The organism is Kutzneria sp. CA-103260, assembly GCF_018263855.1.
Taxonomy (GTDB): domain Bacteria; phylum Actinomycetota; class Actinomycetes; order Mycobacteriales; family Pseudonocardiaceae; genus Kutzneria.
In genome coordinates this window covers 8084029-8196956 of record NZ_CP073318.1, presented here as the reverse complement: position 1 = coordinate 8196956, position 112928 = coordinate 8084029, and the positions used below count along the sequence as shown (strand labels likewise).

112 protein-coding genes and 1 tRNA gene (2 of these 113 only partly in view) are annotated in these 112928 nt (G+C 69.9%); 52 read left to right on the top strand and 61 right to left on the bottom strand.

Features of this window, described 5'->3' with window-relative positions; genetic code table 11:
* Positions 1–1595: the 5' portion of an ABC transporter ATP-binding protein gene (locus tag JJ691_RS35990; protein ID WP_211764002.1), read on the bottom strand. The gene continues 190 nt to the left of window position 1, outside the view; only the first 1595 of its 1785 coding nucleotides appear in the window; its start codon is at positions 1593–1595; its stop codon lies off the left edge, out of view.
* A gap of 363 nt (positions 1596–1958) precedes the next feature.
* Between JJ691_RS35990 and JJ691_RS35985 the strand changes: the two genes are divergently transcribed.
* Positions 1959–2186, top strand: a complete 228-nt coding sequence (locus tag JJ691_RS35985; protein ID WP_249227232.1) for a hypothetical protein — start codon at positions 1959–1961, stop codon at positions 2184–2186.
* A 7-nt stretch (positions 2187–2193) separates the two neighbouring features.
* Here the strand turns inward: JJ691_RS35985 and sepH are convergent, their stop codons facing one another.
* The 4 genes from sepH to JJ691_RS35965 form a co-directional block, all read right to left on the bottom strand.
* Positions 2194–3171 carry a septation protein SepH gene (sepH, locus tag JJ691_RS35980; protein WP_211764001.1) on the bottom strand — a complete coding sequence of 326 codons (978 nt, stop codon included), beginning with the start codon at positions 3169–3171 and terminating at the stop codon, positions 2194–2196.
* 173 nt (positions 3172–3344) lie between these two features.
* Positions 3345–4478 (bottom strand): phosphoserine transaminase, encoded by a 1134-nt coding sequence (serC, locus tag JJ691_RS35975; RefSeq protein ID WP_211764000.1) that lies wholly within the window; start codon positions 4476–4478, stop codon positions 3345–3347.
* Positions 4479–4599: 121 nt separating this feature from the next.
* Positions 4600–5136 carry a tetratricopeptide repeat protein gene (locus tag JJ691_RS35970; RefSeq protein WP_211763999.1) on the bottom strand — a complete coding sequence of 179 codons (537 nt, stop codon included), beginning with the start codon at positions 5134–5136 and terminating at the stop codon, positions 4600–4602.
* Positions 5137–5305: 169 nt separating this feature from the next.
* Entirely contained in the window at positions 5306–6412 is a 1107-nt protein-coding gene (locus tag JJ691_RS35965; protein WP_211763998.1) for a citrate synthase 2, read from the bottom strand.
* Positions 6413–6508: 96 nt separating this feature from the next.
* Between JJ691_RS35965 and JJ691_RS35960 the strand changes: the two genes are divergently transcribed.
* The 8 genes from JJ691_RS35960 (at position 6509) to JJ691_RS35925 (ending at position 13653) form a co-directional block, all read left to right on the top strand.
* Positions 6509–6811, top strand: a complete 303-nt coding sequence (locus JJ691_RS35960) for an urease subunit gamma (RefSeq protein ID WP_211763997.1) — start codon at positions 6509–6511, stop codon at positions 6809–6811.
* A gap of 8 nt (positions 6812–6819) precedes the next feature.
* A complete protein-coding gene (locus JJ691_RS35955; protein WP_211763996.1) occupies positions 6820–7125 on the top strand; it encodes an urease subunit beta in 306 nt (101 codons plus the stop codon).
* Complete coding sequence (locus JJ691_RS35950) at positions 7122–8825, top strand: urease subunit alpha (RefSeq protein ID WP_249227231.1); 1704 nt, start codon at positions 7122–7124, stop codon at positions 8823–8825. The genes JJ691_RS35955 and JJ691_RS35950 overlap by 4 nt, the downstream gene beginning before the upstream one ends.
* On the top strand, positions 8825–9448 hold the full coding sequence (locus JJ691_RS35945) for an urease accessory protein UreF (protein ID WP_211763994.1): 624 nt from the start codon (positions 8825–8827) through the stop codon (positions 9446–9448). Before JJ691_RS35950 ends, JJ691_RS35945 begins: the two co-directional genes overlap by 1 nt.
* Positions 9438–10199 (top strand): urease accessory protein UreG, encoded by a 762-nt coding sequence (gene ureG / locus JJ691_RS35940; RefSeq protein ID WP_249227230.1) that lies wholly within the window; start codon positions 9438–9440, stop codon positions 10197–10199. Before JJ691_RS35945 ends, ureG begins: the two co-directional genes overlap by 11 nt.
* A gap of 100 nt (positions 10200–10299) precedes the next feature.
* Positions 10300–11094 (top strand): urease accessory protein UreD, encoded by a 795-nt coding sequence (locus JJ691_RS35935; protein ID WP_211763992.1) that lies wholly within the window; start codon positions 10300–10302, stop codon positions 11092–11094.
* Between the two features lie 499 nt (positions 11095–11593).
* Positions 11594–12259: a pyridoxamine 5'-phosphate oxidase gene (gene pdxH, locus JJ691_RS35930; RefSeq protein WP_211763991.1), complete on the top strand. Its 666-nt coding sequence runs from the start codon at positions 11594–11596 to the stop codon at positions 12257–12259.
* Between the two features lie 113 nt (positions 12260–12372).
* A complete protein-coding gene (locus JJ691_RS35925) occupies positions 12373–13653 on the top strand; it encodes an MFS transporter (protein WP_249227229.1) in 1281 nt (426 codons plus the stop codon).
* Between the two features lie 87 nt (positions 13654–13740).
* Here JJ691_RS35925 and JJ691_RS35920 read toward each other — a convergent pair whose 3' ends face one another.
* Entirely contained in the window at positions 13741–14631 is an 891-nt protein-coding gene (locus JJ691_RS35920; RefSeq protein ID WP_211763990.1) for an arginase family protein, read from the bottom strand.
* Positions 14632–14742: 111 nt separating this feature from the next.
* Here JJ691_RS35920 and JJ691_RS35915 point away from each other — a divergent pair, with 111 nt between their 5' ends.
* Together JJ691_RS35915 and JJ691_RS35910 are read left to right on the top strand one after the other, a co-directional pair.
* The gene (locus JJ691_RS35915) at positions 14743–15648 is read left to right on the top strand and encodes an aldose 1-epimerase family protein (protein WP_211763989.1); all 906 of its coding nucleotides are present in this window, start codon (positions 14743–14745) and stop codon (positions 15646–15648) included.
* 40 nt (positions 15649–15688) lie between these two features.
* Entirely contained in the window at positions 15689–16903 is a 1215-nt protein-coding gene (locus tag JJ691_RS35910; protein ID WP_211763988.1) for an amidohydrolase, read from the top strand.
* A 4-nt stretch (positions 16904–16907) separates the two neighbouring features.
* Here the strand turns inward: JJ691_RS35910 and JJ691_RS35905 are convergent, their stop codons facing one another.
* Positions 16908–18038, bottom strand: coding sequence for an acyl-CoA dehydrogenase family protein (locus JJ691_RS35905; RefSeq protein ID WP_211763987.1), 1131 nt, complete (start codon positions 18036–18038; stop codon positions 16908–16910).
* A gap of 89 nt (positions 18039–18127) precedes the next feature.
* Here JJ691_RS35905 and JJ691_RS35900 point away from each other — a divergent pair, with 89 nt between their 5' ends.
* From JJ691_RS35900 to JJ691_RS35890, 3 genes are all read left to right on the top strand, one after another.
* Entirely contained in the window at positions 18128–18733 is a 606-nt protein-coding gene (locus tag JJ691_RS35900) for a TetR/AcrR family transcriptional regulator (protein WP_211763986.1), read from the top strand.
* 117 nt (positions 18734–18850) lie between these two features.
* Positions 18851–19777 (top strand): carbohydrate kinase family protein, encoded by a 927-nt coding sequence (locus JJ691_RS35895; protein ID WP_211763985.1) that lies wholly within the window; start codon positions 18851–18853, stop codon positions 19775–19777.
* A gap of 545 nt (positions 19778–20322) precedes the next feature.
* Positions 20323–21639 carry a citrate synthase gene (locus JJ691_RS35890; RefSeq protein ID WP_211763984.1) on the top strand — a complete coding sequence of 439 codons (1317 nt, stop codon included), beginning with the start codon at positions 20323–20325 and terminating at the stop codon, positions 21637–21639.
* 92 nt (positions 21640–21731) lie between these two features.
* On the opposite strand, the gene JJ691_RS35885 is transcribed toward JJ691_RS35890, so the two are convergent.
* On the bottom strand, positions 21732–22169 hold the full coding sequence (locus JJ691_RS35885) for a hypothetical protein (protein WP_211763983.1): 438 nt from the start codon (positions 22167–22169) through the stop codon (positions 21732–21734).
* A 50-nt stretch (positions 22170–22219) separates the two neighbouring features.
* Here JJ691_RS35885 and JJ691_RS35880 point away from each other — a divergent pair, with 50 nt between their 5' ends.
* Positions 22220–23539 (top strand): cryptochrome/photolyase family protein, encoded by a 1320-nt coding sequence (locus tag JJ691_RS35880; protein WP_211763982.1) that lies wholly within the window; start codon positions 22220–22222, stop codon positions 23537–23539.
* On the opposite strand, the gene JJ691_RS35875 is transcribed toward JJ691_RS35880, so the two are convergent.
* From JJ691_RS35875 to JJ691_RS35850, 6 genes are all read right to left on the bottom strand, one after another.
* Positions 23526–24704 (bottom strand): ABC transporter permease, encoded by a 1179-nt coding sequence (locus tag JJ691_RS35875; RefSeq protein WP_211763981.1) that lies wholly within the window; start codon positions 24702–24704, stop codon positions 23526–23528. The two genes, JJ691_RS35880 and JJ691_RS35875, sit on opposite strands and share 14 nt — an antisense overlap.
* On the bottom strand, positions 24701–25612 hold the full coding sequence (locus JJ691_RS35870) for an ABC transporter ATP-binding protein (protein WP_249227228.1): 912 nt from the start codon (positions 25610–25612) through the stop codon (positions 24701–24703). The genes JJ691_RS35875 and JJ691_RS35870 overlap by 4 nt, the downstream gene beginning before the upstream one ends.
* Complete coding sequence (locus JJ691_RS35865) at positions 25605–26126, bottom strand: hypothetical protein (protein ID WP_211763980.1); 522 nt, start codon at positions 26124–26126, stop codon at positions 25605–25607. The genes JJ691_RS35870 and JJ691_RS35865 overlap by 8 nt, the downstream gene beginning before the upstream one ends.
* A complete protein-coding gene (locus JJ691_RS35860) occupies positions 26123–26392 on the bottom strand; it encodes a helix-turn-helix transcriptional regulator (protein ID WP_211763979.1) in 270 nt (89 codons plus the stop codon). Before JJ691_RS35860 ends, JJ691_RS35865 begins: the two co-directional genes overlap by 4 nt.
* Before the next feature lie 159 nt (positions 26393–26551).
* Entirely contained in the window at positions 26552–28018 is a 1467-nt protein-coding gene (locus JJ691_RS35855) for a glycerol-3-phosphate dehydrogenase/oxidase (protein ID WP_211763978.1), read from the bottom strand.
* Positions 28015–28593, bottom strand: coding sequence for a TetR/AcrR family transcriptional regulator (locus tag JJ691_RS35850; RefSeq protein ID WP_211763977.1), 579 nt, complete (start codon positions 28591–28593; stop codon positions 28015–28017). The genes JJ691_RS35855 and JJ691_RS35850 overlap by 4 nt, the downstream gene beginning before the upstream one ends.
* Before the next feature lie 16 nt (positions 28594–28609).
* Here JJ691_RS35850 and JJ691_RS35845 point away from each other — a divergent pair, with 16 nt between their 5' ends.
* On the top strand, positions 28610–30238 hold the full coding sequence (locus JJ691_RS35845) for an FAD-binding oxidoreductase (protein ID WP_211763976.1): 1629 nt from the start codon (positions 28610–28612) through the stop codon (positions 30236–30238).
* Positions 30239–30247: 9 nt separating this feature from the next.
* On the top strand, positions 30248–31201 hold the full coding sequence (locus tag JJ691_RS35840; protein ID WP_211763975.1) for an N-isopropylammelide isopropylaminohydrolase: 954 nt from the start codon (positions 30248–30250) through the stop codon (positions 31199–31201).
* A gap of 54 nt (positions 31202–31255) precedes the next feature.
* On the opposite strand, the gene JJ691_RS35835 is transcribed toward JJ691_RS35840, so the two are convergent.
* From JJ691_RS35835 to JJ691_RS35810, 6 genes are all read right to left on the bottom strand, one after another.
* Positions 31256–32269: an NADP-dependent oxidoreductase gene (locus JJ691_RS35835; RefSeq protein ID WP_211763974.1), complete on the bottom strand. Its 1014-nt coding sequence runs from the start codon at positions 32267–32269 to the stop codon at positions 31256–31258.
* 230 nt (positions 32270–32499) lie between these two features.
* Positions 32500–32865 (bottom strand): hypothetical protein, encoded by a 366-nt coding sequence (locus JJ691_RS35830; RefSeq protein ID WP_211763973.1) that lies wholly within the window; start codon positions 32863–32865, stop codon positions 32500–32502.
* On the bottom strand, positions 32862–35642 hold the full coding sequence (locus JJ691_RS35825; protein ID WP_211763972.1) for an FtsK/SpoIIIE domain-containing protein: 2781 nt from the start codon (positions 35640–35642) through the stop codon (positions 32862–32864). The genes JJ691_RS35830 and JJ691_RS35825 overlap by 4 nt, the downstream gene beginning before the upstream one ends.
* A gap of 20 nt (positions 35643–35662) precedes the next feature.
* On the bottom strand, positions 35663–35914 hold the full coding sequence (locus JJ691_RS35820; RefSeq protein ID WP_211763971.1) for a hypothetical protein: 252 nt from the start codon (positions 35912–35914) through the stop codon (positions 35663–35665).
* Between the two features lie 3 nt (positions 35915–35917).
* On the bottom strand, positions 35918–36160 hold the full coding sequence (locus tag JJ691_RS35815) for a hypothetical protein (RefSeq protein WP_211763970.1): 243 nt from the start codon (positions 36158–36160) through the stop codon (positions 35918–35920).
* 185 nt (positions 36161–36345) lie between these two features.
* Positions 36346–37176, bottom strand: coding sequence for a hypothetical protein (locus tag JJ691_RS35810; RefSeq protein ID WP_211763969.1), 831 nt, complete (start codon positions 37174–37176; stop codon positions 36346–36348).
* 64 nt (positions 37177–37240) lie between these two features.
* Between JJ691_RS35810 and JJ691_RS35805 the strand changes: the two genes are divergently transcribed.
* Positions 37241–37678 carry a Uma2 family endonuclease gene (locus JJ691_RS35805; protein ID WP_249227227.1) on the top strand — a complete coding sequence of 146 codons (438 nt, stop codon included), beginning with the start codon at positions 37241–37243 and terminating at the stop codon, positions 37676–37678.
* Between the two features lie 55 nt (positions 37679–37733).
* A complete protein-coding gene (locus JJ691_RS35800) occupies positions 37734–38990 on the top strand; it encodes a VanZ family protein (protein WP_211763967.1) in 1257 nt (418 codons plus the stop codon).
* On the opposite strand, the gene JJ691_RS35795 is transcribed toward JJ691_RS35800, so the two are convergent.
* From JJ691_RS35795 to JJ691_RS35770, 6 genes are all read right to left on the bottom strand, one after another.
* A complete protein-coding gene (locus tag JJ691_RS35795; RefSeq protein WP_211763966.1) occupies positions 38934–39632 on the bottom strand; it encodes a dienelactone hydrolase family protein in 699 nt (232 codons plus the stop codon). The genes JJ691_RS35800 and JJ691_RS35795 overlap by 57 nt on opposite strands.
* An 11-nt stretch (positions 39633–39643) precedes the next feature.
* On the bottom strand, positions 39644–40453 hold the full coding sequence (locus JJ691_RS35790; RefSeq protein WP_249227226.1) for an alpha/beta hydrolase: 810 nt from the start codon (positions 40451–40453) through the stop codon (positions 39644–39646).
* A gap of 19 nt (positions 40454–40472) precedes the next feature.
* On the bottom strand, positions 40473–40961 hold the full coding sequence (locus tag JJ691_RS35785; protein WP_211763965.1) for a DUF4232 domain-containing protein: 489 nt from the start codon (positions 40959–40961) through the stop codon (positions 40473–40475).
* 70 nt (positions 40962–41031) lie between these two features.
* Complete coding sequence (locus JJ691_RS35780; RefSeq protein WP_211763964.1) at positions 41032–42090, bottom strand: gamma-glutamylcyclotransferase family protein; 1059 nt, start codon at positions 42088–42090, stop codon at positions 41032–41034.
* Positions 42091–42100: 10 nt separating this feature from the next.
* Positions 42101–43189, bottom strand: a complete 1089-nt coding sequence (locus tag JJ691_RS35775; RefSeq protein WP_211763963.1) for an S-(hydroxymethyl)mycothiol dehydrogenase — start codon at positions 43187–43189, stop codon at positions 42101–42103.
* 394 nt (positions 43190–43583) lie between these two features.
* Complete coding sequence (locus JJ691_RS35770) at positions 43584–44198, bottom strand: helix-turn-helix transcriptional regulator (protein WP_211763962.1); 615 nt, start codon at positions 44196–44198, stop codon at positions 43584–43586.
* Positions 44199–44301: 103 nt separating this feature from the next.
* On the opposite strand from JJ691_RS35770, the gene JJ691_RS35765 reads away from it, so the two are divergent.
* The 4 genes from JJ691_RS35765 to JJ691_RS35750 all read left to right on the top strand — a co-directional run bounded on the left by JJ691_RS35765 (position 44302) and on the right by JJ691_RS35750 (position 51058).
* Positions 44302–47448 carry a bifunctional cytochrome P450/NADPH--P450 reductase gene (locus tag JJ691_RS35765; protein WP_211763961.1) on the top strand — a complete coding sequence of 1049 codons (3147 nt, stop codon included), beginning with the start codon at positions 44302–44304 and terminating at the stop codon, positions 47446–47448.
* A gap of 167 nt (positions 47449–47615) precedes the next feature.
* Positions 47616–48482, top strand: coding sequence for an MBL fold metallo-hydrolase (locus JJ691_RS35760; protein ID WP_211763960.1), 867 nt, complete (start codon positions 47616–47618; stop codon positions 48480–48482).
* Positions 48483–48853: 371 nt separating this feature from the next.
* On the top strand, positions 48854–49999 hold the full coding sequence (locus tag JJ691_RS35755) for a DUF222 domain-containing protein (protein ID WP_211763959.1): 1146 nt from the start codon (positions 48854–48856) through the stop codon (positions 49997–49999).
* A 291-nt stretch (positions 50000–50290) separates the two neighbouring features.
* Positions 50291–51058, top strand: coding sequence for a class I SAM-dependent methyltransferase (locus JJ691_RS35750; RefSeq protein ID WP_211763958.1), 768 nt, complete (start codon positions 50291–50293; stop codon positions 51056–51058).
* Here JJ691_RS35750 and JJ691_RS35745 read toward each other — a convergent pair.
* The 3 genes from JJ691_RS35745 to JJ691_RS35735 all read right to left on the bottom strand — a co-directional run bounded on the left by JJ691_RS35745 (position 51030) and on the right by JJ691_RS35735 (position 54533).
* Positions 51030–52316: a C39 family peptidase gene (locus JJ691_RS35745; RefSeq protein ID WP_249227225.1), complete on the bottom strand. Its 1287-nt coding sequence runs from the start codon at positions 52314–52316 to the stop codon at positions 51030–51032. The genes JJ691_RS35750 and JJ691_RS35745 overlap by 29 nt on opposite strands.
* Positions 52313–53776: a glycoside hydrolase family 10 protein gene (locus JJ691_RS35740; protein WP_249227224.1), complete on the bottom strand. Its 1464-nt coding sequence runs from the start codon at positions 53774–53776 to the stop codon at positions 52313–52315. Before JJ691_RS35740 ends, JJ691_RS35745 begins: the two co-directional genes overlap by 4 nt.
* Before the next feature lie 115 nt (positions 53777–53891).
* Positions 53892–54533 (bottom strand): phosphatase PAP2 family protein, encoded by a 642-nt coding sequence (locus JJ691_RS35735; protein WP_211763957.1) that lies wholly within the window; start codon positions 54531–54533, stop codon positions 53892–53894.
* Between the two features lie 35 nt (positions 54534–54568).
* Between JJ691_RS35735 and JJ691_RS35730 the strand changes: the two genes are divergently transcribed.
* The gene (locus JJ691_RS35730; protein ID WP_211763956.1) at positions 54569–55327 is read left to right on the top strand and encodes a thioesterase II family protein; all 759 of its coding nucleotides are present in this window, start codon (positions 54569–54571) and stop codon (positions 55325–55327) included.
* A 142-nt stretch (positions 55328–55469) separates the two neighbouring features.
* Here the strand turns inward: JJ691_RS35730 and JJ691_RS35725 are convergent, their stop codons facing one another.
* Positions 55470–55829: a helix-turn-helix domain-containing protein gene (locus JJ691_RS35725; protein WP_211763955.1), complete on the bottom strand. Its 360-nt coding sequence runs from the start codon at positions 55827–55829 to the stop codon at positions 55470–55472.
* Between the two features lie 55 nt (positions 55830–55884).
* Complete coding sequence (locus tag JJ691_RS35720; protein WP_211763954.1) at positions 55885–56520, bottom strand: TetR/AcrR family transcriptional regulator; 636 nt, start codon at positions 56518–56520, stop codon at positions 55885–55887.
* Positions 56521–57348: 828 nt separating this feature from the next.
* On the opposite strand from JJ691_RS35720, the gene JJ691_RS35715 reads away from it, so the two are divergent.
* From JJ691_RS35715 to JJ691_RS35690, 6 genes are all read left to right on the top strand, one after another.
* Positions 57349–58764, top strand: a complete 1416-nt coding sequence (locus tag JJ691_RS35715) for a family 2B encapsulin nanocompartment shell protein (RefSeq protein WP_211763953.1) — start codon at positions 57349–57351, stop codon at positions 58762–58764.
* A gap of 175 nt (positions 58765–58939) precedes the next feature.
* Positions 58940–60331 carry a family 2B encapsulin nanocompartment shell protein gene (locus JJ691_RS35710; RefSeq protein ID WP_249227223.1) on the top strand — a complete coding sequence of 464 codons (1392 nt, stop codon included), beginning with the start codon at positions 58940–58942 and terminating at the stop codon, positions 60329–60331.
* 12 nt (positions 60332–60343) lie between these two features.
* A complete protein-coding gene (locus JJ691_RS35705) occupies positions 60344–62518 on the top strand; it encodes a terpene synthase family protein (protein ID WP_211763952.1) in 2175 nt (724 codons plus the stop codon).
* 8 nt (positions 62519–62526) lie between these two features.
* Positions 62527–63567 carry a family 2 encapsulin nanocompartment cargo protein polyprenyl transferase gene (locus JJ691_RS35700; RefSeq protein ID WP_442912792.1) on the top strand — a complete coding sequence of 347 codons (1041 nt, stop codon included), beginning with the start codon at positions 62527–62529 and terminating at the stop codon, positions 63565–63567.
* Complete coding sequence (locus JJ691_RS35695; RefSeq protein ID WP_211763951.1) at positions 63557–64489, top strand: 4-hydroxy-3-methylbut-2-enyl diphosphate reductase; 933 nt, start codon at positions 63557–63559, stop codon at positions 64487–64489. Before JJ691_RS35700 ends, JJ691_RS35695 begins: the two co-directional genes overlap by 11 nt.
* Before the next feature lie 110 nt (positions 64490–64599).
* Positions 64600–67548: a S8 family serine peptidase gene (locus JJ691_RS35690; RefSeq protein ID WP_211763950.1), complete on the top strand. Its 2949-nt coding sequence runs from the start codon at positions 64600–64602 to the stop codon at positions 67546–67548.
* 18 nt (positions 67549–67566) lie between these two features.
* Here the strand turns inward: JJ691_RS35690 and JJ691_RS35685 are convergent, their stop codons facing one another.
* Positions 67567–67794: a GNAT family N-acetyltransferase gene (locus JJ691_RS35685; protein WP_211771910.1), complete on the bottom strand. Its 228-nt coding sequence runs from the start codon at positions 67792–67794 to the stop codon at positions 67567–67569.
* 93 nt (positions 67795–67887) lie between these two features.
* Complete coding sequence (locus tag JJ691_RS35680; protein ID WP_211763949.1) at positions 67888–68244, bottom strand: EthD domain-containing protein; 357 nt, start codon at positions 68242–68244, stop codon at positions 67888–67890.
* Positions 68245–68339: 95 nt separating this feature from the next.
* Between JJ691_RS35680 and JJ691_RS35675 the strand changes: the two genes are divergently transcribed.
* From JJ691_RS35675 to JJ691_RS35660, 4 genes are read left to right on the top strand one after another with little or no spacing between them, the layout of a single operon-like run.
* The gene (locus tag JJ691_RS35675; RefSeq protein WP_211763948.1) at positions 68340–68945 is read left to right on the top strand and encodes a TetR/AcrR family transcriptional regulator; all 606 of its coding nucleotides are present in this window, start codon (positions 68340–68342) and stop codon (positions 68943–68945) included.
* Positions 68946–68962: 17 nt separating this feature from the next.
* Entirely contained in the window at positions 68963–71740 is a 2778-nt protein-coding gene (locus JJ691_RS35670) for a BTAD domain-containing putative transcriptional regulator (RefSeq protein WP_211763947.1), read from the top strand.
* Positions 71741–71764: 24 nt separating this feature from the next.
* Positions 71765–73000, top strand: a complete 1236-nt coding sequence (locus JJ691_RS35665) for an FAD-dependent monooxygenase (protein WP_211763946.1) — start codon at positions 71765–71767, stop codon at positions 72998–73000.
* A gap of 41 nt (positions 73001–73041) precedes the next feature.
* Positions 73042–73554, top strand: coding sequence for a DinB family protein (locus tag JJ691_RS35660; RefSeq protein WP_211763945.1), 513 nt, complete (start codon positions 73042–73044; stop codon positions 73552–73554).
* A gap of 126 nt (positions 73555–73680) precedes the next feature.
* Here JJ691_RS35660 and JJ691_RS35655 read toward each other — a convergent pair whose 3' ends face one another.
* From JJ691_RS35655 to JJ691_RS35630, 6 genes are all read right to left on the bottom strand, one after another.
* Positions 73681–74454, bottom strand: a complete 774-nt coding sequence (locus JJ691_RS35655) for a pyridoxamine 5'-phosphate oxidase family protein (protein ID WP_249227221.1) — start codon at positions 74452–74454, stop codon at positions 73681–73683.
* 70 nt (positions 74455–74524) lie between these two features.
* Entirely contained in the window at positions 74525–75784 is a 1260-nt protein-coding gene (locus JJ691_RS35650; RefSeq protein WP_211763943.1) for an FAD-dependent monooxygenase, read from the bottom strand.
* On the bottom strand, positions 75781–75963 hold the full coding sequence (locus tag JJ691_RS35645) for a hypothetical protein (protein WP_211763942.1): 183 nt from the start codon (positions 75961–75963) through the stop codon (positions 75781–75783). Before JJ691_RS35645 ends, JJ691_RS35650 begins: the two co-directional genes overlap by 4 nt.
* 187 nt (positions 75964–76150) lie before the next feature.
* Positions 76151–76399 carry a hypothetical protein gene (locus JJ691_RS35640; RefSeq protein WP_211763941.1) on the bottom strand — a complete coding sequence of 83 codons (249 nt, stop codon included), beginning with the start codon at positions 76397–76399 and terminating at the stop codon, positions 76151–76153.
* Complete coding sequence (locus JJ691_RS35635; RefSeq protein ID WP_211763940.1) at positions 76399–76899, bottom strand: DUF6232 family protein; 501 nt, start codon at positions 76897–76899, stop codon at positions 76399–76401. The genes JJ691_RS35640 and JJ691_RS35635 overlap by 1 nt, the downstream gene beginning before the upstream one ends.
* A 51-nt stretch (positions 76900–76950) precedes the next feature.
* Positions 76951–77385, bottom strand: coding sequence for a hypothetical protein (locus tag JJ691_RS35630; protein ID WP_211763939.1), 435 nt, complete (start codon positions 77383–77385; stop codon positions 76951–76953).
* Between the two features lie 185 nt (positions 77386–77570).
* On the opposite strand from JJ691_RS35630, the gene JJ691_RS35625 reads away from it, so the two are divergent.
* The gene (locus tag JJ691_RS35625; RefSeq protein WP_211763938.1) at positions 77571–77804 is read left to right on the top strand and encodes a hypothetical protein; all 234 of its coding nucleotides are present in this window, start codon (positions 77571–77573) and stop codon (positions 77802–77804) included.
* Between the two features lie 59 nt (positions 77805–77863).
* Here JJ691_RS35625 and JJ691_RS35620 read toward each other — a convergent pair whose 3' ends face one another.
* Positions 77864–78859 carry a hypothetical protein gene (locus tag JJ691_RS35620; RefSeq protein WP_211763937.1) on the bottom strand — a complete coding sequence of 332 codons (996 nt, stop codon included), beginning with the start codon at positions 78857–78859 and terminating at the stop codon, positions 77864–77866.
* A 338-nt stretch (positions 78860–79197) separates the two neighbouring features.
* Between JJ691_RS35620 and JJ691_RS35615 the strand changes: the two genes are divergently transcribed.
* A complete protein-coding gene (locus tag JJ691_RS35615; protein ID WP_211763936.1) occupies positions 79198–80304 on the top strand; it encodes a hypothetical protein in 1107 nt (368 codons plus the stop codon).
* Here JJ691_RS35615 and JJ691_RS35610 read toward each other — a convergent pair.
* Entirely contained in the window at positions 80294–81457 is a 1164-nt protein-coding gene (locus tag JJ691_RS35610; protein WP_211763935.1) for an RNA polymerase sigma factor, read from the bottom strand. The two genes, JJ691_RS35615 and JJ691_RS35610, sit on opposite strands and share 11 nt — an antisense overlap.
* On the bottom strand, positions 81454–81870 hold the full coding sequence (locus JJ691_RS35605; RefSeq protein WP_211763934.1) for a YciI family protein: 417 nt from the start codon (positions 81868–81870) through the stop codon (positions 81454–81456). Before JJ691_RS35605 ends, JJ691_RS35610 begins: the two co-directional genes overlap by 4 nt.
* A gap of 210 nt (positions 81871–82080) precedes the next feature.
* On the opposite strand from JJ691_RS35605, the gene JJ691_RS35600 reads away from it, so the two are divergent.
* From JJ691_RS35600 to JJ691_RS35585, 4 genes are all read left to right on the top strand, one after another.
* Complete coding sequence (locus JJ691_RS35600) at positions 82081–83796, top strand: VanW family protein (RefSeq protein ID WP_442912791.1); 1716 nt, start codon at positions 82081–82083, stop codon at positions 83794–83796.
* Between the two features lie 127 nt (positions 83797–83923).
* On the top strand, positions 83924–84640 hold the full coding sequence (locus tag JJ691_RS35595) for a hypothetical protein (protein WP_211763933.1): 717 nt from the start codon (positions 83924–83926) through the stop codon (positions 84638–84640).
* A 2-nt stretch (positions 84641–84642) separates the two neighbouring features.
* Entirely contained in the window at positions 84643–85065 is a 423-nt protein-coding gene (locus tag JJ691_RS35590; RefSeq protein WP_249227220.1) for a roadblock/LC7 domain-containing protein, read from the top strand.
* 29 nt (positions 85066–85094) lie between these two features.
* Positions 85095–85466, top strand: coding sequence for a hypothetical protein (locus JJ691_RS35585; protein ID WP_211763932.1), 372 nt, complete (start codon positions 85095–85097; stop codon positions 85464–85466).
* Between the two features lie 10 nt (positions 85467–85476).
* On the opposite strand, the gene JJ691_RS35580 is transcribed toward JJ691_RS35585, so the two are convergent.
* Positions 85477–86025 carry a TetR/AcrR family transcriptional regulator gene (locus JJ691_RS35580; RefSeq protein WP_211763931.1) on the bottom strand — a complete coding sequence of 183 codons (549 nt, stop codon included), beginning with the start codon at positions 86023–86025 and terminating at the stop codon, positions 85477–85479.
* Between the two features lie 83 nt (positions 86026–86108).
* Here JJ691_RS35580 and JJ691_RS35575 point away from each other — a divergent pair, with 83 nt between their 5' ends.
* Entirely contained in the window at positions 86109–86825 is a 717-nt protein-coding gene (locus tag JJ691_RS35575; protein ID WP_211763930.1) for an SDR family oxidoreductase, read from the top strand.
* A 4-nt stretch (positions 86826–86829) separates the two neighbouring features.
* On the opposite strand, the gene JJ691_RS35570 is transcribed toward JJ691_RS35575, so the two are convergent.
* The 6 genes from JJ691_RS35570 to JJ691_RS35545 form a co-directional block, all read right to left on the bottom strand.
* Positions 86830–87591 carry a DUF3137 domain-containing protein gene (locus tag JJ691_RS35570; protein WP_211763929.1) on the bottom strand — a complete coding sequence of 254 codons (762 nt, stop codon included), beginning with the start codon at positions 87589–87591 and terminating at the stop codon, positions 86830–86832.
* Positions 87591–88073 carry a YbaB/EbfC family nucleoid-associated protein gene (locus tag JJ691_RS35565; RefSeq protein WP_211763928.1) on the bottom strand — a complete coding sequence of 161 codons (483 nt, stop codon included), beginning with the start codon at positions 88071–88073 and terminating at the stop codon, positions 87591–87593. Before JJ691_RS35565 ends, JJ691_RS35570 begins: the two co-directional genes overlap by 1 nt.
* A complete protein-coding gene (locus tag JJ691_RS35560; RefSeq protein ID WP_211763927.1) occupies positions 88070–88567 on the bottom strand; it encodes a hypothetical protein in 498 nt (165 codons plus the stop codon). The genes JJ691_RS35565 and JJ691_RS35560 overlap by 4 nt, the downstream gene beginning before the upstream one ends.
* 34 nt (positions 88568–88601) lie before the next feature.
* Complete coding sequence (locus JJ691_RS35555) at positions 88602–89999, bottom strand: putative T7SS-secreted protein (protein ID WP_211763926.1); 1398 nt, start codon at positions 89997–89999, stop codon at positions 88602–88604.
* Complete coding sequence (locus JJ691_RS35550; protein WP_211763925.1) at positions 89999–90547, bottom strand: WXG100 family type VII secretion target; 549 nt, start codon at positions 90545–90547, stop codon at positions 89999–90001. The genes JJ691_RS35555 and JJ691_RS35550 overlap by 1 nt, the downstream gene beginning before the upstream one ends.
* A gap of 437 nt (positions 90548–90984) precedes the next feature.
* Positions 90985–91057 (bottom strand) — tRNA-Arg (locus tag JJ691_RS35545).
* Between the two features lie 191 nt (positions 91058–91248).
* On the opposite strand from JJ691_RS35545, the gene JJ691_RS35540 reads away from it, so the two are divergent.
* Positions 91249–92805: a hypothetical protein gene (locus JJ691_RS35540; RefSeq protein WP_211763924.1), complete on the top strand. Its 1557-nt coding sequence runs from the start codon at positions 91249–91251 to the stop codon at positions 92803–92805.
* Positions 92806–92818: 13 nt separating this feature from the next.
* Complete coding sequence (locus JJ691_RS35535; protein ID WP_211763923.1) at positions 92819–93700, top strand: hypothetical protein; 882 nt, start codon at positions 92819–92821, stop codon at positions 93698–93700.
* On the opposite strand, the gene JJ691_RS35530 is transcribed toward JJ691_RS35535, so the two are convergent.
* Entirely contained in the window at positions 93688–96921 is a 3234-nt protein-coding gene (locus JJ691_RS35530; RefSeq protein WP_211763922.1) for a penicillin acylase family protein, read from the bottom strand. The genes JJ691_RS35535 and JJ691_RS35530 overlap by 13 nt on opposite strands.
* 102 nt (positions 96922–97023) lie before the next feature.
* Between JJ691_RS35530 and JJ691_RS35525 the strand changes: the two genes are divergently transcribed.
* Together JJ691_RS35525 and JJ691_RS35520 are read left to right on the top strand one after the other, a co-directional pair.
* Positions 97024–97245: a hypothetical protein gene (locus JJ691_RS35525; protein ID WP_211763921.1), complete on the top strand. Its 222-nt coding sequence runs from the start codon at positions 97024–97026 to the stop codon at positions 97243–97245.
* A 183-nt stretch (positions 97246–97428) separates the two neighbouring features.
* Positions 97429–98076 (top strand): response regulator, encoded by a 648-nt coding sequence (locus JJ691_RS35520; RefSeq protein WP_211763920.1) that lies wholly within the window; start codon positions 97429–97431, stop codon positions 98074–98076.
* A gap of 277 nt (positions 98077–98353) precedes the next feature.
* Here the strand turns inward: JJ691_RS35520 and JJ691_RS35515 are convergent, their stop codons facing one another.
* From JJ691_RS35515 to rpmB, 6 genes are all read right to left on the bottom strand, one after another.
* Entirely contained in the window at positions 98354–99805 is a 1452-nt protein-coding gene (locus JJ691_RS35515; RefSeq protein WP_211771907.1) for a GGDEF domain-containing protein, read from the bottom strand.
* 98 nt (positions 99806–99903) lie between these two features.
* Entirely contained in the window at positions 99904–100539 is a 636-nt protein-coding gene (bluB, locus tag JJ691_RS35510) for a 5,6-dimethylbenzimidazole synthase (RefSeq protein ID WP_211763919.1), read from the bottom strand.
* 53 nt (positions 100540–100592) lie between these two features.
* Positions 100593–100832, bottom strand: coding sequence for a 30S ribosomal protein S18 (gene rpsR, locus JJ691_RS35505; RefSeq protein WP_211763918.1), 240 nt, complete (start codon positions 100830–100832; stop codon positions 100593–100595).
* 8 nt (positions 100833–100840) lie between these two features.
* Positions 100841–101146, bottom strand: a complete 306-nt coding sequence (gene rpsN / locus JJ691_RS35500) for a 30S ribosomal protein S14 (RefSeq protein ID WP_211763917.1) — start codon at positions 101144–101146, stop codon at positions 100841–100843.
* Positions 101147–101311: a 50S ribosomal protein L33 gene (rpmG, locus tag JJ691_RS35495; RefSeq protein ID WP_116177775.1), complete on the bottom strand. Its 165-nt coding sequence runs from the start codon at positions 101309–101311 to the stop codon at positions 101147–101149.
* Positions 101311–101532: a 50S ribosomal protein L28 gene (gene rpmB / locus JJ691_RS35490; RefSeq protein WP_211763916.1), complete on the bottom strand. Its 222-nt coding sequence runs from the start codon at positions 101530–101532 to the stop codon at positions 101311–101313. Before rpmB ends, rpmG begins: the two co-directional genes overlap by 1 nt.
* A 98-nt stretch (positions 101533–101630) precedes the next feature.
* Between rpmB and mrf the strand changes: the two genes are divergently transcribed.
* From mrf to rpmF, 3 genes are read left to right on the top strand one after another with little or no spacing between them, the layout of a single operon-like run.
* Positions 101631–102740, top strand: a complete 1110-nt coding sequence (gene mrf / locus JJ691_RS35485; RefSeq protein WP_211763915.1) for a ribosome hibernation factor-recruiting GTPase MRF — start codon at positions 101631–101633, stop codon at positions 102738–102740.
* Entirely contained in the window at positions 102737–102988 is a 252-nt protein-coding gene (locus JJ691_RS35480; protein WP_211763914.1) for a type B 50S ribosomal protein L31, read from the top strand. The genes mrf and JJ691_RS35480 overlap by 4 nt, the downstream gene beginning before the upstream one ends.
* Positions 102988–103149 carry a 50S ribosomal protein L32 gene (gene rpmF / locus JJ691_RS35475; RefSeq protein ID WP_211763913.1) on the top strand — a complete coding sequence of 54 codons (162 nt, stop codon included), beginning with the start codon at positions 102988–102990 and terminating at the stop codon, positions 103147–103149. The genes JJ691_RS35480 and rpmF overlap by 1 nt, the downstream gene beginning before the upstream one ends.
* An 80-nt stretch (positions 103150–103229) precedes the next feature.
* On the opposite strand, the gene JJ691_RS35470 is transcribed toward rpmF, so the two are convergent.
* Positions 103230–103892, bottom strand: a complete 663-nt coding sequence (locus JJ691_RS35470; RefSeq protein WP_211763912.1) for a histidine phosphatase family protein — start codon at positions 103890–103892, stop codon at positions 103230–103232.
* 83 nt (positions 103893–103975) lie between these two features.
* Here JJ691_RS35470 and JJ691_RS35465 point away from each other — a divergent pair, with 83 nt between their 5' ends.
* A complete protein-coding gene (locus tag JJ691_RS35465) occupies positions 103976–104587 on the top strand; it encodes a trimeric intracellular cation channel family protein (protein WP_211763911.1) in 612 nt (203 codons plus the stop codon).
* On the opposite strand, the gene JJ691_RS35460 is transcribed toward JJ691_RS35465, so the two are convergent.
* On the bottom strand, positions 104517–105023 hold the full coding sequence (locus tag JJ691_RS35460; protein WP_211763910.1) for a hypothetical protein: 507 nt from the start codon (positions 105021–105023) through the stop codon (positions 104517–104519). The two genes, JJ691_RS35465 and JJ691_RS35460, sit on opposite strands and share 71 nt — an antisense overlap.
* Before the next feature lie 144 nt (positions 105024–105167).
* On the opposite strand from JJ691_RS35460, the gene JJ691_RS35455 reads away from it, so the two are divergent.
* Positions 105168–105863 (top strand): response regulator transcription factor, encoded by a 696-nt coding sequence (locus JJ691_RS35455; RefSeq protein WP_211763909.1) that lies wholly within the window; start codon positions 105168–105170, stop codon positions 105861–105863.
* Between the two features lie 2 nt (positions 105864–105865).
* Positions 105866–107239: a sensor histidine kinase gene (locus JJ691_RS35450; RefSeq protein ID WP_211771906.1), complete on the top strand. Its 1374-nt coding sequence runs from the start codon at positions 105866–105868 to the stop codon at positions 107237–107239.
* A gap of 330 nt (positions 107240–107569) precedes the next feature.
* On the opposite strand, the gene JJ691_RS35445 is transcribed toward JJ691_RS35450, so the two are convergent.
* The 3 genes from JJ691_RS35445 to JJ691_RS35435 are packed head-to-tail and all read right to left on the bottom strand — an operon-like array spanning position 107570 to position 110780.
* Positions 107570–108493, bottom strand: a complete 924-nt coding sequence (locus tag JJ691_RS35445; protein WP_211763908.1) for a carbohydrate ABC transporter permease — start codon at positions 108491–108493, stop codon at positions 107570–107572.
* Positions 108490–109455, bottom strand: a complete 966-nt coding sequence (locus JJ691_RS35440; RefSeq protein ID WP_211763907.1) for a carbohydrate ABC transporter permease — start codon at positions 109453–109455, stop codon at positions 108490–108492. Before JJ691_RS35440 ends, JJ691_RS35445 begins: the two co-directional genes overlap by 4 nt.
* A gap of 8 nt (positions 109456–109463) precedes the next feature.
* Positions 109464–110780 (bottom strand): ABC transporter substrate-binding protein, encoded by a 1317-nt coding sequence (locus tag JJ691_RS35435; protein WP_211763906.1) that lies wholly within the window; start codon positions 110778–110780, stop codon positions 109464–109466.
* 229 nt (positions 110781–111009) lie between these two features.
* Between JJ691_RS35435 and JJ691_RS35430 the strand changes: the two genes are divergently transcribed.
* Positions 111010–112928 carry the 5' portion of a beta-galactosidase gene (locus JJ691_RS35430; RefSeq protein ID WP_211763905.1) on the top strand. It continues 73 nt past the right edge of the window, so only the first 1919 of its 1992 coding nucleotides appear in the window; its start codon is at positions 111010–111012; its stop codon lies off the right edge, out of view.

The window sequence follows — 112928 nt, the reverse complement described above, 5'->3', positions numbered from 1 at the left end:
CGGCGCAGCGCCCGCTCCACCTCGCCCTCGGTGTGAACGTCCAAAGCGGACAGTGGGTCGTCCAGCACCAGCACCGCCGGCCGGCCGACGACGGCCCGGGCCAGCGCCAGCCGCTGCCGCTGACCGCCGGACAGCGACAGACCCTGCTCGCCGACGCGGGTCGCGATGCCCCACGGCAGCTTCTCCACGAACTCCTCGGCCTGCGCCACCCGCAGCGCCTCGTGTACGTCCTCGTCGGACGCGCCCGGGGCGCCGAGCGCCACGTTCTCCCGGACGGAAGCGGAGAACAGCACCGGCTCCTCGAACGCCGTGGCCACGATCCGCCGCAGGTCGTCCAGCCGCAGATCGCGGACGTCGACGCCGTCCACGGTCACGCTGCCGCTGGTGACGTCGGCCAGCCGCGCCACCAGTGCGGTCAGTGCCGTCTTGCCCGAGCCGGTGCCGCCGACCAGCGCGACCGTCTCGCCGGGACGAACGTCCAGGTCCACGCCCTTGAGCACTTCGCGCGTGCCACCGTCGTAGGCGAAGTGCACGTCCTCGAACACCAGATGACCGCGCACCTCGTCGGGCAGCGGCCGGGGCTGCTCCGGCTCGACGATCGTGTTGATCTCGTCGCGGACCTCCCAGTACCGGTCGCAGGCCGAGGCGGCCATGTTGGTCTCGGCCAGCAGCCAGCCGATCGAGTCGAACGGCCAGCGCAGGAAGGTGCTCACGGTGATCGCCGCGATCAGCGTGCCGGCGGTGAGCGTGCCGTTGGCGATGCCGACGCCGCCGACCGCGAGCTCGCCGGCGATCGCCACCTCGGGCAGGCTGACCAGCACCGCCCACAGCGCCGCCATCACGCGGACCTTGCTCAGCTCCGCGCCCCGCAATGTCTTGGCCTGCAACACGAACGACCTGGTCATGTCCCGGCCGCGGCCGAACGCCTTGAGCACCCGGATGCCCAGCACCGATTCCTCCACGGTGCTGGCCAGGTCTCCCTGCAGGTCCTGGGCCCGGCGGGCGTAGATCTTGTACTTGGTCTCGAACAGATACGACAGCACCATCAGCGGCGCGCCGCAGGCGATCACGATCAGCCCCAGCAGCGGCGAGAGCGTGAGCAGCACGCCGACACCCACCACCAGCACGGTGCTGTTGACCACCAGGAACACCGCGGCGAAGGCGATGAACCGGCGCAGCGTGCTCAGGTCGTTCACGGCTCGGGACAGCAGCTGACCCGACTGCCAGCGGTCGTGGAAGGCCACCGGCAGCCGCTGGAGATGGTGGTACAGGTCTTCCCGCAGCCGCATCTCGACCGTGGTGCTCGGTCGCACGTTCAATCGCCGGCGGGCGTAGAACAGCACGGCCTCGATCACCCCGAGGACCAGCACCAGAGCCACCAGCCAGGGCAGCTGCGACAGCTCGTGGCGGGCCACCGGGCCGTCGATGATCTGCTGGATGACCAGTGGAATGGACAGCCCGGCCAGCATCGCTCCCAGCGCCGCCACCAGCGAGGCGTACAGGTCGAACCGCACCGGACGCACATAGGGCCACAGCCTGCTCAGTGTGGCGAAGGATGAGCGGTGGGTGACGGACTGGGCTCCGTCGTCACTCATTCGACAATCCCCCTTCGAGTTTCACCTCGACCATACGTAGGACCCCTGACATCGACATCCGAATTTCTGTGCCCACGGCGCCGCCTTCGGCGTCGCGGCTCGGCCCCTTTGGGGCCGATGCCTGTCCCTTGCCGGATTTCGATCGCCGCATCGGGCCAGGTGGTGGGTCCGTCGGGTGGCGGCGATCGAAATCCGGCGTGCGGGCCAAGCATCGGCGGGGCCTCGCATACCCGGCGTTCAGACTCCGGAACATCCTGCGGGCTCCAGCGCACTCGAGGTCAAGTGCGTCGCCGCAGGTCACCTGCCGTGGTGGTGCTCGGATGAGGGGTGTCGGGCCGCGCGAAACCGGCGCATGATGCACCCATGACGCGACCCGAGTCCGTGCACTATCTGCGCACGGAGCCGACGATGGCGTTCCCGGAGGGCCGGCTGTTGGCCCGCAAGCAGCGCCAGCTCTACGTGCTCGCCCCGGACGGCTGGACCCGGCTCGGCGCCGATCGTCCGATCGACGCCAAGCCGCTGACCCGTCAGGAGGCCGAGGACTGGTGCGAGCGCGAAGGCCTGGACTGGCAGGCCTTCGAGCAGCTCTGACTCCGACCTAGCGCTGCGAGCGAACCCCGAGCAGCACGTCCTCCCAGGACGGCACGATCGGGTGATTCTTCTTGCCCCGACGCGGCGGCGCCTCCGCCTTGCGGGCGGCAGGCTGGGCCTCCGGCTGCTTCGGCGCCGGCTCGGGCGCCTGCGCGGCCGGCGGCTCCTCCACCGGCTCCGGATCGGTGATCGCGGGGGCCGGCGCCGGCGTCGGCACGGTCGGCTCGACCCGCGCGGTCTCCGGCTCGGGCATGACCGGGGCCGGCGGCTCCGGCGTCGGCTCGGGCGCCACCGGCGGCGGCGTCACGGCCTGGGCCGGCACCGGCGCGGCCGGGGCCTGGTGCTCCAGCTCCAGTGCCTGCCGGGCCAGCTCCGTCACCGGCCGCACGGTGCGCAGCGGCCGGTTCGGGGACGGGTCCAGCAGGTCGATGGCGTGGTCGTCGATCGGCGAGACGGTGCCGCCGTGCGCGCCCGGGTGGAACGTCCAGTGCGCCCGGTTCTCCGACCTACCGGCCTGCCAGTGCAGCTGAATGATCCACTTGCCGTCCTCGCCGCGCCACGAGTCCCAGTTGACCGCGGTGTAGTCCTGGCCGCGCAGGCCGAAGGAGTGCGCGATGACCTCGCCGAGGGTCTGCACGTCCGGCCCGTCCTCGCGGATCGGGTGGGCGCGCTGGGCCAGCTCGGCGGTGCGGGAGCGCTCCAGCAGCACGGGGTAGGCGAACCGCTCGACACGGTGCGTCGGCAGGCCGGCCGCCGCGGCGACCTGCTCCACCGACTCGCCGGCCCGGATGCGGGCCTGGATCTCGCGGGGACGCATCTGCACGTCGGTCTCCGCGGCGATCTGGCCGAGGCGGGCGACGTCGCCCCGCGCGGCGGCGCGCAGCCGCTCGTCGCAGGGAATGGTGTACCGCTCACCGCGAACGGGGTCTTCGCAGATGACAGATGTGCCGTCGTCGTCGAGCCCGACGACTCGCAGCGCTCGCATCACGGCCTCCCCGATCTGTCACCCCGCCAACAGCCAACGATAGTTCGGCGCGCCTACTTGACGCCGCAGGCGCGCCGAGTCTATCGACATCCGACCACGATCCTGCCGGATTTACTAGCTAAGACGCATGGCGAGGCGATCAGGTTCACCACTACGGACCGTGATCCAAACGATCACAGTTGACCGACGACCCACTCCACGCACTTGGTCAGCGCCGTGACGTCGTCCGGGTCGATGGCCGGGAACATGGCCACCCGCAGCTGGTTCTTGCCCAGCTTGCGGTACGGCTCCACGTCCACGACACCGTTGGCCCGCAGCACCTTGGCCACCGTCGCGGCGTCCACGTCGTCCGAGAAGTTGATCGTGCCCACGACCTGGGAGCGGTTGGCCGGGTTGGCCACGTACGGGGTGGTGTACTCGGTGGCCTCGGCCCAGGAGTACAGCCGCTGCGAGGAGTCGGCCGTGCGGGCCGTCGTCCACTCCAGACCGCCGTTGCCCAGCATCCACTCGATCTGCTCGGCCAGCAGGAACAGCGTGGCCACCGCCGGGGTGTTGTAGGTCTGGTCCTTGGTGGAGTTGTCCAGCGCCGTGGTCAGCGACAGGAACTCCGGCACCCAGCGGTCCGAGGCGCCGATCTCCGCGACCCGCTCCAGGGCCGCCGGGCTCATCAGCGCCAGCCACAGGCCGCCGTCCGAGGCGAACGACTTCTGCGGCGCGAAGTAGTAGACGTCGAAGTCCTCGGCCTTGACCGGCAGGCCGCCGGCGCCCGAGGTGGCGTCGATGGCGACCAGAGCGCCCTCCGAGCCCGCCGGGCGGACCACCGGCACGGCGACACCCGTCGAGGTCTCGTTGTGGGCCCAGCCGACCAGGTCGGCGCCGGCCTGGTAGGCGATCTCCGGGGCGTCGCCCGGCTCCGCCTTCACCACGATCGGGTCGGCCAGGAACGGCGCGCCCTTGGTGACGGTGGCGAACTTCGAGGAGAACTCCCCGTAGGTGAAGTGCTGCGACCGCTCGCGGACCAGGCCGAACGCCGCGGCGTCCCAGAAGGCGGTGGTGCCGCCGTTGCCGAGCACGACCTCGTAGCCCTCGGGCAGCGAGAACAGCTCGCGCAGGCCCGCGCGGACCCGGCCGACCAAGGACTTCACCGGCTTCTGCCGGTGCGATGTGCCCATGTACTGCGCGCCGGACTCGGCCAGCCGGGCCAGCTGCTCGGGACGGACCTTGGACGGGCCGCAGCCGAAGCGGCCGTCGGACGGGCGCAGCTCGGCGGGGAGGATGAGGGTGGCTGGGTCTGCGGTCTGCGTCATGCCGGCGCCTCCGGACGTGTCAGCAAGTAGCGAGGGATGCCGGCGCCGTTGCCGGGAAGGAGTCAGTGTTGCAAACCGGTGTCCGTCACGTGACGGCCGGGTGTTCTGCGCCACACCGTAGTCACGGATCGGTCAGGTCGGCCAGTAGCACCGCCTGGGCGCTGGCGGCGATGTCGTCCCAGCTGTCCGGCGGCAGCTCCAGCAGCCGACGCACCCGCTGGCGGCTGGACAGCAGCTGCATCAGTGTCGCGTCATCGACCGCGTCGGAGGTGTCGAAGTTCTGGTAGAACGCCAGACCCGTGGTGAACCAGGACAGCGCCCCGTCCAGGTCCGCCGCCTCCTCCAGCACCTCGCCCGCGCAGACGTAGGCGAACGGGTCGTCCGGCCGCGACCGCCGCAGCTCGGCCAGCGTGTGCAGGGCCCGATCCGGCCGGCCCGTGTCGAACAGGAATCCCGCGTAGTACGTCCGGGCGTCGCCCACAACGTGGCCGCCGTCGGCGATCGCCGCCTCGAACAGCTCGCCCGCCCGGTCCGACCGACCGGCCGCCGCCCACCCCTCCGCGGCCTCCACCAGGTACTGCGCCCGCTCCCGCGGGATCAGCGCCGCCAGCCGCTCCGCCTCCGCCGCCTCGGCGGCTCTGGCGCTCGCGTCCCGCATTCCCGGAGGCTAACTCGTGAGAGCGCATCCAAACGCCACCTCAGAGAGTGGTTTGCGAACCCCCGTTCACTCGAACGGCGCACTCCCACCCCCTCGTTTTTCGCCACATGTGGACCACATTCGACGTTCCACGCGGAATGCGGACCACATGTGGCCGAAAGAGGCGGGGTCAGGCGTGGGCGATGGAGTCCCAGCCGTCGACCTCGTCGGGCTTGCGGGGGCCGGGGCCGATGTACGACGCCGAGGGGCGGACCAGGCGGCCGGTGCGCTTCTGCTCCAGGATGTGCGCGCACCAGCCGGCGGTGCGGGCGCAGGTGAACATGGCCGGCATCATGTGCGGCGGGACCTCGGCGAAGTCGAGGATCACCGCCGCCCAGAACTCGACGTTGGTCTCGATGGCCCGGTCGGGACGGCGTTCCCGCAGCTCGGCCAGGGCGGCCTGTTCGAGGGCGTTGGCGACCTCGTAGCGGGCGGCGCCCAGTTCGTGGCAGGTGCGGCGGAGCACGCGGGCGCGCGGGTCCTCGGCGCGGTAGACGCGGTGGCCGAAGCCCATCAGCCGCTCGCCCCGGTCGAGGATGCCGGCGACGACGGCGCGGGCGTCACCGACCCGTTCGACCTCCTCGATCATCGGCAGCACCCGGGCGGGCGCGCCGCCGTGCAGCGGCCCGGACATGGCGCCGATGGCCCCGGACATGGAGGCGGCCACGTCGGCCCCGGTGGAGGCGATGACCCGGGCGGTGAAGGTGGAGGCGTTCATGCCGTGCTCGGCGGCGGACACGAAGTACGCGTCGACGGCCTTGATGTGCGCGGGATCGGGCTCGGCGCGCCAGCGGGTCATGAACCGCTCGGTGATCGTGCGGCACTCGTCGATACGCCGCTGCGACACCGCGGCCCGGCCGATGCCGCGGGCCGACTGGGCCACGTAGGACAGGGCCATCACCGACGCCCGGGCCAGCTGGTCGCGGGCCTGCTCGTCACTGATGTCCAGCAGCGGCTGGTAGCCCCAGATGGGCGCGAGCATGGCCAGCGCGGCCTGCACGTCGACCCGCACATCCCCGGTGTGCACGGGGATCGGGAACGGCTCGGCCGGCGGCAGCCCGGGCCCGAACCGGCCGTCCACGAGCAGCGCCCACACGTTGCCGAACGTCACCCGTCCGGCTAGATCCTCGATGTCCACGCCGCGATAGCGCAGCGCGCCGCCGTCGCGGTCGGGTTCGGCGATCTCCGTGCGAAACGCGACGACACCTTCGAGCCCTGGCCGGAATCCGTCCTCCATGGCCGAAGCCTGCACCCACGGCGGCCGATCGGCAATCGCTGGTAAACATCATGTTGCCGTCGCCACAGGGCGGTCACGGCGTGTTAGATCTCTGCCATGCACCTCACGCCGCACGAACGGGACAAGCTGCTGGTGCACGTGGCCGCGGACGTGGCCCGGCGCCGGCTGGACCGGGGTGTGCTGCTCAACTACCCGGAGTCGGTCGCGCTGATCACCGACCACGTGCTGGAGGGCGCCCGGGACGGCGAGTCGGTGTCGGCCCTGATGGCCAGCGGCCGCCAGGTGCTGCGCCGCGACCAGGTCCAGGCCGGCGTGCCCGAGATGCTGGACTCGGTGCAGGTGGAGGCCACCTTCCCGGACGGCACCAAGCTGGTCACCGTGCACGACCCGATCGCGTGAGGGTGTCGATGATTCCAGGCGAGATCATTCCCGGCGAGGAGCCGGTCGAGTTGAACCCGGGGCGGGAGCGCACGGTGCTGACGGTCGTCAACACCGCCGACCGGCCGGTGCAGGTCGGCTCGCACTACCACTTCGCGGCGGTCAACCCCGGGCTGGAGTTCGACCGGAAAGCGGCCTGGGGCAAGCGTTTGGACGTGCCGGCCGGCACCTCGGTGCGCTTCGAGCCGGGGGTGGAACGCGAGGTGGCGCTGGTGCCGATCGCCGGCAACCGGGTGGTTCCGGGGCTGCGCAAGGAATGGTCGGGGGCACTGTGACGAGCATCGACCGGCATCGGTACACGGAGCTGTTCGGCCCCACCGCGGGCGACCGGATCCGGCTGGCCGACACCAACCTGTTCATCCAGGTCACCGAGGACCGCAGCATGGGCGCGGGCTCCGGGGACGAGGTGGTCTTCGGCGGCGGCAAGGTGATCCGCGAGTCCATGGGCCAGGGCATGGCCACCCGGGCCGAGGGCGCGCCGGACGTGGTGATCACCGGTGCGGTGGTGCTGGACCACTGGGGCGTGGTCAAGGCCGACGTGGGCATCCGCGACGGCCGGATCGTCGGCATCGGCAAGGCCGGCAACCCCGACACCATGGACGGCGTCGACCCGGCGCTGGTGATCGGTCCGTCCACGGAGATCGTGGCCGGCAACGGCAAGATCCTCACCGCCGGCGGCATCGACTGCCACGTGCACTTCATCTGCCCGCAGCTGGTCGACCAGGCGCTGGCCGCCGGCCTGACCACGCTGATCGGCGGCGGCACCGGGCCGGCCGAGGGCACCAAGGCCACCACCGTGACGCCGGGATCCTGGAACCTGGCGCGGATGCTGGCCTCGATGGACTACCAGCCGGTCAACGTGCTGTTGCTGGGCAAGGGAAACACCGTCAGCGAGGAAGGGCTCTGGGAGCAGTTGCGGGGCGGCGCCGGCGGTTTCAAGCTGCACGAGGACTGGGGCACCACGCCGGCGGTGATCGACTCCGCGCTGCGCGTGGCCGACGCGTCCGGCGTGCAGGTGGCGATCCACACCGACACCCTGAACGAGGCCGGCTTCGTCGAGTCCACAGTGGACGCCATCGGCGGCCGGTCGATCAACGCCTACCACACCGAGGGGGCCGGCGGCGGGCACGCGCCGGACATCATCAAGGTGGTCGGCGAGCCCAACGTGCTGCCCTCGTCGACCAATCCGACCCGGCCGCACACCGTGAACACCCTGGACGAGCACCTGGACATGCTGGTGGTCTGCCACCACCTGAACCCGTCGGTGCCCGAGGACCTGGCCTTCGCCGAGAGCCGGATCCGGCCGACCACCATCGCCGCTGAGGACCTGCTGCACGACATCGGGGCCATCTCGATGATCAGCTCCGACTCGCAGGCGATGGGCCGGATCGGCGAGGTGATCATCCGGACCTGGCAGACCGCGCACGTGATGAAGGAACGCCGGGGCGTGCTGGGCGACAACGAGCGGGCCCAGCGCTACGTCGCCAAGTACACGATCAACCCGGCCATCGCGCACGGCATTGACCACGAGGTCGGGTCGGTGGAGGTCGGCAAACTGGCCGATCTGGTTTTGTGGGAGCCGAAGTTCTTTGGCGTGCGGCCGCACATGGTGCTCAAGGGCGGGTTCGCGGCGTGGGCGGCGATGGGCGACGCGAACGCCTCCATCCCCACGCCGCAACCAGTGCTGGCCCGGCCGATGTTTGGTGCCGCGCCGCGGGTTGCGGCGGCGAGTAGTGTGCATTTCGTGTCCCAGGCGGCCATCGACGACGGCCTGGCCAAGAGGTTGGGACTGTCGCGTCCTTTGCTGCCGATCGCCGACACGCGCCGGCGGGGCAAGGCCGACATGCTGCTGAACGACACGCTGCCCCGCGTCACCGTCGACCCGGACAGCTTTGCCGTGCACGTCGACGGCGAACTCGTCGAGCCCCATCCGGTGACGGAACTGCCCATGTCGCAACGCTATTTCCTGTTCTGATGTCGACAGTCCTGCTCGTGCTCGCCGATTCCCGCTTCCCGGGCGGCGGGCACGCCCACTCCGGCGGCGTCGAGGAGGCGGCCGCTCGCGGTCTGATCACCGATGAGCCGTCGTTGCAGTCTTTTCTGGACGGCCGGCTGCGCACTAATGGCCTGATGTCAGCGGCCTTCGCCGCCGCCGCTGTCGACGGTTCCTGGTCCACTTTGGATTTGGAGTTGGACGCCCGCACGCCCTCCCCGGCCCAACGTGCCGCCTCTCGGGCTCAGGGCAAGAGCACTTTGAGGGCCGGTCGCGTGGCTTGGCCATCACCACTCCTTGATGGGCTTTCCCAACCCCACCACGCCATCGCCATCGGCGCGCTGGTCCGCGTCGCCGGCGGCACGCCCCGTGAGGCCGCCGAGTGTGCCGCCTACCTCTCGGTGAGCGGGCCGGCCAGTGCCGCCGTACGGCTGCTCGGCCTCGATCCGTTCCGCGTCAACGCAATCGTGGCCCGGGTTGACCTCGCCACCGTCGTCGACGAAGCACTCAAGGGCCTGCCGATGCTCGGCGCTCCCGCGCTGGACCTGTTCGCCGACTCCCATGCCCGGATCCACCAGCAGGAGGTGCGTCTCTTTGTCAGCTGACCACGAGCACCCGGTTTCGTTCGACCCCACGTTCACCGTGCACGACCACCACGAGCAGTCGCCGACCGCCGGCCGCGCCGTCCGCATCGGCATCGGCGGGCCCGTCGGCAGCGGCAAGACCGCGCTGACCGCCGCGCTGTGCCGGGCCCTCGGCGACGAGATCGAGCTGGCCGTGGTGACCAACGACATCTACACCACCGAGGACGCCGACTTCCTGCGCCGGGCCGGCGTGCTCGACCCGGCCCGCATCGAGGCCGTCCAGACCGGCTGCTGCCCCCACACCGCCATCCGCGACGACATCAGCGCCAACCTCGACGCCGTCGAGACCCTGGAGCAGCGCTTCCCCGGCCTCGACCTGGTGATCATCGAGAGCGGCGGCGACAACCTCACCGCCACCTTCAGCCGGGGCCTCGTCGACCGCCAGGTCTTCGTCGTCGACGTCGCTGGCGGCGACAAGGTCCCGCGCAAGGGCGGCCCCGGCGTCACCACCGCCGACCTCCTCGTGATCAACAAGATCGACTTGGCTGAGCTGGTCGGCGCCGACCTGGAGGTGATGACCTCCGACGCGCACCGCATGCGCAACCACCGCCTGCCGGTCATCACCCAGTCCCTCACCCGCACCCCCGACGCCCCCGAGGTCGCCGACTGGGTCCGGCAGCAGCTGTCCCCCTCTGCCGCGTCCGACCAGCCAGGCGAACAGCTGGCGTCTTCGGGTGTGTCCGGCGCGGCCGACCGGGCGGCGAGCAGGTGATCACTTCGGGCGTGGCCGGTTCGGCCGACCGGCTGGGCGAGCGGTTGGCGGCCTCGAACGTGTCCGGCGTGGCCGACCGGGTGCGCGAGCTGATGGCCTGATGCGCGCTCGTGCCCGGCTGGCCGTCGAGCTGCGTGACGGCCGGAGTGTGCTGTCCGAGCTTCGCTCGGCTGCGCCCCTGACGCTGGTGCCGCAGCGCCGCCCTGGGACGGGACCGGCGGTCGTGCACCTGGTGAGTTCCGCGACCGCGCCGCTCGGGGGCGACGACCTCGCACTGGAGGTGCGCGTCGGCGCTGGAGCAATGCTGCAGCTTTGCGGCATTGCCGCAACACTCGCGCTGCCCGGCATCCATGGTGAGCGGAGCCGCACTTCGATTCGTTTCGACATCGATGTCAGCGGCACGGTCGTTTTCCTTCCCGAGCCCACCGTCGTCACCGCCCGCGCCGCGCACAGTTCACTCTTCACGGCGAATCTCGCCGACACCGCTCGACTGCGTTATCGGGAAGTGCTTGTGCTTGGCCGGGTCGGCGAGTCCCCGGGCAGCCTGGACAGCACCGTCGAGGTCGTTCGGGCCGGAACGCCGCTGCTTCGCCAGCGCATCGACATCGGCGACCCGGCCCTCACCGCCAGCTCCGCCTACCTCGCCGGGCACCGGGTTCTGGCCACCGAGCTGCTGGTCTGGGGCGCGGACCCGGCCACCGCCGCCAGCGGCGACTGGTGGTCGCTCGCCCCGCTGGCCCACGGTGGCTCGTTGGCTACCGCCCTCGCTCACGACGCCGTCACCGCCCAACGCCGCTTGGCCGCTGCGGTCGACGCCCACCCCGGCCTGGCCGTCGTCCGCACTGGACCTGCGCAAACGCCGACGAGCAAGGCCGAAGCGGTCGGGCAGCGCTGACGCCATCGAGCAGTGCGCACGCGGTTGAGCAACGCGTACGCCGATGAGCATTGCGCGCGCCGACGAGCAGTGCGTACGCCGTCGAGCAAAGCTGACGCCGTCGAGCAGCGCTGACGCGGTCGAGCAATGCGTGCGCCGTTGAGCAGTGCCGAGCATGTCGACCTGTGCCGACGCCGGCGAGCGGTGCCGGCGAGCATCGGGGGTGCCCCGGTCGCCGTCCGGGTGTGATGTCCCTCGCGAGGCTGGGGCCGGCGGGCGGGCATCAGGTGCGGGACTGCTGGTCGGTGGGGCCGCAGGTCGGGGGCGGGTTTCCACTGTGGACGGGCTTCTGAATTGATCACTTTTTCGATCCGGAACCGCTGTGTGGCCAATTCCCGTTCGTGATCACTTCGCCGGGTGTTCACCGTCACCTCGCGAGCGGTTCCGGTTTGGCGGCAAACCCCGTACCTTCCGACGAACACGGTTGGTACCACGAGTGCTCTTCCGCGCGGAGGTCGCTATGCCGGAAACCCAGTCCGAGACAAACATCGCGCTCCCGGCGATGCGAGTGTCCTACGAACAGGGCTCGCTGACCGAGATCGACCTAGCCGGAACCTGGCACGAGCAGCTGGGCTTGTGGTTGGACGAGGCGACGCGGGCGGGGTTGGCCGAGCCGAACGCGATGGTGCTGGCGACCGCCGACCCGGAGGGGCGGCCGTCCTCGCGAACAGTGCTGGCCAAGGGCCTGGACGCCCGCGGACTGGTGTTCTACACGAACTACACCTCCAACAAGAGCCACGACCTGAGGGCCACCCGCTACGCCTCGGCGACGTTCCCCTGGCTGGCGATGCAGCGGCAGGCGACGATCCGCGGCACGGTCGAGAAGGTGGACCAGGCGGAGACGGCGGCCTACTGGGCCAGCCGCCCGCGCGGCTCGCAGTTGGGGTCGTGGGCCTCGCCGCAGTCCCGGGTGGTGCGCGACCGCACGGTCCTGGACAGCGCGCTGGCCAACATCAACCGGCAGTTCGCGGACGCGGAGCGAGTACCGGTGCCGCCGCACTGGGGCGGCTGGCGGATCCGGCCGGAGATGGTCGAGTTCTGGCAGGGCCGGCAGGACCGGATGCACGACCGGCTGCGTTTCCACCTGGTCGGCGACGCCTGGCAGGTCGAGCGGCTCGCGCCGTAGTACCGCACACGAGCAGGGCGTCACACGCTGGAGGACCTCACCCGCCCGTGACGGGTCACGGGCGGTGACAATCACACGGTGCAGGGTCGTTAGTTATCCTAAACTAACGACCCGTGACGGCTGCTGACACGACCTCGCCCGCCAAACGCGGCCTGCTGGCCAAGCTGGTGCTGGACACCAGGCCGCTCAAGGTGCTCCCGTTCCGTCGGCTGTGGCTGTCCACTGTGATCACCGCCGTCGGCAGCCAGCTGACCGCGGTCGCGGTGCCCAAGCAGGTGTACGACATCACCGGCTCGTCCGCGTACGTGGGCGTGGCCGGCGCGGTGGCGCTCGTCCCGCTGCTGGTGTTCGGCTTATGGGGCGGCGCAGTCGCGGACGTGATGGACCGGCGCAAACTGCTGCTGATCAGCAACGCCGGCATCGCCGTGGTCTCCGTGCTGCTGTGGCTGCAAGCGCTTGCCGGCCTGAACTCCGTGACGGTCGTGTTGGTGCTGCTGGGTCTCCAGCAGGCGTTCTTCGCCGTGAACATGCCGGCCCGCAGCGCCTCCATCGCCCGGCTGGTGCCGCTGGAGATGCTGCCGTCGGCCAACGCGCTGGGCTCCACGGTGCAGTCCTTCGGCGCGGTGCTCGGACCAATGCTGGCCGGGGCGCTGATCCCCGTGTTAGGACTGTCCACCTTGTACCTGGTCGACGCCATCGGCCTGACGGCCACGCTGTGGGCGGTGTGGAAGCTGCCCCCGCTGCCGCCGCTGGACGGCGTGCGCCGCACCGCCGGACTGCGCTCGGTGATCGACGGATTCCGTTACCTGTCAACGAAGAGCGTGCTGCTCGCCTCGTTCCTGGCCGACATCATCGCGATGGTGTTCGGCATGCCGCGGGCGCTGTTCCCGGAGATGGCCGAGCGGACCTTCCACGACCCGGCCGGCGGCGGCCCGGCGCTGGGCTGGCTGTTCGCCGCCATCCCGCTCGGGGCTCTGCTGTTCGGGCTGTTGTCGGGCTGGCTGTCACGGATCACTCGGCACGGCGTCGCGGTCTGGGCGGCTGTGGCGGCCTGGGGCGTGGCGATCATCGGGCTGGGTCTGTCGCAGTCGCTCTGGCTGGCGGTCGTGTTCCTGGCCTTGGCCGGCGCGGCCGACATGGTGAGCATGGTGTTCCGCGGCGCGATCCTGCAGTCCGCCGCTACGGACGAGATGCGGGGACGGATGCAGGGCGTCTTCACGGTCGTCGTTGCCGGCGGCCCTCGGCTCGCCGACGTGCTGCACGGCACCGTTGGCGCGGCAGTCGGCACCTCGTGGGCAGTCTCCGGTGGCGGTGTCGCCGTGCTGATCGCGATTGCCATCGCGGCGGTTGCCCTGCCGGCGATGTGGCGCTACCGGGCTGCCGCAGCCGCCTGAGACGAGATGCCACATGCGCTTCCCAGGTGGCATCAGGGCGCAAGTGGGAAGCGCAGGTGACAGAAAGCGTGACGCCGGGGGATCGGGTTAGGACACTCGGGGTGCCAGGCCCCGGGCGAGGGTGTCGACCAGGGCCTTGGCATAGGCGCCGTCCGGGTCCAGGTCGGGGTCGAAGATCGTCACTTCCACGCCGAGGCAGCCCGGCGCGACGGTCAGCCCGGCCAGCAGCTCGGCCAGTTCGGCGTGGTCCAGACCCTCGGGCGCGGGGGCGTCCACGCACGGCATGACGGCGGGGTCCAGCACGTCCACGTCGAGGTGCACCCAGAAGCCGTCCAGCTCGTCGAGCCGCCGCCGGGCCCACTCGGCCGATTCGGCGGCGCCGGCCTTGCGGATCTCCAGGGCGGTCCGGTGGCCGATGCCGCAGGACGACAGCTCGCCCCGGGCCTCGTCGTCCTCGCGGATGCCCAGCACCACCACGTCGGCGTCCTCGAACAGCCGGGAGGCCAGGTCGGCCTGGCCGCGGCCGGTGGCCAGGGCCAGGTCCTCGCCGGCGGCCGCGCCAACATCGCCGGAGTTGCCGGGGTGTCGGAAGTCGCTGTGCCCGTCGACGAAGGCCAGGCCGTAGCGGCGGCCCTCGGCGAGGGCCCGTTCCCGCAGGGCCAGGCCGGTGCCGAGCAGCACGGTGCAGTCGCCGCCGAGCACGAGCGGGAAGCTCTGACCGATCAGGCCGGCGACGCGGTCGGCGAGCCGGCGGGCGTAGGAAGCGATCCCCGAAGCGTGGAAGACACCGTCGCCGGGCTGCCATTCGCCCAGGTCGTAACGCGGTGCGACGAGACCCCCGGCGTCGGCCGCGGCGAGGCGGCCGAGCAGGCCGGCCTCGCGCAGCGCCGCGGGCGCCTTCGCGCAGCCGGGCACCACTCCGGGCGCCGGTGGGCGCAGGCCCAGGTTCGTCGGTGCGTCCACGATGCTGATCGCCACGGACACAACCCTAGATACGCCGGTCGGGTGAAGCCGAACCGTGTTGAGTTCGGCCCCGATCGGTGAGCCGATCGTTACGACTTCCCGCGTCGGACCTCTAAGCTCGCACGGGTGAGCGGTCCCACTGGCGCCCAGTTCGAGATCACCTACGGCCGCGCCCGCGCGGTCGTCACGGAAGTAGGCGCGGGCCTGCGGACCTATGCGGTCGCGGGCGTCGACTACGTGCAGAGCTATCCCGACGACACCTACCCGCCGATGGGCGCGGGCGCGGTGCTCGTGCCCTGGCCCAACCGGGTGCGCGGCGGCCGGTGGCCGTTCGAGGGCGGCACCCAGCAGCTGGAGCTGACCGAGCCGGAGCGGCACAACGCCAGCCACGGCCTGGTCCGCAAGCACGCCTGGCAGGTGATCAACCACACCGGCTCGCTGATCTCGCTGGGCATCGACGTGCCGGCCCAGCACGGCTGGCCGGTGCCGCTGCGAGTGACCATCAGTTATGCCCTGGACGCGGACGGCCTGACCGTCACGCACGGTGTCGCCAACGTGGGCGACCGGCCGGTGCCGTTCGGCGTCGGCATGCACCCGTACCCGAGGGCCGGCAACTCGGCGCTCGACGACTGCACGCTGCACCTGGCCGCGACCACGAGCCTGCCGCTGAGCCCGGAGACGATGACCCCGGACGGCCCGCAGACCCCGCTGGCCGGCACCGATCTGGACTTCACCCGGCCCAAGGCGCTGCGCGGCGTGCGCCTGGACCACGCCTTCGGCGGCTGCGAGCCGGGCGCGGACGGCCTGGTCCGGCACCGGCTGACCGGCCCGGACGGCGGCGTCGAGGTGTGGGCCGACCCGGCCTTCCGCTGGGTGCAGGTGTACACGCCCGACGACTTCCTCGGCCGCGGCCGTGCCGTCGCCATCGAGCCGATGACCTGCCCGCCGGACGCCCTGAACTCGGGCACCGACCTGATCACGCTGGCCCCGGGCGAGGCGTGGTCTGCGCGCTGGGGACTGCTGCCGCGATAACCGCTGTTCACCCCGTCCGAGACCGTTAGCATTGCGAACCATGAATGTGGCGATCACAGGCGGATACGTGGTGCCGGTCGACGGCGACCCCATCGACGGCGGGACAGTCCTGGTCATCGACGGGCGGATCGCCGCCGTCGGCGCGGACGCCGACGTCGACGTGCCCGACGAGGTGCCGGTCGTGGACGCGGCCGGCTCCTGGGTGCTGCCCGGCTTCGTCGAGGCCCACGGCCATCTCGGCGTGGCCGAGGAGGCCGAGGGCTGGGCCGGTGACGACACCAACGAGATGACCGACCCGGTCGGGGCCCGGTTCCGCGCGCTGGACGGCATCAACCCGGCCGACCTGGCGTTCGCGGACGCGCTGTCCGGCGGCGTCACCACGGCGGTGATCAAGCCCGGCTCCGGCAACCCGATCGGCGGCCAGACGGTCGCGGTCAAGTGCTGGGGCCGGACCGTGGACGAGATGGTGCTGCGCGAGCCGGTCAGCGTGAAGAGCGCGCTGGGCGAGAACCCGAAGCGGGTCTACGGCGACAAGAACGTCACGCCCAGCACCCGGCTCGGCGTGGCCGCGGTGATCCGCGAGGCGCTGACCAAGGCCCAGGACTACAAGGCCCGCCGGGAGGCGGCAGCGGCCGAGGGTAAGCCGTTCGACCGCGACGCCACCAACGAGATCCTGGTCCGGGTGCTGGACCGGGAGCTGCCCTGGTGCCAGCACACGCACCGGGTCGACGACGTGGCCACCGCGATCCGGCTGGCCGAGGAGTTCGGCTACCGGCTGGTGATCAACCACGGCACCGAGGCCCACCTGATCGCGGACCTGGTGGCGGAGAAGAACATCCCGGTGATCATCGGCCCGCTGTTCACCAGCCGGGCCAAGGTGGAGCTGCGCAACCGGTCGCTGCGCAACCCGGGCATCCTGGCCCGGGCCGGCGTCGAGCTGGCGATCATGACCGACCACCCGGTGGTGCCCATCCACTTCCTGGTCCACCAGGCCACGCTGGCCGTCAAGGAGGGCCTGGACAGCGACATCGCGCTGCGCGCGATCACCGCCAACCCGGCCCGCATTCTCGGTCTCGACGACCGGGTCGGCTCGCTCAAGCCCGGCCTGGACGGCGACATCGTGATCTGGTCCGGAGATCCGCTGGACGTCATGTCGCGAGCGTTGCGCGTGTTCATCCAGGGCCGCGAGGTCTACCAGTTCGACGAGAACAGCGGCGAGGGCGTCACCGTCGACCCGTTCTACCGGGAGCGCTGAGCCGCTAGCCGCGGGCCAGGTGCCGGCCGATCACCATGCGCTGGATCTGGTTGGTGCCCTCGAATATCTGCAGCACCTTGGCCTCACGCATGTAGCGCTCGGCGGGGAAGTCCCGGGTGTACCCGGCCCCGCCGAGCACCTGCACGGCGTCGGTGGTCACCTTCATCGCCGCGTCGGTGGCGACCAGCTTGGCGATCGAGGCCTGGCGGCTGAACGGCAGCTTGCGATCGCGCCGGCGGGCGGCCTCCAGGTAGGTGGCGCGGGCCGACTCCACCGCGGCGGCCATGTCGGCCAACAGGAACTCCATGCCCTGGAACTCGATGATCGGCTTGCCGAACTGCTTGCGCTCACGGGCGTAGTTGACGGCCTCGTCCAGCGCCGCCTGGGCCAGACCGACCGCGCAGGCGGCGATCCCGAGCCGGCCGGAGTCCAAAGCGGACAGTGCGAACTTCAGACCGCAGCCCTCGTCGCCGATCCGGCGCTCGGCCGGCACCCGGACGCCGTCGAAGCGCAGCTGCGCCACGGGGGATCCGGTCAGGCCCATGGTGCGCTCGCGCTCGGCGGCCGACAGGCCCTCGCTCCTGCCGTCGACCAGGAAGCACGACACCTCGCCGGTGCGGGCCATCACCGTGTAGAAGTCGGCGACGCCGGCGTGCGTGATCCACGCCTTGGTGCCGTTGATGACGTAGTCGTCGCCCTCGCGAACGGCCCGGGTGGTCATGCCGGCCGGGTCCGAGCCGGCCTGCGGCTCCGACAGCGCGTACGCACCGAGCAGGTCGCCGCCGATCATGTCGGGCAGCCAGCGCTCGCGCTGCTCGGCACTGCCGAAGGTGGCCAGTGGGTAGCAGGACATGACGTGCACCGAGATCGCCTCGGCCACCGTGAGCCAGTTCGAGGCGATCTCCTCCAGCACCTGGAGGTAGACCTCGTACGGCTGGCCGCCGCCGCCGAACTCCTCCGGGTACGGCAGGCCGAGCAGCCCGGTCTTGCCCAGCAGCCGCAGCGTCTCCCGCGGGAACCGCCCGGCCTCCTCCTCGGCCGCCGCGTGCGGGGCCAGTTCGTTCCGGCCGATGTCCCTGACCAGCTCGATCAGGTCCTCGGCCTCGGTCGTGGGCAGCAGGCGCTCGGCGGGCATGGCTACGCTCCCAGGTCGTGGTGAGTACTGAAAACAGTACTCCAGGACGTACTGGAGTACTACTGGAGAGTTTGTGGCAGTCTCCACACATGACCAGGTCCGAAGTCAGCGCGCGGCCGAGCCGCCGCACGCTCACCGCGCGCCAGTCCGATCTGCTCAATCGGCTGGAGCAGCTGTTCCTGGCCGAGGGCTTCGGCGCGTTCACACTGGACGACCTGGCCGCCCGCATGCGCTGCTCCAAGTCCACCCTGTACGCGCTGGCGCCGAGCAAGGAACAGCTGTCCGTACTGGTGGTCAGCCACTTCTTCAGGAAGGCGACGTCCCGCATCGAGGCCCGTATCGCCGAGGTCGAGGATGTGCGGGCCCGCATCGGCGAGTACCTCTCGGCCGCCGGTGACGAGCTGCGGCCGGCCGGCCGGGAGTTCATCGGCGACATCGCAGCCTTCCCGCCGGCCCGGGCCGTCTACGAGCTCAACGCCCGCGCCGCCGCCGCCCGCATCCGCTCGCTCATCGCCGAGGGTGTGAAGCAGGGCGCGTTCCGGGACGTGCACGCCGCGCTGGTGTCGGAGATGGTCGGCCTGACCATCGAGCACATCCACCTCGGCGTGATCGCCAAGCGGACGGGTCTCTCCGACGCCGAGGCCTTCCAGGCGCTGTCCGAGTTCCTGCTCGGCGCCCTGGCCCCGCACGCCTGACCCCGATGCCGGGAAGGGGGCTTTCCACGCATTCAACGCAGGGAAAGCCCCCTTCCCAGCACCGGCTCGGCCGCCTAGCATGGGCCCGTTTGTGACAACGTTGACAAAGGGGTGCGCGTGATCGTCGTCGCTGGTGAGGCGCTGGTCGACCTGGTTCCGACGACGGGCGGTGCACTGCTGCCGCAGCTCGGCGGCGGCCCGTACAACGTGGCGATCGCGGCCGGCCGGCTGGACGCGCCGACGGCCTTCCTGTCCCGAGTCTCCACCGACGCCTTCGGCGACGCGCTGGTCGCCCGGCTCAAGGACGCCCAGGTCGATGTGAGCCTGGTGCAGCGCGGCCCCGAGCCGACCACGCTGGCCGTCGTCGGCCTCGCGCCGGACGGCTCGGCCCGCTACGGCTTCTACGTCGAGGGCACCGCCGACCGCCTGGTCACCGATCCGGGCCCGCTGCCGGCGGCCGCGCAGGCGGTCTCCTTCGGCACGCTGTCGATGGTGCTGGAGCCGGGCGCCTCGGTATACGAATCCTTGCTGCGCCGGGAATCCGCGAACGGCCGGCTCACCGCGCTGGACCCGAACGTCCGCCCGGTGCTCATCCCGGACGCCGACGCCTACCGGGCCCGGTTCCGGTCCTGGCTGCCCGACGTCGGCCTGCTCAAGGTGTCCATCGAGGACGCCCAGTGGCTGGCCGGCGACGCCGACGCGATGGACGAAATCCGCCAGTGGCAACAGATCGGGCCGGCCGCGGTGGTGATCACGCGCGGCGGCGACGGGCTGGCCGTGCTGTCGGGCGCCGGCCAGCTCGTCGAGGTGCCGCCGGTCCGCGTCGACGTGGTGGACACGATCGGCGCGGGCGACACGGTGCAGGGCGCGCTGCTGGCGTGGCTGCACCGTCACGGCAAACTGTCGAAGGACGCGGTCAGGTCGCTGACCGACCAGGAGTGGCGGGCGGCCCTGGCCTTCGCCGGAGCCGCCGCCGCGATCACCGTTTCACGCGCCGGGGCCGAACCGCCACGCAGCGCGGAATTGAGTCACCAGCAGTGGTGACAGTGCCACCACCACGTGCCGAGGGAAACGCCCACGCCCAAGCCGAGCACGATCATCCCGAAACCTCCGCCTCGTGTGCAGAAATTGATTTCGAAGAAACGCGGCCGCTGGAACAAAATTAACCTGGGGACAACGGCTCGTGGCGACACGAATGTGTCGAGCTGCCGTCACGGGACGTGTCGGTAACCCCCACGGGCGGTGTGCGTGACCACCCTGGCGGCGCAGCCGGCTGGTCCGTACGGCGGAAACCGTCCCGGGTGCGGTCGGCGGCCGGGACCGGGTCCGGCGTGTCCCGCGCCACGGTGCCGGCGTCGATGTGTCCTTATCGTGACCCGGAGGGGTTCGGACATCGTGTGATACCTGTCCCATCGCACGCAGCAGCACGCCCGCCGCGCTGTGCGGCGGGCCCGTGGACTACTAGCGTGGCGGGTGACAGGACCCCAACGGGGCGGTGCTGCGGTGCGGTCACCCCGGTTCCGTGCGCTCGCTCGACACCTTCGCTGTGAGCCCAGCGGCTGCCCCGTCTGAGCGTGAGAGGGATTTTGATGCCCGACGCGACGACTGCGCCGAATACCGACCTCCGTACCGTCGCGCTGCGTTATGCGGGCGGAGAGCACGAGATGTCCGTGTCGCTCCCGACAGAGGGCGCACCGGGCATAGATCTCGGTAAACTCCTCGCGAAAACCGGGATGGTAACCCTCGACCCCGGTTTCGTGAACACCGCTTCATGCTCCTCCGAGATCACCTACATCGACGGCGACGCCGGCATTCTGCGTTACCGTGGTTATCCGATCGAGCAGTTGGCGCAGCGGTCCAACTTCATGGAAGTCAGCTACCTGCTCATCTACGGCGAGCTCCCGACGCAGGCCCAGGTCGAGGAGTTCAGCCGCCAGATCAGCCGTCACACCCTGCTGCACGAGGACCTCAAGCGGTTCTTCGACGGCTTCCCGCGCGACGCGCACCCGATGCCGGTGCTGTCCTCGGCGGTGTCCGCGCTGTCCACGTTCTACCAGGACAGCCTCAACCCGTTCGACGACACGCAGGTCGAGATCTCGACCATAAGGCTGCTGGCCAAGCTGCCGACGATCGCGGCCTACGCGTACAAGAAGTCGATCGGCCAGCCGTTCCTCTACCCGGACAACAAGCTCGGCCTGGTGGAGAACTTCCTGCGGATGACCTTCGGCCTGCCGGCCGAGGACTACGACGTGGACCCGGCTCTGGTCCGCGCCCTCGACCTGCTGTTCATCCTGCACGCCGACCACGAGCAGAACTGCTCCACCTCCACGGTGCGGCTGGTCGGCTCGTCCGAGGCCAACCTGTTCGCCAGCATCTCCGCCGGCATCAACGCCCTGTTCGGCCCGCTGCACGGCGGCGCCAACAGTGCGGTGCTGGAGATGCTGGAGAAGATCCGGCAGGACGGCGGCGACGTCGACGCCTTCGTGCGCAAGGTGAAGAACAAGGAGGACGGCGTCCGCCTGATGGGCTTCGGCCACCGGGTCTACAAGAACTACGACCCGCGGGCCGCGATCATCAAGAAGACCGCGGACGAGATCCTGGGCAAGCTCGGCGGCGACGACCAGCTGCTGGAGATCGCCAAGAAGCTCGAGGAGACGGCCCTGGCGGACGAGTACTTCGTCTCGCGCAAGCTGTACCCGAACGTGGACTTCTACACCGGCCTGATCTACCGGGCCATGGGCTTCCCGACCAAGTTCTTCACCGTGCTGTTCGCGCTGGGCCGGCTGCCCGGCTGGATCGCCCACTGGCGCGAGATGATGAAGGACCCGGCCACCAAGATCGGCCGCCCGCGCCAGCTCTACATCGGCGAGGCCGAGCGCAACTTCGTGCCGATCAACGAGCGCTGAATCGATCGCTGAACCGGTCACGGACCTGGGTGAAAGGACCATTCCTGACGTTGAACGTCAGGAATGGTCCTTTCCTGACGTCGGGGGGTTGACTAGCGGGGGTCGGTGTGGTGGGGGAGGGACAGGGCCAGGAGGGTGATGGCCAGGCCGGTCCAGTGGGCCTGTTGGGCGACGGTGCCGGTGGTCAGCACGCCCAGGGCCAGCGCCAGGCCGAACAGGACGATCCAGAGCAGGCGGGGGCGGCTGATCAGGGAGACGCCGACGTGCCTGGCGGCGGACAGGCTGCACAGGATCGCGACCATCAACTCCAGCACCGGCAGGAACGGGTCGAGCGCGACCACCGGCCAACGCACCGGTGCGACATCGCCGATCCGGGTGAGGGCGGTCAGTGCGGCCCCGGGGTCGAGCACGAACGCCCCGCTGGCCGTGATGGTGACGAAGTACGTGAAGAAGGCGCTGACCACGCCGCCGAACAGGCCGAACAGTAGGCCCGCGGTGGAGTGTGTGTACACCGTGCGCCGGTCGCCCATGACCCTCCCCGCTGTGCGACTGTGACGCCATCACCGTAGCGTCGTAGGGCATGACCCCGCCTGCGATCATGTGGTTCCGCCGCGACCTGCGCGTGGGGGATCACCCGGCGCTGTTGGCCGCCGCCGACGGCGGCGAGGTGTTGCCACTGTTCGTGTTGGACGATCGGCTGCTCAAGCCGGCGGGGGAGCCGCGGCGGCGTTTCCTCTACGACTGCCTGCGTGCCCTGGACCGCGATCTCAGCGGCCGACTGCACGTGGTGCACGGCGACCCGGTACGAGTGGTGCCGGAGCTTGCGGCCAAGATCGGCGCGGGCGGCGTGCACGTGTCGGCCGACACCGGGCCGTACGGTCGGGAGCGGGACGAGCAGGTGCGCAAGGCCTTGGGGGACATCGACTTCGTCCGCACCGGATCGCCGTACGCGGTGACGCCGGGACGCGTCCGCAAGTCTGACGGCGAGCCCTACCGGGTGTTCACCCCGTTCCGGCGGGCCTGGCTCGACCATGGTTGGCGCCAGCCAGCGAAGTCCGATGTGGACAGTGCGCAGTGGATGAAGCTCAAGGGTGGCGAGAAGATTCCCGCCGGCAAGTCGGAGTTGCCGGCGGGGGAGCAAGCGGCGCTGGAGGCGTGGCAGGACTTCCGCGACGGGGCCCTGGCCGACTACGACACCGGCCGGGATCGCCCGGACCGCAACGGAACCAGCATGCTGGCGGCGTATCTGCGTTGGGGCTGCGTGCATCCACGGACCCTGCTGGCCGACTTGAAGCCCGGCCACGAGACGTTCCGCTCCGAGCTGGCCTGGCGGGAGTTCTACGCCGACGTGCTCTGGCACCGGCCCAACACGGCCCGGGAGAACTACGACCGCAAGTTCGACAAGTTCGAGCACGACACCGGAAAAGCCGCGCGGCAACGGTTCGAGGCCTGGTGCGAGGGCCGCACCGGCTATCCGGTGGTGGACGCCGGCATGCGGCAGCTGCTGGCCGAGAACTGGATGCACAACCGGGTCCGCATGATCGTGGCCAGCTTCCTGGTGAAGGACCTGCACCTGCCGTGGTGGTGGGGCGCCCGGCACTTCATGCGGCACTTGATCGACGGTGACCTGGCGTCCAACCAGCACAACTGGCAGTGGGTGGCCGGCTGCGGCACCGACGCGGCCCCGTACTTCCGGATCTTCAACCCGACCACCCAGGGCGAGAAGTTCGACCCGAACGGCGACTACGTGCGCAAGTACGTGCCGGAACTGCGTGGCGTGCCGGGGAAAACCGTGCACAAGCTAGGCAAGCTGCCCGCGGACTACCCGGCGCCCATGGTCGACCACAACCACGAGCGCCGGGTGTCGCTGGACCGGTACGAGGCGGTCAGGACGTCCTGAGCGCGTCCAGCACCCGCACCCGGCCGCCGGTCTGCAAAACCGCGTTGCGGTAGATCCGTCCGGCCAGCCAGGTCACCGCGACGATCGCCGCGATCATCAGCACCACCGCCAGCACGACCTGCCACGTCGGGGCCACGCCGAGCGCGATACGAGCCGGCATCAGGGTCGGCGTGAACAGTGGGAACAGTGACAGCACGGTACTGATCGTGTTGGTGGGATTGGGAATCAGCAGGTTCACGCCGACCACGAAGGCCAGCGTCGGCAGGATGGAGATCGGCGTGATCGCCGACTGGAGCTCCTCCTGCCGCGACACCAGCGAGCCGGCGGCGGCCAGCAGCGCGGCGTACAGGAAGAAGCCCAGGACGTACCAGCCGAGCGCGCCGAGAATGGTGCCGACGGCCACCGTGGGCAGCGTGTACACGCCGCTGGTGTTGGCCAGCGTCAGACCGGCCGCGGCGATGATCGCCACCTGGATCAGGCCGACCACGCCGATGCCGAGGATCTTGCCGGCCAGCAGCTGCCACGGCCGGATCGTGGCCAGCAGGATCTCCACCACCCGGCTGGACTTCTCCTCGACCACGCCCTGGGCCACGGCCGTGCCGAAGGCCATGATGGAGATCATCAGCACCACGCCGGTCACCAGCGACAGCGCGATCCGCGACCCCTGCTCGGGATCCTGCTGCTCCAGCGGCGTCACGATCACCTTGGCGTTCTGCGCCGCGCTCACCGTGGCCGGCGGCAGCTGGGACTGGGCGATCAGGCCCTGGATCGCCTGGGCCCGCACCAACTGATCCAGCGCGCTCTTCAGCGCCGGGTCCAAACTGGACTTCACGAACGCGGTCGGCGAGCCCAGCGGCCCCTCGACCAGCACGTCCAGCTTGCCGTCGTGGACCTGCTGCTTGCCGTCGTCCTCGTTGTCAACGGTGCTGATCTGCACCTGCTTGCCGAGCTGGGCCGCCGCGGCGGCCAGCGGCTGGGACATGGCGGTGGCCTGCCCGGTCAGCCCGATCTTGGCGGCGCTCTCCTTGCCGATGAAGGTGAACAGCACCACATAGGCGGCGAGCACGGCCAGGATCAGCACCGTGCTGACCACAAAGGACCTGCTGCGCAGCCGGGTGGTGAACTCGCGGCCCGCGACCAGGCCGATCGCGTGCGTGGTGGTCACGATGCCCCCTGTTCGGTCACGACGTTGCGGAACAGCTCGGTCAGGCTCGGCCGCAGCCTGGTGAACTCCCGGACCGGACCGGACTTCAGGGCTGCGGCCAGCACCTGCTGGTCGTCGCCGTCCTCACCGAGTTCGACGGTGACCCGCCCGCCGTCGATGGCGACCACGCGGACTCCGGTCAGCCCGGTCGCCCACTCCCCGTCGGACTCGGGTGTGTCCACCACCAGCCGCACCGGCCCGCTCTCGCGCAGTTCGGTCACGCCGCCGCTGGCCACCATCTGTCCACTTCGGACGATGCCGACCCGGTCGCACAGCCGCTCCACCAGTTCCAGCTGGTGGCTGGAGAACACCACCGGCACACCGCGGGCGGCCTGCTCGCGCAGCACCTCGCTCATCACGTCCACGGCCACCGGGTCCAGGCCCGAGAACGGCTCGTCCAGCACCAGCGCCACCGGATCGTGCACCAGCGCCGCGGCCAGCTGCACCCGCTGCTGGTTGCCCAGGCTCAGCTTCTGCACCTCGTCGTCGCGGCGGGCGCTGAGCCCGAGCCGGTTCACCCAGGCGTCCGTGGCCCGGCGCGCGTCCGCGGTGGACATGCCGTGCAGCTGGGCCAGATAGACGAGTTGCTCGCGCACCTTCATCTTCGGGTACAGGCCGCGTTCCTCCGGCATGTACCCGATTTGCCTACGAGTGGCCAGATCCACCGGCTGGCCGTCGAAGCGGACCTCGCCGGAGTCGGCGGCCAGCACTCCGAGCGCGATGCGCATGGTGGTCGTCTTGCCGGCGCCGTTGCTGCCCACGAAGCCGAACAGCTCACCCGCGTGCACCTCGAAGGTCATCTGGTGCAAGGCTCGCACGTTCCCGTAGCGCTTGGAGACCCGGTCGATCTCCAGCACTCCCTCAGCCACGGTGCTCTCCTTCGGCGATCGGGTCCGGCTCGTCGTCCGGCAGCTGCCACGCCAGCAGCGCGCTCGGGGTGTTGCTGGCTAGCATGGCGAGGCTCATCAGGACCACGAACGGAGCAAGCGGCAGCCCGCCGATCGGCGTCACCGCGAACAGCACGGCGGCGACAATCATGCTCCACGTGGCAACAAGAAAACCAACGTAGCTGGAGCGGCCGCGCAGCGCGAGTTCACGTTCGTCCAACAGTCGCGCCGAGCGCTCCCCGACGTTGTTCGTGAGCACCTTGTTCAGCAACTGAAACAGGACCGTGATCAGCAGCAACGCCATCCAGACCAACAGGATGCCCGAGCCGGGGTGGCCGGCCACCGTGCTCAGGCCGATCGTGGCCAGCGCGGCGATCAGCCAGCCGATCACCACCCGGCGGCGCGTGCGGCGGTTGCGCCAGCCGGGCAGCCAGTTGGCGTACTGCTCCATGTTGCGTTCCTGTTGCGCGTGAAAGCGCTCCTTGAAGCTGTTCATGACTCCCCCTTGCCATAGACCTGGGTGGACAGCGGTTGGAACGGGGTGCGGCTGAACACCGCTTCCACCGGCAGCGAGAACACCTCGCAGATCCGGAAGGCCAGATCCAGGCTGGGGTAGTGGTCGCCGCGCTCCAGCGCCCCGATCGTCTGCGGGTTCACCTCGACCGCCTCCGCCAGCTGTGCCCTGGTGAGCCCCCGTTCCGCGCGCAGCACCTGCAGCCGATTGTGGATCGGCAGCTCTTTACCGCGCCTGACTGGACTCACAGAACGAAGTGTTGCAAAAACCCAACAGAACGTCAACAGGGGGAACGGTGGGAGAGGGAGGGGGTGTGACGGAAGTGGGTGGATGGGGAGGACGAGGCTGGAGTGTTTCGACGGAGACGCGTGAGTGGCTCAGTTGACCGCGCAAGCCAAGTGAGCCACTCAGGTGGAGAGGGGGTGGGGTAGGAGGGGGAGGGCCTGTGCGCGGTCGGCGGGGACCAGACCGATGCGGGTGCGGCGGTCCAGGACGTCGTCGGCGTCCAGGGCGCCTTCGTGGTCGTAGGCCCAGGCCACCTCGGCCTCGGTGAGGTCGCCGAAGACGGGAGCGGGGCGATCGAGGGCCACCAGTGCCGGGGCCTCGGAGCCGTACTTGGCGATGAGGCGGGCGGGGGCGTCGACAGGGGAGCGGGTGGCGCCGACGAGGGGGATGTCCTTGGTGCGGCAAGGGATTGTGGTCAGACCGGTGGCGTCGACGGCGTCGGCGGCCATCCGGCGGTAAGTGGTGAGCTTGCCGCCGACGACGGTGATCACGCCCTCGGGGGAGGTCAGCACGGCGTGCCTGCGGGAGAGGTCGGCGCTGCGGGAGCCGGCCTGTTCGATCAAGGGGCGAAGGCCGGCGTAGGACCCGATCACGTCGGCGGAAGTCAGAGGTCGTTGCAGCACGGAGGAAGCGACGTCCAGTAGGAAGTCCACATCGGACTGGGGGACGGTGGGGACATCGGGAACTGGCTCGTCGACGGGTTCGTCGGTGAGGCCGACGTAGACGCGGTCGTCGGCCTGCGGGAGGACCAGGACGAAGCGGTTGGTCGAGCCGGGAATCGGCACGGTCAAGGACGTGGAGCCGATCCGCACGGAGTCGGCGCGCAGCACGAGGTGGGAGCCGCGGGACGGGCGGAGGCGGACCGAGGGGACGAGTTGGCCGGCCCAGACGCCGGTGGCGTTGACGACGCGGCGGGCCTTGACGGAGAACTCGTTGCCGGTCAAGGTGTCCTGGACCTGGGCGCCGTCGCCGGCCAGGGCGACGACGCGGGCCCGGGTGAGGATCCGCGCGCCGAAGCCGGCGGCGGTCCGGGCCAGGGCCACGACCAGTCGGGCGTCGTCGATCAGCTGGCCGTCGAAGGAAAGCAGCCCGCCGGTCAAGCCGTCAGACCGCAGACCTGGGGCCAGGGCGAGGGTTTCCGCGGCGGAGATGCGGCGTGGGGGAGGTAGAACACGACTGGGCGTGCCGGCGGCGCGGCGGAGCAGGTCGCCGGCGCGGAGGCCGGCCATCACCAGGGAGCCGCGTTGTTTTCCATGCAGGGCAACGAGTTGGGGCAAAGCCCGGACGAGGTGTGGGGCGGTGCGGGTCATCAGGATGCCGCGCTCGACGGCGCTCTCGTACGCCAGCCCGACCTCGCCATGGGCCAGATACCGCAGCCCGCCGTGCACCAGCTTGCTCGACCACCGGGAAGTGCCGAACGCCAGGTCGTGGGCCTCGACCAGGCACACCGACAGCCCGCGCGAGGCGGCGTCGAGGGCGGCCCCGGCGCCGGTCACACCGCCGCCGACGACCAGCACATCCACGACCAGGCCATCGGCGACCTCGGCCAGTTCCCGCGACCGCCGAGAGGCGTTCAACGACGTCTTCACGGCCGCAGCGCCCCTTCCAACATCTCCGACAGTTCGTCGAAGACGGCGTCCGGGTCCAGTTCGGCGATCGCCGGTCGGACCGACAGCACGAACGACTGCACCATCAGCAGCAGCGTCCGGGCCTGCACGTCCAGGTCGCCGGGCCGGACGGAGCCGTCCTCGTGCCCGGCGGCCAGCCCGACCCGGAGGAACTGCTCGGCGATCCGCTGGGTGGCCCCGAGCCGTTCCACGACGTAGGGCAGCAGCAGTTCGGCGTCACGGTCCAGCACGGCCGCCATCAGCGGGTTGGCCAGCAGCCGGCGGACGGTGCCGACGGCCCCGCTGACCAGCCGCTCACGCCCGGTCCGGCCGGGCCCGACCTCGCCCAGCAGCGCGCCGAACTCCCTGGTCATCAGGGCCGCGACCAGGCTGCGCACGTCCGGGAAGCGCCGATAGAGCGTCATCCGGCTGACGCCGGCCTCCCGGGCCACGTCGGTCAGCGTGGTGCGCCGCACACCGACCAGCAGGACGCACTTGTGCGCGGCGTCCAGCAGGACGTCGTCCCCGACTCGGACGCTGTGACGTTGTGACGGCATGTGTAACACTGTAGCAATGGAACCGGGGATCGATCACACCCTTCGGGGCGGCTGGACGCTCGGCGAGCACGTGCTGCCCGCGCACGCGCTGCGCTGGCTGCGGGCCAGGACCGGCCTCGCCGAACACCCGACGCCGGTCGCGCCGGACTCGGTGCTGACCGTGCCGGATCCGGAGCTGTCGATCGTCGGCAGAGCGGCGCTGGAGGCGGTGGTCGGCGCGGACAACGTATTGCTGGACCGCAACGCCCGCCTCGGTCGGTCCGGCGGTATGTCCTATGTGGACCTGCTCAAGCATCGTGGCTGTGGCGACCTGGCCGTGCCGGACGCGGTGGTGCTGCCGGGCGATCCCGATGAGGTGGTCGCCGTGCTCAAGGCGTGCGCGGAGCACGACATCGGTGTGATTCCCTTCGGCGGCGGCACTTCCGTGGTCGGCGGCGTGACCGCGCTGCGCGGCGGCAAGCACGCGGTGATCGTGCTCGACCTGACCCGGCTCAACCGGCTGGTGTCCATCGACCCGCTGTCCCGGCTGGTCGTGCTGCAGGCCGGCGTGCGGGCCACCGACGCCGAACGCATGCTCGCCGCGCACGGCTTCACCCTCGGCCACTTCCCGCAGTCCTTCGAACGGGCCACCATCGGCGGCTTCGCCGCGACCCGCTCGGCCGGGCAGGCCTCGGCCGGCTACGGCCGGTTCGAGGACATGGTCGACGGCGTGCGGCTGGCCACCCCGCTCGGCGAGCTCAACCTGGGCGTCGCCCCGGCCACCGCCGCCGGCCCCGACCTCAAGCAGCTGGTGATCGGCAGCGAGGGCGCGTTCGGCGTGATCACCGAGGTGACGCTGCGGGTCCGGCCGGTGGCCACGCACACCCGGTACGAGGGCTACTTCCTGGACGGCTGGGACAAGGCCACCGACGCCATCCGGGACCTGGCCCAGCACCGCGTGCTGGCCGACGTGACCCGGCTGTCCGACACCGACGAGACCGAGGTGCAGCTGGCCCTGACCGGCGGGGTGCGGGCCGGCGCGGTCAAGACGTACCTGCGGGCCCGCCGGATCGCCGACCCGTGCCTGCTGATCCTGGGCTGGGAGGCCGGATCGGCCGGCGAGCTGGCCGTCCGCCGCGCCGGGACGCTGCGGGCGCTGCGGGCCCACCGGGCGGTGCGGCTGGGCCGGCTGATCGGGGAATCGTGGCGGCACGGCCGGTTCTCCGGGCCGCGGCAACGGGATTCGCTGCTCGACGCCGGCGTGTGCGTGGAGACGCTGGAGACCGCGACGCACTGGTCGCAGCTGAGCACCCTTCGCTCGGCCGTCCGAGGGGCCTTGCAACGTTCGCTGAACCGCGCGGTGGTCATGTGTCACGTGTCGCACGCGTACGAGACGGGCGCCTCGCTGTACTTCACCGTGCTGGCCGCGCGGGCCGACGACGACCCGATCGGGCAGTGGCAGCGGGCGAAGAAGGCGGCGTCCCAGGCGATCGCGCCGCTCGGCACGATCACCCACCACCACGCCGTCGGCACCGACCACGCCCCGTATCTGGCGGGCGAGGTCGGCGCGCTGGGCATCGAGGTGATGACCTCGGTGAAGAAGGCCCTGGACCCGACCGGCGTGCTCAATCCCGGAAAGCTGTTGCCGGCGGCCGATCGGGGTTAACCTCCCGAGATGAGTGGAGAACTGCTGATCAGGGGCGTTCGGCCGTGGCCGAGCGCGGCCGAGCTGCCCGCGGTCGACGTGCTCTGTCTCAACGGCCGGATCGACCAGATCGGCGTCGGGCTGGTCGCCCCGGACGGAGTCCCGGTGGTCGACGGCGGGGGCGGCGTGTTGCTGCCGTCCTTCGTCGACGCCCACGGTCGTTTGGACACGTTACGTCCCGGCACCACCATGATCCGGGCGCACGTGCCGGTCGCCGCGATGGACGACGCCCTGGCCCGGCGGGCCGATCTGCTCGGCCTGGTCGAGGTGCAGCTGGTCGCCCTGTCGCCGACCGGCGCGATCACCGGCATGGATGCCCTCGACGCCGCCCTGACGGCCGGCGCGGATCTGGTCGGCGGCATCGATCCGGCCCGCGTCGACCGCGATCCCGTGCGGCACCTGGATGTGGTGTTCGGGCTGGCCGACAAGCACCAGTGCGGCGTGGACATCCAGCTCGACGACCCCGGCGAGCTCGGGGCGTTCGAGCTTGAGCTGATCTGCGAGCGGACCGCCGCCCTGGACATGCGGGGCCGGGTCAGCGTCGTGCACGCCACCGCTCTGTCCACTGTGGATCCCGATCGTCAGGACGAGCTCATCGATCGCCTGGCCGAGGCCGACGTCGCGGTGGCCGCCACCAAACCGTTGCCGCTGCGCAAACTCCGCTGGGGCGGTGTTCGCGTCGGCATCGGCGGCATCGACGTGTGGGAGCTGGCCGAGGCCGAGGGCTACACCGCCGACCCGATGATCGAGATGTGCGCCGACACCGCGACCCGTGGCGGCGCGGCAGTGCTGGGCGAACGCGACCACGGGCTGGTCGAGGGGGATCGGGCGGAGTTCGTTGTGCTGCCCGGGGAAACCGTGGCCGAAGTGATCCGTGAACGCCGCGCGCCCACGGTCGTGGTGCACCAGGGGCGAGTCGTCTAGGTGAAAAACGGCCCCGACCAAGCAGGGGTTGGCCGGGGCGGTGTCGAGAAAGCGTCAGTCGGCGATCTTGACCAGCATCTTGCCGGTGTTCTCGCCGCGCAGCATGCCGAGGAACGCCTGCGGGGCGTTCTCCAGGCCCTCCACGACGGTCTCGGTGTACTTCAGCTTGCCGCCGGACACCAGCGGCGCGACCTCGCCGACGAACTGCGGCTGGAGGTCGTAGTGGTCGCCGACGAGCAGGCCGCGGATGGTGAGGCGCTTGGCGATGACCTGGGCAAGGTTGCGCGGTGCCGGGGTGGCCTCGGTCGAGTTGTAGACGGAGATCATGCCGCAGACCGCGACCCGGCCGTGCACGTTGAGGCTGTTGATGGCGGCCTCCAGGTGGTCGCCGCCGACGTTGTCGAAGTACAGCTCGATGCCGTCCGGAGCGGCCTGCGCCAGCAGCTCGGTGACCGAGCCGTCCTTGTAGTTGAAGGCGGCGTCGAAGCCCAGCTCCTCGGTCAGGTACTTGACCTTGTCGGCGCTGCCGGCGCTGCCGATGACCCGCTTGGCCCCCTTGAGCTTGGCCAGCTGCCCGACGATCTGGCCGACCGCGCCGGCCGCACCGGACACGAAGACGGTGTCGCCCTCCTTGAACTCGCCGGAGCGCAGCAGACCGGCGTACGCGGTGAGGCCGGGCATGCCCAGCACGCCGAGATAGGTGCTGATCGGGGCGGCCTGCGGGTCCACCTTGACCGCGGTCTTGGGGTGCAGGACCGCGTAGTCGCGCCAACCCTGGAAGTGCAGCACGATGTCGCCGACCGCGAAGCCCTCGACGTCGGACTGGATGACCTCGCCGACCGCGCCGCCCTCCATGACCTTGCCGACCTGGAACGGCGGGCTGTAGGACTTGACGTCGTTCATCCGGCCGCGCATGTACGGGTCGACGCTCATGAACAGGTTGCGGACCACGAGCCGGTTCGGCTCGACCACCAGCGGGGCTTCCGCGAGCTCGAAGGTCTCCTCGGTCGGCCAGCCGTTGGGCCGGGCGGCGAGCCTGATCTCGCGGACGGTGGTCGGCACAGACATGGCGAAGCCTCCATTTTCGAGACTGATCAGTTCAGTAATTGGTGTTCACTACTGCCAACACCTTGGACCCAACGGGCTGTTCCCGCGAGTGGCGACGGTCACGGTATGAGCGTCTCCAAGACCTACAAACCCGCCGCACGAGGTCTTCAACGACCCCAAACCCGGCGTCACGTTTGGGGTCGTTGAAGACCGTCCGAACCCGGGTTTGTGGGTCTTGGAGACATGCGTGCTTATCGGCCGAGGAGGCCCTTCTTGCGGATGGCGTCGATCAGGGCCAGCTGGGTCTTCTCCACCTCGGCCTCGTAGAACTCCAGCGGTCGTGGCGGCACGTTGGTGTCCGGGCGGGGGATGGGCGTCACCTGCATCCAGCGCTCGTTGAACAGCTCCCCGACCGCCTGCAGCCACAGCTCGTCGATCCGGGCCATGCTCTGGTCGGCCCGGGTCAGCATCTCGTTGGTGGCGGCCATCGCGTCGTCCAGCCGGGTGGTGACCACCACGCCGCGCTCGGCGTCGTGCTCGCGCATCTCCTGCACGGCGTCGCCGATCCAGCCGATGATCTCCTTGTAGCGCTCGACGGCGCCGATCGCGTCGGTCAAGGCTGCTCCCCATCGGTGTCGAACGGGATGACCACCTGCGGCCGGGCGTGCTCGTACCGGTCGAAGAACAGGCCGCGGCCCGGTCGCGGCGACCAGGTGATCAGCTGGCCGGGGGCGTAGGCGTTGAGGTCCTGGCCCTGCACGTCGAAGCCGACCCAGGCGCCGATGTCGTCGGCCGACGCGCCCATCATCAGCAGGTTCTTCAGCCGCGCGGGGCTGCGCCACCAGCCGATCAGGTGGGTCCGGTGCTCGGGGCCGCTCTTGAGCACCTGCCGAAAACTGTCCACACCGGACACCCGGGTCTCCGGATCCTTGGTCTCCAGCACCGAGTTGGCCGCGTCCATGCCGTACAGCACCAGATAGTGCGGCACCGGCTGGTCGAGCACCGCGCCGGACAGCCGCTCCTCCAGCTCCTTGGCCACCACGGCCAGGTGCTGGCGGATGCCGTCCAGGCCGACCTGGGTCACGTCGTGCCCGAAGCCCCGCAGCCGAGCGGTCAGCGCATCCGCCGCCGGCATCGCGTCGTCGATCATCGGGGCCACGGTGAACCGGGCCTGACCGGGAACATGCTGCCGGGCCAGGGAAAGCGCCGCCGCGGCCAGCACGCTGGTCGATTCCTTCAGCACGGAGCCGAAAACGGCCACGTTGCGGCCGGGCGCGCGGGCCAGCGACACCCGGGCCGCCCGGTCCTCGACGTCGATGACCTGTCCCAACAGGACGGTCGGCGCGCGGCCGGAAACCGGCTCCAGCGCCCGGAAACCGGGCATGTCGGCCAGCACCGGCACCCGGTTGCCGTCGAACAGCCGCGGCACCGACAGGTCGGCCGGCTTCATCTCGAACAGCCGCGCCTGCACCCGGTCGAAGGTGCCGCGCCCGGTGGCGTCCGGCACCCGGGCGATCTCGTTGCCCTGCTTGACTCCTGACTCGTGGTTGACGATCGCGTGCCAGCGGGGCAGGTCGATCGCCTCGGTGTTGCCGTCGGTTAGCACCCGCCGCGCCTTGGGCAGCGCGACCCGCACGGTGAACTGCTCGAAGATCGCCGGCTTGCCCCAGAACGCCTCGATGCTGGACACGTCCTGGCTGGCCAGTACCATGTGGATGCCCTGCGACCGGCCGCGCCGGGCCACGTCCTCCAGCAGTGACACCGCTTCCCGGGTCACGGCGTCCTTCTCCGCGAACAGGTACTGGAACTCGTCGATCACCGCGATGATCCTCGGCCAGCGGCCGTCCGGGTCCTCGGCCCGCAACTCCTCCAGCTTGGTGACCTCGTGCTGCTTGGCCGCGTCGGCCCGGCGGCGCATCTCGTCGGCCAGGAAGCGCAGCAGCGCCACGCCGAACTCCCGGTCCTGGTTGACGTTCACGCCGACCAGCCGCGCGTTTGGCAGCCACGTCGGGTCCTTGCGGCCCGGCGCGAACTGGGCGAAGGACACGCCCTCCTTGAAGTCCAGCAGGTACAGCTCCAGCTCGGCCGGCGAGTAGCGGGCCACCAGGCCGCCGAGCATGGCGTACAGGAAGTTCGTCTTGCCCGAACCGCTCGGGCCGCCGATCAGCACGTGCGGCGAGCTGTCCCCGATGGTGATCGGCACGGCCACGCCGTCGCGGTGCCCGATCGGCGACTGCACGCCGGAAGAGGACTGGTAGGACCAGAACCGCTCGGGCAGCAGCTCCTCGAACGTGCACACCCGGCTGCGGCGTTCCTCCAGGGCGGCGGCGATCGTCGCGCACGCCCGCGGCACCATCTCCCGCGGCAGCACCGGATCCACGTGGAAGGTGGCGTGCTCGCCGGACATCGTGGTGCGCCACGGCCGGTCGTCGAACAGCTTGACCGTCTCAATAGGACTGTTGACGGTGATCGGGACGTCCACCAGCACCAGCTGCACGCCGGCGGCCAGGCCGTTGCGGGCGATCCGCTGCAGCTTGTGCAGCTCCTCGTCCTTGAGCGCGTCGGGCCGGCCGAACAGCACGGCGATCCGCCACGGCTCGGTGCGCAGCCCGGCGTCGGACTCCATGGAGCGCAACGAGTCGTGCCCGCCGACCAGCACGGTGGTGTGCACCTTGCGGATGTGCTCGGCCAACTCGTCCAGCATCTCGCCCGGGCGCGCCGGGTCGTGCACGGTGAGCAAACCGGCCCGGGTCAACGGATACAGCCCGGGCAGCGAACCCGTGAGCTGGCCCACATCCCAGACGTGCACGTGCACCAGGCCGGGCTGGAAGTGGCTGAGCACCCGCAGCAGCAGCGACTCGACCAGGTTCTCGGCCTGCGGCCGGCTGCCCGAGGACGTGAAGATGGCCAGGTGTGAGCGGTCGAGCAGCGGCACCGCGACCGGGAACGACACCGGCACCGGCGAGCCGGTGGCCACCGCCGTGCCGATCCGCCACAGGGCCGGCACCGGGCCGCGGCCATCGACCGTGCCGATCTGGCCCAGCCAGTTCTCGTAGTCCTCGGACGCGCTGCCCGGGGCCTGTTCGGCGACCAGGTCGGCGAGCGCCCGTGGACCGTTGTTGGTCCACTTGGCGAAGGCCTGCTCCCAGTCCTCCTTGGCCTGGGACACGATCGCCGCCAGGCGCGGATCGGTGAGCGAGTCGGCGTAGTCCGGATCGCGCAGGGCCTGGTCGATGCCCCGGGCCCGCAGGTCCTGCTCGAACGTCTCGCGCGCCTGCTGCACGGCGGCCACGTCGTGCGCCCGCTTGGCGGCGCCGCGAGCCGCGGCGACCGCGTCGTGGAAGGCGGCGAACGCGTCCTGTATCCGTTGCCGGCGATCGTTTCGCCTGTTCAACGCCCACCTCTACGGTCAGTTCACAGGCGACCGGAGAACCGTTCCACGGCTTCCATGACGCCCAGCAGCAGCGTCAGCTGCTCCCCTGCATGGTCGCACGCCTTGGTCAGTTCCGGGGGCACAAGTGAACGGGGGTGCATCCGGCTGGCCTCGGTGAGGATCGCGTGCGCCTCGGCCAGCCGTTCACAGGCCTCGCTCAGCTGCTGGTGAGCGGTCCGGAGATGGTCGCCGACCAGCGCCATGCAGGCCTGCACCTGCTCGACGGACGCCACCGGTCACAACCGGCCGGCGTAGGACTCCGCGTTGCTCATCGCGGCCATGACCGCGTCCCGAGCCTCACCGATCTTCTGCAGCGCGTGGGTGAACATGTTGTTCACGTCGCTGGCCTCGGACTGGTTGCTGCCCTGGGCGGCTTCCTGGAAGGCCTGTTGCGCCTGTCCGATCTGGGTTTCTGCTTCCTGCAACGCCTGGGCACCGCGCTCGGCCTGCTCCTTGGCCAGACCGATCTGGCCCCTCACCTGCTCGACGCTAGCCATCGCTGATCCGGTCCCTCCCAGTAACGTGACTGCCCGACCGTGCAGTCCGACGCACCCGAACTTAGTACTGTCACACGACGATTACACAACCAGGATCGGCTGATCGAGCGAAGTTGAAGCGCATTAGTGTGGACGGTCGGCCCACTGTGTCGCTCCACTGTAGACGATCAACTTCCGGGCTCCCGCCAGACCGGGGGCTCGTCCTCGGTCGGCCAGGCCACCTCGGTCTCCACCCGGTCCGCGACCAGCTCCAACGACGTGATGCCGGAGGTCGGCCGGAGCAGGTCCAGCCAGCGCTGGGACACCGTGCCGTCGGGTCTGAGCTCCATCGGCGACCACTCCGGACGGCCCAGCGCCTCGGCCGCGTCCGTCACCGCCTGTTGCGGCGGCTGCGGCCACCGGCCCAGATCGAGATGCACCGAGACGCCGTCGCCACCCTGCGTGACCTCGGTGATGGCCGCCTCCTCGGTGACCCGGCTGGCCAGCGCCCGCGCCTGCCACTGCGCGCCGGCCGGATGCTGCACCGCCACGTCCACCCGCAGCCGAAGCCGGGTCGTGTGCTCGGCCGGGGTCGGCTCCGGGGCCTTGGGCTCCTCGTAGCTGGCCGGCTGGAACGGGGCCTGCTCCGACCACGCCTCCACCAGCAGCCGCTCCGCGCCGGCCACCAGCTTGCCGATCAGCTCCGGGTCGTCCAGCACCGTCCAGGCCGTCGGCGGCTCGCAGCACACCCTCGGCAGCGGCGAGTCCGGGGCCAGCTCGCGCACGAACGTCCGCACCGACCGGGCCAGCGCCGCCGCGTCGTTGTGCACCTGCACCGCCGGCAGGTCCTTGCCGATCGTCACCGACCAGCAGCCGGGTTCCTCGTCCGAGCAGTCCGCGGCCTCAACGACCCGGCCGCCGATCCGGTCCACGAGGTCGCGGCAGGCGTCATGGGCCTGTCGCTCGTCTTCGGCGCTGACCACCACGGAGATCAGCAGCCTGAGGTCCTGCTCCACCATCGCCCCCGATTGTCCCCCAGGCGCGGGACGGGCGATGTGTGAGGGTGGGTGGAGCAGGGCGGGATTGACGCCGCGTCCGTGGCGGGTGATCACCCGTCCGGGCCGGGGCTGCGTCGGGATCTGCGTCGTCGCAGCTCCGGTACCCTGGAGCGGCGAGGAGGAAGCTGGCTATGACCACCTGAGCCTCGATGTCGTCGTGTTCGACGCTGGTGTGCCGCTGACGACACGGCCGGTGTCGGGGTCGGCGGTCCTGCTCGCGGTGGAGGTCGTGTCGCGGGGTTCTCGCCGCGAGGACCGTGGAGCGAAGCCGCTGGCCTACGCGGAGGCCGGTATCCGCCACTACTGGCGGGTGGAGGGCCCGGCCAGCGGTGCGACGGCTCTGGCCGTGCACACCTACGAGCTGGACGGATCCGGTGAGTACAAGGCGACCGGCGTGTACGACCACACGCTGACGGTCGACCTGCCGGGCACTGTGCGGATCGATCTGCTGTCGCTGTCCTGAGCGGACCTCGGATTCACCTGGAACGCGGCTATTCCCTCTGTGTATAGTTCGGTGGGTGGTGAACGCGTACCTGCTGCCGATCCGGACCGCGGCGCTGCTGTTTCCGTTGCTGGCGATGCTGTTGTTCGTGCCGACGGCGATCGTGCTCTACCGGCGGCACGGGGTGCTGACGGGATGGCGGGGGCTGTCGTTCGCGAGCTTCCTCTACTACTCGCTGGCGGCGTTCTGCCTGGTGATCGTGCCGCTGCCGAGCCGGCAGGTGGACGTCTGCGTGAAGTACGCGGACTTCCGGAACCCGCAGTTGGTGCCGGGCAACACCTTCTCGGACATCTGGAAGGAAGCCAAGGGCAGCGTCAGCCTGAACGCCCTGGTGCTGCACAACCCCGCGGTCTGGGAGACGGGCTTCAACCTGCTTCTGCTGCTGCCGCTGGGCATGTACCTGCGCTACCACTTCCGCCGCGGCTTCTGGACGAGCGCGGCGATCGGGCTGGGCGTGGCCTGCTTCTTCGAGTTCACGCAGCTGACTGGCCTGTGGGGCATCTACCCCTGCCCGTACCGGCTGTTCGACGTGGACGACATCATCGTCAACTCCCTGGGCTGCGTGCTGGGCTGGTTCCTGGCCGGCCCGGTCACCCGCTGGCTGCCCACATTGGACAGCATCGACGTCCGGGCGCTGGCTCGCGTGCCGGTGCCGTTCGGCCGCCGGATGCTGGCGCTGCTGCTGGACGCTGTGGGCTTCTTCTGCTGCCTGCCGTTCGCGGCGGGGGTGTGGTACCTGCTCGGCGGCCAGTCACTGGGCAGCGCGTTCCTGGTGGGGCTGCTGGTTTTTGTGGTCTGGTTCGTGCTGGCGCCATGGGCGACGGGGGCGACGGTCGGCAAGCACATTCTGCGACTGCGCTTGGTGGACTCCGACGACAAGCGCCCGGCGCCGTGGCGGCTGCTGGTGCGCGAGGTGCTGCTCGCGATCGCCTTCGTGCCACTGACTTTTGTCGCCATGCTGTCGGTGGTCGTGGTGGCGGTGTCGGCCGCACGCGTGGCGGAGGCCATGCAGAACCTGAAGCTGGAGACGCTGGTCGGCATCATCGAGGAACGGCCCAGCGAGGTCGCGTTCGCGGCGTTCGCGGTGCTGCTCAGCGTGGCGATCCCGCTCGGTTTCCTGCTGTTCGCCCGGCTGCACAACCGGCATCTCGGCCTGCACGAGCTGGCGTCGGGGGTGCGCAACGTGGCGCTGCCCCCGACGAAGGCGGCCCCGCCGTCAACTCCGGAGGTGCTGCCGGAAGAAAGCCAGGACACGACGCCAAGCGTCCTCTGACGACTCGTGGTGGTAGCCGAAACCCAGCACCCGGCTCAACGCGGCGGCCGGCAGCCGGTTGGCGAAGCTGTGCCCGGCCTCGGCGTACTCCTTGACGTCGTGCGGGATGTCCCGTTCCGCCAACGCCGCCTCCAGCTTGACCGCCGCGCCCTTGAGACTGGGGTCCTTGCGACCGAAGCTGGCCACCACCGGGCAGGCCCCGTCCAACAGCGCCAAGTCCTTGGGCAGCATGCCGTAGTACGGCGCTGAGGCCTGGAACCCGCGCGGCGCGGTCAGCAGCGCGAAGCCGCCGCCCATGCAGAACCCGACCACCCCGATCTTGCCGGTGCAGTCGCCCCGCCCGGCGATCAGCTTGCGGGCTGCCTCGATGTCGTCGAAAGCCGGCCCGCTGCCGGCGCTCAGGGACTTGAACACGCCGCGGATGCAGCGCAGCGCGCCGCCACGGGCGTACAGGTTCGGGACGATGGCGACATATCCGGCGGTGGCGAACCGGCCGGCGATCTGCCGCACGTCGTCGTTGAAGCCCAGCACGTCGTGTACCACGACAACGCCGGGCCAGGGGCCCTCGCCGGACACCTCGACCGAGGGGACCGCGAGATAGCCGTCGATGAGGCCGTTCGGGGTCGAGATCGTCAGCTGCACGACACCGGACGCTAGCCCTTGACCGCCCGGGCTGTGAAGGCCGCCACGTCGGTCAGCACCTCGTCCCGGTTGACCTCGTTGAACAGCTCGTGCCGGGCCCCGGGGTAGGTGCGCTCCTCGAAGCCGAGCCCGCGCACCCGGTCGGTGCCGGCCCGGGTGTCGGCCTGGTCCACCAGGTCGTCGCCGTCGCCGTGCAGCCACAGCACCGGCAGGTCGTCGCCGAGCGGGTGGTCGAAGCTGATCGTCTGCAGCAGCTGGTCCAGCGCCACCAGCGTGGGCCGCTTGAACGGGCCGTGCCACACCAGCGGGTCGGCCGCGTAGGCCGCGCCGACCGACGGGTCACGGGACAGCACCGCCGGGTCGATCGGCGTGTCCGGGATGTCGTCGTACTCCAGCAGGTCCAGCACCGGCCAGGTGCCGAGCACCGGCGCCGACAGCACCATCGCGGCCACCTTGCCCGGGTGTCGCTGCGTGTAGCGCACGGCGATCGCGCCGCCGAGGGAGTGCCCGACGAGCACCACCGGTAGGTCGGGGTGCCCGTCCAGGGCCGCCATCAGCACGGTGTCCACATCGGACACCACGTCCTCGAAGTCGCCGACCAGGGCCCGTTCACCGGCCGATCGGCCGTGCCCCACCAGGTCGGCGCCGACCACCATCGCGCCCATGCCGACCAGCGCGTCGGCCACGTGCTGGTAGCGCCCCAGGTGCTCGCCGTACCCGTGCACGAGAACGGCGAGCCAGCGGGCGTCCGGATTGGGCCAGGTGCGAGCCGCCAACTCGCCGCCGTGTCCGGACAGGGTCCATTCGATCGGTGGGATCACCGGTCCACTTCAGCACATCTCACAGCTTGTAGTAAGCGCTGGCGTCCATCCGGCCGTGCTGGCAGACGGGGCCGCCGGTCCAGGCCACGGTCAGCGGCTGGGTCTCGTCCGGCGGGATCGAGATCGCGGTGGCGGCGACGGGCTCGCACTGGGCGCCGGGCTCGTCGTCGGCCGGGACGGCCGTCCAGTGCAGGGTCATCGCGGCCTGCTGGCCTGGGGTCAGGGTGATCAGGCTCGGGCCCGGGTTGGCCGTCCAGGTCAGCTGGGTCGGTGCGCCGACCAGCGCGAATCCGCCGTGGCCGTAGAGCGTGCACGTGGCCTGGCTGGTGTTGGTGACGACGAACTGGATGTAGCGCTGGCCCGCGCCGGCGTCGGGACTGGCCAGCGCGGCGGCTAACGTGGTGTTGTCGCAGCGGATGGTTGCGGGCTGCGCGGACGCGATCGGCGCGAGCACTGTCGCCGCCGCGGCGAGCACTCCGGTTGCGACCAGAACGCGGTTGATGAACATGGGTGGACCACCTCCACCACCCAGACGCCCGCGAGAAGGCCTCGGTTGCCTTGGTTGATCCGGCAACTGCTCAGGCCGAGGCCCGCCACCCGGCCGGCAACACGGCCATGCCCTTGGTCGGCTCGGTCCACACGTAGGTCCAGCACACCAGGCCGTCCGGCAGCACGACCCGTATCCGCCGGTAGTCGGGCCCCTCGTATTTGTCCAAAGTGGACAGTGCGCGGCCGGGGGAGCGGATCGGCAGCACCCAGCCGGGGATCGAGTCCTCGCCGGCGAGTTCCAGTGCCGGATAGCCCATTCCGGTGTCGTAGAGCGTGCCCCGGATCGCCGCCCGGCGCGGCCGGCCGGTGACCATCGGCTCCAGCAGGTGCCAAGCCTCGTGTCCGGGCTGGAGCGTGCCGTAGACGAAAACCCGCTTCGGCCACGACTCGGGACTCGGCTCACCGTCCACGGTGGACGCCTTCAGGCCGTCGCTGCCGGCCCGGTTGCCGACCAGCCCCTGTGCGGCCGCCTGGTCCATGTCGGCGCAGCGCACCGGCTTGCCGCGGACCAGGATCGGCTGGCGCACCCGGTCCTCGGCCACGTAGGCCAGCACCCGGTCCACCACCGAGCCGTCGTCCAGCACGACCCGGCCGCTGCGCACCTTGGCCAGCCGGTAACGCCGGCCGCGGCCCTCACAGGCGTCCAGCACCCGCACCTGCTCGCGGTCGGCCATCCAGACCGCGTGCTCCTCGACCACGTCCTTGGCCGCCATCAGGGTGGCCGGCCGCTGGTCGTCCACCATGCGCAGGCCGGCGGCCCACACCGCGGCCAGGCCCTCGCAGCGGGCCCGCAGCACCACGACCGGGCCGGCCAGGCCGAGCGACTCCCGCAGCCAGGTGATCTTCGAGGGGCAGGCGTTGGAGCCGTAGGCCAGCACCGGCACCCGCTTGCTCATCGGCGCCGCGTCCCGGGCGGCCAGCCACTCGTCCAGGTCCTCCCCGGTGTGGTCGACGCGCCAGCCGGCCGGGCTGTGCCGGTCCGGTCGCAGTGGCGCGCCGACCCCGTCCAGGTGTGCGAACGACACGTCCGGCCGGGCGCCCGGATAGGGCGCTGCGGGAAACTCCTCGTCGCCGAACGGTGCTCGCACGTATTCAGTATTAGTCGAACACGACCACGCTGCGCAGCACTTCGCCTCGCCCCATGCGCTCGAACGACTGCTCTACGTCGCCGAGTCCGATTCGCTCTGTGACGAACTTCTCCAACGGCAGCCGGCCCTGCAGGTGCAGGTCGACCAACGTCGGGAAGTCCCGGGACGGCAGGCAGTCGCCGTACCAGGAGGACTTCAGCGAGCCGCCGCGGGCGAAGAAGTCGATCAGCGGCATGTCCAGTGTCATGTCCGGGGTGGGCACGCCGACCAGCACCACGGTGCCGGCCAGGTCGCGGCCGTAGAAGGCCTGCTTCCAGGTCTCGGGCCGGCCGACCGCGTCGATCACCACGTCCGCGCCGAAGCCGCCGGTCAGGCCCTGGATGGCTTCGACCACGTCGCCCTCGCGGGCGTTGACCGTGTCGGTGGCGCCGAAGTCCTTGGCCCAGTCCAACTTCCGCTGGTCCACGTCCACCGCGATGATCTTCGCCGCGCCGGCCAGCCGGGCCCCGGCCACCGCCGCGTTGCCCACGCCGCCGCAGCCGATCACCGCCACCGTGTCGCCGCGGCTGACACCGCCGGTGTTGATCGCCGCGCCCAAGCCGGCCATCACGCCGCACCCCAGCAGGCCGGCCACGTCCGGGCTCACCCGGGGATCGACCTTCGTGCACTGGCCGGCGTGCACCAGCGTCTTCTCCACGAACGCCCCGATGCCCAGCGCGTTGCTCAGCGGCGTGCCGTCCTTGAGGGTCATCGGCTGGCTCGCGTTGAACGTGTTGAAGCAGTACCAGGGCCGACCCCGGCGGCAGGCCCGGCAGTCGCCACACACCGCGCGCCAGTTCAGGATCACGAAGTCGCCCGGCTCGACGCTGGTCACGCCCTCGCCGACCACCTCGACCACGCCCGAGGCCTCATGGCCCAGCAGGAACGGGAAGTCGTCGTTGATGCCGCCCTCGCGGTAGTGCAGGTCGGTGTGGCAGACCCCGCAGGCCTGCACCTTCACCACGACCTCGCCCGGCCCCGGATCCGGCACGACGATCCGCTGCACGCTCACCGGCGCGCCCTTCCCGGACGCCACCACCCCGTCGACCTCGTACGGCATCGGCTACCACCTTCCGGCCTCGTCGCCCTTGATCGGCAGCCTCGCACTTCCATGCACACATCGCGACCCCCGCACGGGTTTTTGCCACCTGCGGTCCACAGGTGGCGCTGGGAGTCGAATGTGGTCCACATGTGGCGGAAAAGGGCGGGGGTGGGGTCACCGGAACGGGTGAGGTCGAGTGCATCTAGGGCGAGGTGGCGGGGTGGGGGCGCCGAGCGGGAGGGGCGCAAGATCGAGGAGGCGTGCGGGAAACTCGGTCGGATCGCCGATCAGCGGATATGGGAAAGCCAGCCAGGATCGCGCACGATGCGCGTCGGCACGATCCTGACCGGCTAGTCCAAAAAGCGTAGTGGGCTGGGTTATCCGTCGGTACCGGCGTTCCGGTGACATCGGGCTAGCGCGGCGGCCACGAGGCGGGGTCGAGCAAGCCCAACGAGTAAGCGCGGGCGACCAGCGCGGTGCGGTTGGGCACACCCAGCCGCTCCGAGAGCCGGGTCAGGTGGTAGTTCACGCCGTCGCCGGTGATGCCGAGTTCGGCCGCGACCGACGCCGAGGTCGCGCCGCCGGCGATCAGCCGCAGGATCTCCGACTCGCGGTCGGAAAGCTGCACGTCAGCGGGTACGGGTGTGATCCGCAGCGTGATCAGCAGGCCCGAGCCGCCGTCGTCGGACACCGCCTGCACGGTGAGCTCGCCGGCGCCGCCGCGGAACTGCACGGCGATCACGAGCCGGGCCCGTCCACCGTGCTCCAGCCCGGCGACCAGCTTGTCGAAGTCCCGGCGGACCTTGGGCTGGAAGTACTCCAGCACGTGCCGGTCGCGCAGCTGGGACGGCCGGGTGTCCAGGACCTCGGCCAGCGCGGGATTGGCCACGGTGATGGTGCCGTCCAGCTGGCAGATCGCGGTCGGCACCGGGGTGCGGTCCAGCAGCGCGAGGAAGCGGTTGCGCCACATGCCGGCACGGCGCTGCTCGGCCCGCAGCTCGCCCAGACCGTGCGCCGCTTCACTCACCGGGCAAAACTACAGGTTCTTGTAGTCCTTCTCGTAGCGCGCACCCGCCACCGCTGCCACGCTGATATGGAGCGATCAAGACTTCACGACCTGGGGAACCACCATGACAACCTCGATGGACACCACGGGCCTCCCGCACCCGGCCAACCGGATCCCAGTGGTCGGCGACGTGATCGGGACCTCGCCCAACACCCCGATCCAGGACGCCATGAAGCAGTGCCGGGAACTGGGGCCGATCTTCACCCGCAGCTTCTTCGGCAACGACGTCGTGTTCGTGGCCGGGGCCGACATGGTGGCCGAGGTGGCCGACGAGGACCGCTTCGCCAAGCACGTCGCGCCCTCGCTGGCCCGCATCCGGGCCATCGCCGGCGACGGCCTGTTCACCGCGTTCAACGACGAGCCGAACTGGCAGAAGGCCCACGACATCCTGCTGCCGGCGTTCTCGCTGCAGTCCATGCGCGGCTACCACCCGGCGATGCTCCAGGTGGCCAACCGGCTGATCGCCTCGTGGGACGAGCACCTGGGCCGCAAGCCGGTCGAGGTCGTCGACGACATGACCCGGCTGACCCTGGACACCATCGGCCTGACCGGCTTCGCGTTCGACTTCGAGTCGTTCCAGCGCCCCGACCCGCACCCGTTCGTGCAGGCCCTGGTCCGCGGCCTGGCCCACGCCCAGGCCAAGGCCCGCGAGCTGCCGTGGATCGGCCCGATCCTGAACAAGGGGGCCGACGAGCAGTTCGCCAAGGACGCCGAGTTCCTGGCCGGCGTGGTCGACGACGTCATCCGGGAGCGCAAGGAGTCCGGCGACACCTCGACCGACGACCTGCTCGGCCTGATGCTCAACGCGCCGCACCCCACCGAGGGCACGGTGCTGGACGACACCAACATCCGCAACCAGGTGATCACCTTCCTGATCGCCGGCCACGAGACCACCTCCGGCGCGCTCTCGTTCGCGCTGCACTACCTGGTCAAGAACCCGGCGGTGCTGGCCAAGGCGCAGGCCGAGGTGGACGCCCTGTGGGGCGACCAGGACAGCCCGCAGCCCAGCTACGAAGAGGTCGGCAAGCTGCGCTACGTCCGCCAGGTGCTCAACGAGGCGCTGCGAATGTGGCCGACGGCGGCCGCGTTCTCCCGCGAGGCGATCGTGGACACCACCATCGGCGGGCACCCGATCAAGAAGGGGCAGTGGGTCGTGGTGCTCGCCCCGATGCTGCACCGCGACGCGGTGTGGGGCGACAACGTGGAGGCGTTCGACCCCAGCCGGTTCGACCCGGAGCGGGAGAAGGCGCGCCCGGTACACGCGTTCAAGCCGTTCGGCACCGGCGAGCGGGCCTGCATCGGCCGGCAGTTCGCGCTGCACGAGGCCACCCTGCTGCTGGGCATGATCATCCACCGCTACCGGCTGCTGGACACCTTCAACTACCAGTTGAAGATCAAGGAGACGCTGACCCTCAAGCCGACCGGCTTCCGGCTCGACCTGGCCCGCCGCACCGAGCGCGTCCAGCCGGTGCAGGCCGCGGCGGCCAAGGAGGCCACGCAGACGGCCGGCCGGGCCAAGCAGGGCACCACGCTGACCGTGCTGCACGGCTCCAACCTCGGCACCTGCCGGGCGATGGCCCGCCAGCTGGCCGACGAGGGCGAGGACCGCGGCTTCACCGCCGTCGCCGCGCCGCTGGACGAGTTCACCGGCAAGCTGCCCACCGACGGCCCGGTGGTGGTGGTCGCCGCGTCGTACAACGGAAAGCCGACCGACGACGCCGCGCAGTTCGTGCCCTGGCTGAACTCCGCGACCGACGACCTGTCCGCGGTGTCGTACGCGGTGCTCGGCGTCGGCGACCGGAACTGGGCCGCCACCTACCAGTTCATCCCGACCCAGCTGGACGCCCGGTTCGCCGAACTGGGCGCGACCCGGCTGGTGGACCGCTGCGAGGCCGACGCCTCCGGCGACCTGACCGGCGACATCGAGGCCTGGAGCGACAAGCTGTGGGGCGAGCTGCTGACCAAGTACGGGGACCCGGACGCCGCGCCGGTCGTCGAGGACACCTCTGACCGGCTCTACGACGTGCGGGTGATCACCGGCCCGGTGACCGCCGCGCTGGACGCCCGCTACGAGGTCGGGCCGATGACCGTGCTGGCCAACTCCGAACTCGTCGACGTCGAGAGCCCGATGGGCCGGTCCAAGCGGCACCTGCGGATCCAGCTGCCCGAGGGCGTGACCTACCGGACCGGCGACCACCTCACCGTCGTGCCGGACAACCCCGAGGACCTGGTGGCCCGGGTGGCCGCCCGGTTCGGGCTCAACCTCGACCTGGTCGTGGCGATCAACCCGCGGCAGAAGACCCGGCGGGCCATCCCCGTCGACCGCCCGGTCACGATCCGCCAGCTGCTCACCCACTTCGTCGAGCTGCAGAACCCGGCCACGCCGGCGCAGATCAAGGTGCTGGCCGAGTGCAACCCGTGCCCGCCCGAGAAGGCGGCGCTGGAGGCGATCACGGAGACCGAGCAGAGCCTGCTCGAGCTGCTGGAGCAGAACCCGGCCTGCCAGTTGGCGCCGGAGATGTTCCTGGAGATGCTGTCGCCGATCCAGGCCCGGCACTACTCGATCTCGTCCTCCGCGCTGGCCAAGCCGGGCGAGGTGGAGCTGATCGTCGGCGTGCTGTCCGGCCCGTCGCGCACCGGATCCGGGGAGTTCCACGGGGTTTCCTCGTACTACCTGTCCCGGCTGGCCGCCGGCGACCAGCTGCGGGCCCGGGTCGACCCGGCCCGGGCGGCCTTCCAGGCGCCGGCCGACACCACCGTGCCGGTGATCTACGTCAGCGCCGGCACCGGCCTGGCCCCGTTCCGCGGCTTCATCGGCGACCGGGCCGTGCAGGCCGCCTCGGGCAAGGAACTCGGGGCTGGGCTGTGCTACTTCGGCGTGCGGCACCCCGACGTCGACTACCTGCACCGGGCCGAGCTGGAGGCGGCCGAGCAGGCCGGCGTCATCTCCATGCGGCCGGCGTTCTCCCGGGCCGAGGTCGACGGCGTCAAGTACGTGCAGGACCGGATCGCCGCCGACGGCGACGAGGTCTGGGCCGCACTGGAAGCCGGCGGGCGGGTCTACATCTGCGGTGACGGCAAGGGCATGGCCCCGGCCGTGCGGGAGGCGTTCAAGACCATCCACCGGGCCCACGGCAGCGGCGACGACCAGGAGTGGCTGGACGGTCTGATCGCCGAGGACCGCTACGTCGAGGACGTCTGGGCCGGCTGATCCGGCGCGCCCGCACAAGGCCGGTTTCGGTTCGCCGAAGCCGGCCTTTGTGTTGCGCCCCAACGGATTGATCTTGTAGAGCAGCGTGTTTCGGTAAAGTCAACACTTTCTTTTCGGTGGAATTCACTGGTACTCCTGGATTACCGACTTTTTCCAGGGGGATAACCATGACTGGTTGGTATGTCGACGATCGCTGCACGAACTGCGACGTGGCCCGGCAGTTCGCGCCGGGGCTGATCGCCGACGTGGGCGGGACGTCCGTGGTGGTCCGGCAGCCGGAGACCGAAGCCGAGCTGCGGGACCTGCACGCCGCGGCCTACGCGTGTCACACGCGGTCCATCCGTCATCCGGACAAGCGGCTCGATCCCGACCTCGACCCGTTCCCGATGGAGCTGGACGACAACCTGTTCCACTGTGGACACAACTCCCGACAGACCGCCGCCGCGAACTCGTACCTGCTGCGGCGCGACACCGGCAACCTGATGATCGACACGCCCCGGTGGAGCCCCGGGCTGGCCGACCGGTACGAGAAGCTCGGGCCGGTCACCGACGTGCTGCTGACCCATCGTGACCACGTCGCCCACGGCCGGCAGTACGCCGACCACTACGGGGCCCGGCTGTGGATCCACGAGGACGACCTGGACTCGCGGCCGGATGCCGACGTGATCATTCGTGGCCTTGATCCGGTCGAGGTGACGCCGGGCGTGATCGTGCATCCGTTGCCGGGGCACACCAAGGGAAGTGTGCTCTACGTCGCGGACGACAAGTACTGCTTCACGGGGGACTCGTTCTACTGGTCGCGGACCAGTGCGGACCTTGAGGTGGCGGAGGCGGTCACCTGGTACGACATCCGGGTGCTGGCCGAGTCGTTGGCGAGGGTTGCGCCGAAGATCCGGTTCGAGTGGGTGTTGGCGGGCCACGGGGACCGGATGCGGCGGTCGGTGGAGGAGATGGCGGCGCGAATGGCCGGGTTGGTGGAGCGGACGGCGAAGTTGGAGCCTCGGGCGGTGGATTTCACGGCTACGCGGTGGTGAGTGGGTGTTGGCGGTGGGTGGGGGGTTGATTCGCGCTACTCCCTTACCCGCCACCCCCTGTTATTAGGTTGTGGAGGGGGTTGGGTTTGCTGTGTGGCGAGGGTGAGTGGGAGCGAATTCTGGTGTTGCTCCGGGTGGATTTTGCGTGGAGCCTCTGGGCGATGGCAATCGAGGCAATCATCGGGCAGGCTCCGCCTGCCTCGATTCGCCGGACGAGCGTACGCCATCGCCCCCCTCCACGCAAAATCCACCCTCCAAGGTTAGGGTGGGCGGTGGTTGGGTTCGTGGGGTCGGGTTTGCGATTATGCATGAAACTCGAATTCACTCGTTAGTGATTCGAGTTATATCTTTGACGGGCGTATTCTGGAGGCATGGAAGAACTCACCCGAGAGTTGGAGAGTGGAGAGCCTTGCGGGGCTCTGCTGGATCTGCTCATGGGTGTGGATCTCAACGCTCTGACCGCCGATCGGCAGGTGACGGCGTTCATTCTGACTCGGAAGATCAAAGCCTTCGTCGATTATGTGCAGTTGTCGATTCTGCGGGATGTGGAGGACACGGCTGAGATGGCGATGGCGGTGCATGAGCCGGAGCAGTCGGTGGTCCGACAGAAGCGGTGCAGCGAGGTGTTGGACCGGTTGCCTCGGCTGTCGGAGCTGCTGCGGCGCGGGGAGTTGGATCTGCGGCGGCTGGAGACCGTGGACGAGCGGATCGTCAACCTGCCCACCCCCGCCATGATCGCCGAAGTCGAAGACGAACTGGTCGAGGCAGCCCCGAAGCTGACCCGCACCCAGCTCGCCCGCCGGACCACCGGACTGGTCGCGAAGGTCGATCCGACCGGGTACGACCAGCGTCGTCTGAAGGCCAAGCAGGAGCGTCGGGTCGAGTTCACGCCACTCCCGGATGGCATGGCCCAGCTACGGATCACCCTCACGGCCTTGGATGCTCGTGCCGCCTACGACGTCCTGGCTCAGGATGCGCGGGCCCTGGTCAAAGACGAGCGCAGCACTGACCAGAAACGAGCCGACGCCTTCCTGGACCGGTTCCTGGGGTACGGGGTGGACCGCAAGGTCAAAGTCCACGTCACCATCTCGCTAGAAACCCTGATGGGCCTGACCGAAGACCCCGGTCTGCTCGACGGCTACGGCCCCATCGCCGCCGACTCCGCCCGCGAACTGGCCATGCACGCCCCCTGGCGCGGCCTCCTGCTGGACCAGTACCGCCGCGCCTCCGAACTGAGCACCGACACCTACCGCCCCACCACCCGCATCAAGGAATTCGCCGAACTCAACGCCGGCGGCACCTGCTCAGCCCCCGGCTGCACCACCCCCATCCAAGAACTCGACCACACCATCCCCTGGCCCGCCGGCGACACCAACGCCACCCAACTCAAGGGCTACTGCACCCATCACCACCACCTCAAACACGGCAACCACACGGTCACCCTGGATTCCGACAACACCCTCCACTGGATCACCCCGCTAGGCCGCCACTACATCACCACGCCCCACCAATACTGACCCCGGCCCCACCCGTTCTTTGACAACTCCACAGCGAAACGAACCAAGGGAAACCAAAGCCCGAAAACCCCTAAGAACCTGAACCCCAACCCCCGTTCCAACCACGCCATCCCTCGACCTCAAGCCTCCCCCAACCCTCCCTCCCGTCCAAAGCCGCCCTAAAAGCAACCCCCACCCAACCGCAACCAACCCACCCACCCCAGCCACCCACCTAACCCGCCCCCAACACCCACCACCCCACACCGCATCCCTGCTACAAAGGAACAAAAACATGGGGGAGGCACCACAACCATGGACCGCCACGTCTGGCAGGCAGACCACTACCGCCGCGCCAACACCCGCCAGCTGCGCACCGCTATCGAGGCGCTGGAACTGGCCGACCTGCACGGCGGCCGCCTGGCCGATATCGGTTGTGGCACCGGCGAAACCACCCGTGCGATGGCCGAACGCGGCTTCACGGTCATCGCCAGCGACGTCTCCCCCTCGATGGTCGAGGCGACTCGCGATCTCTGCCAGGGACTCCCGGTCACAGTCGACATCCAGGACGCCCGCGAGCTCAAGCTGGACGGCACGTTCGACATCGTGCACTGCTCATGGGTGCTGCACTGGCTCGACGACATCGACCACGCCCTCGCGGAAATGGCCCGCGCCGTGGCACCCGGTGGCGCGCTGGTGTTGCAGTGGAGCCGGGGCAAGAAGATCCGCGACGGTCAGGACGTCGTCGAGGAGGTCATGGCCCGCCCACGCTGGCGTGACCGCCTGGCCGACACTCCTTTCGCCATGCGCCAACACCCCGCCGAGGAGGTCGTCGCCCGCCTGGTCGCCGCCGGCCTGACCATCGAGCTGCCGCCCGTCGAACTCGACGCCCAGTTCGGCACCGAGCCCGTCGCCCTCGGCCGCATCATGCGGGCCGCCGGCCTCGCCGCCCAGGCCGACCGCCTCGGTGACGACGCCGATGACTTCGTCACCGAGGTCGCCACCGCGACGATCGCCGCCAACGCGATGAATCCCCACAACACCAGGCTGATCGCTAGGGCAGGGGCATCCCGTGCGGCGTGACGATGTAGACCACGCCGCCTGAGCCGGTGCCGGTGCCGCCGCCGGGCAAGGGCCGCTCGGTGCGCTGCCACACGTTCTCGAACTGGCTGCGCTTGTAGACGTTGCGCACGGCCGCGTCGTCGTGGGAGGCCGGGTCGTTGACGATCACGTCGCCGGTCTTGGTGAAGCCCACGACCACCATGATGTGCCCGGAGGTGGAGTAGCCGGCCCCGTCCAGCTCGCTGGCCTGGAACGACTGCGAGGTGATCACCGGGATGCCCCGCTTGATGTACTTCTCCAGCTCCTGCAACGAATGCAGCCGGGTGATGTGCGCGTCCAGGCCGTAGCTGGCGGCGTAGGCGGCGTTGAACGGCCAGTTGCCGGCGCCCTGGTAGTCGTAGTCGTAGGTGTTGCGGGCGGCGTAGTCGACGCTGGGGTCGGCGTAGCTGGGGTCGACCCAGGAAAGTTGTTGCGCCGTCGGGTGTTTGCCCCAGTACTCGACGACCATCTCGGTGGAGGTGGGGCTGCACCAGGCTTCGCCGCCGCCGTCGTACTGGGGGTACTCGCCTTCGTGGATGTCCTGGGAGTAGCGCGGCACCGGCAGCTCGATGCCCCAGGCGCCGCCGCTGGGGCTGGTGGGCACGGAGAACCGGTCGGGGATGGCGGAGGTCATCGCGCCGACCATGCGCAGGTGCGGCGAGACCCTGGTGCCGTGCAGGCGGTACAGCGTGACCCGCAGCTGGTACGACATCAGCTGCACGCCCTGGGCGGCCTCGAAGGTGTCGACGTCGATGGTGCCGGTGGCGTCGGTCTGGTCGGGCACGCTGGTGCGGTGGATGTCCTCGTCGCTGGAGGCCCACCGGCCCATCACGTACCACCCGGTCTGCGTCCCGGTCGACGCCGTGCCCCGCATCTCCACCTGCAGGAAGGTGCCGGCCGGGGTGGTGGCGTTCCACGACGCGACCAGCTGCGTGGCCCCGAACCGCTGGCTGTAGCGGGGCGAGGTCCAGGTGCCGTAGTCGTACGCCTTGGTGGTGCCCAGATCCGGCTCGGTGTGCTGCACGGTGCCGGCCGGCCGGCCGATCGTCAGGCCGTTGCCGACGAGCAGCCCGTCGGAGTGTCCACTGTGGAACTGGGAGTCGCTGTTCCACTGGTGGAAGTCGACTGGGGCGGCCGCGGTGGCGGCGACGGCCGGGGCGGCGGTGAGCTGCGCGATGAGGGCGCCGGCGACGGTGCCCACCATGGCGAGCCTGGTCAACCTGTTGTGCACAGGGCTCATCGGTACTCCTCGGTGCCGCTGGGGCGGCTCTCGTGGTGGGTGCGGTCCAGCGCGGTGACCGCGTAGCGGTGCCGGCCGGCGGGCAGGGCGAAGCTGGTGCCACGCACGGTGGTGAGCAGCCGGCCGTCCTGGTAGACGGCGTAGGACGTGCCGAATCCGAGCCAGTGCAGGGTGTTCCCGAACAGTGGCAGCAGGATCGGCGACGGCGGGGCGTGCCCGGCGACGGTCGGCCGGACCGGGACGATCGCCGGCTTGGCGTACAGATCGGTGCGCAGCCGGTCGGCGAAGCCAAGCGGATTGGCCAGCAAAGTGGTCGTGTTGTAGAGGATGTCGCCGTTGACCTCGGGCGTGCCGCGGTCGAGGGCGATGTGCCGGGGCATCTCCTCGGGATCCAGCCACGCGGCCGGGCTCGGCGTCCCGATCTTGTACACCGCCTGCCCGATGTACAGCGACACTCCGGTGCCGGCGACCTCGTGGGCCCACCACGGCAGCAGCTTCCCGTAGTCGGCGATGGTGTATCCGACCGGCCAGTACAGTTGCGGCGCGATGTAGTCGACCCAGCGGTTGCGGATCCAGGTCCTGGTGTCGGCGTAGAGGTCGTCGTAGTCGTGCACGCCGCCCTGCGTGTCGGAGCCGGTGGGATCGGTGCGGGCGTCCCGCCAGATGCCGAACGGGCTGACCCCGAAGGCGATCCACGGCTTCATCGAGTGGATCCGCGTCGACAGCTCGCTGATCAGCTTGTTGACGTTGTCCCGCCGCCAGTCCGTGACGTTGGTGAAGCCGCCGCTGTATTGCTGAAACGTCTGCTGGTCGGGGAACTGTTGTCCGGCAACGGGATACGGGTAGAAGTAGTCGTCGAAGTGCACGCCGTCGATGTCGTAGCGCCGAGTCGTGTCGAGAATGACCTTCTCCACGAACCGCCGCACCGCCGGAATGCCCGGGTTGTAGTAGAGCTGCCCGCCGTAGCTGACGACCCAGTCCGGGTGCAGTCGGGCCGGGTGGTTCGGCGCCAGCTTGGTCACGTCGCTCTGCAGGCTGATCCGGTACGGGTTGAACCAGGCGTGGAACTCCAGGTCACGCTGGTGGGCCTGGGACACCAGGAACTTCAGCGGGTCGTAGCCGGGATCCTGGCCCTGGGTGCCGGTCAGGTACTGCGACCACGGCTCCAGCGAGGACGGGTAGAACGAGTCCGCGGTCGGCCGGATCTGCACGAAAACCGCGTTCACGCCGGTCGCCTTGGCCCGGTCCAGCAGGCTCTCGTACTCCTGTTCCTGCTGCGCCACCGGCAGGCCCGGCTTGGCCGGCCAGTCGATGTTGGCCACGCTGGCGATCCACATGCCGCGCAGTTCCCGGGTCCCGCTGACAGAAGTCCCGCTAACAGAATCAGTAGTGGCAGCCGCCGCTGGTAGTGCCATGACCACGATCAGCAGCGCCGCCACCGTCGTCGCGAGCCTTCGCACGCCGTCACCTCGCTAGTCCGCCTTGGTCAAGGATTTTCGCGATGGTAGGCGACGGTGTAAATAGCTACCTAAGTGCAACTTCCGGCAAGTCCCGGGAATCCACCGTTCGGCGGGGTCAGACCGGAGCCGCCGCGAGCACCCGCCGCCGCGTGACCGCGTCCACGGCCAGCGCGGTCAGGGCCACCACCCCGACCGACAGGGAAGCGCCGGCGACCGTGTCGGTGAAGTAGTGGAAGTCGTCCACGATCAGCGCCAGCATCACCGTCGCGCACACGACCAGCAGGAGCACGCCCATTGCCACGCGCAGCGCAAGGGTCAGCCCGGTCGCGCCGAGGAGGATCACACCGAGCACCGCGCACTCCGAGGCCGTGCCGACGGTGTGACCGCTGGGATAGGACAGGAAGAAGTTGTAGCGGCGGTGCACCAGCGGCTTCAGCACGGCCTCGGTGAGGCCGATCGAGGCCAGCGGCCCGATCGCCGCCAGCGCCGCGATGTCCGGCCGGCCACGCATCAGCGCCGCCACCAGCACCACGACCAGCACCGCGATCACCACCGGCAGGTCGGCCACGTGCAGCAGTTGGTAGAGGAACACCCGGTGCTGCCCGAAGACCGTGAACAGCCAGTCGTCGACGGCGTCGTCCAGCCGGCCGGCTCGTTGTTGGCCGTGGTAGAGCGCCGCCCCCACAGCGACCACGACAACGGACAGGACGACCAGGCCGACGGCGGATCGGCGGGCCTGAGGCGGCAGCAGGCGCACCGATCAAGGCTACGGGCCCCGGTACTTTGGTCTCCGTGAGCACGGGAGCCAAGATCTTGGTCCGGCCGCGGCCGCGGCCCCAGGCCAGCCGGGTGCTGATGTGCATCGGCTACAGCGGCGGCGGCACCGCGCCGTTCCGCCGCTGGGTGCAGCAGCTGCCGGACGACGTGGAGCTGGTGTTGGTCTGCTACCCCGGGCGGGAGGGCCGGTTCACCGAGCCGTACGCCACGCAGTGGGAGCAGCTATGCGAGGAGGTGGTCGACGCCGTCGTCACGGAGGTCGCCACCCGGCCGTACCAGCTGTTCGGGCACAGCATGGGCGCGGTGATGGCGTTCGAGGTCGCGGCCCGCGCGGAGCGGCGGGGTCGTGGGCCGGCGGTGCTGACCGTGTCGGCGAGCGAGGCCCCGACCGACTGGCCGCGCGACGACGGCGAGCCACCGCACATCAGCCAGACCGATGCCGAGCTGCTGCACTGGATGAGCACCGTCGGGCAGCTGCCGCAGGAGCTGCTCAGCGAGCCGGGGCTGGTGCAGATGGCCGTGTCGCTGCTGCGGGCCGACCTGATGGTGAGCCACAGCTACCGGTACCGGCCGGGCACCGTGGTCAGCGCGCCGATGCAGGTCATCTTCGGCGCCGAGGACGGCAAGTCCCCGGCGGCCAACGCGCAGCGGTGGACCAAGCTGGCCGCCGGCCCGGTGCGGGTGGAGGAACTGCCCGGCGGGCACTTCTACACGCCGGAGATCTGGGCCGCGTTCCCGAGTCGAATCGCTTCGCCCGGTTCCTTCACCGGATGAACATTTCCTAAACCTGCAACTTCGGCCAAGAAAAGAACCAGGGCGGGTCGCTGGCTGCGACCCGCCCTGGCGCCTTGCGGGAGTCCTAGTCGGCACGGCGGGGGTTCGCGCCTCTGGTTCCCGATCGGCAGTGTGACCCGATCTACCTCCCGGCCGGCGGAACCCCGCCGACGATCAGGTCCGCGTACGGCTGCGTCGGCCTCGACGCGGCGCGCACCAGCTGGCCGTCGGCCTTGGACCGCTCGACCGAGCTGCTGTGCTCCCGATACGCGTTGTACAGCGCACCACCCGAGTGCAACGCCTTCTCTGCGTGAAAGGCGAAGTCCCGGGACGGCGGCTTGGCCCCACTCTCCACTTTGGACACGTATGAGCGGTCATAGCCCATCCGTCGTGCGAGTGTGGTCCTCGACAGCCCGCGCAGCGTCCGCCAACGCTTGAGTTCTCCAGCGAAGACGTTCGCGGCGGTCTCGGCGTCATCCGCCGGGAATTGGCCAGTCGCCATTGTCACCTCCCCAGATTTGACCGTGGAGGCCCGACAGTACTCCTTGAGCAACTGCTCAGTATACAGTTTCGCGAAGTCCATCCGATCGTCGTGTTGAGGGGTGCGGGACCGCCCTTGACCGGTGGTGGACAATGACCGCCGCCGCGGTCTGGAACAGCAGGCCGGCGGCCTCGTCGTCGCGGTCCGGGTCACCAGTGGTGATCCACTCCAACACCGAGTTGAGGACCAGATCGGTCACGCCCCGAGCCAGCCAGGCCCGCAGCCGCGGGTCCCGCACCGAGTCGGCCAGGGTCTCCTCGGCCACCTGCACTGTCTGGGCCACCAGCTGCTGGGCGTACTCGGCGAACTCCGGTTCTCGGACCGCGTGCCGGAACAGCAGGGTGAAGCCGGCCGCGTCGCGCCGGGCCGCCGCCAGCAGGCCGCGCAGTCCGGCCTCGGTGTCGTAGCCGAGCTGGGAGCTGTCCACCAGCCGCTGCCAGGTGGTGTCCAGCGCGGCGGTGTAGATGTCCTTCTTGGTCTTGTGGTGCCGGTACAGAATGATCTTGGTGACGCCGGCCTCGGCGGCCACGTCGTCCATCGAGGTGCCCGCGTAGCCGCCGCGGGCGAAGGCTCGCGCCGCGGCCGCCACGATGCTCGCGGCCCGTTCCGGGCGCGGCATCAGCCGCCGGCCGGTGCCGCCGCCGTCCCGCATCCACTCGCTCCCGTCCGACGCTGGGGCCCAGACGTTACCCGGTGCTCGTAGGTGATCGCGAAGAGCTATCCGCGCGGCCCGTTGTTCTGACGAAGTGTCAACCGTGTCCAGTCCGATGTCTTGTTTTGTCATCGGGTCCGTCGAAATGCGGCGGCGCCACTCGAACGTGTGACCTGCGGTTTAGTCGGATGGTGCTGACCCGAGTGGCGTATTGGTGGCGAATGGATCGATGGATTCCCGGGGGGACGCACGACTCTCGGCCACTTATGGCACACGATCTGGTGACGTTGGGTAAGTGGTCGGTCACCCTTTGCTTTGTGACGCAGCAACGACCGTCGGTGTGCGCCGCGTGACGATCACCCGCTCGAACGGCCTAATATTGGCCGCGGCCTGGCGGTTTTTGTCTCAATGGTGTGATTTGACAGACATCCCATGACCTAGCTCGCGCCGGTCGCTGTCGTCAGCGTCTGGTTATGGCCCCCGAGGGTTCGCCGGTAAAGAGAACCCGAATGGCGGTGCGGCGATACCCTGCCGTCCTATTGCCGCTCGGTGACCGGGTGGAATCGGTGGGCGATGCTACCGACGGTGGATCGCTGCTAGCCGGGTCGGGTGAACAAAAGGTCAAACTTCCGGCCGTGCAATAGTCACCCGCTCGGGCGACTGTACGTCTGCTGAACGGCGGTGCTAGTTTCGCTCATGTCGGCGTCCATATCGGCCTGCGATTAATTCGCCATTGTCTGGAGAGTAAAGGCGAGTGTCGTGGCCGAATGGTCCTCCTAATTCTTTCTTCTATTCCTCTGTGTCGATCTGGTGAGGAGTTGTTCCGCCGTGACGGAGACGTTGGAGCCGGGAGCCGGAGTTGAGCAAGGGCAGTCCCAGCTGAGTCTGGGCACCGCCGCCGCGCGGAACCTGTCCACCACGACCAAGTCCGTCCCGCAGATGCAGGGCATCACCTCGCGCTGGCTGATGCGCGTGCTGCCCTGGATACAGGTCAACGGCGGTGTGTACCGGGTCAACCGGCGCCTGAGCTACACCGTCGGCGACGGCCGCATCGAGTTCACCAACGTCGGCGCCGACGTCCGGGTGATCCCGGCCGAGCTGGGCGAGCTCCCGCTGCTGCGCGGCTTCGACGAGATGGACGTGCTGGAGGCCATGGCCGGCCGGTTCAGCCAGCACGAGTACTCGGCCGGCGACGTGATCGCCGAGGCCGGCAGCGCGGCCGACCGGGTCTACCTGATCGCCCACGGCAAGATCAACAAGATCGGCGCCGGCAAGTACGGCGACGAGTCGGCCCTGGGCACGCTGGCCGACGGCGAGTTCTTCGGCGCCGACGCGCTGGTGGACCCGGACGCCAACTGGGACTTCACCGCCAGGGCGGTCACCAGCGCCACCGTGCTGTCGCTCAGCCGCGCCGACTTCCAGGCGCTGTGCGACCAGTCCGCGGCCCTGCGCGAGCAGATCGTGCTGTTCCAGGCCAACGCCGCGCTCGGCCGTGACGACAGCGGCGAGGCGGCCATCAACGTCGCCTCCGGCCACACCGGTGAGCCCGACCTGCCCGGCACGTTCGTCGACTACGACGCCGCGCCGCGCGAGTACGAGCTCAGCGTCGCGCAGACCGTGCTGCGGGTGCACAGCCGCGTCGCGGACCTCTACAACCAGCCGATGAACCAGACCGAGCAGCAGTTGCGCCTGACCATCGAGGCCCTGCGCGAGCGCCAGGAGCACGAGCTGGTCAACAGCCGTGACTTCGGCCTGCTGCACAACGCCGACTTCAGCCAGCGCATCCACACCCGCGGCGGCGCGCCGACACCGGACGACATGGACGAGCTGCTGGCCACCGTGTGGAAGGCGCCGACGGTCTTCCTGGCGCACCCGCGGGCGATCGCCGCGTTCGGCCAGGAATGCACCAGGGCCGGCATCTACCCGGGCAACGTCGACTTCAACGGCCACCAGGTGCCGGCCTGGCGCGGCGTGCCGATCCTGCCCTGCAACAAGATCCCGATCACCGAGCAGCGCACCAGCTCGATCATCCTGATGCGCGCCGGCGACGAGCACACCCAGGGTGTGGTCGGCCTGCACCAGACCGGGCTGCCCGACGAGTACCAGCCGGGCCTGTCGGTGCGCTTCATGAACATCAGCGAGAAGGCGATCATCTCGTACCTGGTCAGCGCCTACTACTCGTGCGCCGTGATGGTGCCGGACGCGCTGGGCATTCTCGAGGACGTCCAGCTCGGCGCCAACTGACCTGCCCACCCGGGTTTGGGTGTCTCCAAGCACCACAAACCCCCGCCGGACAGTCGCCAACGGCGGCAAACCCGACCGGTTTGCTGCCGTTGGCGACGTCGGGCGCGCTGGTTTGCCGGTCTTGGAGACGCACAAACCACCCTGTGTCAACCGTTCGTGATTGGAGCACCTCGTCGTGACCGAGACCCTGGACCCGGCCTCCACCCAGTTGAGTCTTGGCACAGCGGCCGCGCGGCAGCTGGCCACGACGACCAAGTCCGTGCCGCAGATGCAGGCGATCACGCCCCGCTGGCTGCTGCACATGCTGCCCTGGGCCGAGGCCAAGGGCGCCGTCTACCGGGTCAACCGCCGGCTCACCTTCCCGGTCGGCTCCGGCCGGGTCGCCTTCACCAACACCGGTTCCGCGGTCCGGATCATCCCCGAGACGCTGACCGAGCTCCCGCTCTACCGGGGCTTCGAGGACACCGCCGTGCTGCACGCCATCGCGGATCGCTTGGTGCAGCGCGAGTTCTCCGCCGGCGAGACCATCGTGGCCGCGGGCGACCCGAGCGAGGCCGGCTTCCTGATCGCCTACGGCCGCGCCGAGATGGTCGGCACCGGCAAGTACGGCGACGAGACCCGGCTGGGCAACCTCGCCGAGGGCGAGTACTTCGGCCAGCAGATGATGGAGGAGTCGCCCGGGCCGTGGGAGTACACGGTGCGGGCCGCCACCCGGTGCATCGTGCTGACGATGTCCCGCGACCAGCTCGGCCCGCTGCTGGCCGGCTCGGAGTCGTTGCGGGCGCACGTGGAGCGGCTGCGCGCCGGCACGGCGCTGGCGCAGAACAAGCACGGTGAGGCCGCGATCGAGCTGGCCTCCGGCGGCTCCGGCGAGTACACGGTGCCCGGCACGTTCGTGGACTACGACCTGTCGCCCCGCCAGTACGAGCTGGCCGTCGGCCAGACCATGCTGCGCATCCACACCCGTGTCGCCGACCTCTACAACGGGCCGCACGACCAGGTGCAGGAGCAGTTGCGGCTGACCATCGCGGCGCTGCGGGAGCGCCAGGAGTTCGACATGCTCAACAACCCGGAGTTCGGGTTGCTGCACAACGTCGACCTCAAGCAGCGGGTGCTGCCGCGCAGCGGCCCGCCCACCCCGGACGACATGGACGAGCTGGTGTCCCGCCGGCGCAAGACGAAGTTCTTCCTGGCCCACCCCAAGGCCATCGCCGCGTTCGGCCGCGAGCTCACCGCGCGCCGCATCTACCCGGCGCCGGTCGTGGTGGACGGCAAGGCGATGCTGTCCTGGCGCGGGGTGCCGATCCTGCCGTGCGACAAGATCCCGATCGACCCCGACACCAACACCACGTCCATCCTGGCCATGCGCACCGGCGAGGACGACAACGGCGTGATCGGCCTGCACCAGACCGGCATCCCGGACGAGCGTGAGCCGGGCCTGTCGGTGCGCTTCACCGGCATCAACGAGAAGGCGATCATGTCCTACCTGGTCTCCACCTACTACTCGTGCGCGGTGCTGGTGCCCGACGCGCTGGGCGTGCTGGAAGACGTCGAGCTGGGGAACTGAGGTCCACCCACGATGGCACAGCCGTTCGAACTGCCTGAGTTCTACCTGGTTCACCCTGCGCGGCTGAACCCGAACCTGGAGGGGGCGCGCGTCCACACCCGCCAGTGGGCGCGCGACTTCGACATGATCGACACCCCGGCCTTCGAGGGCGGCGAGATCATCTGGTCGCCGGCCAAGCTGGAGGCGATGGACTACGCGCTGCTGTGCGCGTACACCCATCCCGAGTGCTCCGGCGAGATCCTCAACCTGATCACCGACTGGTACGTCTGGGTCTTCTTCTTCGACGACCACTTCCTGGAGCTGTACAAGAAGCCCAAGGACATCAAGGGCGCCAAGAAGTACCTGGACGGCCTGCGCGAGTTCATGCCGCTGCACGGCGCGATCACCGCCACGCCGACCAACCCGGTCGAGGCCGGGCTGACGGACCTGTGGGAACGCACCATCCCGATGATGTCCCAGGAGTGGAAGGTTCGCTTCATCGAGAGCACGCTCAACCTGCTCGTCGAGTGCATGTGGGAGATCATCAACATCGACGAGGGCCGGGTGGCCAACCCGATCGACTACATCGAGATGCGCCGCAAGGTCGGCGGCGCGCCGTGGTCGGCCAACCTGGTCGAGGTCGCGGTCGGCGCCGAGGTGCCGGACTCGGTGGCCCGCACCCGGCCGCTGCGGGTGCTGCGCGACACCTTCGCCGACGGCGTGCACCTGCGCAACGACGTCTTCTCCTACCAGCGTGAGGTGGAGGAGGAAGGCGAGAATGCCAACATGGTCCTGGTGCTGGAGACCGCGCTGGGCTGCACCGCCCAGGAGGCGGCCGAGGCCACCAACGACCTGATCTCCTCGCGGATGCAGCAGTTCGAGCACACCGTGTTTACCGAGCTGCCGATCCTGTTCGACGAGTACCACCTGCGGCCGGACGAGCGGATGGCCGTGCTGGTCTACGCCCGCGGCTTGCAGGACTGGCAGTCCGGCGGCCACGAGTGGCACATGCGCTCCAGCCGCTACATGAATTCCAACGCCGATAAGGCCGGCTGGGTGCCCGGCGGCCCGACCGGGCTGGGTACCCTCGGCGCGCGGTTCGGGATTCCCAAGCGCTTCAACCGGTTCACCCACACCCCGCACGCGGTCGGCCCGACCTCGTTGCCCGAGTTCACCATGCCGTTCACCCTGCGGGTGAACCCGTTGCTGGACAACGCCCGCCGGCACACGACCGAGTGGGCCCGGACGATGGGCATGACCACCGAGGGCGTGTGGACCGACCGGCAACTGGCCGGTTTCGACTTCGCGCGCTGCTGCGCCGGCCTCCACCCGGACGCCGGTCAGGACGAGCTGGACCTGGCCACTGAGTGGACGATCTGGGGCACCTACGCCGACGACCTGTTCCCGATGCTGTTCTTCCACACCAGGGACGTCGTCGGCCCGCGCGCGTTCGTGGCGCGCAGCCTGGAGTTCGCGCCGTTGGACTGTGCGACCATGCCGTCGCCGGCCAACGCCTACGAGCGCGGCCTGGCCGACCTGTGGCTGCGCACCGCCCTGCCGCTGGCCGACCAGCACCGCGCCCAGTTCCGGCGGTCCCTGGAGCGCCTGTTCGAGTCCTGGCTCTGGGAGGCCGATCACCACCAGCAGAACCGGATCCCGGATCCGGTGGACTACATCGAGATGCGGCGCGAGACCTGGGGCTCGCTGCCGACGATGAGCCTGGCCGGGTTCGGCCGCGCCGAGCTCATCCCGGCGGAGTTCTTCGCCACCAGCCAGCTGCGCGGCCTCGAGTGCTCGGCGATGGACCAGGCGTGCTTTGTCAACGACGTCTTCTCGTACCAGAAGGAGATCGAGTTCGACGGCGAGCTGATGAACATGGTCCTGGTCGTGGAGAACTTCCTCGGCTGCGGCAAGGATCAGGCCGTCGCGATCGTCAACGACCTGGCCACCGCGCGGATCGAGCAGTTCGTCCGCACCCGCGACCACGAGATTCCCACGCTGTGCGAGGAGTTCGGCTTCACCGCCGAGCAGCGCCGGGCGGTGGACGGCTACGTCCGCGAGCTGGAGGACTGGATGGCCGCGATCCTCGACTGGCACCGCACGACCGCCCGATACGGATCCGCCGAGCTGGTCCGGTCCAGGGGCGGCCGCGGCTTCGCGCTGCCCACCGGATTCGGCACGTCCGCGGTGCGGATGTTCGCCTCGTGACCGAGGGAGTGATTCCCATCGATGTGATCTCGCAGCCCAGGTCGGCCCGTGAGGTGCTGGCCTGGAGCCGTGGCGTGGTGGATCCGGCGATGCGGGCGGCGGTGGACACGCTGCCCACGTCCATGCGCCGCGTCGCCGGCTACCACTACGGATGGTGGGACGCCGACGGCACGCCCCGCGACGGCGACGCCGGCAAGGCCATCCGGCCGGCGCTGGCCGCCCTGTGCGCCGAGGCCGTCGGAGGGTCCATTGTGGACGCGGTGCCGGCGGCCGTCGCGGTGGAGATGGTGCACAACTTCTCGCTGCTGCACGACGACGTGATGGACCGGGACGTCAGCCGGCGGCACCGGCCGACCGCGTGGACCGTGTTCGGCATCAGCTCGGCCATCCTGGCCGGCGACGCGCTGCTCACGCTGGCCTTCGACGTGCTGGCCGGCAGCGGGCACGCCCGCGCCCAGGACGCCATGCGCATGATCAGCTCCGCCGTGCAGGACCTGGTCGAGGGGCAGTGCGAGGACGTGTCCTTCGAGGAACGGTCCGATGTGGACCTGTCGGAATGCCTGTCCATGGCCGGGGAGAAGACCGGCGCGCTGCTGGCCTGCTCCACTGCCATCGGGGCGCTGTACGGCGGCGGCACCGCCGAGCAGGTCGAGCACATGCGCGTGTTCGGCGAGCACCTGGGGCTGGCCTTCCAACTGGTCGACGATCTCCTTGGCATCTGGGGAGATCCGCGGGTGACCGGCAAGTCCGCGCACTCGGATCTGGTCAGCCGCAAGAAGTCCCTGCCGGTGGTGGCCGCGCTGACCTCGGGCCTGCCGGCCGCCGACGAACTGGCCGCGTTGTACGGACGGCAGGACGAGCTGTCCGAGGTGGAGCTGGCCCGCGCCGCCGAGTTGGTCGAGCTGGCTGGTGGGCGGTCGTGGGCCCAGCGGGAAGCGGTCGACCAACTCGATCTGGCGTTGGCGGAACTGGCGCAGGGGGCCCCGGTGGCCCGCGCCGCCGCCGAGCTGGACACGCTGGCCAGGATGGTGACCCGTCGTGACCACTGAACGGACTGTGCTGCTGGCCTCGCCGCGGTCGTTCTGCGCGGGCGTGGACCGGGCAATCGAGATCGTCGAGCAACTGCTGGCGCGCCGCGGCGGCCCGATCTACGTGCGCAAGCAGACCGTGCACAACACCCATGTGGTGGCCGACCTCAGCGGTCGCGGCGCGGTTTTTGTCGACGAGCTCACCGAGGTTCCGGCCGGGGCCACGGTGGTCTTCTCCGCGCACGGCGTCTCGCCGGCGGTCCGCTCCGAGGCCGTCGACCGCGGCCTGGACGTCGTCGACGCCACCTGCCCGCTCGTGACCAAGGTCCACTCCGAGGCCCGGCGCTTCGCCGCCCGCGGCGACACCGTGGTGTTCATCGGCCATGCCGGGCACGAGGAGGTGGAGGGCACCCTCGGCGAGGCCCCCGACCGGATGGTGCTGGTTGAGACCGCCGAAGACGTTGCCACGCTTGAGGTCGAGGACCCGTCCCGGGTGTCGTACCTGACCCAGACCACGCTCGCCGTCGACGAGACGACCGCGGTGGTGGACGCGCTGCGGGCCAGGTTCCCGGCCCTGCGCGGCCCCGGCAGCGACGACATCTGTTACGCCACAACCAATCGGCAGCGGTCGCTGGCCGCCGTGGCCGACGAGGCCGACCTGGTGCTGGTGGTGGGGTCGGCCAATTCGTCCAACTCCGTGCGACTGGTCGAGGTCGCGCGGCGGATGGGCACGCCGGCATACCTGGTGGATGATATTTCGGGCATATCGGAATCCTGGCTGGCCGGGGTGCGGGTGGTCGGCCTCACCGCCGGCGCGTCGGCCCCGCCCGAGCTGGTGGACGAAGTGGTGCAATGGCTTCGCCGCTTCGGCCCAGTGCGGGTGGAGGAGCGGGAAACCGCAAGGGAGACCATCACCTTCGGGCTGCCGTCCGCGGCACGCTAGTCGTGTCCGAGCGGCGAAAACAGCTCCGATCGTCGCTTGTTTTGCCTCGGGCGGGCGAGTTTGACTGGCCGTTGACGATCATTCGGCGACGACTGCCCGAGGTGTCTCCCGTGAATAGATATCGCCTGCTCACAGCGGCGACAACCCTGTCCATGAGCGCGGCCCTGGCTTTGCTGGGCAACGGTGTCGCGGCCGCGGCGCCGGTGCCGCTGGCCCCCGCGGTCGACGGCGCCGCGGACGGCGGACGAGTCATCGTGGTGCTGGCCAACCAGCACGGCGACCTCAAGTTACGGGCGCAGAGCTCGCAGCGCACCGCGACCACCCACACCGACCAGCAGTCGGTCGTTTCGGACATAAAAGCCAATGGTGGCACCGATGTCACCCAGCTGGTCAGCGTCAACGCGGTCGCCGCGCACCTGTCCGCGGCCGAGGTGAACCGGCTGCGGGCCAACCCGGCCGTGCAGCAGATCGTGCCCGACGAGCCGATGCCGGTGGACACCCCGGCGCAGACGCCGAAGGCCCCGGCGGCCAAGCTGAGCCAGAAGCTGTGCCCGACCGACCCCACGCACCCGCTGCTGGAGCCGGAGGCCCTGTCGGTCGACAAGGTCGAGACCGACCGGCCCGGCGATGTCGAGCAGGCCTCGAAGATCGCCACCGGCAAGGGCGTGCTGGTCGCCATCGACGGCATGAACCAGTTGGCCGGCAACCCGAACTTCGTCCGGCCGGACGGCTCGCACGTGGTCATCGACGCGCCGAACCCGAACGAGGACGACAGCGACGGCGAGTACTACGGCGACGCTTCCTCGGTGGCCGGCCAGGGTCTGGTCACCTACGACTTCAGCAAGGAGCTGCCCTACTCGGGCCTGCCGGCCGGCTGCACCTTCCGCATCAAGGGCGTCGCCCCGGACGCGTCGCTGGTCGACTCCTCGCTGATCGACACCCCGCCCAGCGCCTCGGGCCAGGTCCACTACGAGTCGCAGGTCGTCGCCGGCATCGACCACGCGGTGGTGACCGAGCACGCCGACGTGATCTCCGAGTCCTACGGCTACACCCCGCGCCCCGGCCGCTATTCGGTGTTCTACGCGGCCAACGACGCCGCGGTCGCGGCCGGTGTCACAGTGGTCGTCTCCTCCGGTGACAGCGGCGTCTCCGGCACGGTGTCCTCGCCGGCCACCGACCCGCAGGTGATCGCCGTAGGCGCGACCAACACGCTGCGCCTGACCAGCCAGGCCTACGGCTACGACTCCTGGATCAACAACGACATCACGCCGCTGTCCTCCGGCGGCACCGCGCCCAACAACCGGGTCGTGGACCTGGTCGCGCCCGGCTACGGCGGCGAGGCGGCGTGCAGCCCGACCGGTTCGGACTGCCCGACCAACACCCTGACCGAGGCCTTCGGCGGCACCAGCGAGTCGTGCCCGCTGGTGGCCGGCGCGGTCGCCGACGTCATCCAGGCCTACGCCGACACCCACCACGGCGTGAAGCCGACCCCGGCGCTGATCAAGCAGATCCTCACCGGCACCGCCCAGGACGTCGGCGCGCCCGCCGACCAGCAGGGCGCCGGCCTGCTCAACGTGTACGCCGCGGTGCGGGCCGCCCAACAGGAACCGGGCAGCACCCTGGTTTCCGACGCCCCGGCCCTCGTGCCGTCACCGTCCCAACTGGACATCACCGCCAACGCCGGTGTCAGCGCGCAGACCGTGAACCTCTACAACGCCGGCGCGCTGCCGACCACCGTCACCGGGACGTACCGGGAACTGGGTGCGGCCAAGCAGATCGGCGCCACCGTCACCGAGCCGGTCAGCGCGCCGGACCCGAGCCTGCCCGTGCCGGCGGCCGGGGCCACCGCCGCCTCGCCGATCACCTTCGACGTGCCCAAGGGACTCGACCGGCTCAACGCCGACATGATCATCCCGGATCCCGCCAACGGCACCATTCTCTCGTTCACCCTGGTCGACCCCAAGGGCCGGCTGAGCCAGATCTCCTACGACTACGGCACCGCCCCAACGGGCAGCGCCAAGTTCGGCACCGTCTCCAACATCCAGCACGTCGAGGTGGCCGCCCCGACCGCCGGCACCTGGACCGCGAAGATCCTGTGGGCCAATGGCCGGGCGCATCTCCAGTCCCCGCCGAACGTGCCGGGCTCCTACCGCGGCGACATCTCGTTCCGGGCCACCGGCCAGCACTACGTCACCACGCCGGCGACCGGTCCGGTGACCATCCCCGCGCACGGATCCGCTGATGTGGCCCTGAATGTGGCCATGCCGACGGCTCCCGGTGACCACCCCGAGTCGGTGCAGTTCGTGGCCGCCAACGGTGCCACCACGTCGCTGCCGGTGGCCCGCCGCACCCTGGTGCCGTCGGCCGGCGGCTCGTTCACCACGGACATCACCAGCTCCGTCGGCCGGCAGGTCGGCCAGATCAGCACGCTCAACATCGACGTGCCGGCCGGCAAGAAGGACCTGGACGTCAGCTTCCACACCGCGGATGCCAGTGCCGACAACGGCATCGCGTACTACCTGATCGACCCCGACGGCAAGGTCGTCACCACCGACGCCACGCCGGCCACCACCGTGCAGGGCATCGGCTCGGACAAGCCCGTCGGCGACGCCGCGCTCGTCACCGCCAACCCCAAGCCCGGGCGGTGGGAGATCGACGTCATGCTCAAGCTGACCGAGAGCGGCAAGGAGTTCACGCAGCAGGTGCACGGCACCGTCGGCTACAACCGATCCGACGCCGTCGCCTACAACCTGCCGGCCGTGGGCAGCAAGGTCGCCGCCCAGTCGAGCACCGCGTTGTACTTCCGGGTCGCCAACACCACCGGCGTCGGTCGCACCTTCCGGCTCAGCCCCACCGGCTCCGACATCACCGCTGGCACCCCGGTCTACCTGCCCGCCGGCACTTCCGCGCTGCTCACCGCAACGCTGAAGCCGACCGCCGCCGCGGGCACCGCCGTCACCGGCACGGTCAACGTCCTCAGCAACACCAGCGCCGGCGGGGCGCAGACCTTCGCGTCCCTGCCGTACGGCTACACCGTGGGCACCGCCGTCAGCCCCTGACCGTGATCGGCGCGTCGGTCACAACCGGCGCGCCCGCCACACCACCGATCGAGCCGGGTCCCCGTCGGGACTCGGCTCGATCCGTTCCACCGCGTAGCCCTGCCGCTCGTAGAACGCCCCGGCCCGCTCGTTGGCCGCGAAATGCTCGATCCACAGCCGATCCGCGTCGGTCGGCAGCTGCTCGATGAGGGCCACCAGCAGTCGCGGACCCAGTCCGTGACCGCGATGTTCGGGGTCGACGTACAGGCGGAATCACTCTCTCGCCGAACCGGCGGACGGGTGCGACGTCGTCGAGCCCGGCATTCCGCACAACCAGCATCGTTGCCTCTCCCGTCCACGCTACGACAAAACGTTTTCCGAGGTCACGCGTTCGTCGTTGGCGAAGGACCGGAGGTAGGAGCGGTCGAGGAACCTCGCCTCGTCGTCGGGGACGCGGGTGCCGGCGGCGCCCAGCGCGGCGAGCCAGGCGTCGAAGGCCGCGCGGTCCGGGAAGGCGATCTCCGACATCACGTCGAAGTCGAGCTCGTCCTCCCGGATGTTGAGGGTGTCGCCCCACACCACGTAGTGCCGCTTGTAGACGTCCGGGGTCGGCGCGAGGCTGAGGATCAGCGGGACGTGGTGGTTCTCGTAGTAGTCGATGAAGTCCTCGGTGGCCATGCCGGCCCGCTTCCTGAGGAACGAGAGCTTCTTGTACATCGGGTGCGGCCTCCTTGTCGGCGATAACTGGGGAGTTCCCCGGTTGCTGTGTAGTACCGTAAGTGGGGAACTCCCCAGTTGGCAAGGAGGCCGCCGTGCCGCCGTCGATCGCCGGCTCGACCCGGGCCGAGTTGGCCCGGCTGATCCACCCGCCGCTGCGGGCGGACGCGCGGCGCAATTACGAGGCCGTGCTGGCCGCCGCGGCTGAGGTCTTCGCCGCCGGCGGTCCGGACGCCTCGCTGGACGAGATCGCCCGTCGGGCGGGCGTGGGCAACGCGACCCTGTACCGCCATTTCCCGCACCGACGCGACCTGCTCGTCGCGGTGTGCGTCGACGAGGTCGAAAAGCTCTGTGTCATCGGGGAAAAGCTGCGGGGCAGCTCGACCGACGCGCTGGAGTCGTGGCTGCACGCCTACATCCACCACGTCCGAACCCGAAACGGCCTGGCCGCCGCGTTCGTCGCCGGCGACAGCGAGGACTCCGTGTTCGTCGCGGCCTGTCGGGCCGCGGTCGGAGAGGTGGCCACCGCCCTGCTCCAGGACGCGCAGCAGGCCGGCGTCATCCGGGGCGACCTTCGGCTCGACGACCTGTTGACCCTGGCCAACGCCATCGCCATGGTCACCGAGTCGAGCGACCGCAGCCACGCCGAGAACCTGCTGACGCTGGTGGTTGAGGGATTCCGGCCTCGATCGGCGTCCTGAGCAAGCAGAATGTCCGGGTGCGGATCGGTGTGCTCGGCGCGGTCGAGCTGTGGGGGCCCGACGGGAGCCCGATGGCCCTCGGCGGTTCCCGGCCGCGGGCCCTGCTGGCCGCGCTGGCGCTGAACGTCGGCCGGCCGGTGTCCGTCGACCAGCTGGTCGACGCCGTCTACGGCACGGAGCCGCCCGGAAATGCCCACCATGCCTTGCAGTCGCAGGTGTCCAGGATCCGGCCCCTGCTGCCTGAGGGCAGCCTGGCACGGCATCCGGCCGGCTACGTCCTGAGCCTCGATTCCGACGAGGTTGACGCGCATCGCTTCGAGCGCCTGGCGACCGAGGGCCGGCAACTGCTCGCCCTGGGCGACCACGCCAATGCCCGCAAGGCTTTGGTCGAGGCCCTGGAATTGTGGCGTGGCCCGGCCCCGACCGTCCGCCTCGACGACCTGCGACTGTCGGCGATCGAGGACCGCATCGAGACCGACCTGGCCCTCGGCCAGCCCGACGTCGCCGAACTTCGCCAGCTGGCAGCGGAAAACCCGTACCGCGAACGACTTCGTGGCCAGCTCATGCGGGCGTTGGCGGCGGATGGCCGCCAGGCCGAGGCGCTGGCCAGCTTCGATGACGCCCGCCGAACCCTGGCCGACGAGTTCGGCGCCGACCCGTCAGCCGAGCTGGCTGAGGCTCACCTGGCCGTGCTGTGCGGTGCCAACCCGATGCGTCCCGTGCCGGCCCAGTTGACCAGCTTTGTCGGGCGGGACAAGGAAATCCGCCAGGTCAGCGAGGCGCTGCGGGCCGCGCGGCTGGTGACGATCATCGGCCCCGGCGGCGCGGGCAAGACCCGCCTGGCCATCGAGTTCGCCCGTCGGGTGGCTGAGGTGTGTTTCGTCGAGCTGGCCGAGCTCGGCGATTCGGCCCAGGTGCCGCAGGCGGTGATCGGCGCGTTGGGGCTGCGTGACGGCGGGCTGTTCGGCGGCGGCGAGGCCCCGGATCCGGTGGCCCGCCTGGTCGCCGGCCTCGCCGACCGGGGCATCCTGCTGGTCCTGGACAACTGCGAGCACGTCATCGACGGCGCGGCCCGGCTGGTCCGACGGCTGTTGGCCGCCTGCGCGGGGCTGCGGATCCTGGCGACCAGTCGTGAAGCCCTTGGCATCACTGGGGAATCGCTCTGCCCGCTGCCGCCACTGGCCGGCCCGGACACGATCCGCCTGTTCGAGGAGCGCGCCCACGCGGTCCGCCCGGGCTACCGGCTCGACCCCGAGACCGTCGGCCAGGTCTGCGCGGCGGTCGACGGGCTGCCGCTGGGCATCGAACTCGCGGCGGCCCGGCTGCGGTCGTTCGAGCTGGACGAGGTGCAGGCCCGGCTGCGGAAGCTCTCGCACGGCGACCGCACCGCCGAGCCCCGGCACCAGACGCTGCGTGCGGTGGTCGCCTGGAGTTGGGACCTGCTCGACGACGACGAGCGCACCATGGCCCGGCGGCTGTCGGTTTTCGCCGGCGGGGCAACGCTTTCCGCCGCCGAGGAGGTCTGCGGCCGGTCTGCGGACGTGCTCGCCGGCCTGGTCGACAAGTCGTTGGTCGAGGTCAATGCCGGCCGCTACCGGATGCTGGAGACCGTCCGCGCGTTCTGCGCCGACCAGCTCGACGACGAGAGCGACCGGGCTCGCCGCCAGCACGCCGAGCACTTCCTCCGGCTCGCCGAGGAGGCCGAGCCGTGTCTGCGTACTGGCGAGCAGTTGACCTGGATGGCCCGGCTGACCGCCGAGCACGCCAACCTCATGTCGGCCCTGCGGTGGGCGGTCGGCGCGGACCCGGAGATCGCGCTCCGACTGGCCGCCAACACGACGTGGTACCTCTATCTCCGCGGCCTGCGCAGTGACGGCATCGCCCTCGTGACCGAGCTGATGACGTTGCTGGGCAAGGAAGTCCCGCCCGGCCTCGACGAGGAGTACCTGCTCTGTGCGGTCAATGTCGACGTGCGCGTCGACCGGGCCGCGGAGCTGCTACGGCGGCCGGGATTGCAGCTGCGCTTCCCGTACCTGGTGATGTTGTGGACGATGATCGGCACCGCCGAAGAGGTCACCATGGAGATCTTCGGCGACGACCTGTGGTCACGCGCGTTCTTGCGGACGGCCGAAGGCCTGCGGACCCTCTACCACGGCGAGCTGGCCGTCTCCCGGTCCTGTTTCGAGCAGGCGTGCGCGTTGTTCCGGGACGTGGGGGACCGGTGGGGCATCGCCAACACGGTCGACCAGCTCGCCGGAATCGCCGCGCTGGAAGGAGATCCGGCCGCGTCGCTGGCGCTGATCGACGAGGCGATCGAGGTGATCGGCCAGCTCGGTGACGCCGAGGACGCGGCCGAGTTGCAGTGCCGCCGGGCCGACAACCTCGTGCGGCTCGGCGAGGTCGCCGCCGCGCGGGCCAGCTACGAGCAGGTGGCGGGTCTCGGTCTCCAGCCGACGACAGCCTCCGCGCACCGGGGTCTCGGTGAGATCGCCCGGCTGGCCGGCGACCTGGCCACTGCCCGTGAGCTGCACGAGCGGGCGCTCGCCGAATGCCAGGCCGGGCCGATCGTTGCCGCCGAGATCCGCTCCCGGATCCTGTGCGGGCTGGGCGCGATCGCCGCCGCGCAGGGCGATGCCGACCGGGCCCGTGAGCACTACGAGCGGGCCCGTGACGAGGCCCTGGCCAGGCAGAACCTGCCCATGGCGGCCGTCGCCGAGCAGTGGCTGGCCGGCGGCGCGCTCACCTGGGAGCAGACGCTTCACCGGCTCCGTGAGCGCTTCGTGAGCGACTGGTGAACCGGCCGCCGCAGAGTCTGCGGCATGACGAAGAACATCCTGGTCTCCGGGGCCAGCATCGCCGGCCCGGCCCTCGCCTACTGGCTGCGTGAACACGGCTACACCGTCACCGTCGTGGAGCGCGCACCCGCGCCCCGCCCCGGCGGCTACAAGATCGACGTGCGCGGTCGGGCCATGGAGGTGCTGGAGCGCATGGGCCTCGTGGACGAGGTTCGCCGGCACCACACCGACATGCGTGGCGGTGCGTTCGTCGACCGCCGCGGCCGCACCGTCGTGGAGATGGACGCCGACACAGTCGGTTTCCGCGAGCCCACCGACGTCGAGATCCTGCGCGGCGACCTGGCTCGCATCCTGCTCACCGCCACCGAGGGCGTCGAATACGTCTACGGCGACTCGATCACCGCACTGACCGAGGACGAGCGCGGCGTCGCCGTCACCTTCGAACGGTCCCTGCCACGGCGGTTCGACCTCGTGATCGGCGCCGACGGCCTGCACTCCGCCGTCCGGGGTCTGGCCTTCGGGCCGGAGGAGCGCTTCCTGCGCTCCCTCGGCCACCACATCGCCATCTTCAGCGTGCCCAACCTGCTGGAGCTGGACCGCTGGGAGACCATCCAGGCCGAGAAGGGGCGGACCCTCAACGTCTACAGCACCCGGCAGGACACCGAAGCCAAGGCCGCCTTCATGTTCGCCTCGCCGGACGTCGAGTACGGGCGGCGGGACACCGCCCGCCAGCAGCAGATCCTGGCCGAGGTCTTCGCCCCGCACGGCTGGATCGCGCCCCAGCTGCTCGACGCCATGCCCGCCGCGCCCGACTTCTTCTTCGACGACCTGAGCGTTGTCGAGATGGAGTCCTGGTCCACCGGCCGGGTCGCGCTGGTCGGAGACGCCGCCTACGGCCCGTCGCCCGCGTCCGGCCAGGGCACCAGCCTCGCCCTCGTCGGCGCCTACGTGCTGGCCGGTGAACTCGCCGCCGCCGGCGGTGACCACAAGTCCGCCTTCGCGGCGTACGAGCAACGAATGCGGCACTTCGTCACCCTCAACCAGAAGCAGTCCAGCAACATCAAGCGCATGGTGGCCGGTTCGCGGTTCACCCTCTGGCTCAACAGCACGATGATGCGCCTGATGCCCTACCTGCCCGGCACCTCCAAGATCATGGACAAGGTCCGGGCCGAGATCCGCGACGTCTCCAACGCCATCGATCTACCGGACTACCAAAACCGTCCGGAATCGAGGACAGAAGCTGTCCGCAATCCCTTCTAGTGTGGTTCTCAACAGGGAAAACACCACGAGAGGGGCCCACGATGACCACCACCGAGCAGACGCTGACCGGCGAGCACGCCGAGCTGCTGGAGACCCTGGGCAAGCACCGTTTCTTCCTCCGCTACACCGTCCAGGGCCTCACCGACGAGCAGGCCGCGCTCACCCCCACCGCCAGCCAGCTCTGCCTCGGCGGCCTCATCAAGCACGTCACCCGGGCCGAGAAGGGCTGGTACGACTTCGCCGTGGGCGGCCCCGAGGCCCACCCTGGCACCGACGTCGAGGGCCACCTCTCCAGCTTCCGCATGCTGCCCGGCGAAACCCTCGACGGCCTGCTCGCCGACTACGAGGCCACCGCCCAGCGCACCGACGCCCTCATCTCCTCCGGCGTCGACCTCAACCAGAGCTGGCCGCTGCCCGTCGCCCCCTGGTTCCCGCCCAACGCCAGCTGGTCCATCCGCCGCGTTCTGATGCACGTCATCGCCGAGACCGCCCAGCACGCCGGCCACGCCGACATCATCCGCGAGACCATCGACGGCCAGAAGTCCATGGGCTGACCTGCTGCTTCCGGGTTTGTCCACAGGGGCCGAGCTGTCCACATCCCGATCTTCGCCCCACCCGGCCGCGGCCCCCGCTCGATATGCTGGAGCGGGGCCGGCCCCCGGGTTGGGTGGGGGTGTGAGCTAGGCGCGGGCCTGCGTCGTGAACCGAACCCGACGGTCGGTGCCGGTCCACTCGATGCGGGCGGTCCCGGACAGGTGTAGCCGGGCGCCGGTCTCGAAGTCGAGGAACAGCAGGGCGGTCTCGTCGGAGACGGCGATGTTGCCGAGGCTGTTGAACATGTTGTTGCCGGGGAAGTCGTCCCACCACAGGTCGTCGCCGTCGAGGTGGACGAAGCCGGCGGGGCCGCCGCGGTGGGAGGCGTCGGCGCCGCGCAGGGGGTGGAGGGTGCCGAGGAAGAAGGTGTCGGCGGCGGTGATCAGACCGGCGCGGTTGGCCAGGGAGGGCGGCGGGACGGCGGGGAAGCGGTGCGCCGGGTTGATGTACTGCGGGCAGTTGCCGTAGGCCTGCTCGACCTCGATGTGCAGCCCGCCGTCGACCCGGGTGAGCAGGCCGTTGACCCGCATCCGCCGCCGCGCGGCGAAGTCGATGGCGACCATGCCGATCTGCTGTCCGGCGGGCAGGTCGAAGAGCGGATCGCCCTTGTGCGGCACGGCGTTGACGTGCAGCGAGGCGTTGTAGCCGGCCAGGAAGCCGGGCCGGGCGACCAGCGGGGACGTCCACAGTCGGCCGTCCCGGCCACGGGCGGTGATCACGGCCAGGTCCCGCCCGGCGAGGAAGCGGCCGGCCCCGCCGGAGAGGTTCGGCGGGGCCAACATGGGGCTGAGCCGCTGCGCCAGCAGCCGCACCCCGGCCCGTTCCTGCACGGCTAGTTCACCGCTGTGGAAGCCACCCATCACACGCCCCCAAAGGTTCGGAATCTGAACCGATGGTGGCACGGGTGGGTGGCTTTGTCAAACGGTTGAACTACCAGGTATCCGTTAGGTAGGTGGCGACGGTGAGATCGTCGTCGGGACCGCCGACCACGCCGATGTGGCCGTCGGGCCGGACCAGCACCCGCACGTCGTCGAAGGTCAACAGGGTGAAGTCCTTGTGCCGCAACGACTCCTGCCACGGGGCGCGGAAGCCGGCAGTGGGCCCGTCCCACTCGACGAGGGTGCGGGACAGCGGACTGTCGGGATAGCCGAGCCCCAGTTGCCGGTGCTCGGGCCGAACACCGGCCTCGATGCCGCCGGTGCCCTGCCGAACCGCCTCGGCGATCCGCTGCAGGCCCTCCGAGCTGGTGCCCAGCGTCCACTCGGCGATCGGCCGCCGTTCCACCTCATAGGTGTCGAGCAGCTTGTCGCCGGCCTCCCCGTTGATCACGGCGGCCAGCTTCCAGCCGAGGTTGTACGCGTCCTGGATGCCGGTGTTCATGCCGAGACCGCCGGCCGGCGGGTGCACGTGCGCGGCGTCGCCGGCCAGGAAAACGTTGCCCACCCGGAACTTCCGCACCATGCGGACGTTGACCCGGTACGTGGACAGCCATGTCGGATTGCTCAGCCGAACCCCCGGCAGCCCCACCATCTCGTCGAACAGCCGCTGGAACACCTCCAGTGACGGCTCGGTGCTCGTATCGTCCAAGGACACGATCTGCACCTGCCACTGGGGAACCGTGCGGAACGGCGTCAGGGCGTAGAAACCCTGGCCGATCCACATGTGACCACTGTCGGCCTCCAGCCCCTCGACCTCGACGTCGCCGAGCAGCATCGCATAATCGTCCTCGCTCACCCCCTCGAACGGCACGCCCAGCAGCTTGCGGACCGTGCTGCGGCCACCGTCGCAGCCGACGAGGTAGTCGGTGTCGATCTTGCCGCGGCTGGTGGTGCCGTCCAGGGCCAGCAGCTCGGTGTCCAGCTCCACCTTCACGCCGTGCTCAGCCAGCTTGTCCCGCAACGCCTCCTCGACCTTCCACTGTGGAATGATCAGAACGTTCGCGTCCACGTCGTGGCTGTACTCGCGATTGACGTACATCCGGTTCTTCGAGTACCGGCCCGCGGCCAGCACCTCGTCCCGAACCCCCAGATCGGCCAGCACCTCCAGGGATCGGTCCTGGATGCCCTTGCCCCGCGAGCCGACGAAGAACGCCGGCGCCTTGTCGATCACCCGCACCGGCACGCCCCGCCGAGCCAGGTCGAGGCCCAGCGTCAGGCCGGTCGGCCCGGCCCCCACCACCAGAACTGTCATGATTCTCCCCCTGTGATTCCGTCCAACAGCAGCGCGACGAGCTGGTCGTGCAGCTCACGGTGCTCGACTGGCAACCGGTGGCGCACACCCCAGCCGCCGAGAGCCTCCTGAAGGGCCAGCGGCACCAGCTCGTTCACACCCGAGCGCTGCACGTTCTCCCGGATCCTGGTGCCCTTCAACCCGTTGCGCGCGAACTCCGCCGCGGCGGCGAGCAGAGCATTCCGGCTGTCGATGCGGTAAATGTTTACTGCGCACCAGTGTCAGGTCAAGCGGATCCGGGTTTGACTCCAGCTAGGGCGATGTGCCCGCAGGCAGGGATCTGCGGGCACAGCAAGGGGATTCGGTCTTCGCCGCCACGGCTCCGGGCTACCGCGGCGGATTGTGGTGCACGTCGCCGAGGTGGGTGGTGGTCTTGTCGTCGGCGACGTAGTCGCCGTTCTGGATGGTCACGGTCCGCGGCGCCTCCGGCCCGTTGGGGCCGGCTTTGCTGACCACGTTGTCGCCGGGGCCGGTGTGCACCTGCTTGCCGACGTTGCCCGAGCCGTACTGCTGGATGATGTCGCCCTCGCCGACGTGGTTCGTGTTGTGCACGTGAAAGCGGTCGTCGGTGCTCATCAGTGCGACTTCACCCCCGCGCCGACCTGCTTGCCGATGTTGTTCGCGCCGTACTGCTGGATGATGTCGCCGCCGACCACATGGTTGACGTTGAAGATCGTCTGCGCGGTGTCGGGGTGGCCGATCGCGTCGGTGATCACCTCGACCAGCTTGCCGATCTCGTTCTGGTCCATGCTCCAGATGGCGTCGTGCTGCACGCCCGCGGTGTTGAGGACCAGGCCGTAGAGCGGCTGCAGCTTCAGCGCCAGGGCCAGCCGCCAGACCGCCAGCGCCATGCCGCCCAGGAAGACAAACAGCCCTAACGCCGAGGAGGCCGAACCGGCGATCCCGGCGATCATCAGGCAGAGCAACGCCCGCAGGATGAACTTCCGCACCGCCGCGGTCTTGATCGGCTTCGGGTCGATCCACCGGGAGCCGACGTGCGAGATGGTCCGCAGCGGGTACGCCTCGCTGTCGATCCACAGGACCCCGTTGTTGATCCTGACCTCACCACTGGTCATGGCATCTCCTTGATTCTCTGGGTGAAACGTGGGGAGTCGATGTCGACGCCCTCACGGTTTGGGGTGGTTGTTGACGTCTCCGATGTGGACGGAGTTCTTGATTCCGTGCACGTAGTCGCCGCCGTTGACCTGCACCGACGGAAACGACGGCTGGCCGCCGGGAACCTCGGAAACCGGCTTCGGGTGCCGAGGCGCGCCCTCGCGGTTCTCCCAGATCCGCTTCGCCTCCTGGTAGCGGACCTCCCATTCGGCGAGGCGCCAGGACGGGCGGGGCGCATCCGGCTTGAGGTACTGCAGGCACGTGCGCACGACCGTGATGAAGTCGCGCGTGTTCCGTGGGAAACGCCCCATGTCCTTCCAGCCGCGGATGGTCTCCACGCCCACGTCGGACGCGATGGCCAGCCCACGCAGGGACTTCGACTGCGCGTCGACCAGGGACCCGAAATCCCGCAGCAGCTCCTCGGGTGTCACGCCTGTGTTCGCCACCGGACCTACCCCTCGCCTTCTGACTCGATCGGACAATGGAAACGTCCGAGTGTCCGACCGCTCGGACGCCTTTTCACGGCATGGACCTGCCGTGATGCGGAAAGTGTCCCGCCGGGATAATTGGACGCCGCAAACGATCCCAATCTCTGCCTCGTCACATTTCATCGACGAGCAGAGGTGAAACCATGGAGTTCAAGACTTCCGGTTACTGGATTGTCGCCGAGACCGGTGCTAACCCGAATGCCTGTCTGGTCATCGCGATCGCGTTGTGGGTGCTGGCCTGCAGCCAGCACGACGCGATGCTGGTGGCGTGCCTGCGGGCCGTGCTGGTGCTGGCGGTCAAGTTCGTCAAGGCCGGCTTCGCGGCGGTCGCCCCCCGGCGCCGTCGTCGCTCCCACCGGCCGCGGCGGCGCGGCTGACCGGCCGCCGTGGTGAGCGGCGTGGGTGGTCCAGTGTCAGGGCGGGACTCCCATGCCGTTCACCGCGCCTCATGCCATCGGTACTGGCAGCCGTAGGCGAGGTGGGGACCGAGGTGGTCGAAGGTCAGGTTCGCCTCGCCCACCGCGTCGAGCGCGAACTCCCCGGACGGGGCGACGGCGCGGCGGGCGAACGCGTCCAGGGTGCGAATGTCCTCGCCGTCCACCCGTCTGATCCAGGCCGGCGGGTGGTCGGGGTGGAACTTCACGATGAGCTGGTAGTGGCGGATCGTGACCTCACCGGTGATCACGTGGTGGGCACGGATCAGCGCCACCGGAAAGGTGAAGCTGATCCCGAAGCGGTGCGGCTCCCGCCGGGCCAGCGGGGACGGCAGACCCAGCACGAGTTCGAACCCGGTCGGGGACAGGCGGCGCAGCGCCTTGATCCGCCCACCGTGCTGGACCCGCGCGGAGAACATCGGCTCGGGAGTGTCCGGGTGCTCGGGCAGTTCGAACCGGATCGGTATCTCGGCGAGCCCGTCCTGGACGCAGATGAGCTCGCGCTCCTGGTGCACCACCACCGTGGCCGGGTCGGCGTGGGCGGCGGTGTTGTCGACGATGGCCCGGTACTCGCTGATGTAGTAGGACTTGACGAAACGCTGGCCGCCGGCGTTTCTGGACAGCTCGGCCGCGATCTCCCTGGCCAGTTCTCCCTCGGCGTCGCTGATCCGCCGCAGCGCCGTCCGGTTGCTCACCGCCAACAGCGTGGCCAGATGGTCGACCCGCTCGGTGAAATTGGTCAGGTGGCCGATCTTGCTGTCGATGGCCAGGCTGATCGCGAGAATGTCCTGGCGTTCACCGGGCAGGCCGCCGGCGAAGGCCAACAGATGCTGGATCAACGTGGGACGCAGCTGTGCGGCGTCGCCGTGCACTCCGCACAGGGTCCGCAGATGCGGCCCCATCTTTTCGGCCAGGTTGGGCGTGAGCACACCGTGGCCGGCTCTGAGTCTTCGGATCTCGTCCTTGACCTGCTCGGCTACTTGATCCTCGTTCGGCACCGCGTCAGCATGGCAGTGAAAAGAACCGGCATGGACAACGTGCCAAAAACATGCCACAGGATGGCGGGTCGTTTCACCCGTACGGCGGTCCGCCCGCCGCTCGGGGCCGGGCGAGATCGGGAAATGATGGGAACTGTCGCGGCCAACTTTGTCTCCGAGCTTTTCGATCACGCTGCCGTGGATCTCGCTTCGATACCTACCCATGACACTTCCCTCGGAGACACGATGTCGTGCTCGAATCGGAATCGCTGTTCTCATCGCTGAGCCTGGGAGTTCGTTACCACGGCCAGGTGGATCGCAAACAAGTTCCTGACAACCGCTCGGTACGGTCGCCGGACATGAAGGCACTCTGGGTGGCGGCGGCCCTGCTGCTGGGGCTCGCGGTCCCGGCGCAGGCGGATCCGCACGACGTCCTGTCGGTCAGTTACAACCTCGGCGACCAGGCGTTCGAGCCGCCGGCGTCGATCGGTTACCACGGCCGCGGCGAGTTGGACGGCGTGGTGTTCTACCCGAGGGACGTCGCCCACGGCACGCATCCGCTGATCATGATTGAGCACGGCCTGTGGGACACCTGCGCGACCGGCAAGGGGATCCAGGACTGGCCGTGCCCCAGCGGCGTCAACCAGATCCCGAGCTACCAGGGCTACGACTACCTGGCCGAACAGTTGGCACGCAAGGGATTCGTGGTGGTGTCGATCGGCACCAACGGCATCAACGCCACTTCCTTCGGGCAGGCGCCCACGGTCTACTACGCCCGAGCGGCGCTGATCAACGCGCAGCTGGCCATGTGGCAGCAGCTGTCGGCCACCGGTGGCGGGCCGCTGAGCGGGAAACTCGTGGACGCTCAAGGCAAGACATCCACCGTGGACTTCAAGGGGCATGTGGACATGACCGATGTCGGCACGATCGGACATTCCATGGGCGGTGGCGGTGTCATGCAGCAGATCGCCGACATCCGGCACGACGAGTGGCCGCCGGGCGTGACCGTGCGGGCGACCTTCGCCTTCGCCCCGACCGACAACTGGAACGGCGAGATCGTCACCCAGGTCCCGTTCGCGACCATGTGGGGCACCTGCGACCAGGTCAACACCGGTTCGTACTTCAACCAGTCCAAGGGAAAGAACACGGTCCCGATCTACAGGTACACGCTGACCGGCGGCAACCACGACTTCTACAACACCCAGTGGTCGCCGAGCAGCGGCCAGGTCGCCGCGCACGACGACGCCGTCCCCGGCACCAAGCCCGGCTACTGCCAGGCGTGGATCCCCGGCCAGGCAACGCATCCCGACCAGCGGAAGCTGACCGAACAGCAGCAGCGCACGATCGCCTCGACCTACGTCAACGCGTTCTTCCTCCGCCACCTCAAGGGGGACAAGGGCTTCGACCCGCTGTTGGACGGCCGGGTCAGCCCGTTCGACGCCGTGAAGACCGACTTCAGTCCATGAGCCGATCGGCGCGGGCGTTGAGATAACGCTGCTGCGGCAGGCTCGTCGCCCGCCGGGACGCCTCGCGGTAGGACACCCGCGCGGCGGCCCGATCCCCGGCCAGCTCCAGCAGATGCGCGCGGGCGGAGTGCAGTCGGTGATCGTCGTCGAGGCGATTGTCCAGCAGGGCCAGGCCTTTGCGTGGACCGTCGACCATCGCGACGGCGACGGCGTGGTTCAGGTCCACCACCGGGTTGTCGGAGATCCGCTGGAGCAGTTCGTACAGGCCGACGATCTGCGGCCAGTCGGTCTCCGCATAGCTCGCGGCCTCGTCGTGCACGGCCGCGATGGCCGCCTGCAGCTGGTACGGCCCGGGTGGACCTTGCGTCAACGCCGTGGTGACCAGGTCGACGCCCTCGGCGATGTCCTCGGCCAGCCATCGGGTCCGGTCCTGCTCGGCCATCGGCACCGGCTCGCCGTTCGGGCCCGTACGAGCCGGCCGGCGGGCGTCGGTGAGCAGCAGCAACGCCAGCAGCCCGGCGGCCTCGCCGTCGTCGGGACGCAGTCGGCGCACCATGCGGGCCAGCCGGATCGCCTCCCCGCTCAGCTCCACGCGGTCCCGGGCGTAGCCCTCGGTGAAGATCAGGTACAGCACGTGCAGCACCACCGGCAGCCGGTCGTCGGCCGGCAGTCCGAACGGCACACCGCTGGCCTTGACCGTCTGCTTGGCCCGGCTGATCCGCCGGGTCATGGTCGACTCCGGCACCAGGAACGCCCGCGCGATCTCGGCCGTGGTCAGGCCGCCGACCGCGCGCAGCGTCAGCGCGATCTGCGACGACGGCGACAGACTCGGATGGCAGCACAGGAAAAGCAGCACCAGTGAGTCGTCGGCGGTCGGCGCCGGCGTGTAGTGCTCGGGTAGCGTCCACGTGCTTTCCCGGCGCTGGCGGGCACTTTCGCCGCGCAGCAGGTCGGTGAGCCGACGCGACGCCACCGTGATCAACCACGCCTTGGGGTTGTCCGGCACGCCGTCGGCCGGCCACTGCTGCGCGGCCGTCAGCAGCGCCTCCTGCACCGCGTCCTCGGCGGTGTCGAAATGGCCGTAGCGGCGGACCACGGCGGCGAGGACCTGCGGCGTCAACTCCCGCAGCAGGTCCTCGAAGCCGCTGGTCACAGGTCCATCTCGTGCCGGCTCTCCGCGACCGGCCGGATGTCGATCACGGCGTTGGTGATGTCGGCCGGGCCGGGCACCTGGAGCAGCCGGGCCGCGATCTCGGTGGCGCGGTCGTAGCTGTCGCACTCGACGACCCAGTAGCCGGCCAGCACCTCCTGCGTCTCCGCGTACGGGCCGTCCGTCACCACCGGCGCGCCGTCGCGCAGCTGGAGCCGGCGGGCGTGCACGGGCGCGGTCAGGCCGCGGGTCTCCACCAGCTCGCCCGACTCGGCCAGGTCGTTGTTCAGCTTCGTCATGTACGCGCCCATGGCCTCGAAGTCGCTGGGCGTCCAGGTCGGGCCGCCCTCGGTGGGCCGGCCGGCCATCGCGTCGTAGTCGCGCTGCGAGCCGTAGGCGAGGATCAGGTATTTCACGGTGCCGCTCCTTCGCTGTGCCGCTCCTTCGCTGGGGCGGCCTTTCACCCGAGACGTCGGTGCCGCGCGCCGAGTCCGGACATCCTCCCCCGGAACTCCCGCCGGCACCTGTCGGCCGGCCGCGAGCATCTCGGACAAATCGGTAAACTCTGACAGGTGGCCGAGGAAGAGCAGACCGTCCGCATCGACGGCACCCTGAAATTCCCGCCGGTGTCGGGCAGCCTGGAGCCGCCGGCCGGGGACGACCAGGGCCGCGGCCGACTGCTGCGGCGCGGGCTGATCGGGGCGGGCGCGGTGGTTGGCGCGCTGGCGGTCCTTTACGGCGTGGACCTCCTGTTGTCCCAGGGCACGCTGCCTCGTGGCACGACCGTGGCCGGCGTGGACGTCGGTGGTCTGAGCCGGGCCGACGCCGAGCAGCGGCTGCACTCGGCGCTGGACATGAGGATCACTCAGCCGGTCAAGGTGCGGGCCGGGGACGTGGACGCCACTCTCGACGCCAAGTCGGCCGGGCTGGCCGCGGACTGGCCGGCCACCCTGGACCGGGCGGCGGAGCAGCCGCTGAACCCGTTCGCCCGGCTGACGTCCTTCTTCGAACGGCGCGAGTCCGCCTTTGTGTCCAAGGTGGACGAAACTGTGTTGGGCAAGGCGTTGCAGGGCTTGCAGGTGGACCGCGACCCGGTCGAGGGCACGATCCGCTTCGACGGCACCACGCCGACCGCCGTCACGCCGCGGTCGGGCCAGCAGCTGGATGCCGCCGCGGCCAAGCGATCCGTGGTGGACAACTGGATCGGCGGCGTCCCGGTGGTGTTGCCGGTGACCGGCACGTCGCCGAAGGTCAGCGCCGACGCGGTGCGCGAGGCCGTCGAGAACTACGCCAAGCCGGCGGTGTCCGGGCCGGTCACCGTCAAGGGCGACGGCAAGGACGCCACCCTCCAGCCCGCGGTCATCGCCGCCGCGCTCGGGTTCGCGCCCGGCGACAACGGCAAGCTGGCGCCCAAGCTGGACCACGGCAAGGTGCTGGCGGCGCTCAAGCCGCAGCTGGCCAGCACCGAGCAGCCGGGCCAGGACGCCCAGGTGGTGATCGAGGGCGACAAGCCGTCGGTCAAGCCGTCGGCGGACGGCCGCGGCGTCGACTGGGACAAGAGTCTGGCCGCGTTGCCGGACCTGTTGGCGCACAAGGACAATCGGGTCATCACGGCGACGTACGCCAAGCAGCCGGCCAAGCTCACCACTGAGCAGGCCAACCAACTGGGCATCAAGGAGGTCGTCGGCGAGTTCACCACCGGCGGCTTCGCCGCCGACTCCGGCGTCAACATCCGGGTCGTGGCCGAGAAGGTCAATGGGGCGGTGGTCAAGCCCGGCGAGACGTTCAGCCTCAATGGCTACACCGGTCCGCGCACCGCGAAGCAGGGCTACGTCGAGGCCGGCATCATCGAGAACGGCGCCCCCGGCACGGCCGTCGGCGGCGGCATCTCCCAGTTCGCCACCACGCTGTACAACGCCTCCTATTTCGCCGGCATGGCCGACGCCGGGCACACCGAGCACAGCTACTACATCAGCCGCTACCCGGCCGCCCGCGAGGCCACCGTCTTCCAGAATCCCGACGGCAGCAGCGTCATCGACCTCAAATTCACCAACGACGGGCCCACCGGCATCACCATCCAGACCATCTGGACGCCGCAGAACATCACCGTTCGGCTGTGGGGCACCAAGCGCTACCAGGTCGAGTCGGTGCCGGGCGAGCGCACCGACTTCGTCGACCCGCAGCCCCGTCCCGGTCCGGCGGCCAACTGCCACGCCTCGGCCGGTGGTCCCGGCTTCACCGCCACCGACACTCGGGTGATCAAGGATCTCAATGGCCGCGAAGTCTCCCAGCACACCCGCAAGAAGGCCTACGATCCTGCTCCGAAGATCACTTGCGGCTGATTGTCGAATGGCTGCATTTGGCGTAAACCGACGGCTGAAACCAGGGTTGTTACGGTTTTTCAATTCCTTCACACGATCGTGTAGGGGTTGATGTATCGCGTCGCATCGGCGGGTAAAACGTACGGCGATGAGACGCGCTTATCGAACATCATTTGACGTCCTGGCGCACGCCCTCACGCAGTGTCACGCCGATCGAATCAGCGCGGCCCTCGTGCTGGCCGGCGACCCAGGCGGGGTGATCCATTTCCGGGACGGCGCGGTGATCGCGGCGCACAGTCCCGGAGCGCCCGGCGTGGCGGCGCTGCGAGCGGGTGCGGCGGGGCAGTCGGAGCTGATCGGTGCGGCCATCGCGGACGCCGCGTTCGCGATCGCCGTCGGCAGCGTCTCGCACTACGTCCTCGACGACACCGCCGACGTCCTGCCACCCGTGGTGGACGGCGTCTCCCCAGCACTGCTGCTCGGGCAGGTCGCCGTCCGGCTGGCCGTGCTCGACGCGTCGCCCTGTCCCGTGTCGCCGTACCGAGAACGCCTGGTGGCGACCGGTCACGGGGACCCCGATGACGAGCTTCAGGAGATCGTCACGCACGCCACCGGCCGGCGCACCGCGCGGGACATCGCGTTCGCGATCGGCCGCGGCGTCCACTCGGTCACCGTGGACGTGGCCCGGATGCTGGGCGACGACGTGCTGGCGATCGCTCCCGCCGCGGCGTTCACCGGTCGTGTCCACGTCACGACGGCCACTCTGCGTCCCCGTGAGGCGACGCCGCAAACCGCCGTCGTCGAGTCGGCGGACCTGCTACCCGTGCGCCGCCCCGGAGACGCCAGACCGGGTCCGGGGCCGTAGCGGTGGCGCGCTTCGCCTGGCGTCGGCCAGCCTTTCTGAAAGGGAAAAGAAAAATCGTGGACTATGACGCGCTGGCCATCGAGTTGCGCAAGCTCAGGGAAACCGTGGCCGGCGTGACGGACACGGTTATCGCCGCGGTCGACGGGATTCCGATAATCTCCGACGTCGCGGACAGCGTCGATCCACTGAATATCTCCGCACTGGCCGCGGCCAATCTCGGGATCGCCCGTCAGACGGCCGAGGTGACCCGCCAGGGCACCCTCCACCAGACCGTTGTGTTCAACAGCGGGGGCTACATGGCCGTGTACGCCATCGGCCGGGTCGCGCTGCTGGTGGTGCTCGGCGACAGCGGCCTGAACCTGGGCCGCCTGCTGTACGAGACCCGGCCCATGACCGACCGGATCGTCGCGATCCTCACCCCGTAAGTCTCCTCCCAGACAAGGAAGTGAGTCCGATGAACATCGATACCGCCCTGAAGGAAGCCATGTCCATCGCCGGCGCGGTCGGCGTCGCGCTGGTCGACTACGAGAGCGGCATGTCGCTCGGCACCAGCGGCGGCGGCGACTGGCTCAACCTGGAGCTCGCCGCCGCCGGCAACACCGAGGTGGTGCGCTCCAAGCTGCGGGTGATGTCCACCCTCGCGCTCAACGACAGCATCGAGGACATCCTGATCACCCTGCACCGGCAGTACCACCTGATCCGGCTGATGAACACGATGAAGAACCGCAGCTCGCTGTTCCTGTACCTGGTGCTGGAACGGGAGCAGGCCAACCTCGCGCTGGCCCGGCACAACCTCCGGCGCATCGAGGCCGACCTGCAGGTGTGATCCCGCGAGGTCAGGCCCGCAGGCCGTCCAGGTGGAACGCCAGGAACCGGCGCCAGCCGTCGGGGTCGCGCTGGATCACCTCGGACACGGCCAGGACCAGTGGCGTCAGGTCGGCCGGCTCGAAGTCCGGCCGCAGCCGGCCGGCGGCCTTGGCCCGGTCGATGACGCGCACGGCATGCTCCAGCCCCCGCTGGCACACCGCCAGCACCTCGGGAGTCAGCGTGATCCGCTGCGAGATCGCGTCGCGGAGGGCGCGGTCCTTGGCCTGCAACGCGAAGATGCCGTCCAGATAGGTCTCGAAGCCCCGCCACGGATCGTCGTCGGCCAGGGCCCGCGCGGCGATCTGGTCCATCGCCGGGCCGATCCGCTCGGGCAGCAGCGCGTTGAAGAAGTCGTCGCGGGTGGGGAAGTGGTTGTACAGCGTGCCGATGCTGACGCCGGCCCGCTTGGCGATGTGCTCCAGCGGGGCGTCCAGGCCCTGCGCCCCGAACTCCTGGGCGGCCGCGGCCAGCAGCTTGTCGCGGTTCCGGATCGCGTCCGACCGCAGTGGCCTGGTCATGGCTCCAGTGTAAGTAAATCGAGGGTGCCCTCAACTTGTGCTAGGTTTGAAGTCGAGGGCACCCTCAAATTACTGGAGGAATCATGACGGCAGTGGTCATCGGCGTCGGGCCGGGCCTGGGCATGGCGATCGCCCACCGGTTCGGTCGGGAGGGGCACGCGGTTGCCCTGATCTCACGCAACAGCGCCCGGCATCCGGGCTACCTGGCCGAGTTGGCGGCTGCCGGCGTCAAGGCCGAGGCGTTCGTCGCGGGCGTGCAGGACCCCGAGCGGCTGCGGTCCGCCCTGGACGAGGCCGCCGACCGGCTCGGCCCGGCCGACGTCGTCTACTACGGTCCCAACTCCATCGGCACGGGGGACCTCGACGTCCCCATGGCGTCACTGGACGTGGCCACGTCCGACGACATCCGGGCGGCCATGGACTGGGTCTATCCCGCCGTCGACGTCGTGCGGCATCTGCTGCCGGGCATGCTGGACCGCGGCCGCGGCACACTCCTGTTCGCCGGCGGCCTCAGCGCGGTCCGCCCCATGCCGATGATCGGCGCTTTCGCCGTGCCCAGCGCTGCCCTGCGCAACTACGTCCTGACCCTCAACGCCACTGTCGCCGACAAGGGCGTGCTGGCCGCCAACCTGATCATCGGCGGCCTCGTCGAACGCGGCGACATCCACGCCCACGTGACGGCCAACGAGGAGACCTTCGGCCGTATCAAGTCCCTGAACCCCGACGACATCGCCGACGTCGCCTGGGACCTGCACACCAAGCGCGACCGCGCCGACGAGGTCTTCAGCGTCTTCGACTAGCGCGTCAGGCCCAGGCGGACTGGGGAATCCGGTCGAGCAGGTCGCAGCGCCGGTCGAGGGCGGGGATCAGCGTGAGCGGGTCCCGGTGGTCGTCCATCGGGTCGGACAGGTCGATGTGGTCGCCCAGCAGCCACATGTCGCAGGACGGACCGAGCGGACTGATCTCGGTCAGCATGTACTGCATCACCGCCGGGTTCAGCACCGCGCGCGCGAAGCGCTCGTCTTCGGCGCTGACCTGGTACTGGGCGTCGAAGTCCGGGTTGCCGTACTGCACGTCCCCCTGCCCGAGCCCCCTTCTGACGTGGCTCTCCAAGCGTATTGACCGGGACACGGACAGCGCCGGGCCCGGCCTGGCCGTGCGCACCCAGACGATGGTGTTCCAGTCCACTTTGCCGGCGTAGTGGACGCGGAACAGGGCGGCGATGAACGGCCGGCCTCGGTGCGTGCCAGTGATGATCTTGTGTGCTTGGTCTGCCCGGGGCGGCAGGTGGTACGGGTTCAGCGGGGCCAGCGGGTTCTGCCGGTTCGGCATCATGATCAGAGGCCGCTGGGCGTACTCGTTCTGCGAGTTGAACACCGAGACGTACGAGTCGTTGCGCTCCTCGTACGTCCAGCCCCGCCGGGGGATCTCCTCGTTGAGCCGGCTCAGCGTCCCCTGCTGCTGGGCGTTGTACGACCGCCGCAGGAAGACCATCATCACCACGATCGCGACCGCGACGAGCAGGATGCCCCCGACGGCTATGGCGATGATCGCCGCTGGACTCATCAGAAGGACTCCTCGCTGAGCACGCCACTGTCCTCAAAGGACTGATCGTCGTAGCGGTCCCGGCTCCGGGCGGGTGCGGCGGCGGGCGCCGGCGCCGGGGCGCTCGGCCGGGTGTCGCCGAACAGCCGCGCGTCGGAGTCGAGCACCCGGTCCAGCAGTTCGGTGTCGCCGAGCCCGCGGCGGACCACCTCGGCCTGCTGCTGGGCGGCCGACGCCCGGGCCTGGGCGATGGCGTGCATGACGCTGGCCGACAGCGCCTGCGGCGTGATGGTGCTGATCCGGTCGTCGAAGACGATGGAGGTGACCGACCCGCCCGGCCCCGCGACGACGGTCACCAGGCCGTCCGGCGAAGTTGCGCGCCCCTCGGCGTTCTGCAGCTCGTCGGCCATCCGTTGGTAGGACTCGGCCCGCATCCGGTTCTCGGCGGCGGCCGTGTCGATCGCCTCGATACGGGCCAGCAGCTGCTGCGCGGTCTCGCTCATTGGGCGCCCTCGGGCTTGATGGTCGACAGGAACTTCTGAAAATCGCCGATGACCTGCTCGAACTGTTCCGGCAACGCGGACAGCACGACGTGCAGCACGGCGCGCAGATCAGGGTTGCGTTGGTCGCGCATCCCCAGGAAGACCTGGAACTGGATGACGTCCTGTGGCCGGCCCTTGAGGTCGATGTTCAGCTTGACCGCCTGGGTGAGGCCGGGGTTCTCGGCCGAGCCGACCTCGTTGCGCCGCCCCAGTTGGACGTTGCGGGCGCCGCTGGCCTGCAGCCGTGCGACTGCCTCGTTCCCGATGGCGGTCAGCGGCTCCTCTTCGCCGCGCAGCTCGCCGGTGATGGTGATGTTGGCGGTGAAGCCGTTCTGGATGGTGCCCGGGTGCAGCGCCACGAAGGCGGCGTCGGGCGTGCCGACCTCGTCCGGCGGAGCCGACCGCCAGCCCTCGGGCAGCGAGAACTCGATCGGCACCGGGATGGTGGCTGCCACGTTGTGTCCCTCTCCTGGTCGATGTCGGGCCGGGTCAGAAGCCCAGGAAGTGGCCGACGTCTGAGGCGGCGTTGGCGATTCCGTGGCCGACGTCCGAGGCGACGTGACCGACGTCGTCGGCCACATTCTCCACAGTGTGGACGACCTCCGCAGGGTCGACGGAGACGTCGAAACCGAGCTTGGCTCCCACCCCGAGGCCGACGCCCACCGACGCGCCGAGGTGGAACTTGCCGTCGTCGCCCATGCCGAACTGGCCGCTGGCCTCCGCGCCGACGCCGGCCCACGCCTCGCCGTGCACACCGGCCGTGACACCGGCGACCTCGGCGCTGGCGTCACCGGAGACCCGGGCGCCGGCGAACGCCTCGGCACTTCCCTGCACGCCGGCCCAGGTGGCCTGGCCTTCGGCCTTGGCCTGCGCGCCGACGAAACCGTCGGCGCTGCCCTTGAGGTCGGCCGGGCCGGCCTTGAGCTCGCCCTCGGCGTGGCCCTTGGCCAGGTACGCCTCGGCGCTGGCGCCGCCGGCTATGCCGAGGATGCTCGCGCTGCCGTGGGCCTCCGCGTCCGCGCCGAGCACGGAGCCGTCCAGCTTGCCGCTGCCGGAGAACGCGCCGCTGCCGAACTCGCCCTCCAGCGACCCGTGCAGAAGGTCCACCCCGGCGGACGCCTCGACGGTCGACTCCGAGGTGTCGATGCCCAGCCCGTCCAGCACGCCCTTCAGCTTGTCGGTCAGCAGCCCGTCGGACTGGTCGCCGAACTCACGGCTGTAGCTCTTGCCGCCCTTGTTCTTCTGCCAGCCGCCGGGATCCTCCTCGACCCACTCGCCCTTGTCGGGATCCCACTTCTTGACCTTCTTGCGTTCGTCGGCGCCGAAGTCCTTGTCCCCGAACTTCTTGGTGTAGCTGCCGTCGTCGTTCTTGGTGAACCCGAGCTTCTTGGCCACCATGCCGCCGACGGCCTCGACCTTGCCGCGCGCGTTCTCCAGGATCTGCTGGGCCTCCTGCGCGGCGGCCTGGCCCGGGTCCTGGAACGGGTCCATGGTCTGCCCGGCGGCCTGCGCCTGCTGGGCCTGGGCGTTGTACTGCGCGGCCGCCGTCCGGTTGGCCGCCTGCGCCTGGGTGAAGGCCTCGATGGCGCGCTGCGCCTCGCTCTGCCCCCAGGTGAGCACGTCGCCGAAGTCGGCCAGCGCCGTCGCCTTGTCGCCGACGTTCGAGATGGCCTGCGCCCACTTGTCCGGCTCGGCCCCGAACACCGCGCGGAAGGCGTCGCTGGCCGCGCCGGTCCACTGGGACGGGTCGATGCCACCGAGATCGTCCTTGATCCCGCCCATCAGCTGGAGGTTGCCCACCAGGTCGCGCAGGTCGTTGGAGATGCGCTCCGGCTCGCCGGGAATGAGGTCCTTGGGGTTGTTCGTCTGCCCGAGTTCGGCCGGCATCAGTACTCGACATCCTTGGACTCGTCGCCGCCGGACGTGCCGGGGAACAGTTCGCGGGACCGCTCGGGGCTCATGACACCGCCGACGTCATCGGCGTAGCCGAGGCGGTCGTGGAGCAGGTTGGGGGTCAGGTTGCCGGTGAAGCCGCCGCCGGGCACGCCGGGCAGGCGATCACCAATCCTCGTGTCGCCGGGGTCGCTGGTTTCGCCGCCCAGGATTCGACCGATCCGGCCGCCGATCCCGCCGCCGGGCAGCCCGACCTGCTCCTCGATCGCGCCGATGGCCTGGCCGGCCACGCTGTCGGAGTCCGCGTAGCCCATGGCGGCCGTCTTGAGGCTCTCGCCGTGCCCCTCGGCCTGGTCGCGCAGTGTGTTGATCTCGGACTTCATGTCCTCGATGAACTGCTCCCAGCCCGTCTGCACCCCGGGGTGCCCGTAGTCGCCGCTGGGTCCCTGCCACAGCATCCCGGCCGCACTGCCCACCGCGTCGCTGATGGCGTTAGCGGTCCGGAATAGCTCGTCCGGGACCGCGCCGAAGCCGCCGGTCATGATCTCGCCCCTGATTCCCCAGTCACCCTGCTCTCGGCAACGGTCGCAGAGTGCGGAACCCCGCCTGGTCCGATTGGCCGCTTATCACCCGTTCGGGTGATTATGAGCGTCCTGAGTGGAACCGATAACCTGTCCCAGCACGTCCAATCAGGACCGGGCAGCGTCGGCCGGGACCGGTTCGAGCACCCGTAGCGGTGGAACGCTCGCCTTAGGACACGTGATCGCGGCCGGTGGGGGCCACCGCGAGATCAGCTTCCTGCTCAGCCACCGCTGCCCCCAGTCCCAGCCAGAGCCCAACGCCACGACCCAGCCCCGGCCCCGCCTTGGGGGTCCGGGGGCGAAGCCCTCCGGCGGGGGTCTGGGGGCTCGGCCCCCAGAAAACACGACGGGCGATCTCTGTTTGCGCTTTCCGCAGACAGAGATCGCCCCATCGCACGTGCCCCTGGCAGGATTCGAACCTGCGACACACGGTTTAGGAAACCGTTGCTCTATCCCCTGAGCTACAGGGGCGCGCTTGCGTGCAGCATAGCGGTAGCGCGAGGGGGCGTGCGGCGTCGGGTGGTTCCTCCGGGTGGAGTAGTAACGGTCACCGCCGGTGCGGGTGAAGGCGGTCCGTTGGCCGACGAACAGCTGAACTTTCGCCCGGCCGGGCTCATCGTCCCGCATAGTCGCTAGGGGCCACGAGGACGGGAGGAGTCGACTTGAGCACGGACGCCCGGCTGCTGGAGGGGACTCGTCTGGATGCCAGGCGGGTGGCGCGGCGGTTCGTGGAGCCGGCGGGGTTCGTGGACGCGTTGGCGAAGCTGTTGGGGAGCCGGGCGGTGGTGTTGGCGGGACCGTCGGGATCGGGGCGGCGGACGGCGGCGACGGTGTTGCTGGACCGGCTGGGTGGCCTGCATCTGGTGGAGATCGCGGTGGACGTGGAGGCCTCGCTGGCCCGGCATCCGGTGGCGGCGAAGGAGGGCTACCTGCTGGATCTGTCGGCGGCCGATGACGCGACGGTGGAGCAGGTCAGGGCGGCGTTGCCGGAGTTCGCGGCGGCGTTGGACCAGGAGGACAGCTCGCTGGTGGTGATCGTCGACGACGATCGGGCGGCGGGGTTCGACGCGGTGCGGGTGGCCAGGCCAGAGCCGCGGGAGGTGTTGGCGGCGCATCTGGAGGGTACGGAGGTGGAGCCGGCGCTGGCGGAGTTGCCGACGTCGGCGGCGGAGGCGGTGCGGCTGGCGGAGCTGGTGGTGAGCGTCGAGGATCGGCAGGACGTGCTGGGGGCGTTCACGGGCTGGTCGCGTCGGCTGCGTGAGGAGTTCGAGCGGCACGAGGACGTGCCGTGGCGGGCGTTGTTGTTGGCGGCGGCGTTCCTGGAGAGCGCATTCCAGGATGTGGTGCACGCGGCGGCGGACGCGTTGCTGGACGAAACCCGTTACGAGGGGCCGAAACCGCATCCGTTGGCCGGCGAGGGCCTTGCGGCGCGGCTGGCCGGCATCGGGGCTTCGGAAGGCGTGGTGAGGTTCGGCCGCCCGGGGTACGCGGAGGCGGTGATCGACCATGTCTGGACCGACTTTCCGGCGCTGCGCGAGCCGTTGGTGGCCTGGCTGGTCGGGCTGCCGGCGATCCTGCCGGCCGAGGACGCCGAGCGCCTGGTTCCGCGGCTGGTCCACCTCGGGGCAGGGCCGGTGGTCCGGGCGGTGACGGCGTGGTCGGAGAGCGCGTTTCCGTTGGCGCATCGGCTGTTGGCGGCGGCCGCGCTGGATCCGGTGACCGGCCCCGATGTTCGCCGGGTGATCCGGGACTGGTCCAAGCGGCGCGACCTGCCCCGGCCGCTGGGCGAGGTGGCGATCGCGGTCTGCGGGGCCGAGCTGGGCAGCCGCTACCCGCACATCGCGCTGACCAGGCTGGGCAGCTTCGTCAAGCGGCCGGAGCTCACCGACCAGGTCGCGGCACTGTCCACAATGGCCGGTGAGAGCCAGTTCGCCCAAGTGGTCACGAGACTGGCGCGCTGGCTGCGTGAGACCGACACGACGCGCCGTGCGTTGGCGGTGCGGGCGTTGCTGGACGAGGCGGCTGCGCAGCCGCAGCACCGGGACACCCTGCTCAATCTGCTGGTGCAGGCGGCCGGCGGCCGGCCGGCCGAGCTGGGCGCCCTCGACCTGGCGGCCTTCGAGTGGCGTCGCGACGGCGGCTCCCGCGACGTGCACGACCAGTTACAGGCCAAGCTGAACGGGGTGGATCCGCTGCTGCGGTCCGCGATTTCCAACTGATACAAGGGGAACCATGCCAACGGATCCGTGGTCGGAGGTCAAGCCGTCCGTGCGCGGCAAGATGGGCGGCTGGTGGCAGCGCTTCGTGCGGCGCCGCCAGCAGGCCGAACACGACTGGATCTACGGCACCCAGCCGAGCACCACGGTCCAGCTGCGACAGCCGCCGCCCGCGCCCAAGCGGCCGACGGTGGTGTTCACCGCGGTGCTGCCCAGCTCGGTGCCGCACGCGGAGTTCACCGCGACCTGCACGGTGGCGTGGGAGCCGATCGGCGAGACCACCCACGCCAAGCCGGAGTCCATTGCCCGCAGCGACATCGAGCGCCGTGCGGCCGACATCCTGGCCAACGGCCAGGTGACGCAGTGCGAGCAGCTGCAGCACAAGCTGGAGGCCGAGCTCGGCTACGTGACCAAGCTGGAGGACGCCCGGATCGCCGTGCAGCTGGTGGAGATCGAGCTGACCTGCTCGGACGAGGCCAGGGCGGCCACCGAGCTGTTCCAGGAGTTGCAGCGCCGTCGGCTGGTGCGCGGCTGGGACCGCGATCTCAAGCTGGACGAGCTGCGCCACCTCAAGGACGACATCCTCAGCGACCCGGCGATGGCCACGGTGTGGTGGCTACAGAACAACGACAACCAGGTGGACCAGGCCGTCGAGATGTCGGCCAAGCTCCGCAAGCTGGCCCAGATCATGACCGAGAACGACGAAAGGTCCACAACAGACACCGTGGCGTCCCTTGTGGACCGTTTCGTGGACCGCTTGCCGGACGGGGCCCGCTGGCGGCTGCTGAGCAACCTCGCGGACGTCTTCTCCCACTACGGCAGCCCGGATCTGGCCAGTGAGCTGCCGCAGCTGGACGGGGGCGGCCGGGACCGCCCCCGCCCGGCTCACAGCGAGTAGACCTGGAACTCGTAGAGCGAGTAGCCGTACTTCGTGCCCCGCTGCACCCCGCTCATCCGCACGTACCGCGCGGTGGTCGGGGTGAACGCGTCGTTGTCGACGCCGCCGTCGCCCGCGGTGGTCGACCACACCGTGCGCCAGGTGCTGCCGTCGGTCGAGACGTCGATCCGATATCCCTTGGCGTACGAGGATTCCCAGTTCAGGATGGCCCGGCCGACGGTCTGCACGGCGCCCAGGTCGACGGTGATCGACTGGTTGTCGCTCCAGTCGCTGGCCCACCGGGTGTCCGCCTTGCCGTCCACCGCGTTGGCCGGCGGCGAGTCGTACGCGCCGGTCTCGTGGCTGGTCGCGGTGACCGCCTTGCCCTGCGCCAGGTTGGCCACGTTGTCGCCGCGGTGCGCCGGGTACTGCACCACCTGCTGGTAGGTCGGCCGGTTCTGCCAGCTGATCTTGCCGTCGGTGATGCCGCCCAACGGCCGCTGGATGATCGAGTCGGCGCACCACTGGTCGCCGGCCGAGCAGTCCGGGTCACCGGGGTAGACCTGCGCCGTGGTCTGGCCGACCGCCTGCTGGAGGCTGGTCAGCAGCGACTGCCGGCACTGCGCCAGGTTGCCGTTGCCGCAGAAGGTCTGCGACAGCCCGCCCTGCACCGGATCGCCGAGCACCGCGCGCAGGTCCTTGTCCACATAGGACCACCAGCCGTACTGGAACGAGGAACCCTTGTGCGGCTGGGATTCGTTCGCGCCACCGCTGACGCTGCCGATGTTCTGGCCGCCCGACGGCGACTCGTTGATCTGGATCGCGCCGGTCATGGCGTTGAACAGGTCGCCGCCCATCGCCGGCTGGAACTCGCCCTGCACCAGCAGCGACCACCAGGCGTCCATGATCTGGATGGCGGCCGCGTTGGCGTAGGTGTGGCTGCCCGGCGTGGTCTCCAGCCGGTGCGAACCGGCCTGCTGCCACGCGGTCAGCTGCTTGACCGCGTTGGCCAGCGTCGGATCGGTGATCGGCTGGCTGTTGAGCACGCGCAGCGCCTCCGGCAGCACGTCCTCGGCCCGCAGGTCGGCGTTGGCCGCGTCCTCCATGGCCGAGGTCAGCGACGCCCGCGTCACCTTCTGCCCGCTGCTGATCAGCTTCTTCACCCGGCTGTCCAGCAGGTTCACCCGGTGCACCGAGCCGTCACCGAAGCCGGCCTCGGTGAAGTCCTTGGCCTGCTTGTTGTTCCAGCTGACGTAGTAGTCCTGGTCGATCGAGTTGGGGTGCTGGGCGAAGCCGGTGTACGTGGCCACGTTGGTGGTCGGGTTCCAGCCCTGCCACTCGTTCTGCTGGTCGGCCCAGATGGGCAGGTTCGGGTTGGTGTTCGCGGCCCGCACCGGGTTGTTGCCCGAGTTGAAGTACGCGATGTCCTTGGAGTCGGTGTAGAACCAGTTGAACGTGTAGTTCACGTCCGCTGCGGCCTTCTGGAAGCTGGCCGCGTCGTGCACCGCGGACGGGTCGTTGAACTCCTGGAACCCGATGATCGAGTCCACCTCGTGGTTGTAGCTGGACCGCAGGCTGGCGTACGCCACCGGCGCGCCGCCGACGGTCGCCCGCGACTGCACGATGCCGTACTTGGTGCGGAACGAGATCAGCTTGTACGAGCCCTCCGCGGTGCCGTCGGCCAGCGTCGGCTTCCACGAGTTGTCCCGCTCCAGCGGCTCCATCGCGGTGCAGGCGCCGTGGTACAGGTAGTAGTTGGAGTCCTTGGTCGGCGCCTTGCCGCTCGGGTCGCACAGGCGCAGCGCCCACGTGTCGGTGATGTCCTGCCCCGCCGAGGTCGCGCTCCACGAGTAGTCCTGGCCGCGGCCCAGCTCCACGTACAGGCTGACGCCGGCGAACGCGGCGCCGCGGGCACTGATGCCCGGGCCCTGGAGGTCCTCCAGCATCAGCAGCTGCGGCGCGAAGTAGCCGGTCTGCGGGCCGAACACCGCGACCGGGTTGCCGGTGTCGGTGTACTTGCCGGACACCAGAAGCGCGTTGGACATGCCGTGCTTGGCCGAGATCAGGTCGGCCGGCAGCACGCCGTTGTCGAAGATGCCGCGTGCCTTCTCCTCCTCCGGCGTCTTGGCCGCCGGCTGGGGGTTGGCCTTCACCTCGGTCGCCGACTGGGCCGAGCCGGTCGGGTCGAACACCAGCTGCTGCGGCGTCACCGAACCCGGGTCGGGCATGGCGACGCCCTGTGGGTTGGCCGGGTCCTGCCCGTACGGGAAGCTGCCGTCGTGGATGGTGGTGATCGCCTCGGGGTCGTTCTGCTCCCGGAACGCGTTCCACACCTTGTCGCCCTCGGTCACGCCGTACTTGGCGTCCGCGGCCAGCTTGACCAGCGCCGACTGCACCTCGCCGCCGCCGCCGGTGCCGAACAGGGCGCCGACCACGCTGCCGATCGCCACCATGTCGGTGACCTTGAACGGGTCGATGCCACCGGCGTTGGTGACCGGGTCGATGTGCCCGGTCAGGTCGTACTCGCCGGGGAAGGTCCGGTTGCTGTACGCCTGCGTGATGTAGGCGTTGATGCCGGCGACGTAGTCGGTGGCGTCCTGGAGGGCCTGGGCGCCGCGGGCGCCGTGCGTCGCCGCGGCCGCGTTGAGCTGGTTCTGGAGGTCGGCCTCGGTGTACGGGGCGGCCTGCCAGAACGTCTGCTCCAGCCCGCGGTTGCCGACCGCGCCGCCGGCGAACGAGGTCAGCTCGCCCCGGCCGACATGGCGGAACACGTCCATCAGCCAGAGCCGGTCCTGGGCCGCCGCGTAGCCCGCGCCGAACTCGGTGCCGGAGCGGGTGGTGCCGGTGACGTGCGGCACCCCGGTGGCCTTGTCCCGCACGATCGTGACGTCCGATCGCGGCGAGATGGTTGATTCCACCTGGTTGGTGGGTACCCCGAAGGATGAGTCGTCGAAGAAGTTGGACAGCTGCCCGTTGGTCAGCCCGGCGTAGCTGTTGACCAGGTTCGCGTACTTGTTGAGCTGGTCGTCGGTGTGTGCGGGCCGGGTGCCGACCGTCTTGTTGCCGAGGATGTCGACCAGTGTGGCGTTGCCGTTCTCACCCGGCGGCAGGATGTCGTTGCACTGGCCGAGGCAGTAGTCGTTGTTGGCCGGGGCGGCGGTGGCGGGCGCCGCGGACAGCAGGGTTGTCGACGTCGCCACGAACAACGTTGCGGCGAGTGCGATGCGGACGCTTCGCGACATGGGCAGGGGTCCTCTCGAGGGAGCAACGTGACGCACGTTACTTCCGAGTAGTTCAACGCGAAAGTGCTTCACGTTAGACATTCACTCTGAAGGGTGAGCGGCTTGACCGGATCCGTGGTGCGGTGGCTCGACGAGGAACTTGCTCATGACCAGGGGCGGTGGCGGATGCGAGCCAGCGGCGGGGCCGGCGGCCTGCTCGCCATGCTGCACGGGGCCGGGCTGGCCGGCGCCGTGCTCGGGGCGGTCGGCGGGTGGCTGTTCGGCGGCTTGACACTCGTCGCCGCCCGCAGCCTGCGCTCGGCCGGCCGGCATGGTCACCCCTGATCGTGCAAGTCGGTTCACAGGTTTGGAAACCGTTGATATTTCGGTGCGTGCGTCAACTTGCCGGAACTTCTAGGCAAATCCGGGACCACATGATGAGATAACACCGCGGTAACCCGTGGTTGCGTCAAGATGAGTGATGCTTGGCTAAAGCGAGCACGCAGCGCCGAATCGGGGAGGCATCCGGTGATCAAGGTGATGCTGGCTGACGACGAGGATCTCGTCCGATCCGGCCTCAGGATGATTCTCAGCAGCGCCGGCGACATAGAGGTGGTCGCCGAGTGCGATGACGGCCTGCTCGTCGCCGACCTGGCGCGGCAGCACCGGCCGCACGTCGTGCTGCTCGACGTGCGGATGCGCTCCGCCGACGGGCTCGTCGCGCTGCGCCGGCTGCGCACCCTGCCCGAGCAGCCCCGGGTCGCCATGCTGACCACCTTCGACGTCGACGAGTACGTCTCGGAGGCGCTGCGCCTGGGCGCCAGCGGCTTCCTGCTCAAGGACACCGAGCCCGAACAGCTGGTCAAGGCCGTGCGCGACCTGGCTCGTGGCGGCGCCGTGCTCGACCCCGGCGTGGCCGCCCGCGTGCTCGCCGCCGTCGCCGACGGCGAACGCGCCGCCGAGCCCGCCCGCCGGCTGCTCACCTCCCTGTCCGAACGGGAGCGCGAGGTCCTCCAGCTCATCGGCCAGGGCATGTCCAACGCCGAGATCGGCGGCGCGCTGCACCTGTCCGAGGCCACCGTGAAGGGCTATGTCTCCTCGGTTCTCGGCAAGATCGGCGCTGTCAACCGCGTGCAGGCCGCTCTTGTCGCCTATCGAGGTGGGCTCATCGCCTGAACTGTTAATCATTGTTGAAGGGCCCTGGCGTTTTGCCGGGGTCCTTGGTCTACTCGGGTGGAAGATCAACACTGTCAACAATTAACGGCCCGTCTCATCTGATGGACACGGGCAGATTCACGCCCCCACCCACCCGGGGGCCGGCCCCGTCGCCAGTCTATCCGCGGCACGGGGAAGTGGATCTTGGATGCCGGTCGCCTGTGGACAGCTGGGGGGCGAGGGTGATCGCTGTGGATACCCGCCCGCCATATGCGTTGTGCAAGTTGCAAATGGAGAGTCAGCTCTCCGAGAGCTCGCCCATCCGGGCCATGGTCTCGTGCACCTCGACCCGGTTGCGGCCCTGGCGCTTGGCCCGGTAGAGGGCGATGTCGGCGGCGGCGAAGAGCTGGTCGAGCTTGGCGGGGCCGCCGGCGACGCCGATGGAGACGGTGGGGCGGCGGGCGGTGCCGAGCACGATGCGCCAGTCGTGCTGGTCGACGGCGGCGCGGATGCGTTCGGCCACGGCGGGGCCGACGTCGGCGCTGGGGCCGGCGTCACCGAGCAGGACGACGAACTCGTCACCGGCCCAGCGGGCGACCAGGTCGTCGCTGCGGCACTCCCGCCGAAGCAACCGGGCGATCTCCCGCAGGGCGGCGTCGCCGGCGGCGTGCCCGGCGTCGTCGTTGACGTCCTTGAACCAGTCGACGTCCACTAACACCAGCCATGGCACCTTGCCCTTGGAAGCGGTGCCCTCCAACAGCTGCTGGGCGCTGCGCTCCAGCCCGAGCCGGTTGGCCAGCCCGGTCAGCGGATCCCGGGCGGCGGCCTCCTGAGCGGCCATGGCCAGCTTCTGCGCCTGCACGGCCAGCCGCCGCTGCTCCAGCGCCTGCCCGAGCCCTTCCTGCAGCGTCTCGGTGGCGACGCGGCTCGCGGTCACGCTGCACCGCAGCGCGGCGGCCTCGCCGACCTCGTCCTCCATGGCGGCGCAGATGTCGGCCAGGTCCAGGGAGAACCGCAGCAGCAGGGAGTTGTCGTTGATCTTGTCGGCGGCGGCGACGGCCCGGCTGGCCATGGTCCGGGCCTGCACGAACTCGCCGAGACCACTGTGCACGCAGCCGAGCACCCAGTTGCCGACGGCCAGGGACCACAGGTCGCCGGACTCCTGCCCGTACGCCAGCACCTCAGTGGCGTGCCGGGCGGCCAGCTCCAGGTCGCCGGTGCCGGCCAGCGAACGCGAGTAGGCCCCGCGCAGCGCCCAGTAGCTGGCGTCGTCCGGCCCGACCATGGCCAAGCCCTCACCGAGGTGCTGCCGGGCCTCGCCGAAGATCTCGTGCGCGTTGACCGGACTGCCGTCGACGGCCCGGAAGTTCAGGGTGCCGCCGAGCCGTTGCAGGCACTGGGCGAGCGCCGACTTGTCGCCGGCCTCCCGGGCCACGTGCAGCGCCAGCCGGGTGATGTCCAGCGCCGCCCGCCGGTGGCCGATGCCCTCCAGCAGGTAGCCGAGCTGCCCGAGGGCCCGGGCGGCGAGCGTGCCGCTCGGCGGCTCGGAGTCCATTTCGGTCCAGCCCTCGGCGGCCAGCTCCAGCGCCAGCGGAATCCGGCGCAGCCGCCAGGCCATCGTCGCCCGGTGCACGAGCAGATAGGACCGGCCCCAGCGGTCGGCGTTGGTCGGTCCACGGGAGACGACCTGCTCGAACAGGGTGTTCGCCTCACCCAGGCGGCCAGCATTGATCAGCAGGCGCACGCGCATGTCCTGCTGCGGGAGCTGTCCCCCTACGAGCGAATCGTCCTGCTCCACTGGGTCCTCGACGTCCCCTGCTTCTTCGATGCGGTTCGACTCGGGCCAGGCTACCGGCCTGGCCGTTGACCGTACCGCTCATGGTGGACAACGTCATCGAGTGGCAACCGTTCCCGCCACCCGTGTCGCTCCAGATCGGGAACATCGGGCAGGTCGCGCACGCCACCGAGGCAGAGCCAGGCCACCGGGCGGATGCCGGCCGGCACGCCGAGCAGGCGGCGCAGGAAGTCCTCCCGGTAGAAGCTCACCCAGCCCAGGCCCAGTCCCTCGGCGGTGGCCGCCAGCCACAGGTTCTCGATGGCCAGGCACACCGAGTACAGGCCGGCGTCGGCGATGGCGTGCCGGCCGAGCACCGCCGGCGAGCCGCGCTCCGGGTCGTAGCAGACGACCACGCCGAGGCTGGACTCCAGCACGCCCTCGATCTTGATCCGGTCGAACACCGCGGCCCGCTCCGGGTCGAGCGAGGCCTCGAACACGCCGCGTTCGGCCAGCACGTGGTCGCGGAACTGCCGGCGCACGTGCTCGTCGGAGACGAGCACGAAGTCCCACGGCTGGGACAGCCCGACGCTCGGCGCCGCGTGCGCGGCCCGCAGCACCCGCTCCAACACGGCGGGGTCGATCGGCTCGCCGGTGAACTCGCGCCGGGTGTCGCGGCGGCGGTACAGCACGTCGTAGAGAGGATGCACATGCGCTTCCTACTTGACGTCAACGGTCAAGTAGGAAGCGCATGTGACCAATCTCAGCGCTGCGAAGGCCCCGGATAGGGCAAGAGGGCCATTTCACGCGCGTTCTTGATCGCGGTGGCGACCGCGCGCTGCTCCTGCGGCGTCAGCCCGGTCACGCGGCGGGAGCGGATCTTGCCGCGGTCGGAGATGAACTTGCGCAGCAGCGTGACGTCCTTCCAGTCCACTCGGGTCACGCCCTCGCGGCGAAGCAGGTTCACCTTGCGCCGTGGCGGGCGCCGGTCGGTCCTGGGCATGGTCGTCCTCACCAACTCGACTTGCTGACGCCGGGCAGCTCGCCACGGTGCGCGGCCTCGCGCAGCCGCAGCCGCGACAGCCCGAACTTGCGGAAGAAGCCGCGGGGACGCCCGTCCACCGCGTCCCGGTTGCGCAGGCGGGTCGGGCTGGCGTCACGGGGCAGCTTCTGCAGGCCGAGCGCGGCGGCCTCGCGCTCGGCCGGGCTGGCCGCCGGATTGGAGACGACCAGCTTCAGCTCGGCCCGACGCTGTGCGTAGCGGGCCACGGTCTCCCGGCGCTGGGCGTTCTTGGCGATCTTGGACTTCTTCGCCATTCAGCGCTCCTCGCGGAAGTCGACGTGCTTGCGGGCCACCGGGTCGAACTTGCGCAGCACCAGGCGGTCCGGGTCGTTGCGGCGGTTCTTGCGCGTGACGTAGGTGAAGCCGGTGCCCGCCGTGGAACGCAGCTTCACGATCGGTCGAACCTCGTTGCGAGCCATTACTGCTCCATTCCGGCCAGGACCGCGTCGATCCCCTTGCGGTCGATGGTCTTGATCGCCTTGGCGGACAGTCGCAGCGTCACCCAGCGCCGCTGGGACGGCACCCAGTAGCGGCGGCGCTGGAGATTCGGCTCCCAGCGGCGGGAGGTCCGCCGGTGCGAGTGCGACACCTGCTTGCCGTAGCCGGGGCCGCTGCCGGTCACCTGGCAGCGCTTAGCCATGCTGCACCTCCTTGTAACGACATTCGTTTTCAAAAATTCCCTCGGCAGGGTAGCGTGACCACCGCCGTAGATGGAAATCGTTCTCGATAGGAGGGCTCGTGTCCGTACCGATCGTGCTGGTCGGCGGCCTGGCGGCGACGGCGGCCGAGCGGGTGGCCGACGAACTGGCCGGCGGCGACACCGCCGTCGTGCACCACGACCTGAGCCGGGTGACCGAAGGTGTGGTGCGGCGACGGCTGCGACACCGCGGCGAGGACGCCTGGACCGTGCTCGAACTGGGTCACGGCTGCGTGTCGTGCACGATGCGCGAGGACCTGCTGCCGCTGGTGTCCCAGCTCTCGCAACGGGAGGACGTCCGCCGGATCGTGCTGCATCTGGATCCGCGGATGGAACCGGAACCGGTCTGCTGGGCGCTGGACCGTTCGCGGGTGCAGGCCGTGGTCACCGCCGTCGACCACGAACACTGGCTCGAGTGCGCCACCGGTGACACCACCATGCATGAACACGGACTCGGCGGGAGTGCCGACGACGCGCGCACGCTGGCTCAGGTCGCCGTCGGTCAGGTCGAGTTCGCCGACGTGCTCGTGCTCACCGGTCCGGCCGGCCGACTCGACGCCGCGTTCCGACGACTCGCGCCGACCGCTTTGCTGGTGCCATTGGGCGGGGTCGACTGGCTGTCCCGGCTGCCGGCCAACGCCCGGCGTGGACGTCCCGACAACGCGCACGGCCCGCTGCTGCGCGGCGAGCCGCCGCTGCACCGTGAGGACGGCTTCGAGCTGCTGCTGTTCAGCGAGCGGCGACCGTTCCATCCGGACCGCTTCCACGCCAACATCGACGTGCTGCTCGACGGTGTTGTGCGCACCAGGGGCCGATTCTGGCTCGCCAGCCGACCGGACATCGCCCTGTGGCTCGAATCCGCCGGCGGCGGACTCCAGATCGGCCACGCCGGGCCGTGGCTGGCGGCGATCGACGACTGGGAGGGCGTCGATGACGACCGTCGGGCCATGGCCGCCCTGAACTGGGACCCGTACTACGGCGACCGTGCCAACGAGATCGTCGTGCTCACCGACGGCGCCGACCACGCCGAGATCACCGCCGCGCTGCGCGACGCCCTCGTCACCGACGCCGAACTCGCGGCCGGACTGTCCGCCTGGGACGGCTACCGCGACCAGTACCTGTTCACCGACCGTGAGGACGAACTGCGATGAAGAACGGCATTCACCCCGACTACCACCCCGTGGTGTTCCAGGACTCCTCCACCGGGACCTCGTTCCTGACCCGGTCCACCGCCACCTCGGACCGGACCGTGGAATGGAGTGACGGCAACACCTATCCGCTGCTGGTGGTCGACATCACCGCCGACTCCCACCCGTTCTGGACCGGCGCCCAGCGCCTCGTCGACACCGCCGGCCGGGTCGAGAAGTTCAACCGCCGCTACGGGAAGAGGACCCGCTGATGGCCGTGCCCAAGCGCAAGACGTCGCGCAGCAACACCCGTCACCGCCGCGCCCAGTGGAAGGCGGTCGCCCCCGAGCTGGTGCCGATCGTCGTTGACGGCAAGCGAATCCTCGTGCCCCGTCACCTCATCCCCGCCTACCGCCGAGGCTTCCTGAGCTGACCTCAGTTGCCACATGTGGACCGCATTCGCGCGTGGAGGGCGAATGTGGTCCACATGTGGCAGAAGGGGGGAGGGGAGTGTCAGCGGACCGAGGTCTTCTGGGTGGTGCCGTCGGGGGACTGCCGCCACTGGCCGAAGGGGCGGTCGATGGTCCACTCCCCGTCGGCGTCCCGTTCCAGCACCCGGTACTCGCAGTGCCCGGGGTTGGACAGGGACTCGAACAGCTCGATGCTCCACGAGAACAGCCGCCGGCACAGCAGCCGCATGGCCAGCCCGTGCGAGACGACGAGCACGGTGTGCGGATGGCTGGCCTGCTGCAGCATGCGAAGCTCCAGCTCGGCCAGGAAGCTGGCGACGCGGTCGTCGACGTCGGCCCCGGACTCGCCGTGCGGCAGGCGGTAGAAGAAGTGGCCGAACTCGTGTCGGAGGCGCTTCTGCACCTCCTGCTCGACCGGGTCCTGGAGGTTGCCCCAGTCCTGCTCCCGCAGCCGGGGCTCGGCGACAGTCCGATCGGTGAGGTCCCGGACCCCGAGCAGTTCCAGCGTCTGTCTGGTGCGCAGGTACGGGCTCACGTAGGCGGCTACCGGCCCGGGTGCGAGCAACGCCCGGATCGCCGGCGCGGTGTCGGCCGCCTGCTGCTCGCCGCGTTTGGTCAACGGCAGCGCGTGGTCGGGGATCCGGCAGTACGCCAGCTCGTCGACGTTGCCGAGGCTCTCCCCGTGCCGTACCAGGATGATCCGCATGTTCCCCATTGTCGGGTGCGCTCCAACCGGACCATCCGGTCTCTACCGATAGTAGTTCGGCCGGCCCTCTACGCTGCGCAACCGTGGTCATTGAGCTGATTGGTCTAGTCGCGTTCGCGGCCTCCGGCGCGCTTGCCGCCGTGCGGGCCAAGCTGGACGTGTTCGGCGTGGTGGTGCTGGGTCTGACGACGGCGCTGGGCGGCGGCATCATCCGGGACCTGTTGCTCGGCATCCACCCGCCGACCACGCTGCGTAGCTGGCCCTACCTGCTCACGGCGGCGGTGACCGGGATCGTGGTGTTCTTCTTCCACCCGCAGGTCGCCCGCCTGCGCCGGTCGGTGCTGCTGGCCGACGCGGTGGGCCTGGGCGTGTTCGTCACGGCCGGCACGACAACGGCGCTGCAGCACGGGGTGCCGGCCTACACGGCCTGCCTGATCGGCATGACGGTCGGCATCGGCGGCGGCGCGATCCGGGACGTCCTGTTGCGGGAGATCCCGATGGTGCTGCGCAAGGAGATCTACGCGGTGGCGGCGCTGGCCGGCGCGGTGGTTGTGGCGGTCACGGCTTGGCTGGGCCTGCCCGACCTGTGGGGCACGGTGATCGGCTCGGCGCTGGTGGTGGCGATCAGGCTGACCGCGCTGTGGCGACACTGGAATGCGCCAGTGCCGCGTGCGGGCGAAACCGCTGAGAGCTGAGCCGCTCCACCCACGGCAGTTCGTCGAGGTGCGACCAGGTGTCCCGAGTGGTCCACGCGACCACACCGGCGCCATCGGTGCTGGCGTGCAGGTACGTGCCGGGCGTGACGTGAGGCGTCATCACGTCGACCAGCCGGCGCTGCTGGGCGACCTTGCTCACCCCGAACGAGACGACCAGCACCTCGTCCACGGGCTCGTCGGCCGGCTCGGCGTGCACGAGCCGGTAGCCGAGTTGGTGGCTGGTCCACTGCTCGTAATGCAGCACCAGGCGGCCGTCCGCGCCGAGCAGCACGCTGCGACTCAGGCAGTCCGCCGGCCACGCCCGGGACCGCCAGGTCTTCATGGCCGCGTCGGCCGCGCGCCGCTGGTCGTCGGTCCGCCAGGTGCGGATCACGATGCCCGCCACGTCGGGGCGGGCGATGTCGGGCAGGTCCATGCCGGACATGGTGGAACCTGGAGTTAACTAGAGGTCAACAGGTTACGGCCGGTAGCCGGCCGGCCCCTCACCCGGTCGGTGAAATTGTGCCTGTCCTTGGCCCCCTCTCAGGCACCTCTCAGGCCCGCAGGTAACACTTCGTTCATGCGCATCCTCGTAGTGGACGACGACCGGGCCGTGCGCGAGTCGCTCCGTCGCTCGCTGCAGTTCAACGGCTACCAGGTCGAGCTGGCCGGCGACGGCCAGCAGGCGCTGGAGGCCGTCACCGCGCAGCGTCCCGACGCGATGGTGCTGGACGTCATGATGCCCCGGCTGGACGGGCTGGAGGTGTGCCGGCGCCTGCGCGGCACCGGCGACGACCTGCCCATTCTCGTGCTCACCGCGCGTGACGCGGTGTCCGACCGGGTGGCCGGCCTGGACGCCGGCGCCGACGACTACCTGCCCAAGCCGTTCGCGCTGGAGGAGCTGCTGGCCCGGCTGCGGGCGCTGCTGCGGCGCGCGGTCGCCGACGAGGCGGCGGCCGGGGCGCCGTCGGCCACGATGCGCTTCTCCGACCTGGAGCTGGACCCGGGCACCCGCGAGGTGCGCCGCGGCGAGCGGCCCATCAGCCTGACCCGCACCGAGTTCAGCCTGCTCGAACTGTTCCTCGCCCACCCCAAGCAGGTCCTCACCAGGGGCCGGATCCTGGAGGACGTATGGGGCTACGACTTCCCGACCTCCGGGAACGCACTGGAGGTCTACGTCGGCTACTTGCGGCGAAAGACCGAGGCCGACGGCGAGCCGCGGCTGCTGCACACGGTGCGCGGCGTTGGCTACGTGCTCAGGGAGACCCCTCCGTGACCATGCCTCACGCCGAGGCCAAGCGGAACGTCTCGCTGCGCTCGCGGGTGATCTTGCTCACGGCGATCTGCGTGGCCGGGGCGGTGGCACTGGCCTCGGCCGGCGCGTTCATAGTGGTCAGCAGCAACCTGTACAGCCAGGTGCAGTCCACGGTGGAGTTCAACACCAAGAACACCGCGGCGGCGCTGGGCAGCGGGCAGTACCAGAACCTGACCCTGGTCGGCCCGCCCGACCTGACCTTCGCCCAGCTCTCGCCGGACGGCATGCTGCCCGAGTACGGCCGGCAGCCGCCGAAGATCTCCTCGGTCGAGCGCAACCTGCTCAGCAGTGAGCCGGGCACCTGCACCCAGCCGCGCACCGACAACACCACACACACGGTGGTGATGGCGTGCGTCTACCGTCCCAGCCAGGTTCTGGTGGTCGCGCAGTCGCTCCAGCCGACCGAGAGCCTGCTGCAGAAGTTGGCTCTGGTGCTGGTGTTCGTCGGCATCGGCGGCGTGCTGGTGGCGGCGCTGGCCGGCACGGCGGTGGCGCAGGGCGGCCTGCGGCCGGTGACCCGGCTGCGACAGGCGGCCGAGCACGTCTCCGCCACGGGTGATCTGCGGCCGATCCCGGTCACCGGCGACGACGAACTGTCGTTGCTCACCACCAGTTTCAACACCATGCTGGGCGCACTGGCCGAGTCGCAGGAACGGCAGCGGCGGCTGGTCGGCGACGCCGGCCACGAGCTGCGCACCCCGCTGACCTCCTTGCGCACCAACCTGGAGCTGCTGCTGGCCTCGGAGAAGCCGGGCGCGCCAACGCTGTCCGCCGAGGACCGGCGGGAGATCTACGACGACGTGCAGGCCCAGATCGCCGAGATGACCACGCTGATCGGCGACCTGGTCGAGCTGGCCCGTGAGGACGCGCCGCAGGCCGTGCACGAGCCGGTGGACATGGTGGAGCTGGTCGAGCGGGCGCTGGACCGGGCCCGCCGGCGGGCCGTCGGCCAGCAGTTCCTGGTCACCGTGCAGCCCTGGTATTTACTGGGCGAGGCGCACGCGCTCGAGCGGGCGGTGCTCAACCTGCTCGACAACGCGGTCAAGTTCACCCCGGCCGACGGCATCGTCCGGCTGGAGATGAAGCCGGTCGGCGACGGCACGATGCTGATCGAGGTCGCCGACAGCGGACCGGGCATCGCCGAGGCTGACCTGCCGCACGTGTTCGAGCGGTTCTACCGGTCCTCGGAAGCGCGGACGCTGCCCGGCTCGGGTCTGGGCCTGGCGATCGTGGCTCAGGCGGCGGAACGGCACGGGGGCAAGGCGTACGCGGGGCGGGCGCCGGAAGGCGGAGCCTTGATGACCATGCGCCTGCCCGGACGCCCGAGCCCGGCATAACCGGGCGAGTCCCGCTCAGCGCCAGAGCGAGTTGCGGGTTTTGCGCGAGTCCCGCTCTGGGGCAGGTGAGTTGCAGGTTCTGGGGGCGGGGGTCTTTTCGGGCGTGGTGGTTGCCGATCGCGCGAGTCCCGCCCTCGGGCGCCACGGCGAGTCCCGCCCTCGGGACAGTCTCAGCGTGGTGCGTTGGGCGGTGGGTCCCGAGGACGGGACTCGCCTGCCCGAGGACGGGACTCGCGTCTCTACATCGGTTTGGCAGGCCCGATCTCCCTGCGCCGCCGGGCCTGATCTCTTGTGCTGGCAGGCCCGTCTGTGGCCTGCCAGCCTTGCGTGCTAGCCCTTGTTGGCGCCGAGGGTGAGGCCGCTGACGAACTGGCGTTGCAGGGCCAGGTAGATGACCAGGGTGGGGATCGCGGTGAGCAGGGCGCCGGCGGCGATCAGGTTCTGGTTGCTGAAGTACTGCCCCTGCAGGCTGGCGATGGCCGAGGTGATGGGGCGGTCGGACCCGGTCTGGAACAGCACCAGGCCCCAGAAGAAGTCGTTGTAGATCCAGATGGTCAGCAGCGTGGCCAGCGCGGCGAAGGCGGGCCGGCACAGCGGCAGGATGATCTGCCAGAACTGCCGGAACACCGACGCCCCGTCGACCAGCGCCGCCTCGGTGAGCTCGTGCGGGATGGTCTTCATGTAGTTGCTGAGCACGAACGTGCAGAACCCGCTCTGGAACGCCACGTGGATCAGGATCACGCCGAGGAACGAGTTGTACATCAGTCCGGAGCCGCCGGACAGCCAGTCCGGCAGCGGGATGAGCAGGTACATCCGGAACAGCGGCGTGATGATCACCTGCGGCGGCAGCAGGTTGCCCGCGGTGAACAGCATCAGCAGGAACAGGTTGACCTTGAAGTTGAAGCGTGACACGAAGAACGCCACCGACGCGGAGAACAGCAGCGTCACCAGCACGGCCGGGACGGTGATGATCACCGAGTTGAGGAAGTAGTGCGGCAGCCCCGCCTGCTCCCAGGCGTTCTGGTAGTTCTCGAACGTCAGCGAGCTGGCCAGCGAGAAGTAGCCGTGCTGCGAGGTGTCCGCGAACGTGCGCAGCGAGGTGTACACCGCCCACACCAGCGGCACCAGCCACACCAGCGCGGTGACGGTCAGGAACACATGCAGCACGACGCGCGCCGGCCGCACCGGCCGGCGCCGGGGCGTCGGGGCCGGCCGGGGCGCCGCCGCGGCCGGGACTTCTGCGACGGCGGTCATGCCTGCTGGTCCTTCCGGAAGGTCTGGAACACGTACGACACGATCGGCACCAGCGAGATCACCAGCAGCACCACCGCCAGCGCCGAGCCGTAGCCGACCAGGCTGGACTCGCCGAGGATGTTGTTGGCGATCAGGATGGACAGCAGCTCCAGGCCGGGCTTGGTGCCGTTGCTGCCGGCGACCACGTACACCAGGTCGAACGCGCGCAGCGACTCGATGATCGTCACCACCAGGATGATGATGTTGATCGGCTTGAGCGCCGGGAACGTGACCCGCATGAACGTCTGCCACTCGCTGGCCCCGTCCAGCGCCGCCGCCTCGCGCAGCGACGGGTCGGCGCCCTTCAGGCCGGCCAGGTACAGGATCATGATGTACGCGGCCTGCTTCCAGCTGGCCGCGATCAGCACGGCCCACAGGTTCAGGTGCGAGTCGCCGAGCCACTCGATGTAGGACGTGCCGGGCTTGTTGGCGCCCAGAATGCTGTTGACCAGGCCGTTGTCCGGGTCGTAGATGGTCTGCCAGATGAACCCGGTCACCGCCGCCGAGATGACCACCGGCAGGAAGATCGCGGTCTGGTAGAACCGGGTGAACCGGATGCTCTTGTCCAGCTGGTAGGCCAGGAACACGCCGAACGGGGTCGGCAGCAGCACGAAGAACACCAGCCAGATCACGTTGTGCTGCACGGCCGGCCAGAAGGTCGGCGACACCGTGAACATGGTGACGTAGTTCTGCACGCCGACGAACTTGATCGTGGCCAGCCCGCCGATGCCGTCCCAGCTCGAGAACGACAGCAGCACCGACACGAGGGTCGGCACCCACACCAGCGCCACGTGCAGCAGGGTGGGGATGCCGACCATCAGGCCGAGCACGATCTTGTCCTGTCCGGTGAGCCGGCGAACGCGGCGAGAGCCGGACACGCCGGCCCTCGCGACGTTCTCGGCCGCGTCGGTGATGACGGTCATGGCCACCTTCAGGACTGGAAGTACTGCGACTTCTGCGACTGGATCTGGGTGAGCAGCGAGTCGGAGGTGTTCGGGCTCTGCACGAACTGCGCGAACGCCGGCTCGACGACGTTCTGGATGAAGCCCGGGTCGCTGTCCCGGTCGCCGAACTGGGACAGCTGCTTGGCGTCGGCGACGAACTTGACCGCCTTCTGCTGCAGCGTCCCGTACTTGCTGGTGTCGGCCTTCTCGTTGACGGCCAGGTTGGACGAGTCGATGGACAGATAGGTGTCCTCGGCCGCCGCGCTGCCCAGGTACTCCAGCAGCTTCTTGGCGCCGTCGGGGTTCTTCGGGTTCTTGGACAGCAGGAAGCCGTCCATCGGCGCCTCGACGGCGTCGATGCCGTACTGGGAGTTGATCTCCGGGAAGGCGAAGAAGTCCAGGTCGTCGTAGGCCGACTTGTCGGTGAAGGACTGGCCGACGAACATGCCGATCACCATCATGCCGCCGGTCTTGTTGACCAGCGCGGCCGACGCGTCCTCCCACTTCTTGCTGGAGGCGCCCGCCTGGTAGTACGGCAGCATCCGCTTCCAGGAGTCCATCACCGACTTGACCTTCGCGTCGGCCCAGGACTCCTTGCCGTGCATCAGGTCCATGTGGAACTGGTAGCCGTTGGTGCGCATGTTCAGGTAGTCGAACGTGCCCAGCAGCATCCAGCTCTCGCCGCCGCCGAAGCCCTGCACGAACGGCGACAGGCCGTCGCCCTGCATCTTCTTGGCCAGGTTGATCAGGTCGTCGAAGGTCTTGGGGACCTCGTAGCCCTTCTCCTGGAACAGGCTCTTCCGGTAGAAGACGCCCCACGGGTAGTTGTAGATCGGCACGAAGTAGTAGTGCCCGTCCGCGGGGTTCTTCGACAGGTCCTTGACCGCCTGCGGGAAGTTGCCGCCGATCTTGTCCCACACGTCGTCGATCGGGGTGAGCAGCTTCTTGTTGGCGAAGAACTGCATCCGGTAGCCGGCGAACCAGGTGAACACGTCGTCCGGCGTGCCCTGCAGGTAGCTGTTGATGTTCTGCTGGAACGCGTTGTGGTCCTGCACGTTCGGCTTGGCGGTGAGGCCGCCGGACTGCTTGGCGAACGCGTCCAGCACGGCCTGGTAGGCCTGCTTGGGCTTGGCGTCGGAGCCGTTCGAGCCGAACGTGACGGTGTTCGGGTCAGACGCCGCCGAGCCGCCGGAGCCGCAGGCGGCGAGCCCGGGCACGGCCGCGAGACCGGCGCCCGCGAGCAGCACCTTGAGCACCGACCGCCGGTCGAGTGTGGGCAGTTGGCCTGGTCTTGGGCGCGCCATCGGGCCCCTCCCGTGTCGAGTGTGAACCAACGGACTCAAACAAAGTTGCGCACAATGTTGTACCCGTCACAAGAGATGTCAAGACCCAGTTCTTCCTGGTTGCTCCCTGTAGACCAGTGAGAACGGTCCGCTCAGGGGTGTCACCCCAGTGACGGGGATAACAGTTATCAAGTCGTAGCCTGTTTGAGTGTGTTGACGTTTGGTGTGTGTGTAGTCCACGCTTGCGGCCGTGACCGGATGGCCGACCGGACTGCGGGGTCCCTGCTGGGGTGGTGACTACAACCCCGAGCAGTGGCCCGAGCACGTCTGGACCCAGGACGTGGAGCTGATGAAGCGGGCCGGGGTGAACCTGGTCAGCGTCGGCATCTTCGCCTGGGCCCGGCTGGAGGTGGCCGACAACCGGTTCGACTTCGGCTGGCTGGACCAGGTGCTCGACCAGTTGCACGAGGGCGGCATCCGGGTCTGCCTGGCCAACGCGACCGCCTCCCCGCCGCCGTGGCTGACCGCGGCCAACCCGGACATGCTGCCGGTGCGGGCCGACGGCGTGCGGCTGTCCCACGGCTCCCGGCAGGAGTACTGCCCGACCTCGCCGGTCTACCGCGACCGGGCCATCGCGCTGACCGAGAAGATCGCCCTGCGCTACGGCGAACACCCGGCGCTGGCCGCCTGGCACGTCAACAACGAGTACGGCTGCCACGTGTCGCGCTGCTACTGCGACCGCTGCGCCGAGGTGTTCCGGGACTGGCTTCGCGCCCGCTACGACCTGGACGGGCTGAACCGGGCCTGGGGCACGGACTTCTGGAGCCAGCACTACTCCTCGTGGGACCAGGTGCTGCCGCCGCGGGTGACGCCGACGTACCAGAATCCCGGCCAGGTGTTGGACTTTGCGCGGTTCTGCTCCGACGCGCTGTTGGACCTGTTCTGCGCCGAGCGGGACGTGCTCAAGGACGTCACCCCGGACGTGCCGGTGACCACCAACTTCATGGTCGGCTGGACGTTCAAGGCGTTCAACTACTGGCACTGGGCGGCCGAGGTCGACTTCGTGGCCAACGACCACTACACGCGGGCCGCCGATCCGGAGCGGCACGTCGAGCTGGCGCTGTCGGCCGACCTGGTGCGCGGGCTGTCCCGCGGTGAGCCGTGGCTGCTGATGGAGCACTCCACCTCGGCGGTGAACTGGCAGCCGCGCAACTTCGCCAAGCTGGGCGGGGAACTGCGCCGCAACTCCTTCTCGCACCTGGCCCGCGGCGCCGACGGCACGCTGTTCTTCCAGTGGCGGCAGTCGGCGGCCGGGGCCGAGCGCTTCCACTCGGCGATGCTGCCGCACGCCGGCGAGGACACGAAGGTGTTCCGCGAGGTCACCCAGGTGGGGGAGGAGTACCAGCGGCTGGCCGAGCTGATCGGGTCCACTGTGGACGCCCAGGTTGCGCTGGTCTACGACTTCGAGTCGGCCTGGGCGGCCGAGCAGCCGGCCCATCCGACTTCCGACTTCGACTACTACGGCGTGGTGCTCGGTGTGTACCGGGCGCTGTGGCAGTCCGGGGTCACGGTGGACGTGGTGCCGCCGTCGGGCGATCTCGCCGGCTACCGGCTGGTGGTCGTGCCGTCGCTCTACCAGGTGACCGACCACGAGGCCTGCTGGCTGGAGGACTACGTGCGCGCCGGCGGCCACGCGGTGCTGACCTGGTTCTCCGGCATCGCCGACGAGAACTCGCGGGTGCGGCTCGGCGGCTACCCCGGGGCCTTCCGTGAGCTGCTCGGCCTAAGGGTGGAGGAGTTCTTCCCGCTGCCGGCCGGCGACAACGTTCAGTTGACCGGCGGCCTGGCCGCATCAGGTTGGTCGGAGTTGCTGCACACCAACGGATGCGAGGTTGTTGCGTCCTATGTGGATGGTCCACTGCCGGGCGTTCCGGCGGTGACCCGCAACGAATTCGGCGATGGTGTGGCGTGGTACCTGGCGACCACGCTGAGCCCCGACAGCGCGGTCGCGGTGTTCGCTGACGCGCTGGCCGGGGCAGGGGCCATCCCGGTCGCACCCGCCCCGGTCGGCGTGGAAGTCGTGCGGCGGCGCGGCGAGCGGATATCCTGGCTGGTGGCGATCAACCACACCGACACGGACGTGGTGCTGCCGGTGGAAGGCGTGGAATT

What these genes read in the sequence shown, in the direction of transcription:
- JJ691_RS35985 (WP_249227232.1), top strand. Translation starts at nt 1,959, where the DNA reads ATGACGCGACCCGAGTCCGTGCACTATCTGCGCACGGAGCCGACGATG.
- sepH (WP_211764001.1), bottom strand. Translation starts at nt 3,171, where the DNA reads ATGCGAGCGCTGCGAGTCGTCGGGCTCGACGACGACGGCACATCTGTC.
- serC (WP_211764000.1), bottom strand. Translation starts at nt 4,478, where the DNA reads ATGACGCAGACCGCAGACCCAGCCACCCTCATCCTCCCCGCCGAGCTG.
- JJ691_RS35970 (WP_211763999.1), bottom strand. Translation starts at nt 5,136, where the DNA reads ATGCGGGACGCGAGCGCCAGAGCCGCCGAGGCGGCGGAGGCGGAGCGG.
- JJ691_RS35965 (WP_211763998.1), bottom strand. Translation starts at nt 6,412, where the DNA reads ATGGAGGACGGATTCCGGCCAGGGCTCGAAGGTGTCGTCGCGTTTCGC.
- JJ691_RS35960 (WP_211763997.1), top strand. Translation starts at nt 6,509, where the DNA reads ATGCACCTCACGCCGCACGAACGGGACAAGCTGCTGGTGCACGTGGCC.
- JJ691_RS35955 (WP_211763996.1), top strand. Translation starts at nt 6,820, where the DNA reads ATGATTCCAGGCGAGATCATTCCCGGCGAGGAGCCGGTCGAGTTGAAC.
- JJ691_RS35945 (WP_211763994.1), top strand. Translation starts at nt 8,825, where the DNA reads ATGTCGACAGTCCTGCTCGTGCTCGCCGATTCCCGCTTCCCGGGCGGC.
- JJ691_RS35935 (WP_211763992.1), top strand. Translation starts at nt 10,300, where the DNA reads ATGCGCGCTCGTGCCCGGCTGGCCGTCGAGCTGCGTGACGGCCGGAGT.
- pdxH (WP_211763991.1), top strand. Translation starts at nt 11,594, where the DNA reads ATGCCGGAAACCCAGTCCGAGACAAACATCGCGCTCCCGGCGATGCGA.
- JJ691_RS35910 (WP_211763988.1), top strand. Translation starts at nt 15,689, where the DNA reads ATGAATGTGGCGATCACAGGCGGATACGTGGTGCCGGTCGACGGCGAC.
- JJ691_RS35905 (WP_211763987.1), bottom strand. Translation starts at nt 18,038, where the DNA reads ATGCCCGCCGAGCGCCTGCTGCCCACGACCGAGGCCGAGGACCTGATC.
- JJ691_RS35900 (WP_211763986.1), top strand. Translation starts at nt 18,128, where the DNA reads ATGACCAGGTCCGAAGTCAGCGCGCGGCCGAGCCGCCGCACGCTCACC.
- JJ691_RS35890 (WP_211763984.1), top strand. Translation starts at nt 20,323, where the DNA reads ATGCCCGACGCGACGACTGCGCCGAATACCGACCTCCGTACCGTCGCG.
- JJ691_RS35885 (WP_211763983.1), bottom strand. Translation starts at nt 22,169, where the DNA reads ATGGGCGACCGGCGCACGGTGTACACACACTCCACCGCGGGCCTACTG.
- JJ691_RS35880 (WP_211763982.1), top strand. Translation starts at nt 22,220, where the DNA reads ATGACCCCGCCTGCGATCATGTGGTTCCGCCGCGACCTGCGCGTGGGG.
- JJ691_RS35865 (WP_211763980.1), bottom strand. Translation starts at nt 26,126, where the DNA reads ATGAACAGCTTCAAGGAGCGCTTTCACGCGCAACAGGAACGCAACATG.
- JJ691_RS35850 (WP_211763977.1), bottom strand. Translation starts at nt 28,593, where the DNA reads ATGCCGTCACAACGTCACAGCGTCCGAGTCGGGGACGACGTCCTGCTG.
- JJ691_RS35845 (WP_211763976.1), top strand. Translation starts at nt 28,610, where the DNA reads ATGGAACCGGGGATCGATCACACCCTTCGGGGCGGCTGGACGCTCGGC.
- JJ691_RS35840 (WP_211763975.1), top strand. Translation starts at nt 30,248, where the DNA reads ATGAGTGGAGAACTGCTGATCAGGGGCGTTCGGCCGTGGCCGAGCGCG.
- JJ691_RS35835 (WP_211763974.1), bottom strand. Translation starts at nt 32,269, where the DNA reads ATGTCTGTGCCGACCACCGTCCGCGAGATCAGGCTCGCCGCCCGGCCC.
- JJ691_RS35810 (WP_211763969.1), bottom strand. Translation starts at nt 37,176, where the DNA reads ATGGTGGAGCAGGACCTCAGGCTGCTGATCTCCGTGGTGGTCAGCGCC.
- JJ691_RS35785 (WP_211763965.1), bottom strand. Translation starts at nt 40,961, where the DNA reads ATGTTCATCAACCGCGTTCTGGTCGCAACCGGAGTGCTCGCCGCGGCG.
- JJ691_RS35775 (WP_211763963.1), bottom strand. Translation starts at nt 43,189, where the DNA reads ATGCCGTACGAGGTCGACGGGGTGGTGGCGTCCGGGAAGGGCGCGCCG.
- JJ691_RS35765 (WP_211763961.1), top strand. Translation starts at nt 44,302, where the DNA reads ATGACAACCTCGATGGACACCACGGGCCTCCCGCACCCGGCCAACCGG.
- JJ691_RS35760 (WP_211763960.1), top strand. Translation starts at nt 47,616, where the DNA reads ATGACTGGTTGGTATGTCGACGATCGCTGCACGAACTGCGACGTGGCC.
- JJ691_RS35755 (WP_211763959.1), top strand. Translation starts at nt 48,854, where the DNA reads ATGGAAGAACTCACCCGAGAGTTGGAGAGTGGAGAGCCTTGCGGGGCT.
- JJ691_RS35750 (WP_211763958.1), top strand. Translation starts at nt 50,291, where the DNA reads ATGGACCGCCACGTCTGGCAGGCAGACCACTACCGCCGCGCCAACACC.
- JJ691_RS35745 (WP_249227225.1), bottom strand. Translation starts at nt 52,316, where the DNA reads ATGAGCCCTGTGCACAACAGGTTGACCAGGCTCGCCATGGTGGGCACC.
- JJ691_RS35725 (WP_211763955.1), bottom strand. Translation starts at nt 55,829, where the DNA reads ATGGCGACTGGCCAATTCCCGGCGGATGACGCCGAGACCGCCGCGAAC.
- JJ691_RS35720 (WP_211763954.1), bottom strand. Translation starts at nt 56,520, where the DNA reads ATGCGGGACGGCGGCGGCACCGGCCGGCGGCTGATGCCGCGCCCGGAA.
- JJ691_RS35705 (WP_211763952.1), top strand. Translation starts at nt 60,344, where the DNA reads ATGGCACAGCCGTTCGAACTGCCTGAGTTCTACCTGGTTCACCCTGCG.
- JJ691_RS35680 (WP_211763949.1), bottom strand. Translation starts at nt 68,244, where the DNA reads ATGTACAAGAAGCTCTCGTTCCTCAGGAAGCGGGCCGGCATGGCCACC.
- JJ691_RS35665 (WP_211763946.1), top strand. Translation starts at nt 71,765, where the DNA reads ATGACGAAGAACATCCTGGTCTCCGGGGCCAGCATCGCCGGCCCGGCC.
- JJ691_RS35660 (WP_211763945.1), top strand. Translation starts at nt 73,042, where the DNA reads ATGACCACCACCGAGCAGACGCTGACCGGCGAGCACGCCGAGCTGCTG.
- JJ691_RS35655 (WP_249227221.1), bottom strand. Translation starts at nt 74,454, where the DNA reads ATGGGTGGCTTCCACAGCGGTGAACTAGCCGTGCAGGAACGGGCCGGG.
- JJ691_RS35650 (WP_211763943.1), bottom strand. Translation starts at nt 75,784, where the DNA reads ATGACAGTTCTGGTGGTGGGGGCCGGGCCGACCGGCCTGACGCTGGGC.
- JJ691_RS35640 (WP_211763941.1), bottom strand. Translation starts at nt 76,399, where the DNA reads ATGAGCACCGACGACCGCTTTCACGTGCACAACACGAACCACGTCGGC.
- JJ691_RS35635 (WP_211763940.1), bottom strand. Translation starts at nt 76,899, where the DNA reads ATGACCAGTGGTGAGGTCAGGATCAACAACGGGGTCCTGTGGATCGAC.
- JJ691_RS35625 (WP_211763938.1), top strand. Translation starts at nt 77,571, where the DNA reads ATGGAGTTCAAGACTTCCGGTTACTGGATTGTCGCCGAGACCGGTGCT.
- JJ691_RS35615 (WP_211763936.1), top strand. Translation starts at nt 79,198, where the DNA reads ATGAAGGCACTCTGGGTGGCGGCGGCCCTGCTGCTGGGGCTCGCGGTC.
- JJ691_RS35595 (WP_211763933.1), top strand. Translation starts at nt 83,924, where the DNA reads ATGAGACGCGCTTATCGAACATCATTTGACGTCCTGGCGCACGCCCTC.
- JJ691_RS35585 (WP_211763932.1), top strand. Translation starts at nt 85,095, where the DNA reads ATGAACATCGATACCGCCCTGAAGGAAGCCATGTCCATCGCCGGCGCG.
- JJ691_RS35580 (WP_211763931.1), bottom strand. Translation starts at nt 86,025, where the DNA reads ATGACCAGGCCACTGCGGTCGGACGCGATCCGGAACCGCGACAAGCTG.
- JJ691_RS35575 (WP_211763930.1), top strand. Translation starts at nt 86,109, where the DNA reads ATGACGGCAGTGGTCATCGGCGTCGGGCCGGGCCTGGGCATGGCGATC.
- JJ691_RS35570 (WP_211763929.1), bottom strand. Translation starts at nt 87,591, where the DNA reads ATGAGTCCAGCGGCGATCATCGCCATAGCCGTCGGGGGCATCCTGCTC.
- JJ691_RS35565 (WP_211763928.1), bottom strand. Translation starts at nt 88,073, where the DNA reads ATGAGCGAGACCGCGCAGCAGCTGCTGGCCCGTATCGAGGCGATCGAC.
- JJ691_RS35555 (WP_211763926.1), bottom strand. Translation starts at nt 89,999, where the DNA reads ATGCCGGCCGAACTCGGGCAGACGAACAACCCCAAGGACCTCATTCCC.
- JJ691_RS35550 (WP_211763925.1), bottom strand. Translation starts at nt 90,547, where the DNA reads ATGACCGGCGGCTTCGGCGCGGTCCCGGACGAGCTATTCCGGACCGCT.
- JJ691_RS35535 (WP_211763923.1), top strand. Translation starts at nt 92,819, where the DNA reads ATGCCAACGGATCCGTGGTCGGAGGTCAAGCCGTCCGTGCGCGGCAAG.
- JJ691_RS35530 (WP_211763922.1), bottom strand. Translation starts at nt 96,921, where the DNA reads ATGTCGCGAAGCGTCCGCATCGCACTCGCCGCAACGTTGTTCGTGGCG.
- JJ691_RS35515 (WP_211771907.1), bottom strand. Translation starts at nt 99,805, where the DNA reads ATGCGCGTGCGCCTGCTGATCAATGCTGGCCGCCTGGGTGAGGCGAAC.
- rpsR (WP_211763918.1), bottom strand. Translation starts at nt 100,832, where the DNA reads ATGCCCAGGACCGACCGGCGCCCGCCACGGCGCAAGGTGAACCTGCTT.
- rpsN (WP_211763917.1), bottom strand. Translation starts at nt 101,146, where the DNA reads ATGGCGAAGAAGTCCAAGATCGCCAAGAACGCCCAGCGCCGGGAGACC.
- rpmG (WP_116177775.1), bottom strand. Translation starts at nt 101,311, where the DNA reads ATGGCTCGCAACGAGGTTCGACCGATCGTGAAGCTGCGTTCCACGGCG.
- rpmB (WP_211763916.1), bottom strand. Translation starts at nt 101,532, where the DNA reads ATGGCTAAGCGCTGCCAGGTGACCGGCAGCGGCCCCGGCTACGGCAAG.
- JJ691_RS35480 (WP_211763914.1), top strand. Translation starts at nt 102,737, where the DNA reads ATGAAGAACGGCATTCACCCCGACTACCACCCCGTGGTGTTCCAGGAC.
- rpmF (WP_211763913.1), top strand. Translation starts at nt 102,988, where the DNA reads ATGGCCGTGCCCAAGCGCAAGACGTCGCGCAGCAACACCCGTCACCGC.
- JJ691_RS35470 (WP_211763912.1), bottom strand. Translation starts at nt 103,892, where the DNA reads ATGCGGATCATCCTGGTACGGCACGGGGAGAGCCTCGGCAACGTCGAC.
- JJ691_RS35460 (WP_211763910.1), bottom strand. Translation starts at nt 105,023, where the DNA reads ATGGACCTGCCCGACATCGCCCGCCCCGACGTGGCGGGCATCGTGATC.
- JJ691_RS35455 (WP_211763909.1), top strand. Translation starts at nt 105,168, where the DNA reads ATGCGCATCCTCGTAGTGGACGACGACCGGGCCGTGCGCGAGTCGCTC.
- JJ691_RS35450 (WP_211771906.1), top strand. Translation starts at nt 105,866, where the DNA reads ATGCCTCACGCCGAGGCCAAGCGGAACGTCTCGCTGCGCTCGCGGGTG.
- JJ691_RS35445 (WP_211763908.1), bottom strand. Translation starts at nt 108,493, where the DNA reads ATGACCGCCGTCGCAGAAGTCCCGGCCGCGGCGGCGCCCCGGCCGGCC.
- JJ691_RS35440 (WP_211763907.1), bottom strand. Translation starts at nt 109,455, where the DNA reads ATGACCGTCATCACCGACGCGGCCGAGAACGTCGCGAGGGCCGGCGTG.
- JJ691_RS35435 (WP_211763906.1), bottom strand. Translation starts at nt 110,780, where the DNA reads ATGGCGCGCCCAAGACCAGGCCAACTGCCCACACTCGACCGGCGGTCG.